Source organism: Pseudomonas sp. NPDC085632 (genome assembly GCF_044541255.1).
Lineage (GTDB): Bacteria > Pseudomonadota > Gammaproteobacteria > Pseudomonadales > Pseudomonadaceae > Aquipseudomonas.
The window spans coordinates 115343-228383 of record NZ_JBITSX010000001.1 but is presented as its reverse complement, the minus strand read 5'-3'; the positions used below and the strand labels follow the sequence as shown (position 1 = coordinate 228383).

At 57.7% G+C, this 113041-nt stretch carries 106 protein-coding genes and 1 pseudogene (2 of these 107 cut by a window edge); 49 read left to right on the top strand and 58 right to left on the bottom strand.

Annotated features, from left to right (window positions below):
* Positions 1 to 250: the start of a TetR/AcrR family transcriptional regulator gene (locus ACIF4X_RS00970; protein ID WP_397480551.1), read on the bottom strand. The gene continues 377 nt to the left of window position 1, outside the view; the window shows 250 of its 627 coding nt (coding positions 1-250); the start codon lies at positions 248 to 250; its stop codon lies beyond the left edge, outside the window.
* A gap of 57 nt (positions 251 to 307) precedes the next feature.
* The gene (locus ACIF4X_RS00965) at positions 308 to 1474 is read right to left on the bottom strand and encodes an MFS transporter (protein ID WP_160040023.1); all 1167 of its coding nucleotides are present in this window, start codon (positions 1472 to 1474) and stop codon (positions 308 to 310) included.
* 94 nt (positions 1475 to 1568) lie between these two features.
* Between ACIF4X_RS00965 and ACIF4X_RS00960 the strand changes: the two genes are divergently transcribed.
* Both ACIF4X_RS00960 and ACIF4X_RS00955 read left to right on the top strand, forming a co-directional pair.
* Positions 1569 to 2462: a LysR family transcriptional regulator gene (locus ACIF4X_RS00960; protein WP_397480550.1), complete on the top strand. Its 894-nt coding sequence runs from the start codon at positions 1569 to 1571 to the stop codon at positions 2460 to 2462.
* Positions 2463 to 2643: 181 nt separating this feature from the next.
* Positions 2644 to 3792, top strand: coding sequence for an MFS transporter (locus tag ACIF4X_RS00955; protein WP_397480549.1), 1149 nt, complete (start codon positions 2644 to 2646; stop codon positions 3790 to 3792).
* 42 nt (positions 3793 to 3834) lie between these two features.
* Here the strand turns inward: ACIF4X_RS00955 and ACIF4X_RS00950 are convergent, their stop codons facing one another.
* Entirely contained in the window at positions 3835 to 4401 is a 567-nt protein-coding gene (locus tag ACIF4X_RS00950; protein ID WP_397480548.1) for a DJ-1/PfpI family protein, read from the bottom strand.
* A gap of 166 nt (positions 4402 to 4567) precedes the next feature.
* On the opposite strand from ACIF4X_RS00950, the gene ACIF4X_RS00945 reads away from it, so the two are divergent.
* Positions 4568 to 5392, top strand: a complete 825-nt coding sequence (locus ACIF4X_RS00945) for an AraC family transcriptional regulator (RefSeq protein WP_397480547.1) — start codon at positions 4568 to 4570, stop codon at positions 5390 to 5392.
* A 72-nt stretch (positions 5393 to 5464) separates the two neighbouring features.
* The gene (locus ACIF4X_RS00940; protein WP_397480546.1) at positions 5465 to 5851 is read left to right on the top strand and encodes a cupin domain-containing protein; all 387 of its coding nucleotides are present in this window, start codon (positions 5465 to 5467) and stop codon (positions 5849 to 5851) included.
* A 456-nt stretch (positions 5852 to 6307) separates the two neighbouring features.
* Here the strand turns inward: ACIF4X_RS00940 and ACIF4X_RS00935 are convergent, their stop codons facing one another.
* Genes ACIF4X_RS00935 through ACIF4X_RS00925 form a run of 3 tightly spaced genes read right to left on the bottom strand, consistent with a single transcriptional unit; the run spans position 6308 to position 8248 of the window.
* Positions 6308 to 6763, bottom strand: coding sequence for a MaoC family dehydratase (locus tag ACIF4X_RS00935; RefSeq protein ID WP_064118106.1), 456 nt, complete (start codon positions 6761 to 6763; stop codon positions 6308 to 6310).
* A gap of 16 nt (positions 6764 to 6779) precedes the next feature.
* Positions 6780 to 7613 (bottom strand): 3-methyl-2-oxobutanoate hydroxymethyltransferase, encoded by an 834-nt coding sequence (panB, locus tag ACIF4X_RS00930; RefSeq protein ID WP_397480545.1) that lies wholly within the window; start codon positions 7611 to 7613, stop codon positions 6780 to 6782.
* 14 nt (positions 7614 to 7627) lie between these two features.
* Positions 7628 to 8248 (bottom strand): LysE family translocator, encoded by a 621-nt coding sequence (locus ACIF4X_RS00925; RefSeq protein ID WP_397480544.1) that lies wholly within the window; start codon positions 8246 to 8248, stop codon positions 7628 to 7630.
* A gap of 131 nt (positions 8249 to 8379) precedes the next feature.
* Between ACIF4X_RS00925 and ACIF4X_RS00920 the strand changes: the two genes are divergently transcribed.
* Complete coding sequence (locus tag ACIF4X_RS00920) at positions 8380 to 8835, top strand: Lrp/AsnC family transcriptional regulator (protein WP_397480543.1); 456 nt, start codon at positions 8380 to 8382, stop codon at positions 8833 to 8835.
* A 145-nt stretch (positions 8836 to 8980) separates the two neighbouring features.
* On the opposite strand, the gene ACIF4X_RS00915 is transcribed toward ACIF4X_RS00920, so the two are convergent.
* A complete protein-coding gene (locus ACIF4X_RS00915) occupies positions 8981 to 9493 on the bottom strand; it encodes an SRPBCC domain-containing protein (protein ID WP_397480542.1) in 513 nt (170 codons plus the stop codon).
* Between the two features lie 87 nt (positions 9494 to 9580).
* Between ACIF4X_RS00915 and ACIF4X_RS00910 the strand changes: the two genes are divergently transcribed.
* Positions 9581 to 10489 carry a LysR family transcriptional regulator gene (locus tag ACIF4X_RS00910; protein ID WP_397480541.1) on the top strand — a complete coding sequence of 303 codons (909 nt, stop codon included), beginning with the start codon at positions 9581 to 9583 and terminating at the stop codon, positions 10487 to 10489.
* Positions 10490 to 10661: 172 nt separating this feature from the next.
* On the opposite strand, the gene ACIF4X_RS00905 is transcribed toward ACIF4X_RS00910, so the two are convergent.
* The 4 genes from ACIF4X_RS00905 to galB all read right to left on the bottom strand — a co-directional run bounded on the left by ACIF4X_RS00905 (position 10662) and on the right by galB (position 13902).
* Positions 10662 to 11063: a hypothetical protein gene (locus tag ACIF4X_RS00905; protein ID WP_178113675.1), complete on the bottom strand. Its 402-nt coding sequence runs from the start codon at positions 11061 to 11063 to the stop codon at positions 10662 to 10664.
* 270 nt (positions 11064 to 11333) lie between these two features.
* Positions 11334 to 12452, bottom strand: a complete 1119-nt coding sequence (locus ACIF4X_RS00900; protein ID WP_397480540.1) for a 4-oxalomesaconate tautomerase — start codon at positions 12450 to 12452, stop codon at positions 11334 to 11336.
* Positions 12453 to 12454: 2 nt separating this feature from the next.
* Entirely contained in the window at positions 12455 to 13171 is a 717-nt protein-coding gene (locus ACIF4X_RS00895; RefSeq protein ID WP_397480539.1) for a 4-carboxy-4-hydroxy-2-oxoadipate aldolase/oxaloacetate decarboxylase, read from the bottom strand.
* Positions 13168 to 13902, bottom strand: coding sequence for a 4-oxalmesaconate hydratase (galB, locus tag ACIF4X_RS00890; RefSeq protein WP_397480538.1), 735 nt, complete (start codon positions 13900 to 13902; stop codon positions 13168 to 13170). Before galB ends, ACIF4X_RS00895 begins: the two co-directional genes overlap by 4 nt.
* A gap of 155 nt (positions 13903 to 14057) precedes the next feature.
* Here galB and ACIF4X_RS00885 point away from each other — a divergent pair, with 155 nt between their 5' ends.
* A complete protein-coding gene (locus ACIF4X_RS00885) occupies positions 14058 to 15293 on the top strand; it encodes a LysR family transcriptional regulator (protein WP_397480537.1) in 1236 nt (411 codons plus the stop codon).
* Here ACIF4X_RS00885 and ACIF4X_RS00880 read toward each other — a convergent pair.
* From ACIF4X_RS00880 to ACIF4X_RS00865, 4 genes and pseudogenes are all read right to left on the bottom strand, one after another.
* A pseudogene (locus ACIF4X_RS00880) lies at positions 15268 to 15414 on the bottom strand (OprD family outer membrane porin); the annotation flags it as partial. The gene ACIF4X_RS00885 and the pseudogene ACIF4X_RS00880 sit on opposite strands and share 26 nt — an antisense overlap.
* The gene (locus ACIF4X_RS00875) at positions 15375 to 15524 is read right to left on the bottom strand and encodes a hypothetical protein (protein WP_397480536.1); all 150 of its coding nucleotides are present in this window, start codon (positions 15522 to 15524) and stop codon (positions 15375 to 15377) included. The gene ACIF4X_RS00875 and the pseudogene ACIF4X_RS00880, both read right to left, overlap by 40 nt.
* A 97-nt stretch (positions 15525 to 15621) precedes the next feature.
* On the bottom strand, positions 15622 to 16884 hold the full coding sequence (locus ACIF4X_RS00870) for a gallate dioxygenase (protein ID WP_397480535.1): 1263 nt from the start codon (positions 16882 to 16884) through the stop codon (positions 15622 to 15624).
* A 23-nt stretch (positions 16885 to 16907) separates the two neighbouring features.
* On the bottom strand, positions 16908 to 18245 hold the full coding sequence (locus tag ACIF4X_RS00865) for an MFS transporter (RefSeq protein WP_397480534.1): 1338 nt from the start codon (positions 18243 to 18245) through the stop codon (positions 16908 to 16910).
* Between the two features lie 327 nt (positions 18246 to 18572).
* Between ACIF4X_RS00865 and ACIF4X_RS00860 the strand changes: the two genes are divergently transcribed.
* The 5 genes from ACIF4X_RS00860 to ACIF4X_RS00840 all read left to right on the top strand — a co-directional run bounded on the left by ACIF4X_RS00860 (position 18573) and on the right by ACIF4X_RS00840 (position 23883).
* Positions 18573 to 19034, top strand: a complete 462-nt coding sequence (locus ACIF4X_RS00860; protein WP_397480533.1) for a hypothetical protein — start codon at positions 18573 to 18575, stop codon at positions 19032 to 19034.
* A 210-nt stretch (positions 19035 to 19244) separates the two neighbouring features.
* Positions 19245 to 19760 (top strand): sigma-70 family RNA polymerase sigma factor, encoded by a 516-nt coding sequence (locus tag ACIF4X_RS00855; RefSeq protein ID WP_122598327.1) that lies wholly within the window; start codon positions 19245 to 19247, stop codon positions 19758 to 19760.
* The gene (locus tag ACIF4X_RS00850) at positions 19747 to 20727 is read left to right on the top strand and encodes a FecR domain-containing protein (RefSeq protein ID WP_397480532.1); all 981 of its coding nucleotides are present in this window, start codon (positions 19747 to 19749) and stop codon (positions 20725 to 20727) included. The genes ACIF4X_RS00855 and ACIF4X_RS00850 overlap by 14 nt, the downstream gene beginning before the upstream one ends.
* Before the next feature lie 111 nt (positions 20728 to 20838).
* On the top strand, positions 20839 to 23229 hold the full coding sequence (locus ACIF4X_RS00845) for a TonB-dependent siderophore receptor (protein ID WP_397480531.1): 2391 nt from the start codon (positions 20839 to 20841) through the stop codon (positions 23227 to 23229).
* Between the two features lie 267 nt (positions 23230 to 23496).
* Positions 23497 to 23883: a hypothetical protein gene (locus tag ACIF4X_RS00840; protein WP_322847230.1), complete on the top strand. Its 387-nt coding sequence runs from the start codon at positions 23497 to 23499 to the stop codon at positions 23881 to 23883.
* A 251-nt stretch (positions 23884 to 24134) separates the two neighbouring features.
* Here the strand turns inward: ACIF4X_RS00840 and ACIF4X_RS00835 are convergent, their stop codons facing one another.
* Positions 24135 to 25343 (bottom strand): MFS transporter, encoded by a 1209-nt coding sequence (locus ACIF4X_RS00835; protein ID WP_397480530.1) that lies wholly within the window; start codon positions 25341 to 25343, stop codon positions 24135 to 24137.
* A gap of 229 nt (positions 25344 to 25572) precedes the next feature.
* Here ACIF4X_RS00835 and ACIF4X_RS00830 point away from each other — a divergent pair, with 229 nt between their 5' ends.
* From ACIF4X_RS00830 to ACIF4X_RS00800, 7 genes are all read left to right on the top strand, one after another.
* Complete coding sequence (locus ACIF4X_RS00830) at positions 25573 to 26505, top strand: AraC family transcriptional regulator N-terminal domain-containing protein (RefSeq protein WP_397480529.1); 933 nt, start codon at positions 25573 to 25575, stop codon at positions 26503 to 26505.
* A gap of 77 nt (positions 26506 to 26582) precedes the next feature.
* The gene (locus ACIF4X_RS00825) at positions 26583 to 27038 is read left to right on the top strand and encodes a (2Fe-2S)-binding protein (protein WP_397480528.1); all 456 of its coding nucleotides are present in this window, start codon (positions 26583 to 26585) and stop codon (positions 27036 to 27038) included.
* Positions 27038 to 29287 (top strand): molybdopterin cofactor-binding domain-containing protein, encoded by a 2250-nt coding sequence (locus ACIF4X_RS00820; protein ID WP_397480527.1) that lies wholly within the window; start codon positions 27038 to 27040, stop codon positions 29285 to 29287. Before ACIF4X_RS00825 ends, ACIF4X_RS00820 begins: the two co-directional genes overlap by 1 nt.
* 17 nt (positions 29288 to 29304) lie before the next feature.
* Positions 29305 to 30657 carry a c-type cytochrome gene (locus ACIF4X_RS00815; RefSeq protein WP_397480526.1) on the top strand — a complete coding sequence of 451 codons (1353 nt, stop codon included), beginning with the start codon at positions 29305 to 29307 and terminating at the stop codon, positions 30655 to 30657.
* Between the two features lie 13 nt (positions 30658 to 30670).
* A complete protein-coding gene (locus ACIF4X_RS00810; protein WP_397480525.1) occupies positions 30671 to 31675 on the top strand; it encodes an XdhC family protein in 1005 nt (334 codons plus the stop codon).
* Positions 31676 to 31843: 168 nt separating this feature from the next.
* Positions 31844 to 32656, top strand: a complete 813-nt coding sequence (locus tag ACIF4X_RS00805) for a DUF1206 domain-containing protein (RefSeq protein ID WP_397480709.1) — start codon at positions 31844 to 31846, stop codon at positions 32654 to 32656.
* A gap of 133 nt (positions 32657 to 32789) precedes the next feature.
* Positions 32790 to 33692 (top strand): bestrophin family protein, encoded by a 903-nt coding sequence (locus tag ACIF4X_RS00800; RefSeq protein ID WP_397480524.1) that lies wholly within the window; start codon positions 32790 to 32792, stop codon positions 33690 to 33692.
* 43 nt (positions 33693 to 33735) lie between these two features.
* Here ACIF4X_RS00800 and ACIF4X_RS00795 read toward each other — a convergent pair whose 3' ends face one another.
* Together ACIF4X_RS00795 and solA are read right to left on the bottom strand one after the other, a co-directional pair.
* The gene (locus tag ACIF4X_RS00795; protein ID WP_122854761.1) at positions 33736 to 34515 is read right to left on the bottom strand and encodes a MetQ/NlpA family ABC transporter substrate-binding protein; all 780 of its coding nucleotides are present in this window, start codon (positions 34513 to 34515) and stop codon (positions 33736 to 33738) included.
* The gene (gene solA, locus ACIF4X_RS00790) at positions 34512 to 35690 is read right to left on the bottom strand and encodes an N-methyl-L-tryptophan oxidase (RefSeq protein WP_397480523.1); all 1179 of its coding nucleotides are present in this window, start codon (positions 35688 to 35690) and stop codon (positions 34512 to 34514) included. The genes ACIF4X_RS00795 and solA overlap by 4 nt, the downstream gene beginning before the upstream one ends.
* Positions 35691 to 36063: 373 nt before the next feature.
* On the opposite strand from solA, the gene ACIF4X_RS00785 reads away from it, so the two are divergent.
* Together ACIF4X_RS00785 and ACIF4X_RS00780 are read left to right on the top strand one after the other, a co-directional pair.
* On the top strand, positions 36064 to 38469 hold the full coding sequence (locus ACIF4X_RS00785) for a glucose/quinate/shikimate family membrane-bound PQQ-dependent dehydrogenase (protein ID WP_397480522.1): 2406 nt from the start codon (positions 36064 to 36066) through the stop codon (positions 38467 to 38469).
* 85 nt (positions 38470 to 38554) lie between these two features.
* A complete protein-coding gene (locus tag ACIF4X_RS00780; protein ID WP_397480521.1) occupies positions 38555 to 39853 on the top strand; it encodes a carbohydrate porin in 1299 nt (432 codons plus the stop codon).
* A 63-nt stretch (positions 39854 to 39916) separates the two neighbouring features.
* On the opposite strand, the gene ACIF4X_RS00775 is transcribed toward ACIF4X_RS00780, so the two are convergent.
* Together ACIF4X_RS00775 and ACIF4X_RS00770 are read right to left on the bottom strand one after the other, a co-directional pair.
* Positions 39917 to 40177 carry a hypothetical protein gene (locus tag ACIF4X_RS00775; protein ID WP_163013585.1) on the bottom strand — a complete coding sequence of 87 codons (261 nt, stop codon included), beginning with the start codon at positions 40175 to 40177 and terminating at the stop codon, positions 39917 to 39919.
* A gap of 166 nt (positions 40178 to 40343) precedes the next feature.
* Entirely contained in the window at positions 40344 to 40991 is a 648-nt protein-coding gene (locus tag ACIF4X_RS00770; protein ID WP_397480520.1) for a hydrolase, read from the bottom strand.
* 177 nt (positions 40992 to 41168) lie between these two features.
* Here ACIF4X_RS00770 and ACIF4X_RS00765 point away from each other — a divergent pair, with 177 nt between their 5' ends.
* The 3 genes from ACIF4X_RS00765 (at position 41169) to ACIF4X_RS00755 (ending at position 42985) form a co-directional block, all read left to right on the top strand.
* Positions 41169 to 42092, top strand: a complete 924-nt coding sequence (locus tag ACIF4X_RS00765; protein ID WP_397480519.1) for a LysR family transcriptional regulator — start codon at positions 41169 to 41171, stop codon at positions 42090 to 42092.
* Between the two features lie 37 nt (positions 42093 to 42129).
* A complete protein-coding gene (alaE, locus tag ACIF4X_RS00760; protein WP_397480518.1) occupies positions 42130 to 42591 on the top strand; it encodes an L-alanine exporter AlaE in 462 nt (153 codons plus the stop codon).
* Between the two features lie 97 nt (positions 42592 to 42688).
* Positions 42689 to 42985, top strand: coding sequence for a hypothetical protein (locus ACIF4X_RS00755; RefSeq protein ID WP_249384200.1), 297 nt, complete (start codon positions 42689 to 42691; stop codon positions 42983 to 42985).
* Positions 42986 to 43138: 153 nt separating this feature from the next.
* Here the strand turns inward: ACIF4X_RS00755 and ACIF4X_RS00750 are convergent, their stop codons facing one another.
* Positions 43139 to 43507, bottom strand: coding sequence for a hypothetical protein (locus tag ACIF4X_RS00750; RefSeq protein WP_141125695.1), 369 nt, complete (start codon positions 43505 to 43507; stop codon positions 43139 to 43141).
* Positions 43508 to 43585: 78 nt separating this feature from the next.
* Between ACIF4X_RS00750 and ACIF4X_RS00745 the strand changes: the two genes are divergently transcribed.
* Complete coding sequence (locus ACIF4X_RS00745; protein ID WP_397480517.1) at positions 43586 to 43903, top strand: hypothetical protein; 318 nt, start codon at positions 43586 to 43588, stop codon at positions 43901 to 43903.
* Between the two features lie 148 nt (positions 43904 to 44051).
* On the opposite strand, the gene ACIF4X_RS00740 is transcribed toward ACIF4X_RS00745, so the two are convergent.
* Positions 44052 to 46757, bottom strand: a complete 2706-nt coding sequence (locus ACIF4X_RS00740; RefSeq protein ID WP_397480708.1) for an AAA domain-containing protein — start codon at positions 46755 to 46757, stop codon at positions 44052 to 44054.
* Positions 46758 to 47337: 580 nt separating this feature from the next.
* On the opposite strand from ACIF4X_RS00740, the gene ACIF4X_RS00735 reads away from it, so the two are divergent.
* Positions 47338 to 48039 (top strand): hypothetical protein, encoded by a 702-nt coding sequence (locus ACIF4X_RS00735; RefSeq protein WP_397480516.1) that lies wholly within the window; start codon positions 47338 to 47340, stop codon positions 48037 to 48039.
* 182 nt (positions 48040 to 48221) lie between these two features.
* Here the strand turns inward: ACIF4X_RS00735 and ACIF4X_RS00730 are convergent, their stop codons facing one another.
* The 8 genes from ACIF4X_RS00730 to ACIF4X_RS00695 form a co-directional block, all read right to left on the bottom strand.
* Positions 48222 to 48842: a hypothetical protein gene (locus ACIF4X_RS00730; protein ID WP_397480515.1), complete on the bottom strand. Its 621-nt coding sequence runs from the start codon at positions 48840 to 48842 to the stop codon at positions 48222 to 48224.
* A 66-nt stretch (positions 48843 to 48908) separates the two neighbouring features.
* The gene (locus ACIF4X_RS00725) at positions 48909 to 50255 is read right to left on the bottom strand and encodes a glutamine synthetase family protein (protein ID WP_397480514.1); all 1347 of its coding nucleotides are present in this window, start codon (positions 50253 to 50255) and stop codon (positions 48909 to 48911) included.
* A gap of 21 nt (positions 50256 to 50276) precedes the next feature.
* Entirely contained in the window at positions 50277 to 50834 is a 558-nt protein-coding gene (locus ACIF4X_RS00720; protein ID WP_397480513.1) for a helix-turn-helix domain-containing protein, read from the bottom strand.
* Positions 50835 to 50847: 13 nt separating this feature from the next.
* Positions 50848 to 52137 (bottom strand): NAD(P)/FAD-dependent oxidoreductase, encoded by a 1290-nt coding sequence (locus ACIF4X_RS00715; RefSeq protein WP_397480512.1) that lies wholly within the window; start codon positions 52135 to 52137, stop codon positions 50848 to 50850.
* Between the two features lie 146 nt (positions 52138 to 52283).
* A complete protein-coding gene (locus ACIF4X_RS00710; protein WP_397480511.1) occupies positions 52284 to 53333 on the bottom strand; it encodes a hypothetical protein in 1050 nt (349 codons plus the stop codon).
* Between the two features lie 96 nt (positions 53334 to 53429).
* Positions 53430 to 54350 carry a LysR family transcriptional regulator gene (locus ACIF4X_RS00705; RefSeq protein WP_397480510.1) on the bottom strand — a complete coding sequence of 307 codons (921 nt, stop codon included), beginning with the start codon at positions 54348 to 54350 and terminating at the stop codon, positions 53430 to 53432.
* A gap of 48 nt (positions 54351 to 54398) precedes the next feature.
* Entirely contained in the window at positions 54399 to 55634 is a 1236-nt protein-coding gene (locus ACIF4X_RS00700) for a DJ-1/PfpI family protein (protein ID WP_397480509.1), read from the bottom strand.
* Positions 55631 to 56602 (bottom strand): GlxA family transcriptional regulator, encoded by a 972-nt coding sequence (locus ACIF4X_RS00695; RefSeq protein WP_397480508.1) that lies wholly within the window; start codon positions 56600 to 56602, stop codon positions 55631 to 55633. Before ACIF4X_RS00695 ends, ACIF4X_RS00700 begins: the two co-directional genes overlap by 4 nt.
* Before the next feature lie 291 nt (positions 56603 to 56893).
* Here ACIF4X_RS00695 and ACIF4X_RS00690 point away from each other — a divergent pair, with 291 nt between their 5' ends.
* The gene (locus tag ACIF4X_RS00690) at positions 56894 to 57637 is read left to right on the top strand and encodes an SDR family NAD(P)-dependent oxidoreductase (RefSeq protein ID WP_397480507.1); all 744 of its coding nucleotides are present in this window, start codon (positions 56894 to 56896) and stop codon (positions 57635 to 57637) included.
* Between the two features lie 214 nt (positions 57638 to 57851).
* Positions 57852 to 58331 (top strand): hypothetical protein, encoded by a 480-nt coding sequence (locus ACIF4X_RS00685; RefSeq protein ID WP_397480506.1) that lies wholly within the window; start codon positions 57852 to 57854, stop codon positions 58329 to 58331.
* 57 nt (positions 58332 to 58388) lie between these two features.
* On the opposite strand, the gene ispC is transcribed toward ACIF4X_RS00685, so the two are convergent.
* Together ispC and ACIF4X_RS00675 are read right to left on the bottom strand one after the other, a co-directional pair.
* The gene (gene ispC / locus ACIF4X_RS00680) at positions 58389 to 59612 is read right to left on the bottom strand and encodes a 1-deoxy-D-xylulose-5-phosphate reductoisomerase (RefSeq protein WP_397480505.1); all 1224 of its coding nucleotides are present in this window, start codon (positions 59610 to 59612) and stop codon (positions 58389 to 58391) included.
* A gap of 34 nt (positions 59613 to 59646) precedes the next feature.
* On the bottom strand, positions 59647 to 60081 hold the full coding sequence (locus tag ACIF4X_RS00675) for an AraC family ligand binding domain-containing protein (RefSeq protein ID WP_397480504.1): 435 nt from the start codon (positions 60079 to 60081) through the stop codon (positions 59647 to 59649).
* Positions 60082 to 60150: 69 nt separating this feature from the next.
* Here ACIF4X_RS00675 and ACIF4X_RS00670 point away from each other — a divergent pair, with 69 nt between their 5' ends.
* Both ACIF4X_RS00670 and ACIF4X_RS00665 read left to right on the top strand, forming a co-directional pair.
* Entirely contained in the window at positions 60151 to 61089 is a 939-nt protein-coding gene (locus ACIF4X_RS00670) for an AraC family transcriptional regulator (protein WP_397480503.1), read from the top strand.
* A complete protein-coding gene (locus ACIF4X_RS00665) occupies positions 61086 to 61502 on the top strand; it encodes a DUF6010 family protein (RefSeq protein WP_397480502.1) in 417 nt (138 codons plus the stop codon). The genes ACIF4X_RS00670 and ACIF4X_RS00665 overlap by 4 nt, the downstream gene beginning before the upstream one ends.
* Here the strand turns inward: ACIF4X_RS00665 and ACIF4X_RS00660 are convergent, their stop codons facing one another.
* Together ACIF4X_RS00660 and ACIF4X_RS00655 are read right to left on the bottom strand one after the other, a co-directional pair.
* Positions 61503 to 62672 (bottom strand): MFS transporter, encoded by a 1170-nt coding sequence (locus ACIF4X_RS00660; protein ID WP_397480707.1) that lies wholly within the window; start codon positions 62670 to 62672, stop codon positions 61503 to 61505.
* A gap of 151 nt (positions 62673 to 62823) precedes the next feature.
* Complete coding sequence (locus tag ACIF4X_RS00655; protein WP_397480501.1) at positions 62824 to 63849, bottom strand: NAD(P)-dependent alcohol dehydrogenase; 1026 nt, start codon at positions 63847 to 63849, stop codon at positions 62824 to 62826.
* A 187-nt stretch (positions 63850 to 64036) separates the two neighbouring features.
* On the opposite strand from ACIF4X_RS00655, the gene ACIF4X_RS00650 reads away from it, so the two are divergent.
* Positions 64037 to 64987, top strand: a complete 951-nt coding sequence (locus ACIF4X_RS00650; protein WP_397480500.1) for a LysR family transcriptional regulator — start codon at positions 64037 to 64039, stop codon at positions 64985 to 64987.
* Here ACIF4X_RS00650 and ACIF4X_RS00645 read toward each other — a convergent pair.
* Positions 64952 to 65392, bottom strand: coding sequence for a carboxymuconolactone decarboxylase family protein (locus tag ACIF4X_RS00645; RefSeq protein WP_397480499.1), 441 nt, complete (start codon positions 65390 to 65392; stop codon positions 64952 to 64954). The two genes, ACIF4X_RS00650 and ACIF4X_RS00645, sit on opposite strands and share 36 nt — an antisense overlap.
* Before the next feature lie 236 nt (positions 65393 to 65628).
* On the opposite strand from ACIF4X_RS00645, the gene ACIF4X_RS00640 reads away from it, so the two are divergent.
* Positions 65629 to 67062, top strand: a complete 1434-nt coding sequence (locus tag ACIF4X_RS00640; protein WP_397480498.1) for a PLP-dependent aminotransferase family protein — start codon at positions 65629 to 65631, stop codon at positions 67060 to 67062.
* 6 nt (positions 67063 to 67068) lie between these two features.
* Here ACIF4X_RS00640 and ACIF4X_RS00635 read toward each other — a convergent pair whose 3' ends face one another.
* The 8 genes from ACIF4X_RS00635 to ACIF4X_RS00600 all read right to left on the bottom strand — a co-directional run bounded on the left by ACIF4X_RS00635 (position 67069) and on the right by ACIF4X_RS00600 (position 74548).
* Positions 67069 to 67581: an MEKHLA domain-containing protein gene (locus ACIF4X_RS00635; RefSeq protein WP_397480497.1), complete on the bottom strand. Its 513-nt coding sequence runs from the start codon at positions 67579 to 67581 to the stop codon at positions 67069 to 67071.
* Between the two features lie 22 nt (positions 67582 to 67603).
* A complete protein-coding gene (locus ACIF4X_RS00630; RefSeq protein WP_397480496.1) occupies positions 67604 to 68026 on the bottom strand; it encodes a hypothetical protein in 423 nt (140 codons plus the stop codon).
* Between the two features lie 208 nt (positions 68027 to 68234).
* The gene (panB, locus tag ACIF4X_RS00625) at positions 68235 to 69056 is read right to left on the bottom strand and encodes a 3-methyl-2-oxobutanoate hydroxymethyltransferase (protein ID WP_397480495.1); all 822 of its coding nucleotides are present in this window, start codon (positions 69054 to 69056) and stop codon (positions 68235 to 68237) included.
* Between the two features lie 48 nt (positions 69057 to 69104).
* Positions 69105 to 69731, bottom strand: coding sequence for a nitroreductase (locus tag ACIF4X_RS00620; RefSeq protein ID WP_397480494.1), 627 nt, complete (start codon positions 69729 to 69731; stop codon positions 69105 to 69107).
* A gap of 10 nt (positions 69732 to 69741) precedes the next feature.
* On the bottom strand, positions 69742 to 70632 hold the full coding sequence (locus ACIF4X_RS00615; RefSeq protein ID WP_397480493.1) for an efflux RND transporter periplasmic adaptor subunit: 891 nt from the start codon (positions 70630 to 70632) through the stop codon (positions 69742 to 69744).
* A 10-nt stretch (positions 70633 to 70642) separates the two neighbouring features.
* A complete protein-coding gene (locus ACIF4X_RS00610; RefSeq protein ID WP_397480492.1) occupies positions 70643 to 70843 on the bottom strand; it encodes a DUF1656 domain-containing protein in 201 nt (66 codons plus the stop codon).
* A complete protein-coding gene (locus tag ACIF4X_RS00605; RefSeq protein ID WP_397480706.1) occupies positions 70833 to 73025 on the bottom strand; it encodes an FUSC family protein in 2193 nt (730 codons plus the stop codon). The genes ACIF4X_RS00610 and ACIF4X_RS00605 overlap by 11 nt, the downstream gene beginning before the upstream one ends.
* Positions 73022 to 74548, bottom strand: a complete 1527-nt coding sequence (locus tag ACIF4X_RS00600; protein WP_397480491.1) for an efflux transporter outer membrane subunit — start codon at positions 74546 to 74548, stop codon at positions 73022 to 73024. The genes ACIF4X_RS00605 and ACIF4X_RS00600 overlap by 4 nt, the downstream gene beginning before the upstream one ends.
* 176 nt (positions 74549 to 74724) lie before the next feature.
* Between ACIF4X_RS00600 and ACIF4X_RS00595 the strand changes: the two genes are divergently transcribed.
* The 3 genes from ACIF4X_RS00595 (at position 74725) to ACIF4X_RS00585 (ending at position 80402) form a co-directional block, all read left to right on the top strand.
* Positions 74725 to 75672: a LysR family transcriptional regulator gene (locus ACIF4X_RS00595; protein WP_397480490.1), complete on the top strand. Its 948-nt coding sequence runs from the start codon at positions 74725 to 74727 to the stop codon at positions 75670 to 75672.
* A gap of 472 nt (positions 75673 to 76144) precedes the next feature.
* Positions 76145 to 77233, top strand: a complete 1089-nt coding sequence (locus ACIF4X_RS00590) for an efflux RND transporter periplasmic adaptor subunit (protein ID WP_397480705.1) — start codon at positions 76145 to 76147, stop codon at positions 77231 to 77233.
* 10 nt (positions 77234 to 77243) lie between these two features.
* Positions 77244 to 80402 carry an efflux RND transporter permease subunit gene (locus tag ACIF4X_RS00585; protein ID WP_397480489.1) on the top strand — a complete coding sequence of 1053 codons (3159 nt, stop codon included), beginning with the start codon at positions 77244 to 77246 and terminating at the stop codon, positions 80400 to 80402.
* Positions 80403 to 80749: 347 nt separating this feature from the next.
* Here the strand turns inward: ACIF4X_RS00585 and ACIF4X_RS00580 are convergent, their stop codons facing one another.
* The 4 genes from ACIF4X_RS00580 to ACIF4X_RS00565 form a co-directional block, all read right to left on the bottom strand.
* Entirely contained in the window at positions 80750 to 82066 is a 1317-nt protein-coding gene (locus ACIF4X_RS00580; RefSeq protein WP_397480488.1) for an OprD family outer membrane porin, read from the bottom strand.
* 291 nt (positions 82067 to 82357) lie between these two features.
* Positions 82358 to 83542: a DUF2252 family protein gene (locus ACIF4X_RS00575; protein ID WP_397480487.1), complete on the bottom strand. Its 1185-nt coding sequence runs from the start codon at positions 83540 to 83542 to the stop codon at positions 82358 to 82360.
* 92 nt (positions 83543 to 83634) lie between these two features.
* On the bottom strand, positions 83635 to 84963 hold the full coding sequence (locus ACIF4X_RS00570) for an ATP-binding protein (RefSeq protein WP_397480486.1): 1329 nt from the start codon (positions 84961 to 84963) through the stop codon (positions 83635 to 83637).
* Entirely contained in the window at positions 84960 to 85667 is a 708-nt protein-coding gene (locus ACIF4X_RS00565; protein WP_397480485.1) for a response regulator, read from the bottom strand. Before ACIF4X_RS00565 ends, ACIF4X_RS00570 begins: the two co-directional genes overlap by 4 nt.
* A gap of 162 nt (positions 85668 to 85829) precedes the next feature.
* Here ACIF4X_RS00565 and ACIF4X_RS00560 point away from each other — a divergent pair, with 162 nt between their 5' ends.
* The 3 genes from ACIF4X_RS00560 (at position 85830) to proP (ending at position 88555) form a co-directional block, all read left to right on the top strand.
* On the top strand, positions 85830 to 86141 hold the full coding sequence (locus ACIF4X_RS00560; protein WP_397480484.1) for a hypothetical protein: 312 nt from the start codon (positions 85830 to 85832) through the stop codon (positions 86139 to 86141).
* Complete coding sequence (locus ACIF4X_RS00555; RefSeq protein ID WP_397480483.1) at positions 86141 to 86800, top strand: DUF3313 domain-containing protein; 660 nt, start codon at positions 86141 to 86143, stop codon at positions 86798 to 86800. Before ACIF4X_RS00560 ends, ACIF4X_RS00555 begins: the two co-directional genes overlap by 1 nt.
* Before the next feature lie 252 nt (positions 86801 to 87052).
* On the top strand, positions 87053 to 88555 hold the full coding sequence (proP, locus tag ACIF4X_RS00550) for a glycine betaine/L-proline transporter ProP (protein ID WP_397480482.1): 1503 nt from the start codon (positions 87053 to 87055) through the stop codon (positions 88553 to 88555).
* A gap of 27 nt (positions 88556 to 88582) precedes the next feature.
* On the opposite strand, the gene ACIF4X_RS00545 is transcribed toward proP, so the two are convergent.
* Positions 88583 to 89470, bottom strand: a complete 888-nt coding sequence (locus ACIF4X_RS00545) for a LysR family transcriptional regulator (protein WP_397480481.1) — start codon at positions 89468 to 89470, stop codon at positions 88583 to 88585.
* 99 nt (positions 89471 to 89569) lie between these two features.
* On the opposite strand from ACIF4X_RS00545, the gene ACIF4X_RS00540 reads away from it, so the two are divergent.
* Complete coding sequence (locus tag ACIF4X_RS00540) at positions 89570 to 90232, top strand: NADPH-dependent F420 reductase (RefSeq protein ID WP_397480480.1); 663 nt, start codon at positions 89570 to 89572, stop codon at positions 90230 to 90232.
* On the opposite strand, the gene ACIF4X_RS00535 is transcribed toward ACIF4X_RS00540, so the two are convergent.
* The 4 genes from ACIF4X_RS00535 to ACIF4X_RS00520 all read right to left on the bottom strand — a co-directional run bounded on the left by ACIF4X_RS00535 (position 90206) and on the right by ACIF4X_RS00520 (position 93610).
* The gene (locus tag ACIF4X_RS00535) at positions 90206 to 90850 is read right to left on the bottom strand and encodes a nucleotidyltransferase domain-containing protein (RefSeq protein WP_397480479.1); all 645 of its coding nucleotides are present in this window, start codon (positions 90848 to 90850) and stop codon (positions 90206 to 90208) included. The two genes, ACIF4X_RS00540 and ACIF4X_RS00535, sit on opposite strands and share 27 nt — an antisense overlap.
* A gap of 166 nt (positions 90851 to 91016) precedes the next feature.
* On the bottom strand, positions 91017 to 91595 hold the full coding sequence (locus ACIF4X_RS00530; RefSeq protein ID WP_397480478.1) for a hypothetical protein: 579 nt from the start codon (positions 91593 to 91595) through the stop codon (positions 91017 to 91019).
* A gap of 1 nt (position 91596) precedes the next feature.
* The gene (locus ACIF4X_RS00525) at positions 91597 to 92385 is read right to left on the bottom strand and encodes a DUF2092 domain-containing protein (RefSeq protein ID WP_397480477.1); all 789 of its coding nucleotides are present in this window, start codon (positions 92383 to 92385) and stop codon (positions 91597 to 91599) included.
* 109 nt (positions 92386 to 92494) lie between these two features.
* Positions 92495 to 93610: an AI-2E family transporter gene (locus ACIF4X_RS00520; RefSeq protein ID WP_397480476.1), complete on the bottom strand. Its 1116-nt coding sequence runs from the start codon at positions 93608 to 93610 to the stop codon at positions 92495 to 92497.
* Between the two features lie 132 nt (positions 93611 to 93742).
* Between ACIF4X_RS00520 and ACIF4X_RS00515 the strand changes: the two genes are divergently transcribed.
* The gene (locus tag ACIF4X_RS00515) at positions 93743 to 95020 is read left to right on the top strand and encodes an OmpP1/FadL family transporter (protein ID WP_397480475.1); all 1278 of its coding nucleotides are present in this window, start codon (positions 93743 to 93745) and stop codon (positions 95018 to 95020) included.
* A 5-nt stretch (positions 95021 to 95025) separates the two neighbouring features.
* On the opposite strand, the gene ACIF4X_RS00510 is transcribed toward ACIF4X_RS00515, so the two are convergent.
* On the bottom strand, positions 95026 to 95631 hold the full coding sequence (locus ACIF4X_RS00510) for a TetR/AcrR family transcriptional regulator (RefSeq protein ID WP_397480474.1): 606 nt from the start codon (positions 95629 to 95631) through the stop codon (positions 95026 to 95028).
* Positions 95632 to 95788: 157 nt separating this feature from the next.
* On the opposite strand from ACIF4X_RS00510, the gene ACIF4X_RS00505 reads away from it, so the two are divergent.
* From ACIF4X_RS00505 to ACIF4X_RS00470, 8 genes are all read left to right on the top strand, one after another.
* Entirely contained in the window at positions 95789 to 97171 is a 1383-nt protein-coding gene (locus ACIF4X_RS00505) for an aspartate aminotransferase family protein (RefSeq protein WP_397480473.1), read from the top strand.
* A gap of 370 nt (positions 97172 to 97541) precedes the next feature.
* Positions 97542 to 99245 carry an amidase gene (locus ACIF4X_RS00500; protein ID WP_397480472.1) on the top strand — a complete coding sequence of 568 codons (1704 nt, stop codon included), beginning with the start codon at positions 97542 to 97544 and terminating at the stop codon, positions 99243 to 99245.
* A gap of 423 nt (positions 99246 to 99668) precedes the next feature.
* Positions 99669 to 100964: an OprD family porin gene (locus ACIF4X_RS00495; protein ID WP_397480471.1), complete on the top strand. Its 1296-nt coding sequence runs from the start codon at positions 99669 to 99671 to the stop codon at positions 100962 to 100964.
* Positions 100965 to 101108: 144 nt separating this feature from the next.
* Positions 101109 to 103490: a hypothetical protein gene (locus tag ACIF4X_RS00490; protein ID WP_397480470.1), complete on the top strand. Its 2382-nt coding sequence runs from the start codon at positions 101109 to 101111 to the stop codon at positions 103488 to 103490.
* A 458-nt stretch (positions 103491 to 103948) separates the two neighbouring features.
* Positions 103949 to 104233, top strand: coding sequence for a DUF3077 domain-containing protein (locus ACIF4X_RS00485; protein ID WP_397480469.1), 285 nt, complete (start codon positions 103949 to 103951; stop codon positions 104231 to 104233).
* Complete coding sequence (locus ACIF4X_RS00480; protein WP_038363058.1) at positions 104230 to 104496, top strand: hypothetical protein; 267 nt, start codon at positions 104230 to 104232, stop codon at positions 104494 to 104496. The genes ACIF4X_RS00485 and ACIF4X_RS00480 overlap by 4 nt, the downstream gene beginning before the upstream one ends.
* Before the next feature lie 218 nt (positions 104497 to 104714).
* Positions 104715 to 106943 (top strand): TonB-dependent siderophore receptor, encoded by a 2229-nt coding sequence (locus ACIF4X_RS00475; RefSeq protein ID WP_397480468.1) that lies wholly within the window; start codon positions 104715 to 104717, stop codon positions 106941 to 106943.
* Positions 106944 to 107129: 186 nt separating this feature from the next.
* Positions 107130 to 107339, top strand: coding sequence for a hypothetical protein (locus ACIF4X_RS00470; protein ID WP_397480467.1), 210 nt, complete (start codon positions 107130 to 107132; stop codon positions 107337 to 107339).
* Positions 107340 to 107638: 299 nt separating this feature from the next.
* Here the strand turns inward: ACIF4X_RS00470 and ACIF4X_RS00465 are convergent, their stop codons facing one another.
* The 3 genes from ACIF4X_RS00465 to zapE form a co-directional block, all read right to left on the bottom strand.
* Complete coding sequence (locus ACIF4X_RS00465; RefSeq protein ID WP_397480466.1) at positions 107639 to 108136, bottom strand: GNAT family N-acetyltransferase; 498 nt, start codon at positions 108134 to 108136, stop codon at positions 107639 to 107641.
* A gap of 142 nt (positions 108137 to 108278) precedes the next feature.
* Entirely contained in the window at positions 108279 to 108860 is a 582-nt protein-coding gene (locus ACIF4X_RS00460; protein WP_397480465.1) for a DinB family protein, read from the bottom strand.
* A 17-nt stretch (positions 108861 to 108877) separates the two neighbouring features.
* Positions 108878 to 109993, bottom strand: coding sequence for a cell division protein ZapE (gene zapE / locus ACIF4X_RS00455; protein ID WP_397480464.1), 1116 nt, complete (start codon positions 109991 to 109993; stop codon positions 108878 to 108880).
* Positions 109994 to 110187: 194 nt separating this feature from the next.
* Here zapE and ACIF4X_RS00450 point away from each other — a divergent pair, with 194 nt between their 5' ends.
* On the top strand, positions 110188 to 111240 hold the full coding sequence (locus ACIF4X_RS00450; RefSeq protein ID WP_397480463.1) for an aldo/keto reductase: 1053 nt from the start codon (positions 110188 to 110190) through the stop codon (positions 111238 to 111240).
* Positions 111241 to 111388: 148 nt separating this feature from the next.
* Here ACIF4X_RS00450 and speB read toward each other — a convergent pair whose 3' ends face one another.
* On the bottom strand, positions 111389 to 112348 hold the full coding sequence (gene speB, locus ACIF4X_RS00445; protein ID WP_397480462.1) for an agmatinase: 960 nt from the start codon (positions 112346 to 112348) through the stop codon (positions 111389 to 111391).
* Between the two features lie 16 nt (positions 112349 to 112364).
* Positions 112365 to 113041: the 3' portion of a polyamine ABC transporter substrate-binding protein gene (locus tag ACIF4X_RS00440; RefSeq protein WP_397480461.1), read on the bottom strand. The gene runs 415 nt beyond the window's last position; the window shows 677 of its 1092 coding nt (coding positions 416-1092); its start codon lies off the right edge, out of view; the stop codon is at positions 112365 to 112367.

Genomic DNA, 113041 nt, shown 5'->3' with positions numbered 1-113041 from the left:
CGACTGCAGCAGCGATTTGGCCCAGGCAGTTGGCGCAAATGGCCTCGCCAATTGCCTGCTTGGAATCGAAGAATTTATAGATATAGGCCTTGGAAAAACCGATGGCTTTGGCCAGGTCGGAAACCGTGGTTTTACCGTAGCCGTATTGGCTGAAATGCTCGTTGGCCGCAGCGACAATCTGGTCACGAATGTCGTGTTCGGCGGGGCCGCGAGTGCTCGGCGAGGAGGCAGATAGGGATGGCTGATTCATGGGGGCAGCTTACTCATCCTCTCGAATACTGACAACTCGCCGAGCATTGTTGAACTGTTACACCACTGCCGCTTCAACCGTTCTGGAACGCCACGCAAACCCCAAAACCATCAGCAGTCCCAGGCCCGCCATTGCCGCGCCGGCCAGGGAGATCGCCGGATAACCCAGGCCGCTGCTGATCACCGCGCCGCCCAGCGCCGCGCCAATCGCGTTGCCGAAGTTGAAGGCGCCGATGTTCACCGCAGAAGCAAGATTGGGCGCGTCCTTGGCCGCTTCCATGACGCGCATCTGCAGCGGCGGCACCAGGGCGAAGCTGGCAATACCCCAGATCAGGATGGCCACGGCGGCCGGCAGCGGCCAGCGCATCAGTACGGTGAACGCCAACAACACGACAATCAGCACGCTCAGCGAGACGATCAGGGTGCGATCGATCGAACGGTCAGCGGCCTTGCCGCCCCACATGTTGCCCAGCGTCAAACCGACACCGTAAAGCATCAGCATGGCGGTGATGAAGGCGGTGGACGCATGGGTCTCGCTGCTGAGGATCGGCGCGATGTAGGTGAAGACGGTGAACATGGCACTCGAGCCGACCACGGTCAGGGCCAGCGCGGCCAGCACCGGGCCGCGCCCCAACACCCGGATTTCCGCCATGACACCGACGCTTTGCGGCGCCCGCACATTCGGCAGGGCGAACCACAACGCAGCCATGGTCACCACGCCCAGGCCGGTAATCCCCCAGAAAGCGGTGCGCCATCCGAACATTTCGCCAAACCAGGCGGCCAGCGGCACACCGCCGATGGTCGCCAGGGTCAGGCCCATGAACATCGCCGCAACCGCCCCGGCACGTTTTTCCGGGGCGACCAGGGTAGCGGCGACGACGGAGCCGACGCCAAAGAAGGCACCGTGGTTCAGTGAGGTCACGACCCTGGCGACCATGAGACTGTAGTAGTCAGTGGCCAGGGCTGACATCAGATTACCGAGGGTGAAAATCGCCATGAGCCCGATCAGCAGATAGCGTCGGGGAATCTTGCCAGTGGTCAGGGTCATCAGCGGTGCGCCGAGCAATACGCCCAACGCATAAGCACTGACCAGCAAACCGGCAGCGGGAATGGAAACGCCCAGATCCGCAGCGATCCCCGGCAACATGCCCATGGGGGCGAATTCTGTTACGCCGATGCCGAAGGCACCGATGGCGAGTGCAACAAGGGGTGGATTGATACGCATGGAAAGCTCCTTATCTATGCCGCCAATGCTACGATCCTGTCTTTTCAGGCGGTAGATGGCATTTTTGGCAATCACCTTTGCGTAGGAGGCACAAGTGGATTTCAACGGCAGGTCAGGTGAAATGAGCGTGTTCACCACCGTCGCGCAGGAAGGCAGCCTGTCGGCCGCCGCGCGTGCACTGGGCCTGACACCCTCGGCAGTCAGTCGGATCATCGCGCGCACCGAGCAGCGTCTTGGCACCCGCCTGCTAGTGCGTACCACCCGCGCGATCACCTTCACCGCCGAGGGCGAAGCGTTCCTGCGCGGCGCCCGGCGGATCCTCGCCGACATGGACGAGGTCGAAGACGCCATCGCCGATCAAGGCGTGCCCAGAGGGCGATTGCGGGTCAGTGCCGCTCTTGGCCATGGGAGGCTGGCCATCGTTCCGTTGATCGCAGCCTTCAGCGCGCGTTACCCGAACATCGTCGTCGACCTTACCCTCGGCGACGAAGTGGTCGACATTCTCGGCGGGCAGGCCGACGTCGCCGTTCGCTTCGGTCATCTGCCCGACAGCCCGCTGACCGCACGCAGGATTGGCACCACCGGCCAGGTCGTGGTGGCATCGCCCGAGTATCTGCAGCGCCACGGCGTCCCGCAGGAACCGGAAGACCTGCTCCAACACAACTGCCTGCGCTTCAATTTCAAGCGTGCCGAACCCAACTGGCCATTCATCCGCGATGGCAAAGTGTTTTCCCTGAAGGTCAGCGGCAACATCGAATGCAGCAGTGGTGAAGCGCTGGCACAATTCGCGCGAGTGGGCGCTGGCATTGCCCGTATAGGAGAGTTCAGCGTGAGCGAGGATCTGCAGCGCGGCGATCTGATTGCGCTACTGGAGGCGTGGAACCCGGGGGACCAGGAACCGATTCATGCGGTGTTCATCGGCGGCGCGACGATGCCGGCGCGGGTGCGGTTGTTCGTCGACTTCTTGCTGGAACATCACCGGATGTAGGCGCAGGCATAAGCTGATTTGCGCAGTTGCATCGCGGACATCCCAAACACAAGGTGCAGAGCAAGGAAATCACCCATTGAGTACATTTCGAAAGTACCTTTGCCTGGACTTGTTACTGTGGATCTACCTCGGCTGTTGGAATACCACGTTACCTCTGATTATCGTGCAGCGGGGAAGCCTGATGGAGCTGGCTGCATACGAAACAGCGCTCGCGCTCGCGGCGATCATTTCCATGTTGTGTCTCGCGCCGCGTGTTGAGTCGATGCGCCGCAGTGCGGCGCTCAAGGTGGGCTGTTTTACGATTCTGTTGGCGAGCGTATTGCGCTACTTTTTTGCCTCGAACTGGTACTCGCTCGAAGCCTTGATACTGATCGATGTCATTGCCGTATCAGCATTTGGGGTGATTCAGCCGCTTTTGGGCATCTATCCTGGGGAAACCGTTGAGAAACATCGTACGGAAGCGGCATTTCGTGTCCGGCGGATTGTTGTCACCGTAGGCCGGGTCGCCGGGCCTTTGTTGGCGGGTATTGTGATTGCTGTTTTCTCGATGGAAATTTCGCTGCGTTTTTCTTCGATAGTCGCACTGGTAACAGTCGTCTTTGCCATGGCGCTACCGGTTAGTGCAGCCCCTACCCTGCAACGCAAAAAAACATCAAGCGATCTCATTAACGACATGTTTTTGGGGCTTAAACTCAAATGCGTTCTACCGCCAGAACAATTTTTGACCTTTTCCGGATTACTACTGGGTCTGACCGTAACAGCGACCGTACCGATGCTGGTTCCAGCGCTCATACACACTCGCGGTCTAGCTGAAGGTAGCGTGGGTTTGTTCAATGCAGTGTTCGCTGCTGGAGCCGTTGCAGGTTTATTCTTTTTAAGCCCGCTGATTACCAAAAAGCAAAATCAGCGCAACAAGTATCTTGGATGTTGGGCCTTATTAACGTTTGCACTCTGTGCAGCGACACAAACCGACGAAATCTGGCAGTTGAGTACTTGCCTGTTTTTCGTTGGGGCGGCGAGTGCTTGCATTACGATGGTCGGAATGGACAAGAGGGTCATGTCGATCCCCTCCGGCGTACGCGTGCGACTGATGGCATCCACATTAGTGATCAGTCAGCTAGGCGGCTCGGTGTCATTCATGATGACGGGCGCCATCATGTCCAGATCCGGCGCAACCAGTTTGATGTGGCTTTATCTCGGGGTATTTCTGGTTATCGTCATATATTCCATGCGATCAAAAAAGATATGGCACTTCCTCGAAGATGACGCTGAGTCAGAGCTGTATTACGCAAAAAACCATCCGAAACTGGCGGCAGTCATGAGTCGATGAAATGTCTCCTGAGAATGTGCCCGACATACCGGGACGACGTGATCACCCATGTTCTGCTGCCAACATTGACCTGAACTGAGAAATGCTCTCCGGAGATAACCCGGCGCCTTCAAACACTGCGCAGGTGAAGCTAACGGGGGCGGTGCCTGGAGCAGTAATGATGCGGTCTGCCATCACCGCCATCGAGCTGCTTCGGTAAAGCGTGGAGCCCTCATAACTGACGGCATTCTGTAAGAAGTCAGCGCTGTTCGAGGTATGAGCAACCGTGTCTAGAAGCCCGGCTCTCGCAAGTGCCAGCGTGCCGCCACAGATACCGGCAATGGTTGCTCCACTTGAACGACTGGCATGGAGAAAGTCTCGAAGATCCGGTGCTTCTGAACTTTCCCAGATCATTCCTCCAATGACGACGACAACGTCCGGCTTCCAGTCCAGACATTTTTGCAAGCTGCTATCGACCGTTACAGCCAATCCGCCCTGCGAACGAAACTGCCCCGTAGTGGGAGCAAAAAACCTGACGTCGACCCCGTAAAACGGGGACGCCGTACCAGCAATGAAAGCATATTCCCAGTCCGCAAAACCGGGTGTCAGTATCAAACCCACGCGTGCCATCAGTCAGATCCTCCATGAATGCCCGTAGCCTATGACGACAACAAACAGACATCAAGGGCAGCTTCGGGGACCAAAGCAGTCAAAAACAGACATCTGAATACCGTGCTTGTATATTCCCGACAGGCAGATCTTCACGACCCCTGCTCGGAATTGGAGAGGTACATTCATGGATCAGAAAAATGGCCAACGTGCCAACGCCGACTGGGTCATCCGCAGTGTTCAACCCGCAGGCATCGAGCGTATCGAAGCGTGGTTCGGCAGCCACGGCTACGATCCTCATCGACACGACACCTACTCGATCGGCCGTACGTTGGCGGGCGTCCAGAGCTTTCACTACGTGGGCTCGTTGCGCCACGGTCTCCCCGGCAATACGCTCGTACTTCACCCAGACGAACTCCATGATGGTATGGCCGGCACCGATGCTGGATTTCGTTATCGAATGGCCTACGTTGATCCGGCCTTAATCCAGAACGTCTTGGGCGGAGAACCCTTGCCCTTTATCGCAGGGGGGCTGTCGAGCGATCCGCGTCTGTTCCATGCCAGTGAAGCATTCGTGCAAGCGGTGGATTATCCACTGGAAACACTGGAGGAACAGGACGCGCTGTATGACTTGGCGATGGCGTTGCGTGCCGTCGGGGGCAAGCCGCGCGGGCGCAAACGTCTGGATTACCGCGCAGCCGAGCGCGCCAGAGCATTCATCCTGGAACATCTGCACACATGCATTTCGCTGGAGATGCTGGAACATGCCAGTGGGCGCGAACGCTGGAGCCTGTCACGCGACTTCAGAACACTTTACGGTACGAGCCCTTACCGATTTGTCACCCTGCGCCGTCTGGATCGGTTCCGCGCATTGGTGCTTGAAGGTTTCACCTTGGTGGATGCGGCCCTCGTCGCGGGTTTCCACGATCAAAGTCATATGACGCGACACTTCAGCCGCTGCTACGGAGTCCCGCCAATGCGCTGGCTGGAACGATTGCGGGCCGCACGCTGACTTGCAGGATCGTACAAGAGCGCCCCGCTCCATGCTCTATAGGATGACGGCTTCGACCACAGAGGATCCGTCATGTCAAAGCTCCGTCATCAACAATCATTAGTTCCTGTAAACCTGGCACGTAAAGCTTCGCTCATCGAACAGCAATGGAGTCCCAGGGTTGTTGCAGAAATGAATGACTACCAGTTCAAGGTTGTGCGAATCGAAGGCGAATTCATCTGGCACTCACATCCTGAGACCGACGAAGCATTTCTTGTCCTGGAAGGCACCTTGCGCATCGACCTGCCGGATGGCTGCGTCTATGTGAGCCCGGGTGAACTGTATGTAGTACCCCGCGGCGTTGAACATCGGACGGCTGCTGAAGGTGAAGCAAAACTGATGATGATCGAGCCACGAGGTATTTTGAATACCGGGCATGAAGATGGCGAAAGAACGGCCTTGAACGACGTCTGGATATAATCCAACACCATCCTGTGCAATGTCTGCGCTGAGTTGGAAATAGTTGATCTTGACCGGCAGCTATCGGCCAAAAGCAGTCATATGCGATTCATAAAAATGCCCATTAAAAGGGGAATCATTTAGCAGGTCTTTGATTGATTGCACCGATCAGACGGCCCCACTATTCCCGTTATGCTATACGTCAGCACGGCCCGATTTTTTTTGTGTCGTTTGGGGAGAGAAACCTGGCGTCCGCCAGGTGAGATGAAGCATTACGGTTGCACAAAGTGCGAAGGGCAATCCCACCGAGATCGACACTTTGTAGGCCAGCAATAGTCCCGCTGCGCAACCAACGAAAGCGGCTAAAACGAGAAAGCCGGCGTCTGCCATTTCCGTTCCCGGTCGAATAATTAATTTTAGTAAGCCATGCATCTGTAAATTCTCTACAAAAGGTGTTTTTGCATCGCCCTGATAGGCCTAGGTCTCATCAATCGTTATTGATACAAGTAGTTCTCTCTCGGCGTCATTGGGAATTAACCCTGTCGTTTCCGCGAGCAAGACAGCCAGGCCGCTACTGTTGGTCACGATTACCTCGGCTTGAGCCCGATTACCCTCATCGATCCCCATGATTTTCCACACGCATGTAAGCTCATCCCCCATATAAACGGGGCGCTTGAAGCGCAGACTCATGGAGGTAGCCAACCACCCCAACTGCCCTCCGATCTCTGTGATCAATGTCGCAGTAAGCAAACCGTGAGCGATGACACCATCAAAGCCTTTGGCCTCTGCATACTTGGCATCGGAATGCACTGGGTTGTGATCGCGCGATAGCGCTTCAAACTGGACGATGTCTGCGTCCGAAAAAGTGCGTTTGATTTCAAAAGTGTCACCTTCCTCCAGGCCTTCTATCGCCTTCTGGCGCAGTGTGCTCATTGCGATCTCCGATGCTCTAAAAAGTATGTTCTGGCCCAGGGAATGAGCCCGATTCGACATCTTTAGCAAAGGCTTGAGCAGCGTCACTCATCACCTTTCTCATATCCGCATACTGCTTGACGAATCGCGGCAACTGACCATCCCTTAGTCCCGCCATGTCCTGCCAGACAAGCACCTGTGCATCGCAGCCATTACCAGCACCAATTCCTACGGTAGGGATGGAGACTGTCTCGGTGATCCTCGTTGCTACATCGCCTGGCACCATCTCTATCAGCAGGCCAAACGCCCCAGCACGCTCGAAGGCAACGCTCAAATCAATCAACCGCTGCGCGTCTTCGCCTTTGCCCTGGATGCGGTATCCGCCCAGCTGATGTTCTGCCTGTGGGGTAAAACCGATATGGGCCATAACTGGTATGCCAGCGGCTACCAACATCTCTACCTGCGCAAGCATCTCGATCCCACCTTCGAGCTTTATGGCATGAGCGCCGCCTTCCTTCATGAAGCGCACTGCGGTATGGAAGCATTGCTCAGGCGATCCCTGATAAGAGCCAAAAGGCAAATCGGCAATGACCAACGCTCGTTCGGCAGCATTCGAAACCGCCCTGACAAGAGGAAGCATCTCGTCAACTGTTACTGCCAACGTCGAGTTATGTCCAAACACGTTGTTGGCTGCGGAATCGCCGACGAGCAGCACTGGAATTCCTGCCGCCTCAAACACTGACGCTGCGTACATGTCATAAGCAGTCAACATGGCCCATTTCTGACCCCGTGCCTTCATGTCCTGTAAATGTGGAATTCGTACCCTTGCGCGAGGAGGGTTGTTATAGGGGGCGTTGATTTGATCAGACATTTCACTTCCTCAATTCAAATGGCCAGCCGCTCGGCAGCTAGAACCACAGCGATTACGATCATCGCGGCTCCCGATATCCGACTCACATTGGTTGCCGCTGCTGGTCGTGAAGCAAGCACCGCACCAGCGCCATAGCCGACCGCGAGATAGACGACACCGCAACTGACACCATGAATCAGGCCTAGAGCGACAATCTGAGCCCCTACTGGCCATGCGGCTGACGCATCAGTGAACTGAGGTAGTAGCGCTAGGAACAACAATAGGACTTTCGGGTTGAGACCGCTGACGCATAGTCCTTTTATCGCCCAGGCCATCCAGGCACCTTCATCGTGGGATGTCCCTTGAGCAGGCAGCGAAGGCTTGAGCAACATGTTGAGGCCGAGCCATAAAAGATAGGCCGCCCCCATCAGCGTTAACGTCAGCAATGCATAGGGAATTTTGACCAGCACTCCCCCCACACCTGCGGCGACGATCAGCGTGGCCACAAGATGGCCGGAAAGCATGCCGACTACAGCGGGTAAGACGCGGCCTCGCAAACCTGCCGAAATCGCGTAGGCCCAGTCGACCCCGGGCGTGATAACAAACAAAAATGATACGGCCCAAAACGCCATAATCAGAGAAACAGTCACGATCAAATCCTTCCTCTTCCATCAATTCAAAGCGCCGCTTGGCCCTGAAAAACCGTGATAGAAGGATAATGAAAGCGAAGTGGTATTATCTTTCGAAGATACCTGTCAAAGCTGAATGAATTAGAAGGTTTTTCTTAATGGATCGTGTAGACAAGAAGATTCTTGCGCAACTGCAGCAAGATGGTCGTCAGTCACTGACGGAGCTGGCCGACCGCGTAGGTCTAAGTTTGTCTCCATGCCATCGACGCGTTCGGGCGATGGAAGAACTGGGAGTGATCAAGGGTTATCGAGCTCAACTATCCGCAACTGAGTTAGGACTCAATTTCTCGTCCCTGGTATTCGTGACGCTCCGAGAGGGACACCAAAAAGCAGTAGCTGATTTTGAAGATGCTTTACCGCGAATTCCTTACATCGTCCAAGCTCAGAGACTTTTTGGCGATCCTGATTACCTGCTGATGGTGGTGACAGCAGATCTTCCTGCATTTCAAAAACTATACGATGAGGAACTGTCGAGGTTACCCAACGTACAGCGTCTGACATCGACGTTGGTGATGAAGCACGTGATCATTGATCGTCCGCTGCCGTTGGAATGAAGTTCAAATATTGCGGATAACGCAGGGAAGTCGTCAGGCTTTTGTCGAATCGCCCCAGAGCTGAGATACGGATGCTCTGGGGCCGGACTTAGAATGCCTAATCTGACCGCATCTGAGGCCCACGGCTAAAGACTAAATTAAGAGGCTAAAGGCTGGGAGACAAGCGTGCCGCACCCACCAAGCCGTCCAGCCATTCCTGATGACCGTTGATCATCGGATTGGGTTTGGCCTTGGCGAGATCCTCCGCTGGTTTACCCTTCTGTGTTTCCTGAGTCAGGATGCGCACTCGTCCACCAGAGAGGTCTTCAATCAGCCAGGCATGGTGAACATCCAGCCGAGCGTCACCCTCACCCGACCATCCATGCCACGCAATTCGTCCTGGGGAGGTTGAGGTTGGCGGCACGTACTCATTGCATAAAGCCTCGACCGGAAAGCCGAACGTTTCGAAGTAGAAAAATACCCCGTCTTGCAGATCCGGCCCGATGTGATCATGAAACTGGATGTTTGCCGAGTTGGCGTAGTACGAGGGCCATCTCTGCGCCTGGGTGAGCAGAGGCCATACCTGTGCGGCACTCAATCCCGCGATGATGACCTCGTTAGAGACAAAGTTTTCGGTAAAACCTGGCAGGTAGCCTTCAGGCCAAATGATTTGTTTCATGGTTATGCAGCGCTCAGTTGATGAATTGAGACCATGATGGGTGTAGGCTAGAAATAAGACCAATCGCTATGTTTTATTTTGCACATCATGAATCCTGATATCAGAAATCTAGATCTCAACCTCCTCAAAGCACTGGATGCGTTGCTTGACGAACGTAGTGTTACGCGAGCAGCTAATCGACTCTCACTAACCCAGCCTGCTGTGAGCGGCATGCTCAACAGACTCAGAGAAAGCTTCGCCGATCCGCTGTTCGTGCGCGCCCAGCGCGGCATCGTGCCGACGTCGCGTGCAGAGCAGCTTGCAACGCCGGTTAAGAAATTGCTGGCAGATATTGAAGGTATGCTTCAGCCGCAAAGCTTTGATCCGTTGACGGCGAGCATGACGATAAGGATTGCTTCGACCGACTATGCATTGCGTGCAGTGGTCGTACCGTTTCTCAATGCGCTAAGAGTACAAGCGCCTAACATCCGCGTTAGTGTCCAGCCCGTGGATCATCAAGAGCTTCAAAATCAGCTGGATCGAGGTGAGATCGATCTCGCATTGGTTACCCCTGAAGCGGTAACACCAGGATTGCATGCGATGGCACTCTTTGATGAAAGCTATGTATGCGTAATGCGCGCTGATCACCCAGATGCGCTGAATGGCAGGCTTTCACTGGATCGATTCTGCGCATTGGATCACGTCTTGGTTTCCCCGGCAGGGGGCGGTTTTCATGGAGTGACGGATGATGCTCTGGAAAAACTTGGAAGATCACGTCGAGTGACAGTGTCGGTGACCAGCTTTCTGGTACTTCCAGAAATTCTAACGTACAGCGACATAATCGCTGTCGTGCCGCGTCGATTGGCAGTGAACAACATCGGGCTCAAATCAATAGAGCCGCCTGTTGAAATTCCAGGCTTCAGAAAAATCTTGGCCTGGCATGAACGAACTCAGCGCGACGCAGGTCATCGCTGGGTGCGGTCACTTATCGTTGAAACACTACGGACACTCGATTGAAGCAAACGGGGTGGTCAAACATGCAAAGTCGTCGTGGCAACTGCGGTTTAGAGACCAGTCTCGTTGTGTCAAAAACCCAAGCTCGGTGTCCATAATCAGCTCAGTATACTAATGGCTGCTTATGGCCGTCTGCTGCCGATTGCAATCTCCGCTTCCGACAAATCGCGAACGCTTAATTCAGATTTTCAGATCCTCCTGATGCTACTGCCAGGATTGCGCCATATGCGCCTTCCTCAGGGACATAGGAAACAAATCTTTCACTGTCATCTTTTTGCACCCAAAGGCGTCCACAGTTCTGGCACTCGTAGGCACTCGACATTCGGCGAATGTAGAGGCTGGATATCCGGTCTTGCAGCTTGTCAGCAGCGCTGAACCAGGGCGAAAACTCGCCAAATGCATCTGCGATCGCAGCCTTGTCTCCGGACTCCGCCGCCTCTACCAGAGGTTTGAGTTCACGGTGCACCTCTTCCCAAAATTCATTTTCTACCTCGTCGCGAAGCAGGCTCGCCTTATAGGGCAAGCCGTCGGTCTGGTCGGTAATCACATGGCCACATGTGCAACCCAATTTACTCATTTTCGGTTCATCAACATGGTGTTCGATCACTCATTAAATGGCGGACAACTCTTTGTTACAACTACTAATTGATCGTCCGCTTTTGGCCGATAGCGGCCAATCACGAATGGATCGATCAACGAGCTTTCACAGGGTCTGGAAGATCAAAGCGACTCACCCGGCGAGCTTCCACTGGATACAACAAAGCCCTGACTATTCAGGGCTTTGTCGTTTCTGGGGACGCGCGACCTGCTTCACATGGGTGGATCGCTTGCGCATTTTTTCAGCTCTTTACGCGTACTTGCGAGAAGCACTCCCTGATTGACCAACGGCTTTACCACTCCAGACCGCTGAGGGAATGCAGACGAGGCCATCAAACAACAACCGAGCCGTGCGCATCAGTCCGCACCCGACCAATCGCTCGTCCTGCAAGCGCAGATCCACAGTGAACTCGCCCGTCGGATGTTCGATCGATAGGCGTTTCACGTCGCCCTCCTCCACAATCGCCATGGCCGCCGCCACACTGCCTTTGATCAGGCAAGCGGCGGCCACGCTGACCGCGCCGAACACGCCAATGCTGGTGTGGCAGCGATGGGGAATGAAACTGCGTGTGGTGATTGCACCACCTACCTGCGGCGGTGCAATCAGGCACATTTTCGGCACGTTGCGCTGACTCACATCACCCAGATTCATGCGCTGCCCCGCTTTCAGGCGAATGGACTCCAGACGCTGTTTCAGTGAAGCATAGACGTCGAGTTGCGCGGGACTCTCATAGCCACTGCAACCAAGCTCTTGCGCGTTGATCAGCACCACGGGCATGCCGTTATCGATGCAGGTCACTTCAACGCCGTCGATCACGTCCCGGGCGTTGCCGGTCGGCAACATGGCGCCGCAAGTGGCGCCAGCGACATCCTTGAATTCGACAATCAATGGCGCGGCCTGCCCCGGCACGCCGTCGATACGCGCGTCGCCGTCATAGCGCACCTCACCATCAGACGTTGGTACATGGGCGATGGCGATCTGTCCGGTGTTTTCCATGTAGATCCGCACTGGGGTGACGTCGGCTGTCGCCGCCACCAACCCGCGCTCGATGGCAACCGGACCGACACCGGCAAGGATGTTCCCGCAGTTCTGACCGTAATCGACGCGCGGCTCGTCCACCAGCACCTGGGCGAAAAGGTAATCGACATCTGCATCAGCGCGGCTAGACGGTCTGATGATCGCCACTTTGCTGGTCAGTGAATCACCACCGCCAATACCGTCGATCTGCCGCGCATCCGGCGAACCCATCATCGCCAGCAGCACGCGGTCTCGCAGCGCAGGCTCTTGCGGTAAATCGTCGGCCAGAAAGTAAGCGCCTTTCGACGTGCCACCGCGCATCAACAGACAGGGAATGCGGGCCTGCGCCATGCTCAGTCTCCCAGTTCTTCGAGGCTGTCGACGTAGCGCAAACCCTTTTCCGCCAGACGCGCGCGCATGTTGTAGATGTCCAGACCCAGTTCGCCCTTGGCCAGGCGCAGGGCCTTCTGTTCCTCCAGGTCGGCGCGGGCGCGACTGGCTTCGACGACTTGCAGCAGCTCGGTGCGTCGCACGACCACCACACCATCATCATCAGCAACCACCACATCACCCGGGTGTACCAGTTGCCCACCGCACACCAGCGGCAGGTTGACCGAGCCCAGGGTTTCTTTAATTGTGCCTTGGGCGCTGATGGCGCGGGACCAGACCGGGAAGCCCATTTCGCGCAGGGTGTGGGTGTCGCGCACGCCCGCATCGATCACCAGTGCCCGTACGCCGTGGGCTTTGAGCGAGGTGGCCAGCAGGTCGCCGAAGTAGCCGTCGGTGCACGGCGAACTCGGCGCGACCACCAGAATATCGCCGGGCCGGCATTGTTCGACGGCCACATGGAACATCCAGTTGTCACCCGGCGCAACCAGCACCGTGACGGCTGAACCACTGATCACTGTGCCCTGCTGAATGGGTCTGATCGAAGTCGCGAACAGTCCTTTGCGGCCCTGCGCTTCATGAATAGTCGCCACGCCGAAGCGTTTCAACTCATCGATTAGCGCTGCTTCGGCGCGCTGAATATTGCGCACGACAACGCCAGTCTTGCCGATATGTTCGCTCATCCCAGATTCTCCGTGACACGCGGGAAAATACTCTGGTAACCCTCGCCATAGACGATGTTGCGGGTTGAGGTGATCCCGACATTACGTTTGGCTTGCACACCGCGTTGCAGGGCAACGCGCGTGTAGTACTCCCACAAGTGCTCCTGACCGGCCATGCACTGGATGGCCGCGTACTTCTTGTCCCAGACATCAGTGATGTCGAGCAGTACATCGGGGCGCCATTCGCATTGCTCAGGCTGGTGCGGCTCGAAACTGTAGACCGGCGGTGCGCCGACGATTTTCTCACCCGGTTTATAGCCTTCGGCCTGGGCGATGATTCGCGCCTCCTGAGTCAGGTTCATGGCCAGCGGGTGATCGTAGTTGTACGGGTCCTTGAGCGAGTGACTGAGAACGAACTCCGGTTGCACCCGGCGAAAAACATCGGCTAGACGGAACAAGGTTTCCTTGTCCACGCGCATCGGGTAATCGCCGATATCGAAGAACTCGACACTGGCCCCAAGAATATCGGCGGCGGCCTGTGCCTCTTCGCGACGTGCGGCTTTGACCTTGTCTTCGCTCATCTCGCCCTTGCGCCACAGCTTGGCGGATTCGCCGCGCTCGCCAAACGACAGGCAGACGATGTGAACGTGGTACCCCTGCTGTGCATGCAGGGCGATGGCGCCACCGGCACGCCAGACAAAATCGGCTGAGTGGGCGCTGACGACCAGCGCGTTTTTGGTTGAATCGATCATTGCGGATTCTCCTCTTGCGTTGCGAAAGAGCATCGCATCGCACCCCGCCGACGGAGTAATGCGTTCGAGTGTTCGAGGTATGCGTTTTTTTTATTGCCACTCGAAAATAGCGGCGGCATAGTCGTCGAATTCGCCGACCCGCAGAGCCCTTGCCCATGGAAAACCTTGAACTGCCGAGCCTGATGCACGTGCGCGCCTTCGTCCGCGTGGCTGATCACGGCAGCGTCTCCAAGGCGTCAGTCGCGCTGTACCGGGCACAATCGGTGGTCACCCGCTCCATTTCCGAATTCGAAGAACGGCTGGGCGTAATGCTGTTCGAGCGCCACGCCAACGGTATGCGCCTGACCAATTTCGGTGAACGCTTGCTACCCCGTGCGCGAAGGGTATTGGCGGAGCTTGGGAGCGTGCCGACATTGCTCGGCCAAGGTGAAAAAGCCGCGATTGAACCGCTTTATCTGTTCCAGGCACGACGCCTGCAAGTGTTCGTCAAACTCTGTGAAACCCAGCACATGCAGACAGTGGCCAACCTGCTGGGGCTGAGTCAGCCTGCGGTCAGTTCGACGCTGAAAGTCCTCGAAAACGGCTGCGGCCAATCGCTGTTCGAGCGCACGCCGCGCGGTTTGCAACCGACCCGCGCGAGCCATGACATCCTGTTTGCAATCCGCCGTGCGCTGAACGAACTGCGCCATATCGACAGCGACATCACCGCCCTTCGCGGTACCTTGCACGGTGTTGTCCACGTCGGTGCACTGCCCCTTGGCCGCACGCGTATCCTGCCCGAAGCCATCGTGCGCCTGATGGCCGAGCACCCGGGTATTCAAGTGATCACCAATGAGAGTCCCTTCGACCTGTTGGCGACTGAATTGCGCGCCGGTGATGTGGATTTCATTTTCGGAGCGCTGCGTTCGTCGACCTATGCCAGCGACCTGGTCGGTGAGTCACTGCTGACAGAGGAAATGGTCGTGCTTGCGCGGCGTGATCATCCGCTTTACGGCAAAACCGGCCTGCAGGATCATCTCGCTAACGCGCAGTGGGTATTGCCGCGCGCCGGGTCGCCGGCTCGCAAAATGCTCGATGACTGCTTCGCCGGTTTCGGCATTCCGGCGCCTTCCCCGGTGGTGGAAAGCGCCGACATGGCGATCATTCGCGGACTGTTGTTACGCTCGGACATGCTCGCAGCCGTTTCAGCGCATCAACTGGAACAGGAGATCGCGTCCGGCGAGTTGTGCATTTTGCCGCTGGAATTGAAACAGACCGCCAGAGCCATCGGCCTGACGTACCGCAGCAGCTGCCTGCACTCACCGGTGGCGCAGGCGTTGATGGAGATGATCCGCCAGGTAATCCGAACTCAGGCCAATGAAGCGATTAAAGCAGGCTCAACGGATAGCTGATGATCAAGCGATTCTCGTCGAACTCATTGCTGCTGTAATCGCGGCGAATGCTCGTGTTGCGCCAGCGCAGGTTGAGGTTCTTCAACGCACCGCTTTGCAGTGTGTAGCCAAGATTGGAGCCCAGCGTCCAGTCACCCAGTGGTTGGCTATGAACCAAGTAATCTGACCGCCACGAAAGGTTTGTGGCAACCAGCGACCGTTGTCGGAACGCAATATCGGCAACACTGGCATCCACTCGCCGAGCTACGCCCGCATGAGCCGGGCGCAGTGAAGTCATTCAAGGGTGTTGCGAAGCGGCCCGGAGCGAGCCGCCGATGACGCCGTGTCGTTAGCGTGGGGCCTTGCCCGCTACCGAATAGAGCACCTGCTGATTACGGGTTTTCATGAATTCCTCGAGACTTTGGCCGCGCATCGCCGCGTAGATCTGCAGATTCGGCACCCCGACCACGGCAGCGAGTTTTTCCAGCACGAAAAAAATCGCCCCGTAGTGAATCAATCCGCGCCAGTCGCGGCGGCGCAGCAGATCCCGCTCTTCATCGCTCAGCCCTGCTTCATCGAACAGCGCTTCGGGTTGGTCGAGGAAACGCTGACGCCAATGCGGTTCAATCATGCGGTGCAAAAACTTGTTCAACCGATAACCCTTGGCGCTGCGTTCCAGGGTGAATGGATAGGTGCCTTCGAGCTTCTCGATACCTGCCAACTGATGCTGCATGTGCTGCAAGTGCCGCGCAACGACGTCGACGGGAACGGCTCGATCCTGGTTTTCCAGCAGCAGTGTGGCAATGCCGGTCATCGACGGCAGGTAGTAATCCTGGTGCAGGTTTTTCACCGTGGCCGACAGCGCGCCGCGCATGATCAGCCAGGTGATCACTTCCGAACCTTCCATGCCTCCCAGCGCGGCGTACTCGGCATGGGTCATTTCGGTCAGGCGCTCGGGATCGTTTACCAATAGATCAATGAACTGCTGGTCCCACTCCGGGTTGTTGAAACCACAGCGCTCGCCGTGCACCTGGTGGGAAACGCCGCCGGTCGCGACGATGGCCACTTTCAAATCCGCGGGGTAGCTTTCAATCGCCCGGCGTAGCGCCTGGCCCAACTTGTAGCAGCGCCGCGCACTCGGCACCGGGAACTGCAACACGCCAACCTGCAGCGGCACGATTTCCACCGGCCAGTCCGGCTCGCACGGCAACAGTGCCGACATCGGCGAGAAGAAGCCATGGTCGAGCGGCTTGTCACGGAAGAAGCTCATGTCGAATTCATCCGCCACCAGGCTCTCACCGATGTGCCGCGACAGCGCCGCATGGCCAGCGATCCCCGGTAACTCGCGTGGATTACCGCCCTCATCGGCGACTTCGTAACGCTCATCGACACCGAGGGAAAATGCACCATAGTGATCAAAGAAAAACGAGGTCACGTGGTCGTTGAAGATATAGAACAGCACATCCGGTTGCTGCTCCTTCAGCCACACCTTGATCGGCTCAAAACCACGGAAGATCGGCGCCCAGGCGGCCTCATGCTGCTTGTCGTGATCGACCGCAAAGCCGATGGTCGGGGTGTGAGATACAGCGAGGCCACCAATGATGCGTGCCATAACGAGTTCCTTTGTTGAAAAGATTAATGCGCCAGCAAGGCCCGACTGACTCGGCGCCGTGCATGACCGTTAGCCAGAATCGCCAGTGCAGCGATAAAGGCAGGCACGCTCAACAGGGCAAACAGCAGCGGCAACCCCAGCCCGAGGCTGAGCACCGCGCCACCGATGAGTGAACCAAAGATAGCCCCGAAGCGGCCGATACCCAGTATCCAGCTGACGCCCGTGGCGCGGCAGTCCGTCGAGTAGTAACCGGGCGCGAAAGCATTGAGGCCGGTTTGCGCGCCGCTCATACAGAAACCTGCCGCCATCACGCCGAATGCCAGCAGGCCCGATTCAAGGCTGAAGGCGCCCAGCAGCAGAATGAAAGCGCCACCCAGCGCGTAAGACGTGGCGATCACCGCGTTCGGATTTCGCCGGTCCATCGCCCACCCAACCACTATGGCGCCGACAGTACCGCCAATCTGGAACAGTCCGGTGATGGTCGCGGCCCGTTCGATGGACAGCCCACCTTCACGCAGCAGGGTCGGCATCCAGCCCATGGTCAGGTAGATCACCAGCAACCCCATGAAGTAAGTTGCCCACAAGGCCAGAGTGCCGAAACGATAGTGATCGGTGAAGAGCAAGCGCAGCGGTGCTTTTTGCTGAGCCTGCGGTTCGGCAATGACGAATTTCGTCGCTGCGCTGAAGGTGCCCCCCAGCTTGTTCAGCACCTTGGCAATCTGGCTGGCGGGCGCGTTGCGTGCGGCGAGAAAACGCGCCGACTCAGGCAGCAACAGCCACATCAAGGGCAGCAGCAACATCGGCAGAATCCCGCCTGCGAGCAACACCGACTGCCAGCCGTGATGGGGAATCAACCACGCGGCGAGAAATCCGCCCAACCCCGACCCCATATTGAATCCGGTGAACATGATCGTGATGAACAGTGACCGATTGCGTTCCGGCAAATACTCGGAAAGCAGCGTGGTGGTGTTTGGCAACGCTGCGCCCAGCGCCACACCGGTCAGCAGACGCAAGGCAGCCAGCTCGTAGGGATTACGTGCAAAGGCGCATGCAAGGCTTAGCACGCTGAAGCCAGTCACCGCCGTCAGTAGTACCTTTTTGCGGCCGATTCGGTCGGCGTAAGGGCCAGCGGTCAGCGCGCCGATCGCCAGCCCAATCATGCCCGCGCTCATCACCGGGCCAAACGCCGCTTTCGAAAGCCCCCACTCTTGAATCAGCGAGGGGGCAATAAACCCCATCACCGCGACGTCGAAGCCATCGAAAAGCACTATGAAAAAACATAAACCCATAATCAGCCACTGGTACGGCACCACTTTTCGGTTATCGATCCACGCTTTGATATCGACCGTTTCACTCGTCATGCTCTCACCTTCTTATTTTTGTAGAAGTCCCGACGGACAAGGCCTGTAAGTAGACCGTCCACGCTGAACGATGAAGGTGACTGTAAAGCCGCAGGTATACCGCCCGCCTCTGGGAAATCCTTAAGCAGGTATCGGTTTTTCTTATCGGGGATCAACAAAGATAAACAGAGCGTGGTAGAGCAAGGGTTGATGACCGTGGCGCGAGCGGCCGCTAGAGGGTGACAAAATGCCAGCAGCCCTTATGTAACCCGAGAACATGCCGATACCGTGCTGCAGCACGGAAGCACCGCAGCAGCACTTACTTCATGGACGGCAGGAACCCGAACAATGTTGGAACACCTCTGGCGCAACATCCATTCCCCGGACTACTTGCCCAACGTATTGGACTGGATGCTCCATATTCTCCTCAGCCCGTTCATGGTGGTCATGTGCCTGATGGTCGGCGCGCTGGCCGGAAAATGGTGGAGAGCACTGCCCTACGGCAGTCTGACTTGTTATGTGGTCTTTCTGAGCCGGTCTTCTTTCTATCGCTGGGAAAGCATTTTCCCCCTAGCCGGCCTGCCTGCACTGGCAATAGATGGCGCGGCATTGGCGCTCCTCGGTTTCTATCTGAAAGGCGTACTCAGAAGCCGCTCTGAAGCACAACCCGAAGGCCATTGGCTGCGCAGGCTTTATCAAGGCCTTAAGGTCTTCATGCTGACAGTCATGGTGTTGTTCTGGGGAATCGTCGTGCTGTTTGTCGTGGTCTTCACTGTCTCGGTCGCTACCCAACCGTCATTGGCGCACTGAGCAGCCTCCTGCTGGCCAGGGTCCGAACGAAAAAGTGCCCGCTGGTTAGCGCTCAAATCGTCCAGACGCTGGATGCATTCTTTTACTCGCAGTCCCTACAGAGTGACGCCATTCGCGCCAATGCGAACGCTGAACGCCGCGTATTTGCCTAAGGCCTGTTGCCTGAGTAGAATGCGATTAATTATCAATCATGTACTTTCCGGGGATTCGATGCGCAGCGATGAAACGCTAGGTACTGCAGATCTAGGGCTGCTCTATCGCACCCACCATTCGTGGTTACACGGCTGGCTGATCCGACGCATTGGATGTCGCGATAACGCAGCAGATTTGGCGCAGGACACCTTCGTACGCCTGCTTAAATCCCGTCAAACCAGCCCCTTGCGCGAACCACGTGCCTATTTGAGCAGTATCGCCCGCGGACTGATGATTGATCAGTATCGTCGTCGCGAACTCGAGCGCGCCTACCTGGAAAGCGTCACGTTGCTGCCTCAACACGAAGTTCCCTCGGAAGAAAGCCGGCTGCTGATTCTTGATGCGCTGGAGCGCATAGACCGCATGCTCAGTTTGCTTAAGCCAAGGGTTCGTCAGGCGTTTTTATTCGCCCGACTCGACGGTCTGACGTGCGCGCAAATCGCCGAAAAGCTCGGTGTTTCCCGCGCGACGATTGAGCGCGACCTGGCCACGGCCCTGCAACACTGCTATCGCTTGCGTTATGTCGAGGCCTGAGCCGCAGGCGCTGGATCCGGCCATTGTTGAGCAGGCGATCCAATGGCTGGTGCGCCTGCGCTTCAATCAAGCGGACGAACAAACACAGCACTCTTTTGAGCACTGGCTGCAGCAGCGCCCAGAGCATGTGTTGGCGTGGCAGCGTGTGGAAACCCTAGGGGATGAATTTGCCGGTGTACCCGCTCAACTGGCGCGACAAACCCTTGATGGCACTCATCAGGGAATGCGGCGGCGGGACAGCCTGAAGCTACTGGGCATATTGGCCACCGTTGGCACGGCAGCCTGGCTCGGCCGGGACTACACACCCGTACCCGCCATGCTTGCGCAGCAGCGCAGCAGCACCGGCGAGCAACGACGTTTCCAACTCGATGATGGCAGCCTTATCCAGCTCAATAGCGATAGCGCCGTCGACAGCGATTTCGACGCCCAGCGACGCCTGATCATCCTGCGACGGGGTGAAATCATCGTGAATGTCGGCGCGGATCAACATTCGCCGCAAGCGCGACCGTTCTGGGTGCAATCACGTGACGGGATCATGCGCGCTCACAGTTCCCGCTTTCTGGCACGCGAGCTGGACGAAGGCACGCTGGTCGCGGCTCAGGAAGGATCAGTCACGGTGTTCCCCGGCGCCAGTCAAAGTCCTGCGAGCCGCAGCGTCCAGGCAGGCAATCAGCTGCTGTTTACATCAAGTAGCGCCCGAACGTTCAGCGACAACGGCCTCGATCTGTGGAGCTGGGGGGACGGCGTGATCACTGCGCGCCATATGCGCCTCAGTGATTTCATCGTGGAGTTGTCGCGTTATCGCCCCGGGGTATTGCGCTGCGCCGAAGAAGTCGCGGATCGCCGCGTTTCCGGCACCTTCCAGCTCGCCGACAACGATCAGGTCCTGGCATTGATCGCGCAGTCACTGCGCTTGCACATCGATTACCGAACCCGTTATTGGGTAACCGTGACCGCTGCTACCTGAGCCCATCAAAATCACCTGAAAAATAATGAGGTGGTTTCTCATTATCGTTCGACCTCTAAGGAAGGCCGGAATACAGGCCAGTCTGTCGATGTCCTTTCTTGGAGCGAGAACATGAGTTCGTCCCCGGTTTCACAGCGCCATCCATTGAACCGTGCCTTGCAGGGTGCGATGTTGGGTTTGATCGTCAGCAGCTACGCATTGCCATCGCTGGCGCAAACGTCGAGCGCTGACCATAGCAATCAAATCAAGCAGTGGAACATCGCTGCCGGCCCACTGGCGCCGGCACTTGATCGCTTTGCGCGCGAGGCCGGCATCAGTCTTTCCTTCGACGCGTCGAGTGTTGCGAACCGCACCACCGCTGGCGTGAATGGCTCGCTCGATACGTCGGCAGCGCTGTCATCGTTGCTGCTGGGGAGCCAATTGCAGATCGAACAGCGAGGTCCGAATGCTTATCTGCTGGTCCCTCAAGCACAGACCGCCGGCCCGCTGGAACTCGACGCAACGGATGTCGAGGACTACCGCCTTGCCCCCCTCATCATCAATGCCAAGGTCAGGGTCAGTGCCGACGACGACGCCAACTCGGTGGTCGCCAAGGAACTCTGGGTTGGCGGAAAAGTGGCAACCAGCATTCTCAACACACCGGCATCGGTATCAGTTGTTACCAACAAGGAAATGGAGCAACGCAGCGTCAGCACCACGGAAGAGGCGCTGCAATACACGCCCGGCGTGATCACTGACTTCTATGGTACGGATGACCGCAACGACTATTTCCAGATCCGCGGCTTCCAGGCCACCACCTACCGTGACGGCTTGACCCTGAGTTCGATGCGCGGCGTACGCGAAGATCCATTCGCTTATGAGCGCATCGAGATTCTGCGTGGCGCCAACTCTACGCTGTTTGGCCCCGCGGATCCGGGCGGTTCGGTGAATTTCGTGACCAAGCAGCCGCGCTTCGAGCAGTTTGGCCAAGGCTATGTGACCTACGGATCCTTTGATCACGTTGAGACAGGTATCGACGTGGGGGATGCGCTGAACGACGAGAAAACCCTGGCTGGCCGCTTTACTGCCAAGGGCCAAAACAGCGACCGCGAGTACGATCACTCGCAGGACGATAACCAGTTGTTTATGGGGGGCCTGACCTGGGCACCGACGGATTACACGTCGGCGACGATGATTCTGGACTACCTGAAAACCGAAAGTTCGCCCAACAGTGGCGGTTATCCGCTGGACAAGGAATACGACCGCAGCAAGTTTTATGGTGAGCCCAGCTACAACTTTCACGATGTCGAGCGCACCAGCCTCAGCGGTAACGTAACCCATGACTTCGACAACGGCTTCGTACTGCGCAGCAATCTGCGTTACAGCAAGTTGACCGATGATTTTGGCTACGTTTACCTGAGCGACAGCGCCGCACGTGTCGGTACCACCGTAGACCGCTATCAGTTTGGAACGGACACCGAAGCCGACCAGTTCAACGGCAATCTGATGCTGCAATACGATGCCCGCTTCGAGAACATCGACAGCAGCAGCCTGGTGGGCGTGGAGTACCTCGATTCGACCACCAAGGAAAGCTCGGTCTACGCCCCGACGACCTCGATTGACATTGCAAACCCCGTGTTTACTGGCGTATCACGCTCAATCGCGCCATATGCCGTCAACAAGCGAGACGCGACCACCAAGGCCGTATTTCTGCAGCAGAACCTTTCGTTCTACGAGCGCTTCATCGTCACCGGGGGGGTGCGCAACGACTCGATGGACCTGACCAGTAAAGGCCTGCAATCCACTGAGAAAGACACTTTCTCCGAAACCTCCTACCGAGGTGCGTTGACCTATATCGTCAACGATGAAGTGTCGACCTATGTGAGCATGGTGGAATCCGTCTCGCCGCCGCAGGTTGGCGTCACACCGCAGACGGGCAGGCAGTACGAGATAGGCGTGAAGTATGCGCCGATGGGGATGGACGCCCTGTTCTCCGCAGCCGTGTACGACCTGACCCAGGAAAACGTCACCATCGCCGTGGTGCTGCCGAGCGGCATCATTGAGCAACAGACCGTGGGCGAGTCGCGGGCGCGTGGCCTCGACCTGGAGGCGAAGGCGCAGGTGACGCAGAACCTCAGCCTGATCGGTGGTTATTCCTATATGGAGTCCGAGGTACAGCGCGGTTCGTTGTACGACGGCAGCTCCCTGAAGGGTAATGAGTTCGCCACGGCACCCAAGCATTCCGCTTCGCTCTGGAGTTACTACGACGTGCCAAGCACTGATGTCAGCGTTGGCTTGGGCGCGCGCTACGTCGGCTCTTATTACTTCGATGCCGCCAACTCCGGCAAAAGCGATGGCACCACGCTGTTCGACGCCGCCTTCAACTACAAGATCGCCAAAGGCACCGACCTTGCGGTGAACCTCAGCAACCTGCTGGATGAGCAGCACGTGGTCGGTTCCGGCACCGCGAACTTCTACAACCCGGGTCGCGAGGTTACCGCCAAATTGAGTTACAACTGGTAAGCAGGCGTGTAGGCCTTTTTCCTATATAGGAAGCGGTGCCCGCTTAATCGCGGGCACTGTCAATCTGGCCATCAATCGGCAAGGTGAAAGCAAGGACGTTTGATTTTCACCGTTACGTGCCAGTCACGCGAGCGAGATCGCACCAAACTGTTTTCGAGCATCTGCTTTCGGCCCAGAAGCGGACATTCGTACCGCTAGTCAACTACACTGTCGCGACAATCGCATTCAAATTTGGTGCAAGTGTTCATCGGGAAAAAGGGAGGATTGATGAGTCTTGATCTGTGCTTGGAAGCTGATAGTACGCTCACAATTTTGACATTGAGCAATGCCCTTGAGAATGCTGGTGCTCGAAAAGTCGAGGTAACAGAAGATGGGCTATACGCTGAATTTAGCTCAGGACTTAAATTACGTACCGATGACGCTTTCGGTGACCCCTCGATTTATGCTGAGAATACAATGGGTATCGACTTTCCTGTCGCTGTGCGTTGTACCATCAGAATTAAAGGGCCCGAACCAGAGGGAGAGTCGGCTATAGACGATTTGGAAAAAGTCGCCCAATCAATATCTCAGTCGTGTTCAGCCTTCTTTCTAGTTAGCTTTCAGTTCGAACAAACCATGTACTGGCGGGATGCGACAGGGCTACATCGTCCTTGAGGTCGGTGCCTGCGCGTCGTGCTACAGATATTTTTGAATGGTGCTTTTCGGACAAAAGCGCCTTTAATTGATGGGCCGCAATTGGCCGAAAGCTGACCCTCCACACCCGCCCAATCTCAAATGGGCATCCCCCCCTCCATTGTCGCAAGATGATTGATCGCTGAACCAAAACGCCCCAAGTCAACGAAAAACCGGAAAATCCGGATTGTCATCGACTTCCAACACTGCCTCATGAGAAACGGCTGCTCCCCTCAAGCAGCCGCATTCGCCTCGACAAGATGAACCTCCGTGGCATTGCGCCCCGCCATCCACGCCAACACCGACGCGACGACCAACACTGCAGCACTGAGCTCGAATGTGGCTTTGTAGCCACTCAGATCAAAAGCCAGACCGCCAATGATTGCGCCTCCCGCGATCGCCAGTTGGACAATCGCTACCAGCAACCCACCTCCGGCCTCCGCATCATCCGGCAGCGTTTGCGCCAGCCAAGTCCACCAGCCGACCGGCGCGGCGGTGGCTACCAATCCCCAGAGGCCGAGCAACATGGCGGTCAGCACCGGTGATTTGCCGAAGCTGACCAACGCCAGCGCGATGGCCGCCATGATCAGCGGGATGACGGTCAACGTGCGGTAGAGGCCGCGGCCCATAAACCGTTCGATCAGAAAGGTGCCGATAAAACCGGCCAGTCCCAACCCCAGCAGCATCAAGGACAACGTTGAAACACTGACGCCCGTCACGCCTTCTAGAAAGGGACGCAGATAGGTGAACAGCATGAACTGGCCCATGAAAAAGACGCTGACAGCGACCATGCCCAAGGCCACCGGCAATTGCTTCATCAGGCGCAGGACATTGCCGCTATTTGCCTGGCGCTCAGCCTTGAACGACGGCAGGCTGATCAGCAGCCACACGGCGGCCAGCGCTGCAACCGGAACCACGCAGAAGAATGCCCCGCGCCAGCCGATCAGCGAGCCCAGAAAACTCCCCGCCGGAGCGGCGATGACCGTCGCCAGCGCGTTACCGCCGTTGACGATGGCCAGCGCTCGCGAAACCTGTTCAGGTTTTACCAGGCGCATCGCAGTCGCTGCCGACAGCGACCAGAAACCACCAATCGCTATCCCGATCAACGCACGTCCAAACATGAATGAAGGGTAGCCCGGCGCGACCGCGACCACCGTACCGGAGACGATCATCAGCAAGGTCAGGCCCAGCAGCAATTTCTTGCGTTCGACGCGAGCGGCGACCGAGGCAATCAGAAGGCTGGTGATCAAGGCAAACGCACCGGACACGGAAATCCCCTGCCCGGCCTGGCCTTCGGTGATGTGCAGGTCGGCCGCGATCGGCGTCAGCAGGCTGACCGGCATAAATTCTGAAGCGACCAAAGCGAATGCGGCCAGCGACATGGCCAGCACCGCACTCCAGCCGCCTGTTCTTTTAGAAGGATCTGTAGAAGGAAACGTCATGGGAACTACCTGTGGTGCGAAAAACCTGTGGATGTGATGCGCAGGGGCAAGCAGTTTGTCGCTCTTGCGAGCACTGCCCCTGTAACAGATAGACACATTCTCCCGGTCAATCCGGCCCTTCCCTAGTGCATTCCTCTTGAATGCTTGCCTGATCCTCTGGCGATGCAGGGTGATGGATAGGAAACGTCTCGCGCGCGCATTAGAGTTCGGTCAACAGGAGTGACCCGACATGATCCCTACCCCTCTGCCGCAGCAATCGCCTTTGGCATTGCACATCGACCCGCGCGTGAGCGCACCGGGTGACTTCGCCACGGCAATACCCGGCTTGTCGCTGTTTCGTCGCGACCAACCGGCGCCACCTGTTGTGTGCATGATCGAACCGAGCCTGATTCTCGTCGGTCGCGGCGAGAAGCGCTTGTGGGTCGGTGGTGAGGGTTACAGCTATGACCCGTCACGGTTTCTGGTGACCTCTATGGATCTGCCCGCCAACTCCGAAGTGACGCTCGCCAGTCCCGCACAGCCCTGTGTCGGCCTCGTGCTGAAACTGGATGTGAGCATGCTCGCCGAGGTCATCACCAAGAGCGGCTTGCCGGCCAAGCGGCAGCCAGCAACGGGCACGGGCGCCGCAATTGGCAGCCTTTCGTCTGCGCTGGAGGGAGCTCTCGATCGCCTGCTGGCATTACTCGATGAACCCGAGGCGATTCCGGTGCTGGCGCCGCTGATTCTGCGCGAAATCCACTATCGGTTGCTGCACACCGATCAAGGCGCACGGCTGCGGCAGATCACGGCCGTCGATGGTCAGGGTTATCGCATCGCCAAGGCGATTGACTGGCTCAAGCTCAACTACGCAGATGCCCTGCGCATCGACGATCTGGCCGCGCGGGTGCAGATGAGCGCACCGACCTTTCACCATCATTTCCGCCAGCTCACCGGCATGAGTCCGCTGCAGTACCAGAAATGGCTACGGCTCAACGAAGCGCGGCGGCTGATGCTGGTCGAGCGGCTCGACGTTTCGCGGGCGGCGTTTGCCGTCGGCTATGAAAGCCCTTCGCAGTTCAGCCGCGAATATGGCCGCCTGTTCGGCACCGCGCCGAGTCGTGACATCGCCCTTCTGCGCGGGCAGCCATTCGAGGCGGAAGCGCTAGGCACCGTCGCGAATTGAACGAAAAACGGTGCTGCGCCTCGCCGCGTGTCACCGCTCATAACAATGCACGTCAACCGATGATCAGCGGGTGAATCATGGAACTACGAATCAACCAGAAGACCTATCAGGTCGATGCCGACGCCGATACGCCCTTGCTGTGGGTGATCCGCGATGATCTGGGCATGACCGGGACCAAGTACGGCTGCGGACTGGCGCAATGCGGCGCCTGCTCCGTGCTGGTGGACGGCAATGTAGTGCGCTCGTGCGTCACGCCGGTGGCCGGTGTGGTCGGCCGCGAGGTCACCACGATTGAGGCCATCGAAACCGATGACGTGGGCAAACGGGTGGTTTCGACCTGGGTCGATCTGCAGGTCGCTCAGTGCGGCTATTGCCAGTCCGGGCAGGTGATGGCCGCCACCGCGCTGCTCAAACAAAACCCCAAGCCGAGTGATGCGCAGATCGAGGCGGCAATGGTCAATCTGTGCCGCTGCGGCACTTACAACGCGATTCATGCCGCCATGCATGAGCTTGCCGGCAAGGGAGACGCGTGATGAACGTTCGAATCGACCCTTCACAGCAAGCCTCGGTGCTGGATCTGCACGAGCCGATCAATGTATCGCGCAGACGTTTTCTGACCGGGACTGCCGTCGGCGCACTGGTCCTCGGCTTCGGCCTGCCGCTGGGTGCGACGCGCGTGCAAGCTGCCGCTTCTGCGACGGTTGAGCGCGGCACGCAGGTCCCGGCGTTTCTCGAGATCCGTCCGGACAACCGCGTGCGCCTGCTCTGCCCGTTCATGGAAGGCGGACAAGGGACGTTCACCGCGATGGCGCAAATCGTCGGTGAAGAGCTGGATGCCGATCCGTCGACCTTTCTGGTCGAAGCCGCCCCGCCCGGCGAAGCCTATGTGGTGTTGGAGAACGGCATGCGCATCACCGGCGGCAGCATGTCGGTGCGCATGAGTTACCCGGTCATGCGCCGCCTCGGCGCCCTCGCCCGCGCCATGTTATTGCAGGCGGGTGCGCAGCAACTTGGCGTGCCGGTGAGCGAGTTGAGCACCGAGCCCGGCAAAGTCGTACATGCCAAGTCGGGCCGCTCGCTCGCGTACGGTGAACTGGCCGAGCGCGCGATGGATCTGCCGGTTCCTGATCCGGCCTCTGTGAAGCTGCGTGATCCGAGCCAGTTCCGCTGGATCGGCAAACCGGTGAAACGCCTCGATGCTTACGACAAGTCCACCGGCAAGGCGCTGTACAGCATTGATCTGAAGGTCGACGACATGCTCCATGCTGCCGTGCAACATTCTCCGCGCCTGGGCATGACCGTTGGCAACCTGCGCAACGAAGAGCAGGTCAAGGCAATGAAGGGCGTGCATTCCGTGCACCGATTGCCAGGTGCCGTGGCGGTAGTCGCCGAGCGCTGGTGGCACGCCAAACGTGCGGTCGAGGCAATCCAGGTCGACTGGCAAGAGCCAACCGCCGAGAGCAAAGTGCGGCCGATGCCCGCCGACTTTTCCAGCGACGCCTGGTTCAAACGCCTCGCTGAAGACAAAGGCCTGGCCAAAGATGATGAAAACGAAGGCGAAGTGGCGGCGATTCTCAAGGACACCAAGACCCGGATTGACGCCACTTACCACAATCAATACCTGAACCACGGCCAACTGGAACCGCCGTCGGCGCTGGCCCGATTCAACCCGGACGGTTCGCTGGAAGTCTGGTTGCCGAATCAGGCGCCGGACATGTTCCGCGCCGACATTGCCAAACGCACGGGCCTCGATCTCTCGCGCATCACCTTGCACTCACCGCTGTTGGGCGGGTTCTTCGGCCGGCATTTCCTGTATGACTCGGCCAGTCCCTATCCGCAGGCGATCACGCTGGCGAAAGCGGTTGGCCGCCCGGTCAAACTGATCTGGAGCCGCGAAGAAGAGTTCTTGCGTGATGTGCTCCGTCCGGTTGCCGCGGTGAATTTCCGTGGCGCTCTGGACGCCGACGGCTGGCCGCTGGCAATCGAAGCGATCAGTGCCACTGAAGGCCCGACCGAAGCCCTCGCCGGCAAGCAAGGTGAAAAGCTCGACCCGACGGCGCTTGAAGGGTTGTCAGGCAAAACCTATGCGATCCCCAACAAACGCATCGCGCAGATCTACGTCAAAGGCCCGGCGATGCTCGGTTACTGGCGTTCGGTGGGCAATTCGCTCAACGACTTCTTTTATGAATCGTTCCTCGATGAACTGGCCGACAAGGGCGGCAAGGACCCGTTCGACCTGCGCCTGCATTTGCTGCGCGACAACAAACGCCTGACCACCCTGCTGCAAGCGGTGGGTGAACTGTCAGGCGGCTGGAAGCGCGGGCCGTTTACCGCCGAGGATGGCAGCCGCCGTGCGCGCGGTGTGGCCATGGCGTCGCCATTCGGCACAGAGACAGCGGTGATCGCCGAGGTGTCCATCGAGAACGGCCAGGTCAAGGTGCACGACATCTGGCAGGCGATCGATCCGGGCAGCATCGTCAACCCGGCGATTGTCGAGGCGCAGGTCAATGGCGCCGTGGCGTTGGGACTGTCGCAAACCCTGGTGGAAGAAGCCGTGTGGATTGATGGCAAACCCCGGGCGCGCAACTACGACTTGTATCCGATCCTGCCGCCTGCGCGGATGGCTCGGGTCCATGTGCGGGTGGTCGAGAGTGGCGAAAAAATGGGCGGCATCGGTGAACCGCCGTTGCCTGCGGTCGCGCCCGCCGTCGCTAACGCGGTGGCAGCGCTAACCGGTCAGCGGGTGCGCAGCCTGCCCATGAGCCGACACACCTTCACTTGATCAGCGCCGGAGCGTCCATGAATAACAGCCGATTCGCAAGAACCGCTGGCTGGCTGGCGGTGCCGTGCCTGGTCGCGGCAGGCCTGCTGGCCTGGTATGCCACCCGCGAGCCCGTCTCGCGCCTTGAAACCCATCAGATCGCCGTGGCCGACATCGACCCGGCGCTGGTCGCTCGAGGCGAATACGTCGCCCGGCTCAGCGACTGCGTGGCCTGCCACAGCGTGCCGGGCGGTGCGCCGTTCGCTGGCGGCCTGGAAATGGCCACACCGCTGGGCTCGATCCATGCGACCAATATCACCCCGGACGCGGAAACCGGCATTGGCCACTACAGCCTGGCGGATTTCGACCGGGCGGTGCGTCACGGCGTGGCACCCGACAGTCGCCGTCTGTATCCGGCGATGCCCTACCCGTCCTACGCCAAGCTCAGTGACGATGATGTGCGCGCGCTGTATGCGTTCTTCATGAAAGGCGTGGCGCCGGTGAAACAGGCGAACATCCCCAGTGCCATTCCCTTTCCGCTGAACCTGCGCTGGCCGATTGCACTGTGGAACGGTGTGTTTGTCGATGCCGAACCGTACGTGGCCAAACCGTCGCTGGATGAGCGCTGGAACCGTGGCGCTTACCTCGTTCAGGGCGCCGGGCACTGCGGCAGTTGCCATACGCCGCGCGGCCTGGCGTTCAACGAGAAGGCACTCGATGACACCGGTAAGCCGTACCTCGCCGGCGCCTTGCTCGATGGCTGGTACGCACCGAGCCTGCGCGATGATCACAACACCGGGCTGGGCCGCTGGAGCGAGCCGGAGATCGTGCAGTTCCTCAAGACCGGTCGCAACCAACACGCGGTGGTCTACGGCTCGATGACCGAAGCGTTCAACAACTCCACGCAGTTCATGAGCGATGACGATCTGAGCGCGATTGCCCACTACCTGAAGTCGCTTCCCGGAGATCGCGAACGGGATGGCGCGCCGTGGCAGTATCAAGCGGTGTCGGCAGCGCAACGTCTGGACTCGCCCGGTGCGCAGACCTACGTGACGCGCTGTGCTTCGTGCCATGGTCTGGACGGCAAGGGTCAACCTGAATGGATGCCGCCGCTGGCCGGCGCGACTTCTGCACTGGCCAAGGAAAGCGCCTCGGCGATCAACATCACCCTGAATGGTTCGCAGCGTGTGGTCGCGGCTGGTGTACCGGATGCCTATCGCATGCCGGCCTTCCGTGAACAGCTGTCGGATCAGCAGATCGCCGAAGTGCTGACTTTCATGCGCAGCACCTGGGGCAATCAGGGCACGGCGGTTGATGCGCAGACGGTGGGCAAGTTGCGGGAACACACCGATCCGGCCAGCAGCAGTCCGATCATTCTGCAGATGCGCTAGAGGAGAGAGACTGATGGAAAGCATCGACTTGCTGGTCCTGCGCACGGCGCGGGACTGGCTTGCCGCTGGCGAACGTGTGTTGCTCGCTACGGTGGCGCGCACCTGGGGTTCTTCACCGCGTCCGACGGGGTCGATGATGGCTTTGCGCGACGATGGTCGCGTGGTGGGCAGCGTGTCCGGCGGCTGCATCGAGGATGACCTGATCCATCGCTACACAACGGCCCATGGCGGCAGCGTGTTTAGCGACAGCGCACCGCACGTGGTGCGCTATGGCGTCAGCGCCGATGAGGCGCATCGCTTTGGCCTGCCCTGCGGTGGCACGCTCGAACTGATTCTTGAGTTCAACCCGGCGTGGCAGTCGCTTGATGAACTGCTTACGCAACTGGACGCCGGGCAACTGGTTCGCCGTCGTCTGGCGTTGGAATCCGGTCAGGTGCTGCTCGAACCGACCGCAACGCCGGAACAGTTCATTTTCGATGGTGTGCAGATGCTCAACACTCTAGGGCCGGGCTATCGGATGCTGATGATCGGGGCCGGCGCATTGGCCGAATATCTGGCGACCATGGCCTTGTTCAACGGTTTCAAAGTTGCCGTGTGCGATCCCCGCCCCGAGTACATCGAGACCTGGGCGGTGGATGGCGTGGAGCGGATTGTCGGCATGCCGGATGACGTGGTGCGGGACTTTGCGGTCGATCTGCGCACCTGCATCGTTGCTTTGAGCCATGATCCCAAACTCGATGATCTGGCATTGCTCGAAGCGCTCCACAGCCCGGCGTTCTACATCGGCGCCATCGGCTCGCGGCGTAACAGCCAGCTGCGCCGCGAACGCCTGATCGAGCATTTTGGTGAAACCGAGGCGTCGCTTGAACGCCTGCATGGGCCGATCGGCCTCTACATTGGCAGCAAGACGCCGGCGGAAATTGCCGTTAGCGTGATGGCCGAGATTCTGGCGGCGAAGAATGGCGCGCGCCTGCCGCAAGCGTTTTCAATTGCCAGGGGAAAAGCACTCGCAGAATGAGCCGCGCGGTTACTCTGCGTCGTCGTTATCGGTCGGCAACGAAACGACGTGGTCGTGACCGGCCTCGGCGCCGATGTCCTGGAGAAGACACTGTGTTCCTCGACAGGTCATAGAACCCCTCCCGACCAGAAGGGTCTGCTCTCCTATGACCTCACAGGAATACGTCCCATGTCCGCGCAAAGCAACCTTGTCATCCTCGCTCGGGGAGGCTACGCCGCCCGAGGAATGCTGTATCTGATCATCGGTATCTTTGCGTTACTGGCAGCCCAGGATTCAACCAAACCGAAAGACAGCCACAAGAGTCTGGAAGCCCTGCTGGGCCAGCCTTTCGGCTATTTTCTGGTGGGGCTTGTCGTTGCGGGACTGCTCGCGTTTGCCGCCTGGCGTGTTCTGCAAGCCACGCGTGATGTCGATCATCACGGCAAAAAACTCAAAGGCCTGGTGATTCGCACAGGGCTGTTTGTGGGCGGCTTGGTCAACGGTGCTCTGGCGTTCTTTGCATTGGGCCTACTCATCAGCGGGATTAAAAGCTCGGGCAACTCCGCAGGACAAACCAAAGACTGGCTGGCGCATCTGCTGTCCTGGGAACACTCGAACTGGCTGGTGTACCTGTTCGCCCTCATTCCGCTTGGGGTCGGCATTGCTCACATATTCAAGGGCTGGAAAGCGACGTTCGAGAAGTATTTCGAGGCCGACGAGGATGTCATGCGCTACGTCCGCCCGGTCTCGCGGTTTGGTCTGATCGCGCGCGGTGTCGTGTTTATCGAGATTTCATTGCTGCTGGCAATCAGCGGCTCCACCTATCAGGCCATGGATCCACCGGGTATGAAGGAAGCGCTCGATGCGCTGCAGAATCTGCCCGCTGGCTGGCTGATCTTGATGGTGATGGCGTTGGGGCTGATTGCCTTCTCGGTCTACAGTCTGTCGGAAGCTTTCTGGCGCAAGATCAACATGGATGTGCCGGGCGTAGCGAGAACGTAGGAGGTAACGCCTTTGGCGATGATCACCCCGGAAAGTCGAGACGCCGGTTGCCAGACTATTGACCGAACCTTTCCCCCCAAAACACCGTCCGAGCTAAGGCGTTAACGCTTACCGCTCGCCACGAGGTTTCCGTTTGAAAGCTGCCATCGTCAAAAAATACCGTTTGATCATCAAGACTCTGGGCTACGTCGGTTGGGCGTTGTTCTGGCTGCTGCTCTGGGACATCGCCGTCACCGTCGATTTCATGCTCTTCCTCAACGCCAAGCTGAATCTGCCCTTGATGCCCCTGACGTTATTGGGTTCGGCATTGATCGTGCTGATCAGTTTTCGAAACAGCAGCGCTTACAACCGCTGGTGGGAAGCGCGAACGTTGTGGGGGTCGATGATCAACAACTCGCGCAGCTTCGCCCGGCAGGTGCTGACGCTGCTGGACGACTCCGGCAGCGAAGTGAATCCGGTCAAATCGACCCTGTTGCGCCGGCATGTGGCCTATGTAAATTGCCTAGCCGCGCACCTGCAAGGTCAGCCTTGTCCTGAGGAAGTCCGCGCGTTTATTCCGGCGGATGAGTTCGCGCGCAGTGGCACCACCAATAACTTCGCCAATGACATCCTCACCGGTTCCGCGACCTTGCTCGCAAGAGAATACAAGGCCGGGCGCCTGGACAGCATTCGTCTGGCACGACTGGAATCGACATTGGTGGATCTGTCCAACAGCCAGGGCGGTATGGAGCGGATCGCGAATACGCCGCTGCCCTACCCTTATGTGTATTTTCCGCGGCTGTTTATTTCGCTGTTCTGCCTGATCGTGCCGATCGGCCTGGTGGAATCGTTGGGCTGGTTCACGCCGCTGGCCTCGACCGTGGTCGGTTTTATGCTGCTGGCCATCGAACGTATCGGCACCGATCTGCAAAGCCCGTTTCGCCACAGTGAACATCAGATTCAGATGGAAGCACTTTGCGAGACCATCGAGAAAAACCTGCAGTCGATGCAGCGTGATTCGTTGGGCAATGTGCGCCGGGTTGAAGAGAACGCTTGAAGATATCGGGAGCCGTCAGCATGTCTGGCGGCTCCCGACGGAGTCAGAACGCCGGCACCACATCACCGTGATAACGCTCGAGGATGAACTGTTTCACTTGCGGTGAATTGAGCAATGCGCCGAGCTTCTGCACCGCCGGGGCGTTGGCCTTGTCGCGACGTACGTACAGGTAATTGGCGTACGGCGACTCCGAACTTTCGATAAACAGCGCGTCTTTGTGCGGCACCAGTTTGGCTTCCAGCGCGTAGTTGGCGTTGATCAGCGCCATGTCGACCTGATTCAACACCCGCGGCAGCATGGCCGCTTCGAGTTCCTGGAACTTCAGATGCTTGGGATTGCTGACGATGTCCAGGCGCGTCGCCATGATGTTGTCGGGATCCTTCAGGGTGATCAGGCCTTGTTTGGCGATCAGCAGCAGCGCCCGACCGGAGTTGGTCGGGTCGTTGGGAATGGCGATCGTCGCGCCATCCTTGAGTTCGCTGATGTTTTTGATCTTCTTCGAGTAGGCACCGAACGGTTCGATGTGCACGGCCACAATCGGCACTTGATCGCTGCTCGGCCGGTCTTTTTTGTAGGCCTCGTAATACGGTTTGCTCTGGAAGTAATTGGCGTCGAGCAAGCCTTCATCCGTCTGCCGGTCGGGCTGGATATAGTCCGAGAACACTTTGACGTCCAGCGTCACCCCTTCCTTGGCCAGTTCCGGCTTCAAGAACTCGAGAATCTCGGCATGGGGCACAGGCACCACGGCAATTTTCAGGGTTTCGGCATAGGCATTGCCCAGGGCGGCGACCAGCAGTGCTACGGAGAGCGCGACGCGTTTCACGATAGTTTTCCTTCGAAGCGTTTCAGGGAGAAAGAGGACAGGTCCAGGTCGCTCGAGCCGCGCATGCACCACTGCGCAAATGCTTCGCCGAGCGCGGCGGAATGCTTGAAACCGTGACCGGAACAGGCCGACACAAACAGGGTGTGTTGCAGCGTTGGATGCTCGTCGATGATGAAATGGCGGTCTGGCGTCACGGTGTAGGCGCAGACCGCCGACTTGAGGACTTTCGAGGTCACGCCGGCGATGCGGTCTTGCACCTGATGCTCGTACATATCTCGCGCTTCTGCCGCTGAAACCGTACGGTCGATGGCCTGCGCTGACGTTGAGGTGTGGTACTGCGCGGTGGCGATTTTCATGCTGCTTTCGCCGGGTAGCGCGGGAAAGCCATAGTTGATTTTGTCGTCGCCGCGACCGTGGGTGAAGATGAACGTCGGTGAGTGGCCAACCAGTCCGGCGTTCTCATCCACTTCGAACCAGAACAGTTTTTGCCGGTAAACAGTCAGCAGATTCTCATACGGCTCACCGAGCCACTCGCCGTTCCAGTTGCCCGCGCTGATCACCAGTTTATCGGCCCGTAACGTGCGCTGGTTGGTCGTGACTGTGACCCCTGCTTCGTTCGAGCTGATCGCCGTGACGGTCTCGCCTTTATAAAGCGTCGCTCCGTGTTGCTCGGCCAGTTTGAGCTGCACATCGATGCAGCGCTCCGGGCGCACGAAGCCGCCACCCGGTTCAAAATAGCCGATGGCTGAGTCGTGCACGTTGGCGAATTGCGGAAAGCGTTGGCGAATCTGTTCGGCGGGCAAGACTTCGTGCTCGATGCCGTAGGTCTGCGCGAGGCCGATGGTGCGCAAGGTGAAGTCGGTCGGGTCTTGAGGATCGAATTCGGCGCTCGACGTCAACACCAGCAGACCCGATTGTTCGAACAGCGATTCCCCGGTCAGTGCCTCAAGCTCGCGCCAGATGCGATGAGAATTGCGCACGATGGGCACATATTGCGCGCCCTCTCCTACTGAAAGCCGAGTAATGCGCGTATCACCGTGGCTGGAACCGAGGTTGTGAGGTGGGTGATGACGATCAATACCGACAACGTTCACTCCCGCTTTCGCCAGCTGATAAACCGCCGCCGCGCCCATGGCGCCCAAGCCCAGAACCACCACCTCACATCGCTCGGACATAAATAGCCACCTATCAAAAAGGCGCCAGTTGAGCGGTAAACCGTGGCGAATTCCAAGATTAAAAAAGCATATCCATATAGCTCGATGCGCCAAGCGACCGCTCTGGGTCGGGCTAATCGGCGGTTATTCGTCGCATTTACAACCCGGCGCAAATGATTTAAGCCTGAGGGCACGGCATCCGTAATCTGTCACAACTCACAACCAATCTGACATAACAGTGATTTTTGTGCGCATTTCGACAGACATTTCCACATCTGAGCCCTCTGCAGGCGCGAGACAAAACCGCGAACTACGCTTCACGTTGAAATTTGTGTTTTAACTAGGTAGTTACCTAACTATATAATGCGCGCCTCATTTCAACGGGACACTCAACGTGAAGCAGAGTCAACGCCTCTCGGGCATATCAAAATTCATTCTGATCGGGCTGGGCGTCGTCATCGCCCTGCTCGGCTTGGCGCTGGCTGCGGGCGGCGTGAAGTTGGTCAGCCTGGGAGGCTCGTGGTACTTCCTGGTGGGTGGCTTGGTCATGACCGTTTCCGGTCTGCTGATCGCGCGCTTCAAGGTGGCCGGTGCGTGGCTGTTCGCCGCGTTTCTGGTGGGCACCGCGATCTGGGCGGTGAGCGATGCCGGGCTGGTGTTCTGGCCGGTGTTCTCGCGCCTGTTCATGTTCAGTGTGATCGGCCTGGTCGTGGCGCTGGTTTATCCGCTGCTCAAGCGTGCCAGCGGTGGCGTTGGCGGTCGCGGCGCTTACGCCGTGGCAGCGGTGCTGGCAGTTGGCGTGGTTGTGGCGGCCGGCAATATGTTCGTCGCCCACCCGACCGTTGCCGCAACCGGCACTGGCCCGGGCCTGACCCCGGTTGAGCCGGACAAAGCGCAAAAAGACTGGGCGCACTACGGTAATACCGAAGGTGGCAGCCGCTTCGCTGCGCTGGACCAGATCAACCGCACCAACGTCGACAAGCTGAAAGTGGCGTGGACCTACCACACCGGTGACGTCGCCGAGAGCGATGGCAATGGTGCTGAAGATCAGCTCACTCCGCTGCAGGTTGGCAACAAGGTGTTTATCTGCACCCCGCACAACAACCTGATCGCCCTCGATGCCGACACCGGTAAAGAGCTGTGGAAGAACGCGATCAACGCTCAGTCGAAAGTCTGGCAGCGTTGCCGTGGCATGGCCTATTTCGACGCCACCAAAGCGATTGCTCAGCCGAGCAACTCGTCGATCATCGAAGCCAAGCCTGCGCCGGCCGCCAATTGCCAGCGTCGTCTGCTGACCAACACCATTGATGCCCGTCTGATCGCAGTCGATGCGGACACCGGCGAGTTCTGCCAGGGCTTCGGCAACAATGGCCAGGTCGATCTGAAAGCCGGTCTGGGTGATGTACCGGACAGCTACTATCAGTTGTCGTCCGCGCCGTTGATGGCCGGCACCACCGTGGTGGTAGGCGGTCGCGTGGCTGACAACGTGCAAGCCGACATGCCTGGCGGCGTGATCCGTGGTTTCGACGTGATGACGGGTGCGATGCGCTGGGCATTCGACCCGGGCAACCCACAGGATAAAAAGGCGCCGGCCGACGGCAGCACCTACGTGCGCAGCACGCCGAACAGCTGGGCGCCGATGTCCTATGACCCGGCAACCAACACCGTTTTCCTGCCGATGGGCAGCTCGTCCACCGACATCTATGGTGTCGAGCGCAGCAAACTCGATCACACCTACGGTGCTTCGATCCTCGCGCTCGACGCCACCACGGGCGCAGAACGCTGGGTGTTCCAGACCGTACACAACGACCTCTGGGACTTCGACCTGCCGATGCAGCCGAGCCTGATCGACTTCACCAAGGACGGCAAAACCGTTCCGGCCGTGGTTATCGGCACCAAGGCCGGGCAGATCTACGTGCTCGACCGCGCCACTGGCAAACCGCTGACTGACGTTAAAGAAGTCCCGGTGAAAGCGGCGAACATCCCGAACGAACCGTACTCGCCAACCCAGCCGAAATCGGTGGGCATGCCAGAAATCGGTGCTCAGCACCTGACTGAATCGGACATGTGGGGCGCCACCCCATACGACCAGTTGCTCTGCCGCATCGACTTCAAAGGCATGCGCTACGACGGCCTGTACACCGCGCCGGGCACCGATAAATCGCTGAGCTTCCCGGGTTCGCTGGGTGGCATGAACTGGGGCAGCATTTCCACTGACCCGGTGCACGGCTTTATCTTCGTCAACGACATGCGTCTGGGTCTGTGGATTCAGATGATCCCGTCGCAGAACAAAGGCCAGGCGGCTGGCGGTGGCGAAGCGCTGAACACCGGCATGGGCGCCGTGCCGCTGAAAGGTACGCCGTACGCCGTGAACAAGAACCGCTTCCTGTCGGTAGCCGGCATTCCTTGCCAGGCACCGCCATTCGGTACGCTGACCGCGATCGACATGAAGACCCAGAAAGTCGCCTGGCAGGTTCCGGTCGGCACCGTTGAAGACACTGGTCCACTGGGCATCCGCATGCACCTGCCGATCAAGATTGGCCTGCCAACCCTCGGCGGCACCCTGTCGACCCAAGGTGGTTTGATCTTCATCGCCGGCACCCAGGACTTCTACCTGCGCGCCTTCAACAGCGGCAATGGTGAAGAAGTCTGGAAAGCACGTCTGCCGGTCGGCAGCCAGGGCGGCCCGATGACCTATGTTTCGCCGAAAACCGGCAAGCAGTACATCGTCATCACCGCCGGTGGTGCGCGTCAGTCGACCGATCGCGGCGACTACGTGATGGCTTACGCCCTGCCGTAAACCACGGCGTTCACGTAAAGCGCGGCACCTTCGGGTGCCGCGCTGCATTTCCCCTATTGCTCATGTTTTCTGCAGGAAGATTTACATGCTATCGGCTGTTGGTTTTTCCCGTTCCGACCTGTTCAAACGCCTGTTGCTGGGCATCGCGTGCACCACTGCCCTCCCCGCGCTGGCCGACAACGATTCCGATCTGTTGACCCGCAGCACCCTCACCGGCGATTGGGGTGGCTTGCGGCACCAGATGGATGAACAGGGCGTCAAATTCACCGGCGACTACAGCGGCGAAACCGCTTACAACGCTGACGGCGGCCTGCATCGCTCGGCGCGCTACTCGCAGAACATCAAGCTCGGCGTGCAGTTCGATCTGAGCAAACTGTACGGCGTCGACAACGCTGGCAAGGTCCAGTTGACCATCAACGACCGACGCGGCAACAGCGCTTCGGAAGACCTTGTCGGCAACCGTCTGCCGATCCAGGAAAACTACGGAGGCCTGTACACGCGCCTGACCGAACTGAGTTACGAGCGCAGCCTGTTTACCCCGGCGCTCAATGTAAAACTCGGCTACATGGCCATGGGCAATGACCTCGGCGGCCTCGACAGCGGCATCCTCTGCAACTTCATGAACGCCGGTTTCTGTGGCCATCCGCTGAACATGTCCGGCGGTAGCGGCTGGACCAACTACCCCAACGCGCGCCTCGGCGTGCGAGTGAAATACGACCTGTCGTCCTCGTGGCAACTGCGCGTGGCGGCGTTCAACGTTGACCCGGAAAGCAACGGCAACTCCAGCCGCGCCTGGCACCTGGACCCGAAACACACCACCGGCACCGTGGTCCCCATCGAGCTGGTGTACAAACACGCGGGCGCCCTGCCCGGCGAGTACAAGCTCGGTTACTACTACGACAGCTCTGATGTAAAACGCATCGGCAGTGACAAAGAAGTGTCCGGTCGCGGCGGTCATTATTTGCTGATCGATCAAGCCGTCTGGAGCTCGCCGACGTCCGAAGGCCGCAGCCTGCACGCTTTCGGTCAGTACTCGGCCGCCAGTGAGGCGGCGTCACCGTTCAGCAAGTGGTACGGCACCGGCGTGGTTCTGTACAAACCGTTTGAAGGTCGTCCGCGTGACACCGTCGCTCTGGGCTATGGCCGCGCCGTGCCTAACCCGCGCAGCCGTGACGTCTTGCAGGACGCCGCATTGAACAATGGCACCGCGTTTCCGAACCTGGACAGCGCCGAGCAATTGATCGAACTCGGCTACGGTTATCAGGCCACGCCCTGGCTGACCCTGCGCCCGAATGTGCAGTACATCATCGAGCCCGGCGCGTTTTCCGGGCAGGACATCGATAATGCGTTGGTGTTTGGTTTGCAGGTGAAAGCGGCGCTCTGAAGCCCCGAATAGCTGGCAATAAAAAACCCGGTTTGAATGCCGAGTTTTTTATTGCCTTCAAGATCACTTTTTCTTTTTAGCCGGCTTGTCAGCCTTCTTCGAATCCTTGGCCTTCTCCGGCTTGCTATCGGCTTTTTTCGCTGACTTCTTCGGTTCGGCATCTTTTTTCTTGTCTTTCTTGTCCTTGTCGGAGGACTTGGAAAGCGCCGAGGCTGCCGCTGATTTCTTCTCAGGTGATGACTTTTTGTCTTTCAAGTCCTTGCTCGCTTTCGATGCGTCACCTTTGTCTTTGCTTTTCTTTTCGTCTTTAGCCACGTTGACCACCTCTCGGAGTGTGCCGTGATTGACACAGCGCTTGTGCGATTGACCACAAGCTAATCATTAGGCGAGCAGGTCCTACAGCGGTTCAGATTATTTTCAGGCGTTCAAAAAAGCCAAATAACAGCAGCGCCAGCTATTGCCAGCGCCACCTTCAACAACGGCCGGTTGATCAGGCCTTGTTGCCCGCTTCCTGGAGCGCCTTCTCAGCATTGAAGCCGTCGAAGTTTTCAAACACGCCCATGAAACCTGGCACGGTTACTTCTCGCGCCCAGTCGCGCTGCAGTTCGCAGTACATTTGTACGCGGCTGATGAGCTTCGCACCCGCCTGTTCCATTCTGCGCAACGCTGCCTCGTGTGCGGCAAGCGATGTACCGCCCACCGCATCGACCGGCACATAAACCTCATAGCCTTCCTGAATAGCATCGAGCACCGGGAAGGTCAGACAGGCTTCGGTCCACAGCGCGGTCATGATCAGTTTCTTGCGCCCGAGCGCCTTGACCGCCTGCTTGAACTCGGTGTCTTCCCAACTGTTGATCGACGTGCGGTCATAGGTGGGCAAATGGCCGAGCACCGCTTGCAACTCATGAATCGGTGGTTTGTTGCGGCCGGTCGCGACATTGACGGTCGAGTGGATGATCGGCAGGTTGTAGTTGACCGCCGCCTTCGCGACGCTAGTGATGTTGAACACCAGTTCATCCCGTGGCATCGAGCGGATCGAAGACACCTGAACCGGTTGATAGTCGATGACGATCAATGCTGAATTCTCGGGCGTCAGCAGTTGATCGGTGTGGGGGTTGCGGATTGCTTCGCTTGCCATTTGCAGGTCCTTTTGTATGGGTAGCGCACGTCGGTGAAACGGCCGGAGCCCGTGCGGTTTGTGGTTCCAGAGCGCACGCGAGTACGCCGTGCCTGGAAAACCCATTGTGCTGTTCCCCTATTCGCGGCAGTAGTAGCATCCCGAGGCGAACTGTGTCGCGCCAAGGGGAACGCGAAAATGGATATCGAAGAACTGCAAACCTTCGTCGACGTGGCGGATGCCGGGGGCATTTCGCAGGCGGCGCTGCGGCTCGGGGTCTCGAAATCAATCGTCAGCCGCCGGCTGGTCCGGCTTGAGGCGGAACTCGGCGTGCAACTGCTGGCACGCTCGACGCGAGGGGCGTCACTCACCGAGGCCGGCGCGACGTTCCGCGATTACGCCGCCCGAGTCTGTAGCGAAATCGACATCGCCAAGGAAACCATCCTGCCCGCCGGCGCCCTGCGCGGTCGCCTGCGCGTAGCAGTGCCGTTGTCGTTCGGGCCGACGCACTTCGCCCCGGTGCTGGCGGAAATGGCTCGCCGTCACCCTCAATTGCACATGCAGACCTGCTACAGCGACCGCTTCGTTGACCTGATTACCGAGGGCTACGATTGCGCCATTCGCGTGGGTTATCTGCAGGACTCCAACTTGATCGCAAGGCGTATCGGCCCGGTCTACACCAAGCTCGTCGCAAGCCCCGACTACATCAAAGCGCACGGCGCCCCCGAAACCCCGGACGAACTGCACGCCCATCAAGCGCTCATGCAAGGCACCGAAGCCTGGCAATTCATGGCGGCTGACAAGATCATCACGGTTCGCCCGCAAGGACGCTTCAAAGCAGACAACGGCACCGCGCTCGCCGCCGCCGCGACTGCCGGCCTTGGCGTTGCCTATTTGCCCGATTGCCTCACCCACGAACACATTGCCTCGGGTGCACTCGTGCCGATCATGACCAACCATCCACCGCCCCCCGCCGGCGCCTACCTCCTCCGCGCACCAGGCCCGCATCCCGCGCGCAAGATCCGTGTGCTCACCGAACTGCTGATCGAGTACTTCGGCGAATCGCCGCACCTCGCGGTGCAGCCGCTGTCACAGCACGATGAAGCGCCGGCCTCTAGCTGAGGAAAGATAATGCTGAAGCCATGAAAGGAGAATCGATGTGCCGCAACGCCTGCAACAGTCAACGCGTCGGACCGCATTTATCGCAGACACCACGGCGCTGATCCTGTTTTTCACCACCACCGGCATCATCAATGAACGTTTCATTGCCGGCATGGCGTGGGATCAGGTTCTGCACGCGCGCCTGCTGGGCGCGGCGCTGATGATTCCCGTCGCGCGACCTTACGGTGTCTGGCGCGATTGGGTGATGACGCGCGCCGGTCAGGGTCGGGTGTCGAGGTTGCTCTGGGACAGCATCGCCCTGGTCAGTTTTCAGGTGCCGATCTATGCGGCGATCATTGCCTTCAGTGGTGCATCGGGAGAAGGTCTGGTGCGCGGCACACTTGGCGCGGCCGTGATGATGCTGGTGCTGGGGCGGCCTTATGGGGCGTTTCTTAATCGGGTGCGCAGGTTGTTTGGCTTGCCTCCGGGAGGGGACAGGCCGATGTCGTTGAAGGGTTGAGGGGCTGTAATTGACCAAAAGTGGAAATTCGTTTCGGGCGCATTCATTCGCCGAAACTGGTCTGTAGTAGGATGCGGATTTAATCGAAAGAAGCTTCATGATGGATGTTCGTGCACTTGAAGAAAGCAGTGTCTTGTCGATCACAGTGGACCAAGCCCATCGCTATTTTGAGATAGTTGTGAGACTGGATGACGGGACCAAAAAAAAACTGATGGCATGGAACGCGGACGGCACGGAGCTGGCTATCAGACTCGGCGCTCTTTACGTTCAAAACCACAGCGGGCTCGGAGAGCTTGAAGGGATAAGCATCGTTGATAATGTTTTATTCCTTGAAGGTGATTTTGGAGATATCACGATTCAAGCCACCTCGATTTCTATCGAAAAGCTGGTGTAACTACCGTTCTGGAGGCTACTGCGAGCTGAAATCTACCCATATGGATGTCCGTTCTTGGCCGAAAGCAGTCGCTCGAGAAATATCGACGACGACCGCTTTTGACCCCAATTAGACAATTCAGCTCCTTGATGAATAGGAAACCTCCTGCCCATCCTAAAATCGAGACGGTGGTTCAAGTCCAGCATTGATCTGTGAAAAGACATGGTCAGGGTCTATCTGGCACCAATATTTGAACAGCAGGCGAGGTTCGGAATCTGCAAAATACTGGCTCAGAGTGCTCTCGGCGGGGATCGTCAATTTGGGTTCTAGCCATTGCTGAGCTAAAACACCAATGTGTTTGCCAGACGTACAAATAATCCACGTCGCCTTGCCTCCACTGATGGCAGGCAAGTAACCCATACCTCGGATCGCTTCGAACAATGTGCGCAGTGTTAACGTTGGATCAAGCTCGATTGATGTTCTATGACTTTCCAGATCATCCCCTGCATGCACGCTATCGCGATCAATGCTAATGGCCCACATGAATGCTCCTTGTTAACGTTGCCCGGTTACTTGAATGCAAGCTCCCAATCGACCCTATACCCCTCGCCGGCCAAACCTATGAATCTCCTGCAAGCTGCAAATGGTCATTTACTCATCGAATTCGGTGAGTTGTCGGTTGCCGAATGGAAGGTGCTGGAAAGCAAGCTGGTTAATGACTGGGGCTTTAAGCGGGTTGGCGAAGTCGTTGTCGGCCTCGACGGAACAATCTGTCCCGACTTCGAGCGCAACGATCTGAAGCTCGATGCAGGTTGGGACATCTGGTTAGGATATCACTTGCTTTCTGAGTGCGCCGCCGGCGACGAATTCTTGCAAAGAATGTGGGCAAACAAAGGGACTGATTTATTTTCTGGAAATAAATCAGTCCCCTTTTTTTGAGTCCCCTTTTTTTACAGGGTGTGAGCGGGTGATGTGTTGGCCATACATGTTTCCTGCCGGTGGTCCGACTCGTCACTCGACAATGAAGATTTCAGGGGCGAAAACATCGGGGCAGACCATCAGTGACTGACGATCTCAGCCCCGGTGTTTATGCGCCATTCGCGGGACTGGCCCACTGCCCGATAAAGTCGCCAATTCTGCGCTGAATATCACTCTCAACTGTCCGCAGCCGCAGAATGGGAATGCCACTTCTAGCCAAAATCTCATTTTTCATGGCGTCCCGAGCAGCCTGCACAGGTTGGTCGTGGTACCCGCCATCGACTTCAATCACGCCTATCGGTTGCTTGCCCACTTTGAAATAGATCACGAAATCGCAACTGGCGCGCCGCATGAACGCGCGCTGCAGCTCTGTCCAGTCGAGGCCAACCGGCGACGCGAGTTTATCCAGTCGGATCTGCGTGTGGTACTTCAATGCCTGGTACGCCGGTGCGGCCAGCGCTTCGCGCAGCAACTGTGCCACGATCTGCTCGGACTTGTAGCGCGAATCCTCGGGCCGCAGGCGGGCGTCCAGGCGAGCCAGCGACTGATCGTACTCGCGGTATAGCAAGTCGAATGCCGACACCACCGGCGCACGTACGATCTGCTGATCCTGCGCGTAATAGCTGATGTAGCGGATCAACGCGGCGATGTGGCCATTGTTGTCAGTGAACACCTCATCGCCGGTCACCAGGGTGAAGCGATGTTTGGCCCGCGAAACGGCCACGTTGATCATGCGGGGATCGTCGACAAAATCCAGGCGTGTTCGCGCCTGGTTGTAGCGCTTCTTGTCAAGCACGGTGGAGAACACGATTTCATCACACTCGCGCCCCTGAAACTTGTGCACGGTGTCCTTGACGAAATCTGTCGGCAAGTGCGTGCCGGACAGATTTACTTGTGCCCTGTACGGGGCAATGTAACCTCGGCCCTCGCCGTCTATTCCGAGGGGCTGCCCCTCCTCCTCAAGCACCTTCAGCAGGGAGTCCAGTTCCCGAAGGTTGGTGTTCTTCCTGGCGTGATTGCCCTTGGCGGTCACCACTAGGCGCAGGGGCTCTTCGCCGTTGTCCTCGGTCATTGGCACCAGTGCGTTGTCGTAGAACTGCTGGTTGCAGAACTGAATGATCCGGGGGTGGCAGCGGTAATGTTCTTTCAGCAGGGTTCTGGGCAGCGCGTCCTGGAACACGGCAATGCACGAATCCAGCAAGCTGTAGCGCTCGCAATCGTAGGCCTCGGTCGGCGCTTGAAGCCCCAGTGCCACGGGGATATGCGGCAACTGGCGGTTGTCACCCACGACGATCAGGTTCTTGGCGCAGCCCAGTGGCAGGATGCCCGGTACGATGTCCTGCAAAGAGGCTTCGTCGATGATCACGTAATCGAGGACCGCTCCCGGCGCGATCGAATTGACGATGGAGTGCGTGCCGCTGCCCAGGACAGGGAAGCGCTGCATGAAGGTATCGAAACGCTCGCAGTAGGTTTTGACATCAAAGCTGTCCGACGGCGGTACCTGAAGTAGCAGATGGCGTTTGAGATGCTGCATCGATGCGGCTGTCAGTTCTTTCAGCAGGGCCGTGAAATTCGCGCGCGCCAACGAATCACGGCACGCACGCAGTTGCGTTTTCTTGTCCTGCAGCGACTTGTCGTAGTAATGCATTTGCAGTGCATGGAAAACGGCCATGCGCGCCTCGTCCCCGGCGAACGGCTTGGTGCGAAAAATCCTGAATTTGAACAGTAGCTCGATACGGTCCTTGAGATGAATGCGCTGCTCGCCCAAGTAAGCCAGGTAGGCCATGAGGTCCGCAGTCTTGCGCGGTGTCAGGCCGTACTTGTCGAGCAAGCCTGTGGCCTGCACATCGTTTTCTGCCTGCCACTGCTGCAGGTAGCGCCGCTCGATGACCAGCTCGTCCAGCTCGATTTGCAGTTGCGCCGCCCTGTTGTGGTCTTGCAGGTGCTGCTTCAAGCGGGCCAGCAACGTCTGGATCTCATCCAGCGACGGTGCCGGCTCGGGAGGGCTTGAAGGCCATGCAGGCAACTCGGCGAAAAAGGCCTTGCGTTTGTCCTGGTTGCCAAGCTTGGCGACCAGGTGGCCCAAGCCGTATTTCTCCAGCTTTTCGTAGACGTTTTCCACGGCAGCATTGTTGTTGGACAACACCGCGACTGTCTGCCCGCGTAACAGAATATTGGCGAGGATGTTAAGGATCGTCTGGGTCTTGCCAGTCCCTGGCGGGCCTTCGATCACGCTGACTTGCGCGCTGAACGCCTGCTCGACTGCCTTAAGCTGACTCTCGTTCAGCCCGAACGGATAGATGAGCCCCTGCCCCGGCACCAGCGTGCTGTTGCGTCCCGTACAGTAGGCTTGCAAGGCAGTGCCCGCGAGGGCAGGCAGTTTTTCGAGCTGGCGCAGCACATTGTCGGCAATTTCACGATCATCCTGCGACTTAGCGTGATTCTGTCGGGCTTTCGCCACGGTAGTGAGATAGCGGAAGACTGGCGTGTCCTTCATTAGTGTCGGAGCGCTAAAGCTGATGCCGTCCATCTTGTGGACATAGGGCTTTTTGCTGCCCGGATAGTGCACGACGGCATAGCGTTCGCCGTAAATCGTAGCGTTGGCAATGGGCTTGGTGCTGCCGCGCTTGTGCAGCAAGACATTGGTCAACTCGCGGGTGGGCGAAACAAGACAATTGCTGAGAGGACGGGTGTATTTTTTGCTGGAGGGGTAGTGACAGGTCAGTTGCAGAAATTCGTCCTTGTCGCTCCAACGGATCGCCCAATCGCTGATCTTTGCGGTCTTGTCCTCACCATCCACCTGAATCGAAACCATATTCCTCATCCCTAAATGACATCCGGCTCGCTTCGCGCCGAATGCTAATTCTCCATGAGACGCCATATTGCCATCACTGCGAGCAGCGTCGATAGCCGGTTCATGCGTCTAGTCATTTTTCCGAAGAAAATTTCAGAGATTTCAGGGGCAGACCACATTTAGAAAACGTGGTCTGCCCATTATTCTCCTCCGATGGCCACTCTTGCTGTGCCGTTCGGCCACACTTCAGCATAATGCCGCCTGAAATCGCTTTGCTTCAGAAACAGAAAAGGCTGCGGCCGCTAATAATTGGCGTTCAAGGACACTCGGACGTCTAGCCGTTCAAAAGGGAAAAGGTAATGTCAGACCGCTGTGACCGAAAAAACACCCCAATCCCCCCCCGAAACGCTACGACAAGTGGAACCGTCGGACGATACGTGTAGCGTGGGCGTTGCTTATCGCCATATTCATCAGCGCACTTGCGACACAACTGATCGAGTACGTCACAAGCCAGGACATTCCTTGGCCGTACTGCATAGCCTTGTGCGCTGTGCTTGCGGGAATTTTGACTGCCCGAACCTGGACCTGCAGGGAAATGGTTTTGACTCAAGATTGGCAAATGTTATCAACGGTCGCCAACAGCAAGGCATTGATGCTTATCTCTGTGGCATTGACTATCGTTCCTCTGGCCTTGTCCGCCTCCCAAGCTTTAAACAAAGAGTATTTGTTCCCTTTTGACCTCTACCTGTATTGGGTGAGCGGACTGTCTTTTTTTGCATTCATTCTGGTTTACAAAGCAACGGGGCCAATCATTTTCAAATACGCATCGTATCGTGATCTTATCGACCGTGAAGGCAGCGTGCGTGTCTTGCGAGATTCGCTTGCGGAGTTGCAGCAACTAGCACGTACGCGCAAAGCACCGTTTTCTCCTGCACGTGAAGTACTGGTACCCAAGCCGGATGTTTACGCCATTCACACCTTGAACATTCAGAATACGCAGCATCAAGAACACATCTACTTCCTGACGCGCGAGTACACGAGGTACCTGCGGGGCTTCCACAGATTGATCCTGAGCATCCTGCTGATAGCCCCCATCTTTTTCGTGTTGACGATCACAATTTCCAAGATGTTCGCAGTGGGTATACAGGCCGCTAAGACCGTGGAATGTTATGACGGATGGATAAAAGCGACCTACTGGAACATGTTAAAGACGAACCCATCCATCATCACTCCGGATATGCATGAGTCCACCAAGCAATGCCTACTCATACTGGCTGAGCATGAAGCGAGACTTGCAAACTAGAAGATTTCCGGGGCAGACCTCCTGTAGAAACGTGGTCTGTCCCTTACTCTCACTTCCGCTACGATTTTACTGAGAGGGGCTGGCGGCCCGTGGCCTCCGCCTGCAACCGTCCCGGAAACAGCCGTTCATGAACGACTGTTTCAGTTACAGACCACATTTATAAAATGTTTCGGCTGATAGATTTATTTGCGGAAAAATGTATAGCCAATAATGTAAGAGCCTAGTTTATTAGTGCGAGCAGTCACCCATACGGCATATATACCGCGACCAATTTGTTCGTTCAGATTTTTTTTGTTCGTGCAGAGTTCAATCCTGCGATGGGTGTTCGGATCGTTTATCCATAGACCTGCCTCGCAGTATTTGGACGGCCCCCGATAGGCAACTTCATACTCAGACTCATAACTAACAACTTCACCAGGCGACAGGTAGACGCTGACATCATAAATGTTTAAAGAGCAAATCAATCCCACGCAAAAGCCGCCCAAGAACGACTCTATAGCGCTTTTTGTCGCTTTGCCGGCGCGGATTGCCAGACCTGCAAAAATACCCCCAAATAGAGTACCAATCAGCAGGTATGTCGTTAACTCGGGGATTTCCGGCATTAAAATGGTTCGTGCTGAAATGCCAGCGGCCCAGAACAAATAAATAATCCACGCCCCCGCAAGCAAAAACACAATAGCTGCAACAGCTCGTTTTTTTAGTTTTTTCTTTGTTGAGCCTATCTTTGTTTCTTGCATGCTTTTTTTCACTAAATACTTGGGTGGTTTGTTAAGCGCGCCTTTGAAATTATCTGTGGTTTCCAAGGCGCAATCTCCCTTGTTCCGATCAAGCTGTCGTGAGTTTGTTACATTCAAAACCTACACTCGCCCTCACAGATACCACCGATACTCCCGCGCCCCAATCTCCTGCATAAACGCCAAATGATCTTGGCGTTTATTCTCGCAATACACATCCACAAACTCCGCCCCCAACCCTTCGCGCAACTGCGGCTGATGCTGCATCGCGCGCACGGCCTCGAACATCTCCTTGGGGAAATCGATCCCGCTGCTGCGATCTTCATTCAGCGGCGCAATCGGTTCCTTGCCCGATTCCAGCCCATGCTCCAATCCCACCAGAATCGCCGCCAACACCAGATACGGATTGGCATCCGCCCCCGCCAAGCGATATTCAACCCGCAAATTCTTCGCGTCCGACTCCGGAATTCGCAAGCATGCATCACGATCCTCAAAACCCCAACTGGCCTTGGTCGCGGTGTTCACCGTGCCACCCAAACGGCGCATCGAGTTCTGGTTTGGCGCGAAGATCGGCATGCTGTGCGGCAGTAACTCCAGGCATCCGGCGACTGCATGGCGCAACGGCTGCTGGTCATTCGCGGCCAGCAAATTATTGCCCGCTGAATCGTAGAGGCTGACATGCACATGCATGCCGCTGCCCGGATGCTGCAAATACGGCTTTGCCATAAAACTCGCGCGATAACCGTGTTTAAGCGCAACACCGCGCGTGCTGCGGCAGAACAACGCTGCCCAGTCGGCCGCGCGCAAACCATCGTCGAGATGGCCGAAGTTGATTTCAAACTGACCGGGGCCGAGCTCAGCGGTAATCACCGTGGCGTCGATGCCCTGCGCCCGCGTCGCTTCGACCATTTCATCCAGCACCGGCGCGAAGCGTGAGAGCCGCTCGATGTGCAGGTTCGGTTGGTCATCGGCGTCGTCAGTCAGGTCGTCGCGGGGGAATTGCGGCAGACCGTCGCGCAGCTTTTTGTCGAACAGGTAGAACTCCAGCTCGAACGCCACCACCGGGTGAATGCCTTTGCGCGCCAGACGCTTGAGCACCTGCGCGAGGACTTCACGCGGTTCGAACTCGATCGGTTTTTCGGTGCCGTCCGACGTGATCAGCATTTGCCCCAGCGGCTGCGCTTCCCAGGTCACCGGTTTCAGTGTGCCCGGCACCAGACGGCGCACGGCATCCGGGTCGCCGTCGTTGAAGCAGTAATCGCCAATCGGGAACAAACCACCCTGCACGCCCAACAGTACGCAATTCTGCGGCAGCTTCAGTACGCTGCCGGCGGCGACTTTTTCGAGCATGTCAATTGGATAACGCTTGCCATAGAAGTGCCCGGGAATGTCCAGGCAAATCAGGTCAACATAACGCACCTCGGGGTAGCGTTGGCGAAACGCCCGTACTTCGGCGAGCAGGTCAGCGCAGACAGCGTCCATCGTGTTCATCCTTTGTTGTGATCAGGTGTAGACCCAGAGCACGCGAGTCAGCTGCTCAGTGAGGTTGCCATAGCGGCAGCGGGTATGGCTGTCGAATTGAAAGCTGTCGCCGGCCTTCAACGTAGTCGGTTCTTCGTCGTCGCCCAACCATAAAGTCAGTTCGCCTTCGAGGATGTAACCGCCCTGCTCCGAGCTGTCGGTCAGATGGCGGTCGCCGCTGCTCGCGCCGGCTTCAAGATGACTTTCGAGCATGGAAAACGAAGCGCGGATCTGCGGCGACACCAGAATGTCGGTGATGCCGTTGGCGTAATACAGCGTGCGACGCTCGTCCGGGCGCGTGACCCACGGCAGCTCTTTAGGCTTGGGCAAACTGTAGAAATAAGTGGTCGGCACGCCGAAGGTTTCGCTGATCGCGGTCAGGTCTGCCACGGTGGGCCGCGACAAACCGCGCTCGACCTGCGAGAGAAAACCCACCGAACGGCCGATCTTGTCGGCCAGTTCTTTCAGGGTCCATTTCTTGTGCTTGCGCAGGTCGTGGATAAGGATCGCCAGCGCGGCGATTTCTTCTTGCTTGTTCATGGTCAAAGTCTGATCAAATGCTGTCGCGCAGCCGATACCAGGCCTTGCCGATGGCCTCCAGCGGTGCGGCGAGGTGTTTGCCGCCGGGGAACCGGCCATTGCTCAAGCCCTGATACAGCGCCAGTTCGTCGGCATCGCCAAGAATCGCATCGGATACCGCGCGCGCGGCGGCCAATGTCGGCAAGACGCCATGGCCCGAATAGCCTTGCAGCCAATAACGATTACCCGCGCCGCCGACATCGGGTGTGCGGTTCATCGTCAGGTCGATATGTCCGCCCCAGGCAAACTCGATGCCGACACCTTTGAGCTGCGGGAACACCCGCTCAAGAAACGGCCGCGTCGCTGCCGCGATGTCCTTGGGCATGCCACCGAGATAAGTGCAGCCGCCGCCGAACAACAAGCGGTTATCTGGCGTGCGCCGGAAGTAATCGAGGACGAACTGGTTGTCGGTCACGCAGACATTGCGCGGCAACAGCGCCGTGGCCTGCTCGGGCGTCAGCGCTGCGGTGGCGACCTGGTAAGTGCCCACCGGCAGAATGCAGTTGGACAGTTGCGGGTCGAGTTCATCGAGATAAGCGTTGCAGGCCAGCACCAGCACATCGGCGCGCACCGAACCGCGCTCGGTGTTGACGCGAAAACCTGCGCCCTGCTCCTGATAACTCAGCGCTTTGCTTTGTTCATGAATACGCCCGCCGGCTCGCTCGATGGCATCCGCCAGGCCCAGCGCCAGTTTCAGTGGATTGAGGTGCGCGCCTTGCGGGTCGTACAGCCCGGCCTGATAGCGATCACTGGCGACCCAGTCGGACAATTGTTCACGAGGGATGAACTGCAAGGCATCGTGGCCCCACTTGTGGCTGGCTTCGTGTTGCCATTCGCTGAGCAGGCTGACCCGCCGTGGCATCACCGAGGTCCACAGGTGACCGGGGCGATAATCGATGTCGAAGCCGTGACGGTCCGGTAATTCACGCAATTCCCGAGCAGCCCAACGCATGCCGTCCCATAAGCGCTTCGCCCGTTCATGACCGAGCGCAGCTTCCAGCGGCGGCATGTCGCACGACCAGCCGAGAATCGCCTGCCCGCCATTACGCCCCGAGGCTGCCCACGCCACCCGACTGGCTTCCAGCACCATCACGCGTTTGCCGGCCAATGCCAGACGCAATGCCGTGTGCAAACCGCTGAAGCCGGCACCGATGATCACCACGTCGGTGTCATGTTCACCTTCCAGAGCAGCGCGATGGCTCAGAATACCGGCGCAACTGTGGGCGTAATAGCTGTCGACGTGCTGGCTGGACTGCTGAAACATTGGCGACCTCATGAAATTATCTTTTTATAATTTCATGAAAATCTACAGAATAAATTTCACGCCGGCAACCCGAATACCGCTGGCAGCCATGGCTAACCCGCCATAAAAACACCCCGAACCGGGGCATTTTTTTTGCAAAGAATGGCTTATATCCGAGCGCCCAGCATTCCTGCGGTGATGATCGCAGTTACCAGCGCGCTCAGCATAATCACGCCCCAGGTAGCGACCGAGTACGCCGCAGGTCGGACACCGTGGCTACGCAGTACCACTCGCAGGCCGCAGGCCAGGTGCACGATCAGAAAAAATACGGCGAGGGAATAATGCGGCACCAAACGGATACTCCATGCATCAGCCACCAGTCCTACAGGATCGCCAACTGCCCACTTATAGTCCGTCTCCGTCCCGAAATAACGAGCCAGGGTAAAAACAGAGTTGATATGCGATGCAATGAACAGTGTCAGGTAAGCGCCAGATGCAGTCTGCAGCGCATCGAACAGATCGGCGCGGCTGATGGTCTTGGGTCTTATCAGCACTAAGCCGCTTAGAATCTGAAAGAAAAACGCCACGATGATAATGGGCTCCAGCACGGCATTGCGATAGACAACCCTGAGTACATCCATGATGTTTCGATGAACATCGAAGCCGAACACGCCGAACAAATGGTTAAACAAATGTGGTGCCAGGAACACCAACATAGTCGCCAGCGAAGAGATGCCATGTGCCACACGCAGGCGTCGGTAAACACTGTCTGAAGTCGGAAAGCTGACAACCGGTTTTGTCGATGAATACATCGTGAAGTAAGCCGTGAGCGCCAACCAGAGGCCTGTCCATACGGCAATGTCGTGACCATTGATTTTCATCAGATACAGCAATACCCCCAACAGCGTAAACGCCGGTGGGGTCGCAACTGCCAGACATGCCAAACGCCTTGCGAGAACAAGACGAGCACTGATAGCCGGCTGCATTCCAGTGACATAAACACAGATAAGGGCAATCGTCGGGACTGCGTAGGCCGTCAATAACAAACCGACAGTTACCCAAGTGCCGGCACCTGCGAGGTGCGTCTGGTTGCTCCATGAAAGTGCCCACGGGTAATAGAGCGCAGCAGCAAATGGCAATAACCACAACCACTCTAACAGTACGCTGACAGAGCTATCTTCAACCAAATTCCGGGCAGCCGGGGTCGCTGTTAACATCATGATTTTCCGTGAAAAATTTAGAACATGGATAGTGAACCCGGAGGGCTTTCACCACAATTAGACAGCAAGGTAAAAGGGTGTTAACCGGCCTTGCTACCGCCCATTTTCGAGCGATTCGGCGTTGAATGCCTCGACGATATAATCGACGAACAACCTGACCCTTAGTGGCGTTTTTTCACGTCGCCTGTAACAGATAAAGTGCCCCCTGCCCTGTGCAATGTACTGCGGCAAAATCGGCACGAGCAGGCCTTCGGCGATCCAGTGTTCGGCTTGATAACTTCCAATTTGAGCCAATCCACCTCCTGCGATAGTCGCTAGTGCTACCAATTCCGGATCGTTGAATAACTGCGTGTAGGGAAGAGAAAGCTGAGTAAAGACGCCGTCAACATCAAACTCCCAGGCATGAGGTTTACCGGTGTTTTGCAAGCGAAAAGCAATGATTTCATGCCGTTGCAAGTCATCCAGATCTACGGGCAGGCCTGCGGATTTCAGATATTCCGGCGCTGCGCATGTGATCAAGCGCATCGGCAGCAGTTGCCGCGCAATAATGTCAGCATCTTCCAGGCGCCCATTGCGAATCACAACGTCGACATCGCCTTCGGAGAAGTCAACTTGCCGGTCATTCAAGTCGAATTCCAGTTGTATGTCCGGGTATATCTTTTTAAATCCGTGCAATAACGGCGCGATCTGTTTCCGGCCAAATCCTACCGTTGAGCTGATGCGAACAGTGCCAACGGGCAGCTGCGTCGAGCTTTTTAACTCGGCCGTCGCGTTTAACAAATGCTCGACGCTAGGCAGGCAGTTCTCAAAGAAACTACGCCCCTCAGGCGTGACGCTGACCCGATGGGTAGTCCGCTCCAGCAACTTGATATCGAGTTGGGTCTCCAGCCGACTGATGCTACGACTGACCGCCGGCACCGAAATACCCAGTTCACGGGCAGCGTCGCTAAAGCTCCCACTGGCGGCAACCTTCATAAAGGCAATCACCCCGGCAAAATTTTTACCGATCGACATATGAAGCTCCTTAACACATGGGCGCAACGCTTTAGGTATTCGCTTGATTCAGGGAAGAAACAGCGGGTACTCCATAACACGTGCGGCCTGAGCGGCGGCCGTAGAGCCGTACTCATCGGCCAGCTCTTGCAGAGCGACATCCAGCGCCTTCGCCGAAGGCACGGCGGCCGAATGAAGATTCAAAGCGCTGGCCTGCGGTCCGACAATCACGATTTGTTTATCGGGAATGACCAACAGGTTATGGCGGGTGGTGACCGGATCCGTGTTTTGAGAAACCGTGTTTACTTGTACTGCTCCGCTGTGGGTGTAGGCTTCAGCCCTTAACGCCAGCGCTATTTCGTCCATGCCTTCACTCAGTGGAATATTCAAATGAGCCGGGGCTTTTCGCTGTACACGCCAAGACATTGAAGGGTCGTCGCTGGCCTGCTGAAACGCATCGCTATTGTGCGTGGCGCTCCAGTCTGTCACGCCCAGTTCTGCGGCCAGTTCGTTGGCTTTTTGCGTGCCGGCAATGGCTTCAACCAAGGCAATCGATACCGGTAAAGACGCACTGATCCCAGCGCTTGAAATGATCTTTCCATCGGCGACATAGCGCAGGTTTTTTTGCCAGCGGACTCCGGGAAACTCGGCCGCCCGGCTTCTTTCGCTGGCCCAGTGAGCCGTGGCGCGATGACCGTCCATCAAGCCCGTTCTGGCGAGGGTAAGAGCGCCATTACAGATACTGACCAGACTGCTGCCCTTGGCCGATTGCGCAGTCAGCCACTTGATCAAATCAGCGCTGTTTTTATCGCTTGTCGCGGGGACGATGACGTAATCAGCACCCAGCGGGTACATCTCGTCAAAATGCTGGAGGGTGTATTGCGCCTGCACCTTCAAGGCGGGAAACATTTTCACGGTTCCGGGTGCAGTAGAAACAGACACTACCTGTGCCACGCCTGATGCTGAAAGGACACCAAAAGGAATGACGAAGTCGGTGAGTTCGGTTCCGCCATTGTCTCCCACAACAACGACAACAGGTTGTGTGCGAGCAAAACGCGGCTGATAAGGCTCAATGGTTTCATTGGCCTGATTCGCCACCGCTCCGGTCACCACAGCAGGCGTCACGGCCGATGCAGCGCAAGAAATCAAAAGGGTGCCGAAGAGCGCGAGAGGCGTGGCAAAGCATCGATACAAATGCATAGAAATGTCTTCACTTGATGTATTCGCTTGACTATCACTGCAACTGAAAATTGCGTAAAGGACACCAAACGACGGAATCCAGACACGCAAAAAGCGATTGTTCACTGGATGCTTTCGGCAGCTTTCCTGCTGACGGCATTCATCGAGTTGCGCAACGCTTGCGGTGTCATATCCAACAAACGGATAAAGCTTTGACGCATGGTGACAGCGTCGACAAAACCCACCTCGCGAGCAATTCGCTCCATCGCCTGGGTAGTGCCGTCGACCAAGGGCAACGCCAGTTCAACGCGCATTCGTTCGATCGCTTTGGCGGGAGTCACACCCAACTCAGCACTGAAAATACGGCTTAACTGGCGCTCACTGATATGGGCAGCACTGGCGAGCCTGCTGACTGAAAGGTTTTCTTTTATATGGCGTCGTGCATACACAAGCACCTGCTCTACCCGACCAGACGGCGCTTGGAATTGCGCGGCGCCGTGACTCTGCGGATGGCCCCCTTCACGTCGATGTCCAAGCACCATGTCTTGAGCGACCTCTCGAGACATCTCGATGCCGTAGTCGTGTTGCACAAACGCAAGCGCCATGTCGATACCGGCAGTCACTCCTGCCGACGTCCACAACTTGCCATCTTGAACAAAGATTCTGTCCGAAGAGATTTCGGCATTCGGGTACGCAGTCTTCAGCCTTTCAGCAAATCGCCAATGCGTGGTGGCTCGCTTGCCTTCCAGCAATCCTGCTTCAGCCAGCAAAAATGTACCGGTGCACACACTCGCCACCCGGCGTGATTTTTTACTCGCGATATTTATGAGTCTTGATCTGAGCGGTCCTTGGCAGCGAGCTATGCCTTCGGAGCCTCCCACCAGGATCAAGCTATCGCACGCACCTGCCTGGAAAGCTTGAGTATCGACCGCTACGCCGGACGAGCTTTTTATATAACCTCCTTCGGCAGATACAACTTGAACGTCGTAGCTATCCGGTTGTTTCTTTGCCGCCATATTGAAGACACAGACAGGACCGCTCAGGTCTAACAGTTCGAAGCCAGGGACTATGTAGAATATTATGCTGAGGCTCATGGGTATGACCCTTGCTGTTCGTTGGCGTTTATTTGAGAGTTCCGCCCTTTATCAGAGGCGAACATTAGAACATCTCACTGGCAAATTTAAGTTACCAATTCAGTGTATTTTTAGCAGTCCAATGTATGCGTCAGAATGACTACAAATAGTCATTCTGACTGCACTTTTCGGCAGTCAAAAAGACACCGGCCGACACTTCAAGCCTACTTTAACGGGCACTGTAAAGTGGCCCACTTCTTGAATGCTCGTTTTGTTTCTCAAGTAAACTCAAACCATAAAGGATATGTAGACATGAGTAATGAATTTGCCGGACGCCTGGCGGTAATCACGGGTGCCAGTTCGGGAATTGGTCTTGCTGTATGCGCACGTCTGCTGTCGCAAGGTGCACGAGTCATTGCCATGTCGCGCAAACTCGGCGGCCTGGAAGAGTTAGGGAGACAGTTTCCAGAACATTTGTCCTGGGTATCAGGTGATGTCACAAAGAAAGAAGATCTTAGCCGCCTCGCGGAACACGCTGCACGTGTGGGTCCGGTAGATTTCCTAGTGCCTAACGCAGGTATTGCGGAACTCGCTGACGGCCTCGACATCGATGCGTTTGATCGTCAATGGGCGGTGAATGGTGCTGGCGCATTGAATACCCTGGCTCGTTTACGCAATCACTTGGCAACCCCGGCATCCGTTGTATTCATAGGGACATTTCTGGCAAAAGTCACTTTCCCGGGGCTCGCCGCCTACATTGCTTCCAAGGCCGCCCTGCAGGCACATGCCCGCACACTCGCGGTAGAGTTAGCACCGCAAGGCATCCGTATCAATATGGTTTCTCCCGGCCCGACCGCGACACCCATCTGGTCGACACTGGGGCTCAGACATGATGATTTGGCCAGTGTTGCCAGCCAGGTGAACAAACGACTGTTGGATGGTCAGTTTCTGGACGCAGGAGCTGTTGCCGACATTATCATTTTTCAATTGAGCAAGGGCGCCAGAAATGTTTTTGGGCAGGACTGGATTGTGGACAGCGGCTATACAATACGATAGGACAAACCATTTTAAGGCCGCTTTCGGCAGGTAAGAGTTTAAATATGGAAGCGCGGCATTGCCGCGCTTTTTAATCATCGGGCCATAACTAATTAACAAGGCGTTAACAGCAAGACCCTCTTGCTCAACAACACTAAAAATAAACACAAAAACATTTAAGACTTCTTTGTCACAGCCGAAGCATTAGTACGTCCACTCCTTTTATGGATTCATGATGTCGACCATAAACAGCGCATTCCATGGCAACTTGCCAGCTATTCAGCCTTTGCCTTCCATCACCCCTGAAGTCGACTTTAATACTAGCGACGAAGAAATCGTTGATCCCACTCACTCTGCCGGCAAGCCTCTAGTCGTTACAATATCGGCCGAAGGCAAGGAGAAGTTGGCAGGCGAGCAGAAGAACGCGGACATTGAGGCAACCCACCTTCCGGAAAGCATCAAGAAATATCTGAAAACCATCCGAGAGATCCAGGAGAAGATCGATAAGAAACTTGAGGAATTGCAGGCAGCGATGAGTAATCAATCGCTGAGTGATAAAGACCGTGAGGCAAAGGTTAATAAAATCCAGCTGGAACTGACTATTCTGACCAGCACACTGACGTCAATCACCAACGACTTGAAGCAGAAAGAAGTAGAAACAAAACTTCAAGCCCCGGATTTGAAACTCATTAACGCCTTGATGGCACGCAGATAGCGGATGGCTCAGAGGCGCACAGCGAAAATCCGGCAGCGTCCCGCCCTGAAAAAATGGCTATTTGTCGCGTTCTGCCAACCACCGAATTGAGAGCGAACGTGCCTTTGCGTCTGCCGCCAGTACCGTCTCTAAATCGTTCGCGGCCGTTACCGGCATCTGATCCAGAACGTCACCGATAACCTGTGCAATCTGAGTGAAACCTATGCGTCGGGAAAGAAATGCTTCCACCGCAACTTCATTGGCGGCGTTGAGTGTGGCCGGAGCGGTTCCCCCCCACTGCGCCACTTGCCGAGCAAGCGCCAGGCACGGAAATCTGTTCTCATCGGGTGGCTCGAAGTCCAGGCGAGCCACATCGCAGAGATCCAGAGGCTTGACGCCCGAGTCGATCCTTTCGGGCCACGCGAGCGCATGACTGATCGGTGTACGCATATCGGGATTGCCCAACTGCGCGAGCATCGACCCATCCACATAGTCGACCAGCGAATGGATAACGCTCTGAGGGTGAATCACCACCTCGACCTGATCAGGCGTTGCGTCAAACAGCCAGCAGGCTTCGATCAACTCGAGCCCTTTATTCATCATCGTGGCCGAGTCCACGGAAATTTTGCGTCCCATCGGCCAGGTAGGATGAGCGCAGGCCTGATCGGGGGTGATGTCGTTCATTGCGTTGAGGGGCGTCGAACGAAAGGGGCCACCGGACGCAGTCAGCACTATTCGTCTGACGCCGGCATCCGCCAATGTGCGTGCATGCCCGTCGTGCAAACATTGAAATATCGCGTTGTGCTCGCTATCGATAGGCAGCAATATCGCTGCGCTTCGACGTACTGCCTGCATGAAAAGTGCACCGGACATCACCAGTGCTTCTTTGTTTGCCAGGAGGATTTTCTTTCCTGCGTTCACGGCCGCCAACGTCGGCTTCAAACCTGCCGCTCCGACTATCGCTGAGACGACAGTGTCCACCTGTGGATGAGCAGCAATCGTTTCAAGGCCAGCCTCTGCGACCAACACCAACGTCTCGGTGCCGAACTGAAGCAGGGTGTTTTGCAAGGCGCGCGCATCTTGCTCATGGGTGACAACCGCGTATTGAGGTCGATGAAGCAGACAAAGTTTTGTCAGCAGGCCGATCTGTGTCATGCCGCTCAAGGCAAAGACGCTGTAGCGCTCCGGATGGCGTGAAATGACATCCAGCGTGTTGAGTCCCACTGACCCCGTTGCACCGAGGATGGTGATGTTCTGCGCGCGTTGATTGGAAACGGAAAGTGTCGCGTGGTCGATAGGCATTGGGCCTCTCCAGAACATGTTGGGCATCTGATAATCAAGCGGCTGTTGCGTTAAGTTCGTGAACCAGAAGAGCCGCCAGAGCCTTTTCCCGATCAGTCACCCGACCCGCTCCAGGAGGCACGGCGGTGACCTTGATCAGTTCCAGTAAAAGGGCGGAAACGCTTACGTAACGGCAGTTGGTGGGCAAATATTTTTCCGCCGTGCGATCGATCAGCACCGAATGCATGCGAACAGCATGAACCGTTCGCGTCCAGTGTCGAATACCGGGGCTGACCCACAGCGCCCGCCCCGGAGCGATGGCCCAACGTCGCTGTTCCGTTGCAATCACAACGGCGCCGATTTCCGCGTAAATCAGTTTTCCCTCTTGATGACGATGGGGAGTGAAAAGCTGTGGCTCGCTGTATTCAACGCTGTATCCATGAATCGGATGCGCCTCGATCCAATAAGGCGTGTCAAAGAAAGCACGCAATTGGAGCGACTCCTCAAGGAGGTTGTGCCTGCAAGTATTGGCGGGGCTATCGATGCATCGAGCAGTTGAATGACTCTTGCTGGCGGTCAAACGCGTTTTCCCCTTAACCGAACATTGAAGATCAGCGTAAGCTACCGCCTTATCGATGCATTGACAAAAAGTATAGCCAAGATGCCAATCTCATCCCTATCAGCCCATTTGCAACAGCTTGAAGGTGCCGTTCAGACACTTTCACATCGCTATGAAGCCGGCAGCCAACTTGAGCTTCATACCCATGATCAAACCCAGTTGCTGTTTGCGACTCAAGGTCTGATGGAAGTCACCACCCCCGTCGGGCGATGGCTGGTGCCGCCACAACGCGCGGTATGGCTGCCCGCTTCTGTGCCCCATTCGATCCTGATGTTGACTGAGGTCGAAATGCGCACGCTGTACATCGAAACCACCTGGATCCAGACACACTCGCAAGCGCCGAATCTTCAAAACGAGTTTGTCGTTTCTGTCGGGCCACTGTTGCGCGGACTGGTGCTGACGTTGTTTAACCGCGTTGCTCACCCGCAGAGAGTTGAACTCGCCGCGAAACTGGTGCTGTACGAGTTGTCCGAGGCCTCGGACTCAACCACCTTCATCCCGATGCCAAGTGATGCCCGGGCACGAAAGATTGCTGACCTGGCGATAAGGGATCCACAAGGCCTGCGCAGTTTTGAAGATCTTGCTTACGAGGCCGGCGTGTCACAACGTACCGCGGCGCGGCTTTTTTCAGCGCAAACGCAACTGACATTCAAGAAGTGGCGTCAACGTGCAAGGATCATGGCCGCGATCAATGCATTGAGTCGCGACGGCGTTCGCATCAAGCAAATAGGCCTGCAACTGGGGTTCTCAAGCACCGCCTCGTTCACGGCGTCCTTCCATGAAGTCATGGGCGTTACGCCAGGCCAATTCCTGGATCAACTGGAAGGCCCGAAAAACTTACTCGAACACGCGACAAGCAATGAGGGAAGCCACGCATGATTGAAGCCATGGCCGGAGTTCTCGTCGCGATTGTCGCGGTAGCGCTGGCGAAAAAACTCAAGGGGGAGCGCTGGATGTATTCGGCAAGCCTGCTGGCCTTGCCGAGTATCTACTGCGTGTTTGCCTGGTGGGCGGGTGAGCGCTCCGTGGGCGCGAACGAGTTGCTGGTCGGCATCCCGTTTTTCATGGCAGGGCTCCTTTTTACTTTTGTTCGCCCTCGTTGCTCAGTTGGCATCGTGGGCGTCCTCTGGCTCCTGCACGCTCTTTACGACCTGACTCACCCGCTGTTTTTCATCAACCCCGGCGCGCCGGACTGGTACCCGATGTTTTGTGCAAGCGTGGATTTTGTCATCGGGATCTATCTGTTGTGCGGGTACATCCGTGCGGCGAGAGCAGACCTTCGTGTGACTTGATCAGCCTGCCTCGGCCGCTGCCTGACCACCCTCCTCGGCCGACGCGCCATAAAATATCGCCTTCAGCGCGATCACTGCCAATGCCAGCACGGCGAACAACAACCCACACCAAATCGCACCGGTCATGCCGAATGTATTGATAAACAATCCGCCAGCCGACGAGCCGAACACTACACCGGCATTGGCGGATGAAACGTAGAGGCTGGTGGCAAATTCATGCGCGTCGGGCGCTGCAGAGGTCAGCCACATCTGCGTGATCACCAGGCCGCTGGTGTGAGCTGCGCCCCAGATGAGCACGATTATTGTCATCAAGGTGACCGAGCCACTGACGAAGGCCAGCAGAATCAGGTACGCCGCTGCCAGCACGATGGGATAAACAATGGCCGTGGCCACCAGATGTCTACCGAGCAAACGTCCCACAATCAAATTCGCGGTCACCCCGCCCATACCGAAAATCACCAGCATTACACTGATGGTCTGCCCATCCATACCCGTTTGAGTCTTCAGATATTGCGCAGCGTAACTGTAAACCGAAAACATCGCGGCAAAGACCAACACGGTCGCTCCGATGGCCAGCCACATTGGCGGACTGCGCAACACCGCCAATTGCTTGCCAAAGGTGATCGGAGCGGTGCTTACGTGACGCGGTAGTTTCAACAACAGTCCCAGGCCGGCCAGTGCGGTGGCGATAGCACAGAAGAAAAAAGAGGCTTGATAGGAGATGCTTGCAGCCACCCAGGTTGTCAGCGGCACACCGACCACCAGGCCCAAGGTCGTACCCACCACAGCCAATGCCGTTGCATGCCCCGCACGCTCTTTTGGATAAAGCGAGACTGCGGTGGAAAATGCAGCTGCGAAAAATACCGGGTGAAGCATGGCAGGGACGATGCGCAGCACCATCAACGTGGCGAAGTTGGGGGCGAACGCCGACAGTACGCTGCAAATGGAAAACCCGAACAATGCCACGATCAGGACATTCTTGCGCTCGAATCGAGAAGACAGCAGGACCAGAAAAGGCCCCAGCGCTGCCACGATCAGGGCGAAGAGCCCCATCAACAGCCCCGCTTGCGACACACTGACATCAAATCGCGAAACGATCATCGGCAAGATGCCGACGACCCCGAACTCCAGCGTGTAGAGGCCGAACAAACCGAGAATGATGTAGGGCATGGATTTGCCTGACGCGGTTACGTGACTCATGACGGCCTCCCGAGTTCCAGGGTCAGCTTTCCTGGCTGAAGGGCCCGCGCAAAGCCACGATGATTTGCCAGGCTTTGCGGTAACAGGTCTGTGCTCTCCCCTGCGCCAAGGTCATGGCCAGTCATCGGTGCCCCACCTCGATGACGATTTTCCCGAAGGCTCCGCGATTGAGGTGCGCAAAGGCTTGTGGGGCTTGGGCGAAGGAATAGGTGTGATCGATGACAGGCTTGATCAAGTGCTGATCAATCATTCGCACCAGATCCTCAAGTGCTCGACGCGGACCGACTGAAATGCCGGTAATCGATGCTCGGCTTCCCAGCAAAGTCATGATCGGCGCGGCGAACTCTGCGGACTCAAGAAGCCCGATGACGGAAATTCTGCCGCCATTGGCGATCGCCTCGAGTGAACGCCGCACGTTCTCTCCGCCGGCCATTTCCAGAATGTGATCGGCGCCCCTGCCATCGGTGATCTCAAGGACCGCCGATTGCCATTCCGGCACCCGGCTACGGTTGATCCCATGGCGGGCACCCAATTTGATGGCGCGGTCGATTTTTTCGTCGCTGCTGCTTGTGACAATGACTGTCGCGCCACACGCAGCCGCCAGTTGCACGGCAAACAACGAGACCCCACCGGTGCCTTGGACGACCACCGTCTGACCGGCGTGCACATGGCCCAATTCAATGAGCGCCATCCACGCGGTCAGCGCGGCAATCGGCAGCGTACTGGCTTGCGCCGGTGTCAACGAACCGGGGGCGCGCACGCACCACTCGGCAGGCGTGCTCACGTACTCGGCCAGCATCCCGGGAATCGGCCCGCCCTGCGTCGGCGCCATTGCCCAGGACAGCGGCGCGCCGTCGACCCATCCGGTAATGCAAATCGAAATGACCCGTTCCCCCACCGTAAAACGGGTGACACCTTCACCCACCGCGACGATTGTTCCAGCCATGTCGGAAGCGGGAGTAAATGGAAACGTCAACGGAACGCCCATGCCGTTTTCAGCGACTTCCCCGTCGCGATAGTTCAACGACACGGCCTCGACTTTGACCAGCACCTCTCCCGGTTTGGGCACTGGCAGCGGTACCGCTGCGAGCATCAGATTTTCCAGGCCAAGAGAAGGGATTTCCCAACGTTTGATCATGTGGGTCATGGGTGTTTCCTCGGTAAAACAACGTACCGAAAGGATATGAGAGCCCCTGCCGCAGATTAAGTAGGCCGCACTTCCGTTATGTGCGGAAGCCCAGTTCCGTAATGAACGCCTGCCTGCGCAAATTCGGCTAAGGTGGCGAGGTTACAGCGAACAGGGAACCACCCTTTGCGCACTCTGGAGCCCTGCGATGGAAAGTCTCAACACCTTGAATGTCTTCGTGCAGGTCGCGGACACGCGCAGTTTTGTCGCTGCCGGTCGCCTGCTTGGCGTGTCGGCCTCGGCGGTCGGTAAAAGTATTGTGCGCATTGAAGAACGCCTCGGTGTGCGTCTGTTTCATCGCAGCACTCGCAGCATCACGCTGACGGCCGAGGGCGAGCTTTTCCTCGAACGCTGTCGACGAATACTGGCAGAGCTGGAAGCTGCCGAGGCGGAGTTGACGCAGACAGTTCTTACGCCCCGAGGGCGGCTCAAAGTCAGCTTGCCGCTGGTAGGCGAGCCGTTTCTCCCGGTGATGGCGCAGTTCAAAAAAACCTATCCCGATGTCGACCTCGACTTGACATTTTCCGATCGCCGAGTGGATGTAGTCGAAGAAGGCTACGACGCCGTCGTCCGCAGTGGTGACTCACCGGACTCTCGCCTGACATCACGGCGGCTCGGAAGCTACCGAATGATCCTGGTGGGCTCGCCTGAATATTTTGCCGTGCGCGGTGTTCCACAACAGCCCAGCGAACTTGCGCAACACGCCTGCATCCAGTTTCGCTTTCCCAACACGGGAAAACTGCAAAGCTGGCCAGTGAAATTGAACGATGGGGACACTGAACCGAGCCTCCCCACGTCAATGGTCTGCAACAACCTGGAAGCGCGGATCTGTTTCGCCCTGCAAGGCATCGGCATTGCCTACTTGCCTGACTTCGCCATCAAGGAATGGCTTGACTGCGCCAAGCTTGTCCCTGTGCTGGAGGACTGCTCAGAAGAAGGGGTATTCCAGATCATGTGGCCGTCGGGGAGACAGCCGGCCCCAAAACTGCGGGTGTTTATCGACTTCCTGAAGCAGCATCTGTTTACCCCCGCGCAGGGACGCGACAGCGCGCGGGACGATCGTTCAGAGGCTGGGCTTTTGCTGGAAACTCACGGCTAAGCGATTCCAGCTGTTGATGGTGGCAATTACCACCGTCAGGTCAACCATTTCAGTTTCATTGAACTGTCCCTTCAACTGTTCCCAGATGTCGTCCGGCACATGACTCTGGGGCAGCAACGTGACGGCTTCGGTCCAGGCCAATGCGGCCCTTTCACGATGGCTGAAAAAGAGGCTGTCACGCCACACGACAAGGGCATACAAACGTCGATCCGTTTCACCCGACCGCCGTGCATCGATGGTATGCATGTCCGTGCAAAAAGCACAGCCATTGAGTTGTGAAGCAAACACCTTGACCAGATTAAGCAGTGTCGGTTCGAGGCTCAGGTCGTTGCTCAATGCCTCCATCGCCATCATTGCTTTCATGGCCTTGGGGGACGCGGCGTAGTAATCCAGACGAGCATTCATGATCAATCTCCAGGCGGCTGATTTATAGTTTTTGTGATGCCAGCCTAACCAGCACAAAGCACTTCAACTACCTCCAATCATGGCTTTTTAAGGAAGGCCATCCACCTGTCGAGCATCAATCGGCCCAGGCCAATTTCATCAATTAACGGCACGCCACTTTTCCGGCACAAGCAGTGCGGTAATCTTGGCCGTCTTGATAAACGTTCACCTGCCTACTGTTCCAGGAGCGACACCCGATGGAATTTCATATCGTCATCAATGGCAATAAGAATCTGGCGGGACAGCTTTTCGACCAGTTATACAACGCCATCGAATCTGGCCAACTGGCCCCCGGAACCCAATTGCCTCCCAGCCGGTTGCTTGCACAGCAATTGGGCATTTCGCGCAAAACCATTTCTGATACCTATGCCCAACTCACTTATGAAAACCTGCTCGCGGGCAAAGTCGGCAAAGGGACTTACGTCAATGGCCGTCCCACCAAAGCCATCATAAAAAAGCCCGCGCTGCAGCTGGCCAGCGCCAACAGCCTCGAAGGTTGGGAGGCAATGCCGACGTTTTTAAGGCATCCGGAACTGGACGGCGCTTTACGTTACGAATTCATCGGCGGCGCAACCAGCCAAGGCCTGTTCCCGCAAGATGAATGGCGCCGTTGTTCGTCGAACGCTCTGCGACAGATTTCGCAGTCGAAGGGCCTGTACGGTTCCCCGGAGGGGCTGCCAGCATTGCGAAATGCTATTGCGCGACACATTGCTTTCTCCCGCGGCGTCAACTGCCAGGACAGTGAAGTGGTGGTGTGTAACGGCGCGCAACAAGCACTGGATCTGATATCCCGAGTGCTGACGCGTGATGGAGGCACCATCGCCATGGAAGACCCCGGGTACCCGCCAGCGCGAATGCTGTTTCGCTCGCACGGTGTTCATGTCGTAGGCGTTCCGCTGGATGAGGAAGGCATACAAGTTGACTTGATCCCCGACGGCACTCGCCTGATCTACGTGACGCCCTCCCACCAGTTTCCACTCGGTATGCCGATGAGCACGGCTCGCCGTCAGGCGTTGTTGGATAGGGCCAAGGCGCTGGGTGCAATTATCATTGAGGACGATTACGACAGCGAGTTTCGCTACGAGGGAAGGCCCACCGACTCATTGCACAGCATGGACACCGACGGCATCGTTGCCTACGTCGGGACATTCTCGAAAACGTTGCTGCCGCAGTTAAGACTGGGTTATATGATCCTGCCCCCAACGATTCTGGAAGCGGTGATCAGGGCTAAACAACTAACCGATCTGCACACCTCGACACTGCCCCAGTGGACATTGGCAAAATTCATCGCCGAAGGCTGTCTGCTCAAACATATCCGCCGTTGTCACAGCATTTACGCCGCCCGGCGAGAGCGCATTCTGGAGCGGGTGAACGACGATCTGTCGCCCTGGTTTGAAGCAATACCCAGTACGGCCGGCTTTCACATGACCTTGTTGTGCAAGGTACCGACCGACATTGAGCTATTGATCGAATTGGCGAAGAAAGTCGAGGTGGGCCTCTATTCCATCGCCGGTTTTTTCGACTCGCAGCCCGCCAGGCAAGGCTTGTTCATGGGATTCGGTGCCATTGAAACGCTGGATATCGACATCGCCCTGAACCGTGTGCGAGACATCCTTGCGCAGATAGGCTGATGACACTTATGCCACTGCCGCGCTGTTTTCCTGAGGTTCGAACCTGTCGACAGGGGCCGCTTCTGGCCAGAACAATGCGGCTTGCCCTATTCGTATGCCCGCCTCGTTCAGGACTTCCCAGACAATACCGTCATGAATCATGAACGCAGCACCCTGTCGATCGACGCGGTAGCCGCAATATCCGGAAGCGATGCCCTTGTCCGATACAACTTCAAGCAGCGCCTGGCGCGCCAGCCTGTCGAGGCTCGAAGCACTGAACCGTGAGGGCATGGCGTAGAAAATTTCCCGACTGTATTTGAAACACGCCAAGGCACATTCATTGGCATAGACGAAGCACGGGTCATCGAGATCGTTATGCGACAGCACGCTATAAGGCGCTTGATGGTGTATCCACTCCTCTCGTGAGCCAGGGTGCGGCACAGGGCACGGAAGCCCCTCACCGGTCCAATGGCGGTAAGACTCATCCAACTGTCGAATGAGCGTATCGGGGGTTTGATGACGCTCTTGAGTGCGCTTCATGAATCGTTGTGCTCCAGCCGTATCATTTGATGAGTGGATGACGCCATGCCCAAGCGGTCAGGCCCAGGGCGATCAGCGCCGGAAGTGTCACCGCCGGAAAATCACCGATGAGCGTTTCGAAACCGCACAACCCCGCCATCACTTCCCATACGTGAAAAACCGCATGACCGCTCAGCCATAGCGCGGTCGCGCCCCACAACATCACGCTGTGTTCACGACGCACCGCGCCGGCCAGCAACGCGGTGCCAATGATCATGTAGAGAATTGCAATGTCGCGAATGAAGTGCTGATTGAACGCGCCAGTCCTGGCCACACCCGGCACCGCCGTGTACCAGAGCGCTGGATTGATCAGCATGAACACACCGTTGGCGAACATGCTGATGCTCAACAAACCGGCGACCGACAACACTGCTGTGGTCGCGAGACTTACAGTGGGTTTACTCATAGCGCTGCAGACTCCCAATTGCATTGAGCAGTCAAATTTCACTGCGAAACACAAGACAAAGGTGGTCGATGAATTCGCCACGTGAGGCCAAACTATCCGACAACCTGGCAATCGCCCACCGCCAATCCGGGCTATTTTTGGTAGCCCAATCAGGCAGAAAAACAGCTGTGACGAAGCCGCGGCCGGGGCAGCAAGGCGCTGATTTGAATTACGCTTTGCGCGCGGTATAGATTTCCGAGCTATTCGGGAAATCAGCACTTTTGACGTCCATCGCGTACGCGGCCACCGACGCCTCGATCAGGGTGTGGAGATTGGCGTATCGACGAACGAACCTTGGCGTCCACGCAAAACCGCCCAGCATGTCGTCGACTACCAGAATCTGTCCGTCGCACGCACTCGAGGCGCCGATGCCAATGGTGGGAACGGCAATCGCCCGGGTGATGTCGTCCGCAAGCTGCGCAACGACGCCTTCCACCACAATCGCAAATGCACCGGCCGCACTCACTTGCCGTGCGTCATTGAGAATTCGTTGGTGTTCATCGGCGGTGTGTCCCTTGGTCTTGAAACCACCGTCGGTATTGACGGCCTGTGGCCTCAGGCCGACGTGGCCAACAACGGGAATGCCGCGCTGCACCAGAAACGCGACAGTCTCGGCGATCCCTTCGCAGGCTTCGATTTTTACGGCCTGACAACCGGTTTGCTGCATCACTCTCACCGCTGATGCGTAAGCATGCGCCGGGCTGCTCTCATAGCTGCCGAAAGGCAAATCAATCACCACCAAGGCGCGCTCCGAGCCTCGCATCACTGCCTGGCCATGCATGATCATCATCTCCAGAGTGACGCCGATCGTACTTGGCAAGCCATGCACCACCATGCCCACGGAATCACCTACCAGAATCAGATCGACATGCGCATCCAGCAGCGCCGCCATTGGCGCACTGTAGGCCGTCAGGCAGACAATTTTTTCTTTACCCTTGCGGCTGATAATTTGCGGGACGGACAAGCGAGATGAACGTGTGCGAAGCGACATAAGGTTCCTTGACGCATTGAGGTTTATGGGCACCTGAACTTGTAGGCTTTACGCTTCAATCGACGCAGGCCTCGGCTCTTCCAGCAGCGGCCCAACCCAGTTTGCAACGCAGGTCTTTGCGCTGGGGCGCTGTTTGCGACGAGGAATCCTGGTCGGGGTACCGACATAGATGAACCCCAGCAGTCGGTGGTTCTCCTGCGAAAGTCCCAAAGCACGGCGCACATGCGCATCGTAGGTATTTTCGCCCGAAGCCCAGTAGGCGCCGTATCCGAGGATATGCAGCGCGTTCAGAATGTTCATTGCCGCGGCACCTACCGAGAGCATTTGCTCGATTTCGGGTACCTTGCTGGACAACGATATCTGCGCTCCGATGGCTATCAACATCGGCGCCGCCGTCGCCTGTAGCCTTGATGCTTTGCCGAGATCCTGTGCATTACGTTTCACGGCGGCGGCGGCAAATATTTCGCCGAGCTCGTGAGTGGCGGGCTCCTTGATCGTGATAAACCGCCACGGTTGCAGGTTCGAATGATCCGGCGCGCGGATCGCCGCCTCGAAGACCAGATCCAGCTCTGCCGCCTCCGGGACCGGCAGCCCCAGAGGCCACTGCGATTGGCGGCTCATCAGCAGCGCCAACAGTTCGCCCTGGCTTAACATTGAAACAGCGGAAAACTCCATAAGAACTCCTTTATTCCGGCAGCGGTGTGGGTTGATCCACCGATTTCTGTTGAGGCTTGACTATGACGGTGCAAGTGATGCCGGCCGCCAGCACCACGCCGTCCGGTACGTGATCCAAATGGATACGCACCGGAACACGCTGGGCCAGGCGGACCCAGTTGAAGGTCGGATTGACGTCGGCAATCAGATCCCTGCTCTGCGGGTTGTCCCGGTCATAAATTCCCCGGGCAATACTTTCGACATGACCCTTGAGCCGCTCACCGCTCATCAACTGCATGTCGGTGGTATCACCGATGCGGATACGGGGCAGTTTAGTTTCTTCGAAAAAGCCGTAGACCCAGAAGGAGTGCAGATCAACCACGGCCATTTTCGATTCGCCCATCCTGGCGTAATCGCCACGATGAACGTTCAGATTGGTGACATAACCGTCGACGGCCGACAGCACACGGGTGCGTTCGAGATTGAGCTCAGCGGCCTCGAGCTGAGCTTGTGCCAGTTGATAATCAGCCATGGCAGCGCCGGCAATGTTGCTGGCGTCTTCGCGGTTTTCACTGGAAATGACCAGGTTGTCCATGTCGGCACGTCGCTTGGCATTGAGCCTGCGCATGTCCCATGTCGCCTTGCGTGAAGCAACCAATGCCTGCGCTTGCTTGACGGCCAATTGATAATGTTCGGGGTCAATTTGCAGGAGCAAATCACCTTTCTTGACCAATTGGTTGTCGCGAACGGGCACCGCCACCACGACACCGGCAACATCGGCGGCAACATTGATCACATCCGCCCTCACCCGGCCATCGCGTGTCCAGGGTGTGTCCATGTAATTGATCCAGAGAATGCGACCAATCCACAGCGCCAATGCCAGTACCAGCAATGTCGCGATCAAACTGAAAAGCTTTTTCATCCAGGGGCTCTCAACGGTAAACAGTTAACGCCAACGCGCCAAAAATGCAGGCAAAGACGCTGAGTCGAAGCAGCGCCGGATGCCAGAAATATCGATACAGGTCGACGCCGCTAAACAACGTACCCAGCGCCCACGCCAATACCGCAGCGATAAAAAACATCAACGTCATGGTGGGCATGTAAACGCCGTGGAAAGCGATTTCACGGTACATGATTCACTCCTGGCTCTCGGCGACAGGCGTAGTTAGAAAGAGGCGATTGAGGGTCGAGCAGTGACGTGCGAATGAAGTGCAGATAGCTCCCGACCCGTCGAAGCACCGACGTGTCGAAATGGCCAGCGAAGGGCTCTTCAGTGCTCTGCGCGCAATCGATGGCATGTTCAACGGCAGCAAGAGCGCGGCTGAAATTACCCTGCACCGGCTTGAGGAACAGGCGGATCAAGGAGCGTCCCAAGGCCCGGATCGCCTGACGCCAGGGTTGCGAATCGGCATAACACGGATGAATGGGGAGCACGGCTTGCTCACGCCGCAATTCGATGATGGCGTGACCGACTTCCTGTACCAGGAACATCCATCGCAATAACCTTCGCTGTACCTGAGGTTTGCCTGCCGCCAGCCCATAAGCCTGATTCAACAAATCCCGACAGCGGCTTTCAAAACCGGAACCAAGCGCCTTCAAGGGTGCGTTGATGGCGAACGCGACCTGACGTCGCAGGTCATGCTCAAGCCTGCGCAACAACCATCGGCTGTTGGGGGGCAGAATGATTGCGCCCGCCGCCGCGCACACCAACATGCCAAACACCATGGCGATGTAGTCATTGATCAGGCCGTAAGGGTTGTAGCTGGTCATGTTGTTGGGGATCGAACTGGTCCCGAAGAACACCAGCATGCCCAGCCCGTATCCCGCCCACAGGGGACGGACCAGCCAGTAGGAGCCCAGTACGATCACCGGTGAAATGACCAGGCATAACAATGCGAAACCATCGATGAGCGGGTACACGAAAAACACCTCGAACACCCCGACCACCGCCGCCAGCAAGGTCCCGCAGGCAATCTGAAAAGACATCCGCTTGGGGTTTGTGGAGAACGCCGACAACCCGACCGTCAGAGCCGATACCAACGTCATCGCCGCGCCACTGGGCCATGTCGTGAAAATCCACAACGTACTCAAAACCAACAGCACAAACGCCGAGCGCACACCGGCCGCGAGGGCCGCTATCCAGTTGGTTTGTGGCATGAATGGCTCGTCCCACTGCTCCCTCGCATGGTTGTGATCGGCCAGCGAGGCATGGGTCAATGCATAGCTGTGAAGCTCATCGACCAAGCGATGCAACAGTTCATACGCGGTATGGAAGTCGAGCAAATCCTCCGCGCCGGGGTTGGTCACTATGAATGCCGAGCGCAGACGCCGTACTTGTGCAGGCAACGCTTGCTTGCAAGTGTCCATTCTCAACGCCAGCGACTCGGCATCTGCAGGTGTCAGTGAGTGCCCCGCGAATGGCTCCAGCGCGTCAGCCAAGCCACGCAGTCCTGGATCAATGGCCAGGGCAACCGATTCGCCACCGCGATGAAGAACGCGCTCAAGCAATTGATGCAACGCATTGAAGCGTGTCGTGATCGCCATGAACTCGCTGTTCAGGCGGTTCAGGCGACCATTGCGCCGGCGCATGTGTGGGTCTTCGAAAATGGTGATACTGCGCAAAACCTCCAGACTGACCGACTCTGCGATAAACCGGACGTTGCCACTTTCAAAGGTTTGTTGATCGATGGTTCTGCGAATGCCGGCGACGACAAACGCAGAGAAATTCCCGAACCGTTGATACAGCGTATTGCGCATGCTGGCGCTCGCCGAACGCGGTAACAGCGTGGCACTGACCACGGTGGCGCAAATAATCCCCAGCGTGATCTCCAGTACTCGCCACGCAGCCGCCATGAAAACATCCTCGGGATGAGCAACCACCGGCAAGCCAACCATCACGGCGGTGTATCCGGCGAGTACAAAACCGTACGCCTTGAAGTTGCGATTTCGCGCTGCCCCGGTCGAACAAATGCATACCCAGATGGCTAACCCGGCCAGAAACAATTCTGTTTCCTGCGCAGCCATGGCCATCAGCAACACCATGAATGCCGAGCCAACCAGGGTACCGATAAACCGGTAGATACTTTTGACCAGGACATGACCGCTTTGCGGTTGCATGACGATAAAAACGGTGGTGATGGCGGTGCTGGGTTGCGGCAACTCCAGCCGCATGGCAAGCCACAGCGTCAGGAACGAGGCCACCAGGACCTTGAATAAATAGAGGCAGGTAACCCCTTCGTTGCTGAGCCACTCGGCGAAGTTTCGGCGAGTCTCCAACGACGCGAACTGCCGTTTGAGTGCAAGCAACGCGGTCATGGCCGGCTCATCCATTGATCAAGGCCGCGCAGCACGGGCCCGGGTTTGCGAGGGTTCAGCGTTTGCTCGGCGGGGCTGTCGACAGGCGTGTTAACCCCTCCTCCCAACGCCACGACCAAGGCTGCGTGCACCGTCAAACGTTCAGCCTGGATTTTTTGCTGGATTTTCTCTTGATGAAACAACGCGGTCTGCGCGTTGAGTACATTCAAATAGTCGGTCAGGCCGCGTGCGTACGCCGTTATTGCAATGTCGTAACTGCGTTTGGCAGAAGCCACCGATTGCGCAACGAACACTTGTTGGCGATCCATCGAGGCTCGACGTACCAACTGGTCGGAAATGTCAGTGAGTGCGTTGATCAGCGTCTGGTTGTAATGCGCAACGGCGACGTCGTATCCCGCCGAGGCTTCGCCGAGCTCCGAACGCAGACGACCGCCATCAAAAATCGGCAGCGAAATCGCGGCACCGGCGTTGTAGTTGATTTTCCGACGGGCGAAGAACTCGAGTATGCCGCCACCACTGGCGATGTAGCCAAGACCACCGACGAGATCGACGTTAGGGTAGAAAGCGGCATGCGCCACATCCACACCTCGCGCATTGGCTGAAACCCGCCACCGACTGGCGACGACATCGGGACGGTGACCGATCAATTCGCTGGGCAGCACAGACGGTAACGTCATCGCGCGTTGCAGCGACAGAACAGGTCGATGGAGCGCGGCACCGGCACCCGGCCCTTTACCCGCCAGCATTGCAAGTTGATTGCGGCTAAGTGCAATCGCCTCTTCCAGCGAGTCGATTTGACGCTGTGATTCAGCCAAGGGGGTTTGCGCCTGACTGATTTCGAAATGAGTGCCGATTCCGCCTTCGAGTCGACGTTGCGCCAGCTCCAGGATCTGTGATTGCTGCGCGAAAACCTCGTGAGCAATATCCAACTGTGCAAAATTTAGGGAAAACTGGATGTAGGCCCGCAACACATTGTTCTGCAGTTCCAGTTGTGCCTGACGTGCCTGGGCTGCGCTCATGTGAGCGCTGTCGAGCATTTCTTCAGTCCGGCTGCTGTCCCGTCCCCACATATCCAGCGGGTAAGAAAGCCCAAGCGCAGAATTGTTGTCCCACGTACTTTTGTCGGACAGATCACCTGGCCCATAAAACGGATCGGCGGGCCAGTGATGCCGTTTGATGGAAGCATTGCCATCAATGCGCAAGGATTCGGCAGACTCGGCAATCCCGGCCATCGCCTTGGCCTGACGAACCCGGGCGGAGGCGATCGCCAGGCTCGGGCTGTCCTTGAGAGCGAGTTCGAGCCACTGATCGAGTTGTTCATCACCGTAGTCCCGCCACCACTGAAAAGACGGCCAACCGGCTTCCTTGGCAGCCTGCGCAATCGCGTCGCCAGAATCCAGATCACTGGCGTGAAGCGTTTGTTGTTGAGGCGCAATACCCTGGGTTGCGATGCAGCCGCTCGTAGCCAAACCTAACCAGAACATGCATTGAAACTTTAAACTTTGGCTGAAAAATCGCGGCACCGTAAATCACTCCCGTCTTGAGTAGTGCTGAGGGCCGGGAAGAATAGAGATTAATAAATACGCCGATAAGTCATCGGAAAAGCGAAAGATTGTTGCTTTAAAAAAGACAATAAATAGGGTTTACGCCGCAGTGTTACTTTATGCCACACTAAACTTCGATTACTCGGAGAGTCCCAATGGACATCCTGCAAAACATGCGAATTTTTCAAAGTGTGGCGTTAGCGGGCAGCTTCACCGCCGCTGCGATACAACTGGATTCCACAACCGCCAACATCTCTCGCGGCATTTCCCAACTGGAAAAGCATTTGCGTACGCGCTTGTTCAATCGCACCACGCGGCGGATCGCGCTGACCGATTCCGGCAGGCGTTACTTGCTCAGATGCGAACAGATACTTAAGTCGGTGGCAGAAGCCGAGGTTGAAGCTGGCGATGCCCACACACGTCCGACAGGACAGTTGAATGTGCATTCGATGACCGGTATCGGTCAGCACTATGTGGTCGATGCAATTGCCCGGTATCGCAAGAATTACCCGGATGTCACCTTCAATCTGAGCATGAGTAACCGGATGCCCAATCTGGTCAACGAAGGTTTCGATGTGTCGATCATTCTGGCCATCGACTTGCCAGACTCCACCAACGTTTCGCAAAAACTCGGCGAAACCTACAGCATTGTTTGCGCCTCGCCCTCCTACATCAAGGCATTCGGCATAGCACACACGCCTCAGGATCTGCTCAACCATGCGTGTCTGACGCTGGTGAGCCCGGTGATCCCCCTGCAAGAATGGTCGTTCGTCGGGCCAGACGGTCGGGAAGAAGTCACTATCACGTCCTCGCCTTTCCTGGTCGATTCGGTCGACGCGATGAAAGCCGCGATCAGCAATGATATGGGCATCGGCATATTGCCGGTGCACGCTGCCATCAAGGGTTTGAGCAATGGCACGCTGGTGCGGGTGCTGCCAAAGTACCGCCTCGAAGAATTGGGCCTTTACGCCATCTACCCGTCCCGACATTTTCTCGATGCGAAAATCAAAACCTGGGTCGAGTACCTTAAAACCTCATTGCCAGAAGTACTCGCGGACCATAAAGCCGTCCTGAAAATCCGCGATCTGGTGCACTTCACCTGATCGAAGACACTTCCCGCGCCATGGATGGAAGGGGCATGGATGTTTTCTGGAACAATAAACAAAGTGTAAATACTGTTTTAACCGATGGTCTCGATAAACCGTTTGCATGCAACTTTAATCCTCTCGCCATTGTTTTTTTGAGGCCACTCTGCATTGGACTAGTGGGATTGCGTCATATCGGTTCGTTACTCTTCGTCGTCTCCCCTGCACAATGACCCGCCAATACAGACAGCCGCATCCTCACTGTTGAATGTGTTCAACAGCGCGAAAAAGTGTGCTCGCCCCGTGGTAGATGTGCCCACCCTTCCAACAGCTGAAACCCTGTTTGTTGGAATAACTGGCTGTGGGTACTCGGTATGCAAAGGACCGTATCTCAATGAATATTGACCTTAACAACTTGATCAGTTTTTCGCGTTTAACTCGACGTCGAAAAACGCTTCTGCTGATCCTCGGTCACGCGTTGCTGGCAATAATGCTGACGGCCTGTAAAGAGCAAAAAGCAGGCAGTGCAACCCTGGCAGCCGCCGAGGTCGATGTGACGTCGGTTGCAGTCACGCCCCTGCGCCAGTGGGACGAATTCAACGGCAGGATCAATGCTGTCGACTCAGTTGAAATTCGCCCCCGCGTGACAGGCTACGTACAGCGCATCGTTTTCAAGGAAGGCGACAACGTACGAAAAGGCGATTTGCTGGTGGTGATCGACCCGCGTAAATACCAGGCCACGCTGAACAGCGCCCTTGCCCGGCTCGAACGCGCCAGAGCGTCGGTAGTCATGAACCAAGCCCAGGATCGGCGTGCTCAGGTGCTGGTACAAAGCAACGCGATCTCGCGAGAAGAAGCCGACTCGCGGCGCGCCAGTTTCATCCAGAGCCAGGCAGATGTGCGCGATTCGACAGCCGCAGTCGACCTGGCCCGGCTTGATCTCGAGTTCACTGAAGTACGCTCGCCCATCAACGGCCGGGCCAGCCGCGCCGCTTTGACCCTGGGCAATCTTGCCATAGCCGATCAGACGCGGCTGACCTCGGTCGTATCGCAAGACCCGGTGTATGTTTATTTCGACCCGGACGAGCACAGCTATTTGCGCTACAGCGAACAGGCACGCAATGTTCATGACCACTCAAGCAGACTCAGTGTGCGGGTCGGATTGGCCAATGAGTCTGGATTCCCGCATGTCGGCGATGTCGACTTTCTCGACAATCAGGTCGACCCCTCCACGGGCACCATTCGGCTGCGCGCCACCCTTTCAAACAAGAACCGGCAGTTCACGCCGGGGTTATTCGCGCGCGTGCAACTGTCCAGCAGCGTCGAAAGCAGCGCCATTCTGATTGACGACAAGGCTGTACTCACCGACCAGGATCGCAAGTACGTGTACGTCGTCGGCACTGGGGACGTCGCCCTGCGCAAGGACATTCAGTTGGGTCGAATGAATCAGGGACTGCGCATCGTCGAGTCGGGCCTGACCCCGGGCGACAGGATCATCGTCGGAGGCCTGCAACGTATTTATTACCCGGGGATGCCGGTGAAACCCTCCGAAGTTGCCATGAAAACGTCTAAGAACTGAGGGCCCGGTCATGGATTTCTCGAAATTTTTCATTGATCGCCCGATCTTCGCCATCGTGCTGTCGATCATCATCTTCGCGCTGGGCCTGATTGCAATTCCCTTGCTGCCCGTGAGCGAATACCCCGAAGTCGTGCCACCGAGCGTCGTAGTACGCGCGACCTATCCCGGCGCCAATCCCAAAGAGATCGCAGAATCAGTGGCGACGCCGCTGGAAGAAGCCATCAACGGCGTAGAAGGCATCATGTATTTGAAGTCGGTTGCAGGCTCCGATGGCAGCCTGCAAGTGGTCGTTACGTTTTTGCCAGACGTCGACCCTGACACTGCCGCCGTACGTGTACAAAACCGTGTGAGTCAGGCGCTTTCGCGCTTGCCCGAGCAAGTCAGGCAGTTTGGCGTGACGACGCAGAAACAATCGCCCACGCCGCTCATGTACGTCAGCCTGTATTCACCGGGTAACGGCTACGACCCGCTGTATTTGCGCAACTACATGACCTTGCACATCAAGGATGAGCTGTCGCGTATTCGCGGGATCGGCGATGTCGGAGTCTACGGCTCGGGTGATTACGCCATGCGTCTGTGGCTTGATCCGGACAAACTGGCGTCTCGCGGACTGACCGCAAGCGACGCCTTGAATGCCGTCCGTGAGCAGAATGTGCAAGTGTCATCCGGTCAATTGGGCGCAGAACCCTCACCACAAGGCACCGACCTGCTGATCTCGATAAACGTCAGGGGGCGCTTGCGCAGCGAGCAGGAGTTTGCCGACATCGTGCTGAAAAAAGGCAACGATGGTCAGATCGTACGACTCGGCGATGTGGCCCGGGTAGAAATGGGCGCGAGCGACTACACCATGCGTGCCATGCAGAACCAGCAGAACGCAACCACCGTCGGTATCTTCCTCTCGCCCGGTGCCAATGCCTTGGGCGTGGCCGAGCAGGTCTACAACAAGCTGGATCGACTGGCCGAAAGCTTCCCCAATGACATCGCTTACAAAGCCGTGTGGGATCCGACAGTCTTCGTTCGCGAATCGATCAGTTCGGTAAAACACACGCTGTTCGAAGCAGTCCTGTTAGTGGTGCTTGTGGTGATCTTGTTTCTGCAGAGCTGGCGGGCATCGATCATTCCTCTGATCGCGGTGCCGGTATCGATAGTAGGCACCTTTGCGTTCTTGTACCTGCTGGGCTACTCGATCAACACTTTGACCTTGTTCGGCCTGGTACTCGCCATTGGCATCGTCGTGGACGACGCAATTGTGGTGGTGGAAAACGTCGAGCGGAACATCGAAGAAGGTTTGAACCCGCGAGAAGCGGCGCACAAGGCGATGCGCGAAGTCAGCGGCCCGATCATCGCCATTTCGCTGGTCTTGTGTGCAGTGTTCGTGCCGATGGCATTCCTCAGCGGTGTCACCGGCGAATTCTATAAACAGTTCGCCGTGACCATCGCGATATCGACGGTGATTTCCGCAATCAACTCATTGACACTCTCCCCTGCGCTCGCGGCAAAACTGCTGCGCCGCCACGACGCACCAAAAGACCGCTTGGCGCGGTTGATCGATCTTGCTTTGGGTTGGTTCTTTCGCCCGTTCAACCGATTTTTCCTCAGCAGCTCCCAGCGCTACACCAGCGCCGTATCACACACTTTGAATCGCCGCGGCGCGGTGTTTGTGGTGTACGCGATACTGTTGGCCGGCACCGTACTGCTGTTCCAGCAGGTGCCGGGCGGATTTATTCCGACGCAAGACAAACTCTATCTGTTCGGCGGCGCCAAGCTTCCGGAGGGTGCTTCGCTATCGCGTACGGACGCGGTGACACGACAAATGATCGACCTTGCCCAAGGCGTCGATGGCGTGGATATCGTCCCGGCCTATGCGGGGTTGAATGCGTTGCAAAACGTCAACACGCCAAATCTCACGGCGCTGTACATCATTCTCAAACCGTTCGATCAACGTACTCGCAGTGCCGCCGATATTAACCACGAACTCAACGCTAGGTTCGCCAGCATCAAGGACGGCACCGCTTACGCATTAATGCCTCCGCCAATTCAAGGTTTGGGTAACGGCTCCGGCTACTCGCTGTATCTGAAAGACCGCGCGGGCCTGGGCTATGGTGCGCTGCAAAATGCACTGAATGCGTTCCTGGCGGAGATCGCCCAAACCCCCGGCATGACGTGGCCGGTCAGTTCGTATCAGGCCAACATTCCGCAACTGGAAGTCAAGGTGGACAGGGTCAAGGCCAAAGCGCAGGGCGTGTCTCTGACGGATCTGTTCGATACGCTGCAAACCTACCTGGGCTCGGTTTATGTCAACGACTTCAATCAGTTTGGCCGTGTTTACCGCGTCATGGCTCAGGCCGACACCTCGCACCGCCAAACTGTCGAAGACATCGGCAAATTGCGCACGCGCAATGATAGCGGGGAAATGGTCCCGATTGGTTCAATTGTGACTGTCGAGCCCACCTTTGGCCCTGATCCGGTCATTCGCTATAACGGTGTACCGGCGGCCGACGTGATCGGCGATGCTGACCCCAAGGTGTTTTCGTCCGCACAAGTCATTAGCAAACTCAGCGAAATCGCCGAGCGAGTATTGCCACGCGGTATCGAGCTTGAATGGACGGATCTGAGTTATCAGCAAGTCAGCCAGAACAACGCCGCGTTGATCGTGTTTCCACTGGCGGTGATGCTGGTGTTTCTGGTGTTGGCTTCTCTTTACGAGAGCTGGACATTACCGCTGGCAGTAATTCTTATCGTGCCGGTGTGCATGTGTTCGGCGCTGCTGGGTGTGTGGCTGACCGATGGTGACAATAACGTGTTTGTCCAGGTCGGACTGGTGGTACTCATGGGCTTGGCCTGCAAGAACGCCATCCTGATCGTAGAGTTCGCCCGTGAACTTGAAATGCAAGGCAGGACGATTGTGGAAGCAGCACTGGAGGCATGCCAATTGCGGTTGCGCCCGATCATCATGACGTCAATCGCCTTCATCGCAGGTTCAGTACCGCTGTTGCTGGGACACGGCGCAGGCAGTGAGGTGCGCCTGGCGACCGGTGTGACAGTCTTTGCCGGAATGCTCGGCGTGACGCTGTTCGGATTGTTTCTGACGCCCGTGTTTTACGTGGTCTTGCGCAAGCTGGCGACTCGCGGGGAACCTGAGGCGGTATTGCCGGCCGAGCAAGTGTGACGTAAGTGTCGGCGGACATAGATCTTCAGCAAGTAGAGTTCCTTGCAAACCTTCGCGCCGGCCGAACTTTTAAACTTCACTGCGATGTTTCGGAGCCACAGTCTTTCTCGTTTAAAGCAACAATGACGAACACTAACAAGTGCTATGATCAGCTCCGAAGAATGACCACTAACCATCCACTTTAGATACAGGTGGATTGATCCGTGGTCGTGCTTTGCTCCCCTTGGTCACACCTTTAGCCACCTTACTTAAGTCAGGTGGTTTTTTTTATTTATTTCACACACCCCACAGTGAAGTGTTGGTTCGTTCGGGCCACAGCATGTTAATGGCCCGTGTGATTTAACGATTCAGAAAATGGGCAGACTGTAAGTGACGAGCAAACGGCTTTCATCCTTATCGGCGCTATCGTTACCGCGCAGGACTGCATTGCGCCAGGTCAAACCCAAACCCTTGAGCGGGCCTTGAGGAAAGACGTAATCAATTCGAAAGTCGTGCTCCCATTCGCTACGCGTTTGCGTTGCTGTCTGGATATGTCGTCCACTCAGATACGTGAAGCCCGAAGTCAATCCGGAAACTCCAACATTTGAGAAGTCGTACGAATAGGCGGCCACCGTGGTGTCTTCACCGGCGTTTACGAACTTTAAAGATTGCGCATTGGTTATCAAATAGAGCGTCCGGCCCTGCCCCTGATTAAGGTGAGGGAAATCACTCTCGCCTCGTGTGGATTGATAACCGACACTCAGGGAGTGCCCTTGCAGACTATAGGTGAATAAAGAACTCCATAAGCGATTGTCGACTTTCCCGACAGTGGCACTCCCGCCAAAATAACCCGCAGAAACATAGCCCTCCTTTCTACCCTCGACGCTGGAGTTTTTACCGTCAGAGGTGCTGTAAAAATATCGAAGATCGGTCTTGAGTTTCCCCACAGGCAACTGCCAGTTATGCGTCAACCCTAGAAAATGCTGCTGATAAAAGTCTTCGAGACTGCCGTAATAGTACTGCAGCTTAAGGTCAGTGGTTGCCTGGTAATCGGCACCGCTATAGTAGAATTGGTTGCTGAATTTACCTTTCTGTGGATTGTTCGCCCCGGCAATCGACATTCCCTGCCCGTTGGTAGAGTTACGATCTACCACCTGTTCAATTCTGCCAGCGATGATATTAACGTCCTGAAACTCTTTCGCTTCAACTTGCCAGCCTCGAAACGTTTGCGGTAATAACCTGCCATCCCCATACGTCAGCACCGGAGTTTTGGGCATCAGAGTGCCGACTTTCAACTGAGTTTTTGACAGACGAAACTTGGCCGTTGCACCGGGTTTGGAAAAATCGTTGGCGGCCTGCCCGTGGCTTAAAGGAAATACACTGCCCGGCGTATTATCCTCGCCTCGTTTACCTGCCCGTCCCGACGCATCAAGACGTACGCCATAAAGCGCTTGTAGATCCAGCCCTGCGCCGAACACGCCCTCAGTGAATCCTGACTGAAAATTCAGCATAAACGCTTGTCCCCACTCTCGATCTGTAGGCGCGCTCTGATTACGGGTGTCCTGATTAAAATAAAAATTCCGCAGTTCGAGTGTAGCCTTACTGTCTTCAATGAAGCCGGAGGCCGATACCTCCTGGCCAACGCCCAAGGTGATGGCGAGCGCAATGTACGATTTACGGTGCATGCAAAAATTCCGAAGTTACAAAAAAATGCGATTCCCATAAAAAAGCCGCCATCAAACCCGCCTATGTGTTAAGCGTCATTTAATTTGGCGGTAGATTATTTCCGCGCACAGAAGATAAAAACGCCCATCGGGAGTTTTCAGGAGACAGCCACCCAGACAAGAACAACGTGTCAAGAAAACCAAAATATAGTTTTAGTTTCAGGCCAACTAGATGGTTTTTTTGCGAATGATATTCTTTTTTTTTGCAACGATAAAATCGTACATTGCCAAACCGGCCGTTTAGTGCGGGGATCAATGCTGTAACGCATAGCGCCGACAATGTTCCAGATAACCTTTTTCATGATTGCCGACCAGTTGCACAACGCTGGTCCACAGCCACGACGGCGCATCCAGGCGTTTCGAGCGGCAGGTTTGCAGTTCTGCAATCCACGCGGACCGGGTGGCCAGGTCCATTTGCCGGGCATGTGCGACGCCGACGACGCGGGCCAGGTAGCCGGCCGCGAGCATCGCATCGCGCTGACTCAATTGATCCAGTTCCAGCTTCATGTCCTGCGGCAACAATTCGCGGACGAAAAAGCCGTGGTCGAGCATGCGTGTCGCCAGCATCCGATTGCCCAGCCCAGGTGAAAGAAACCGCGCGCCTTCGACCACGCGCTTGCCATTGTCACGCGGCATGGCTGCTCGGGCGGCGCGCGGTGCGGCGGCGCCGACGGCTTCTTTGATATCGAGCAGGCAATATTCCTCGTCATCGCCCTTGCCCACGCCCAGCAGCACGGCATAACGCTTTAACCCCAATGAACTACAGCCTTTGACCCAATACGCCGAGTCGAGCATTTTCACTCGGTCATCCTGTGAGCGGCCCTTCAACGACGTCACCAGCGTATGGATCTCTGGGGTGGCGCAGAGGGTTTTCAGCGCCGCGCGTTCATCACGTGAAAGCGTCCAGAACTGTTTGCCCAACGGAATGGTTGGCTTGGTGTTCTCGATGCGCTCTTCGGCCAAATGCTTCCAGGTGCGCTGCACGGCACTGCGCATTCCCGCTTTGACTTGCGCCGGACGCGGTGGGTCTTCCTCAAGATCGCCGTCAAAGGCTTGCTCGTAGCCGCGCATCATTTCTTCGAGCATGCGTGCGGTGGCCACGCCGGGCAGATCGGAACCGCGCGCTGCTGTGGCGAGCGACAGCGCCAGGCGCACCAGATCATGCGCCGGGTTGCCGATCACGGTCTGATCAAGGTCACGAATATGAATATCGATCTGCCCTTTGAGATCGCCGGTCGGCCCCAGATTGCCAGCATGGCAATCGCCGCAGATCCACACCGCCGGGCCTTTTGGCAGGCTGCGGCCCGGTTGGCTGTGCAGCCACTCGTAAAACTGCACGGTGCTGCCGCGCACATAGGCGTGCGCGGATCTGGCCATTTTCAAATTGCGCAGTTGCGACAGCGGTTCAAGTCGGGCGGAGGGACGCGGGGTTTTCATGGACACTTCTTATGCGGGATGTAAGCTGTTGACCGCTCGCGACGCACGAATGTTTCAAAGTGTTTCAGAGAAATTCGTAGAAGCTAACCGCCCTAGAGTGGCAGTTCTACGCACGCCAGTAATCCTCCACCGTGGCGGTTGCTCAACGTCAACTCGCCCCCTTGTTCGCGCGCAATCGCCCGCGCCGCCGACAACCCCAGGCCTACGCCCCCGGTGTCACGATTGCGCGAAGCCTCCAGACGAAAGAACGGATCGAACACCTGTTCCAATGCTGCCTCGGGAATACCGGGGCCTTCGTCGCTGACCTCGATACGAATCGAATACTCGTCACGCGTCAACGCAATGACCGGACGCTGCGCGTACTTCAACGCATTCTCCAGCAGATTGACGATCACCCGTTTGATCCCCAGCGGTCGACCTTCATACACCAGATGCGCCGGGCCATCGAAATCGACATGGATGTGCTGATCGCGGTAATCGTCGACGATGGTTTGCAGCAGCTCCGACAGATCGAATGCAGTGGTCTCCTCGCGATGCGTGTCCTCACGGAAGAACGCCAACGCAGCGTTGATCATCGACTGCATCTCCTCGACGTCACGAATCAGTTTGCCCTGATGATCGAGGTCTTCCATGAACTCACTGCGCAACCGCATACGTGTCAGCGGTGCGCGTAAATCGTGGGAGATCGACGCCAGCATGTGCGTGCGCTCGGCGATGAAGTGCTGGATCTGCGCCTGCATGGTGTTAAAGGCGATGATCGCCTGACGGATTTCGTCAGGACCTTCGAGTTTGATCGGCGGTGCCCGTAGATCGGTGCCGAAGCGTCTGGCGGCTCGCGTGAAACGCTGCAACGGATTGGCCAGTTGCCGGGTGGCGACCCAGGCGACGAGCAATGTGGCAATCAGTCCCAACGCGATGACGATCGCGATACGCACGCCAAATTCCAGGCCCCAACTGCGCTCCGGCGGGATAAATGACAACCAACTGCCATCGACCAATTGCACGACGGCGGCGTAATGCGCCTGGGGACTGCCGTTCGGCCAGTCGCCCGGGCTGAACACCTCGATTTTTCGATCATTGCCCAGCAGTTGCTGCAGCACCGGCACCCTGCTCGCTGGCAGGCGAAGCCCGTCATTGGGCAGATCGAAATCCGCACGCTGCGCTTTCCACGACACCTGCAGCATGGCGCTGCTCGCCGCAGCCGCCAGTTGCGGGCGCAGGTTGGCCGGGGCCGCTTCGATCACCCGCGAGGTCGCGGCAATCTGCTCCAGCAGGCCGGTGCGTTCGATCGGTGGCCGCGCCCAGATGCCGGCGACTTGCACGAACAGCGCATTCAATGCCAATGAAGCAATCATCGCCGCCACGATAGTCAGGGCGATGTGCCGGCGCAGGGTGTCGCCGCGCAACAGTCGGCGGATCATGAGCGGCTGACCTTGGCGGTGAACAGATAGCCGCCGTTGCGCACCGTACGAATCAGGTCAGGTCGTTTGCTGTCCGGTTCGATCTTGCGGCGCAAGCGGCTGACTTGCACATCGATGCTGCGATCGAACGCGTCATGACCGTGGCCGTGGGTCAGATCGATCAGCTGCTCGCGGGTCAGAATGCGCTGTGGATGGTCGAGGAACACCACCAGCAAATCGAACTCGCCGCCGGAGAGCGGAATCATCACGTTTTCCGGTGAGCGCAGTTCGCGACAGGTGATGTCCAGATGCCAACCGGCGAAACCGATCACCGGCCGTGACGGCTCGACCGGATTGCGCTGTTCACCAGCGCGGCGCTGCAAGGCACGCACCCGAGCGAGCAGCTCCTGTGGGGCGAAAGGCTTGGTCAGGTAATCGTCTGCACCCAGCTCCAGACCGACAATGCGATCGCTCAGCTCGGCCATGGCGGTGAGCATGATGATCGGAATGCCCAATTGCGCGCGCACTTTCTGGCACAGGCTCAGGCCGCTTTCGCCGGGCATCATCACATCAAGAATGATCGTGTCCGGACGGTTCTGCGCGATCGCCGCCCACATGGCTTCGCCGTGGGACGCCACGTCGACTTCATAAGCGTGCTGCACGAAGAACTTCTTCAGCAGCGCGAGGATTTCCATGTCGTCGTCGACGAACAGCAGTCTGCTCACAGTTACAGATCCATGCGGCGAAAAAACGCCAATCTAAAGCCATTTTGCCGCCCGGGTCATTTATTTCAATCGAGCAACATTCCTGCGCGCCAGACATCAAGCGGACATCCTCCGGCAAAACCGCGCGGGCACTCTGCAGGTATTTCCAGCGGGGGGATTGGCATGAAGGTATTGAACAGCAAACCGGGCGTTACGCAGCACAACGGCAATCGGCCGTTGATTCTCAGCCAGCGCACCGCCGCACTCGGCCCGGACACACCGGTGGTGTTTCAGGAATCGTGCCTGGGGGTTTCCACTGATCAGAGTACGGTGGTTTTACGCCGCTACTTCGAGCATTTCAGCCCGACCAATGCACACTGGGTGGAATACGTGCATAGCGTCAACACCGCTGACCTCATGAACTGGATCATGGCCCATGGTCGATTGCACATTGAATGCTCGGACAACCTGGCGCAAAACAAGGAAGCCGTTTGATGTCGCGCATTCATTCGCTGTCGCTGTCGATTGTTGCCACGCTGAGCCTGGCGGCGTGCAGCAGCAAAACGCCGGAACACAGCGGCTTTCTGCATGACTACAGCGTGTTGACCGAGCGCCAGTCGCCGTCCGGGCAACCCGTGTTGGCGTGGGTCAGCCCGGCGCTCGCCCGGGGCCGATACACGCAGGTTTATCTGGCGCCGAGTCAGTTTTACCCGAGCGCCGAGCCGACGCCGCGAATTCCTTTGAGCACACTGGCCGGGGTCACCGACTATTACGACGCGGCGCTGCGGCTGGAATTGAGCAAGGTGCTGCGGCTGGTCAATCAACCGGGGCCGAACACCCTGGTGGTGCGCCCCGCCATCACGCAAGTGGCGACCAGCACTCAGGGTTTGCGCTTTTATGAGTGGCTGCCGGTCACCCTCGTCGCGGCCGGTGTGAGCACGGCGACCGGCATTCGTGATCAGGACAGTGAAGTCGCCACCGAAGTGTCGTTCGAGGACGGTTCGACTGGCGAAGTGATTGCCGAAGTGGTGCGCAAAGGCACAGGTGTGCCGCTGGAGAACGACAAACAGGTGCTGACTGCCGACGACGTCAAGATGGTGCTGGAAGGCTGGGCCAGTGACCTGCGGCAATCGTATACGGCCATCCGCCGGTAAACACATATCCCCTGTAGGCGCTGCCGAAGGCTGCGATCTTGATCGTTCCCACGCTCTGCGTGGGAATGCAGCCGGGGACGCTCCGCGTCCCAACAAGATCGCAGCCTTCGGCAGCTCCTACACCGGAGTGCCAGGAAAAAAAGCGCCAAGCAGTGAATTATTTCGTGTCTTCATGTATCTGAGCCAAAGAGTGCGCGCCATCAAATAGATGGCATCTACGCGGCACGATGGATCAGCAAAGAGAAGACCCGGATGAAATCACGCAAGAAAACCGTCAAGCCGATCGGCCTGAACGACATCACCATTGTCGACGACGCCAAGATGCGCAAGGCGATCACCGCCGCCGCACTGGGCAATGCCATGGAATGGTTCGACTTTGGTGTCTATGGCTTCGTCGCCTATGTGCTCGGCAAAGTGTTCTTCCCCGGCGCCGACCCCGGCACGCAGATGATCGCCGCACTGGCGACGTTCTCCGTGCCCTTCCTGATCCGGCCACTGGGCGGCTTGTTCTTCGGCGCCTTGGGCGACAAGTACGGACGGCAGAAAGTCCTTGCCGCGACCATCGTCATCATGTCGCTGAGCACCTTTGCCATCGGCCTGATTCCGTCCTATGCCTCGATTGGCATCTGGGCGCCGATCCTGCTGTTACTGGCGAAAATGGCGCAGGGTTTCTCGGTCGGTGGCGAATACACCGGCGCGTCGATCTTCGTCGCTGAATACGCACCGGACCGTAAACGCGGCTTCCTCGGCAGTTGGCTGGACTTCGGCTCGATTGCCGGTTTCGTCCTCGGTGCCGGTGTGGTGGTGTTGATTTCCACCACGCTGGGCGAAGCGAAGTTCGAGGAATGGGGCTGGCGTCTGCCGTTCTTCCTCGCCCTGCCGCTGGGTATGATCGGTCTCTACTTGCGTCACGCCCTGGAAGAAACCCCGGCGTTCCAGCAGCACGTCGAAAAGCTTGAGCAAGGCGATCGCGAAGGCCTCGCCGGTGGCCCGAAAGTCTCGTTCAAAGAGGTCGCGACCAAGCACTGGCGCAGCCTGATGACCTGCATTGGCGTAGTGGCGGTGACCAACGTCACCTATTACATGCTGCTCACCTACATGCCGAGCTACCTGTCGCACAACCTGCACTACAGCGAAAACCGTGGCGTGCTGATCATCATCGCGATCATGGTCGGCATGCTGTTCGTGCAACCGGCAATCGGTTTTATCAGCGACAAGATCGGACGCAAGCCGTTCATCGTTGTCGGCAGCATCGGTTTGTTCATTCTGGCGATTCCGGCGTTCATGCTGATCAACAGCGGCAAGATCGGTTTGATCTTCGCCGGCCTGCTGATGCTGGCCGTGTTGCTGAACTTCTTCATCGGCGTGATGGCCTCCACCCTGCCGGCGATGTTCCCCACGCACATTCGCTACAGCGCTCTGGCGGCTGCCTTTAACGTCTCGGTATTGATTGCCGGTCTGACGCCGACCGTGGTCGCGTGGCTGGTCGAGAGCACCAATGATCTGTACATGCCGGCGTATTACCTGATGGTCATCGCCGTGGTCGGCCTGCTCACCGGTGTGACCATGAAGGAGACCGCCAACAAGCCGTTGCGTGGTGCCGCGCCGGCCGCTTCTGACCTTGAGGAAGCCAAAGAACTGCTGCAGGAACACCACGACAACATCGAGCAGAAAATCGAGGACATCGACGCCGAAATCGCTGCGCTGGAAGCCAAGCGCAAAGAACTGGTGCAGCAACATCCGCGAATTAACTAAGCCACGTCATTCATTCGAATCGCCCGGTCAGCCAAATCGGCTGACTGCGGCATCGATGAACTGGCGAACTTTCGCCGTTTTCTGTCGATGAGCCGTATACAGCAGATGCATTTGTCTGCTCGGCGCCTCGAATCCCTCCAGCAACCTGACCAATTCCCCTCTGCGCAACGCCGGTTCTAGAAAATCGGCAGGCCCCAGCACAATCCCGAAACCATCGACCGCCGCTGACAACAACGCCTTGCTCTCGTTGACGTGCAAGCGACTGCTCACCGGCACACGCTCGACCTGGGCGCCGTTGAAGAATGACCACTCGTGGTCGACGGGCCGCGACCAATAGGCATACCCCAGGCACTCATGCTGTTGCAGATCGGCGGGCACTTGCGGCGTGCCATGTTCGGCCAGATAGCGTGGCGCCGCACAAACGATCAAGCGGTACGCAGCCAACGGTCTGGCGGTCAGACTGGCCGTGGCCAACGGGCCAATCCGAAAAGCTACCTCAAACCCCTCCTCCACCAAATCCACGGCGCGGTCGGTCAAGTGCAGGTCGATTTCCACCTCGGGGTACTCGCGCAAGAACGCGGTCACGAACGGCATCAGACTGTAAGAGCCAAAGCTCACCGGCGCGCTGACCCTGAGCTTGCCGCGCGGCGTATCGTTCATGATCTGCGCCAGCGAATCAGCGGCCTGCGCCTCACTGACAATGTGCTTGCAGCGCTCATAGTAGGCCTGGCCCAGTTCGGTCAGGCTTTGCCGGCGCGTGGTGCGATTGAGTAGTCGTGCGCCGAGCCGCTGTTCAAGGGCAGCCACGTGTTTGGCGACCATTTGCGCGGACATGTCCAGGCGTTGCGCGGCGCTGGCATACGAGCCGGCTTCAGCCGCCATCACAAAAGCCGCCATGCTGCTCAGCCGATCCATTCGAAACTCCTGTTAGCGAAAGTAAGTAACAGAGTGCGATTTATCTGCATCTGGTCAGCAATCATCATAGTGGCTCCCCACCTGATAGAGAAACACACCATGCGCATTGGAATCGTTGGAGCCGGCTTCATCGGGCGCGCCGTCGCGCAAATCGCCCTCGCTGCCGGGCATGAAGTGATGCTCAGTAACTCGCGCGGCCCCAGAACCATGAGCAGCGTGCTCGCCGGTATTGCCGGGTGCCAGATCGGCACGGCCGAACAGGCCACGCAATTTGCCGACGTGGTGTTGCTGGCCATCCCCTACGAGCACATCCCGAGCCTGCCGCCCGCCTGGTTCGAGGGCAAAACCGTACTCGATGCCAACAACTATTACCCTGATCGCGACGGCCACATCGCTGCGCTCGACACCTTTCAGACCACCACCAGCCGCTTGCTCGCCGTGCATTTGCAGGGCGCCAAGGTGGTCAAGGTGTTCAACGCCATCCTCGCCGCAGACTTGCTCAGCGATGGCCGACCGCGCGGTTCCAGCGAGCGGCGCGCCCTGCCCATCGCAGCGGATGACGCGCAGGCCAAGGCGTTGGTTGTGGGGTTGCTGGACGAACTCGGCTTCGATGCGGTCGACGCCGGTGGCCTCGATGAGAGCTGGCGATTCGAGCGGGCGAAACCGGCTTACTGCGCGCCGCTTGACAAGTCTGGGCTGGAGATAGCCTTGGCTGCAGCCGAGCGCGAGGTCGAGTTACCCTTGGGCAGTTGGCGGCGCTGATAGAGCCTGAACAGCGTCCAGCCAGTGGTGCTCCGGGTGCAACAGCGTCAAATGTCGAACCAGCCACACGCGCTCCTGCGCCGACATCTGCGGTAAAGCCATGGCGAAATCGCTGCGGTCTTTGGCGCGCGTGTGCTTGGCTTTGAACAAGAGAACGGCAGCAGGTCGCAGATACGGAATGCCGGCCGTGCTTTGCAGAACCATTTCCGCGCGTGGACAGGTAATTGACGGATCGCGTTTATAGGCCCAGGTTTGCGGGGTGCCCGGCTCGATCATCACATCCACACGCCAGCTCTGTGCCGCGCGGTCGTATCCCCAGACCTGAAAAATGTCTGCGGCGGGCAGGCAAGTCGCTGACAGAAACTGCAACGTACCGTCCTTCACCGCGTAGAAGTCGAGATCACTCAGCGCTTGGCGAAAACAGGCGAAATCCGCCCGCAGCACAGTGAATTCCAGATCGCTGTGAGTCCGGGTTTGCCGCCCATGCCACAAGTCCAGCGCCCAACCGCCGACCACGCACCACGGGCGATTGACCGTACTCAGATGTGTCGCCAACTCCTCAGGTGTCCAGGGTTGCCATTGCTCTTGATCGGGCTCCAGCAGCTGGGCTGTCGTCATGTATCTGGCTCGTTGTTCTATTGATGGATAACGGGAGTGCGCCATTCGAACCGCTTTCACCACCCGGCTCAAGATTTTTATCAGCTAGCCTTGAATCCGATCCGGCTTACGCCGTGGCGGCCGTGGCATGCTCGCGCAGATGCAACCCTGGGTGCCGAAAGCCTGATCAAGGCGCATTGACCACCACATACGTCACATCACTGCCCTGATACTGCGGCTGGTACCAGGTCGAGCCGCACTGCATGTACGCGACGTTGTACTGAATCACCTGCACACAACTGCTGGGCATTTGCGCCGGGGTGAGGATCGAGCCCACCACTGCTGCCGTGACCGCGACGGTTGCCGTGACCGCCGCTGCGGCCGCCAGCGGATGGTAGTGATCGTCGTAGCCATAGCGGCCATGGCCGTCGACATCAATATCGACATCGCGACTGTTATCGATGTTGACGTTACGGTTGACGTTGCGATTGCTGTTATTGACGTTCGTGCGGTTGCCGACGTTGTTGCCGGCATTGACCCGATTGCCCGAATTGACCCGATTGCCGGCACTGACATTGTTGGTGCGCTGCGGCGCATTGATCCGCTGCGCCCGTTGCGCGTTCGGCGCCGGCGCGCGGTTGACGTTGGCGCGGGCATGTCCCTGAGCGCGTTGGCCCCGGGCATCGGCTTCGGCGACATAACCGGCGGTCAGCAGCGTGGCGGCTGCCAGCGATAGCAACAGACTCCACGTCATTGACTTGTTCATGTCACTGCCCTCCCTGATCGCTGGCTTGTTTAAACGCAATCGCCACATCGCCCTTGCCCGGTTTGAAGGTGAATTGCGTGTCCGGAATGGTCGGCTTGAGGTTCCACTGATACACCGCGCTGTACTCGGGGAAGCTCTTATCGTCGGTGGTAGTGATCACCAGTTTGCACGGCAAGGGTTTGTCGGAGCGGGTCAGCCACAACTGCCAGTCAATGCCCTCCTGGCGAAACGCCAAATGGTCGCAGAGCTGGCCCTTGATGACCGACGGGCCCACGTACAACGCGGCTTTCAAGGCATCGATCTGCGCCTGATCGCTGCCGAACAGAAACAGATCCTCCATCGGTACCTGCACCCCATAGAAGTTCTCGACCTTGTGCAGGGTTTCCGCCACGGTGGCCGGGGCGTCGACCGTGGTGTAGTACTTCAGGTACGGCGAATACTGGGTGAGTTTTTTGCCGTTATAGAAAAACTCGCGGGTGCGCACATCGCCTTCGCTTTTCGCATACAAACGATCGTGGCCGACCACTTTCAGGGTGTTGGCGGATTCGGTCTTGATCTTCTGCCCGGACTCCAGAACCGTGTCGCGTGAGACTTGGGCATCGACCTGAAATTTCGGCAGGCTGCGCAGGTAGTTGCCCATGTCGATGAGCTTGTCGACCACTTGCGGGTTGATCAACGGCGCATCGTCCGAGGGCTCGGCAGCGGGCGCAGCCGGCGGGTCTTCGGCGCGGGCTCCCGGCGCGAGAACCAGTGTGAACATCAGGCAGACAATACTGGCTGGGGCTTTCATCGGTTCCGCTCCTGTCCCTGGGTGGGCGTTGCGCCCGAAGGGCGACTGATTGTCCAGCCTAGACCTCAGTCTGGGGGTACGCCAATGCGTCAGCGAGAGGGGGTGAGTGTCACGGCAGATGTTCTTTGCGCTGGCTCTCCAAAAGCTCGGTGACATCGGCCGGTTGATACACCCAGCCGATAAACAACTCATAACCGACGGCGAGAATCACCGGCCCGGTGAACAAGCCGATAATGCCGCTGGTGACCATGCCGCCCAGTGCGCCAATCAGCACCACCGGCATCGGCACCGCGACGCCGCGCCCCAGCAACATCGGCTTGAGCACGTTGTCGGCAAGCCCGGCAATCGCCATCCACACCGCAAAGATAATCGTGCCGGCGCTGACCCCGTCCACGGCGAAGACATAAATCACGATGGGCAGCGTAATCAGCAACACCGGCAATTGGGTGATGCCCAGCAGCAGCACCATCAAGGCGAGAACGCCAGCCGCCGGTACGCCCATGACCACCAGCGCCACGCCGACCAGCAGCATCTGAATAAACGCGATGCCAACCACGCCCTGCGCCACGGCGCGGATGGTTGCCGTGCACAATTCGGCAATCTGCGGGCCGCGCACCGGCCCGGAAATGCGTGTGGTGACGGCAACCGCTGTCCGCTGGCCGCGCTCGCCGTGGTGCATGATCAACCCGGCAACGATCAACGCAATCACAAACACCACGATGCCCGCCCCGACACCGGCGGCTTGATGCAACACCACTTTGCTCCAGTCCTTGAGGTGTGGCGCCAGTTCCTGAAACACCCAGCTCAGATCCTGTGAAGCATGCATCCAGACGCCGTACAGCGGCGCGCCAATCAGCGGCCAGCCTTCGACACTGGCCGGTGGCGGCGGTATCTCGAACTGCCCGGCCTCGAACGTGTGCATGCTGCCCTTGATCGACTCGGCGATCGACGCGCCCAACAGGCTTAACGGCAACATCAGAATGACCAGGCCCAGCAGCACCAGAATGATTGCCGCCCAGCCGTAGCGATTACCGAGTTTCGCGCCCAGCGCCTGATTCAACGGATACAGCGTCACCGCAAGGATCAGCGCCCAGAGCATGACATTGAGAAACGGATGAAAAATGTCGTAGCAGAACAGCACCAGAATGGTGATCAGACCCGCGCGTATGAGCACGTCCAGCAAGGCTCTGGAACTGTGAAACGTCAGCAGCGATTTGTCTTCCATTTCGGCTCTCCTGATTGGGCCACCGTTGAACCGCTCTGAGCCTAGTTCACAACCGGCACATCGGCTCGACTGGTGCCCTGCCCGAATCGCGACTACACCTGAAGGCTGATCTGCATTGATAAGGAATCCGCGATGAAATCCACGCATTCACTGATCATTCTCGCGCTCGCCGGCACCAGCGGTCAGGCACTGGCGGGCGGTATCGATTTGTATGAAGCGGGTCAGGAAGGCGCGGGGCTGGCCAATGCCGGCTCGGCGGCGCTGGCCACCGATCCGAGCGTGTTGATGAGTAACCCGGCCGGCATTGCCGCACTCAGAGGCACGCAAATCAGCCTGACCGGTCAGGCCATATTCGGCGGTCTGGGTTTTGATCGCGACAGCGACAATGACTTCTCCGGCAACGAGGGCGGCAATCCCCTGCCGATCCTCCCGGGTACCAGTTTCTTTATCAGCCATGAGCTCAATGACCGCGCCAGTATCGGCTTCGGTATGTATGGCAACTTCGGTCTCAGCGTGAAATACGACGATGACTGGGCCGGGCGCTACTTCAGCCAGGAATCGACATTGATCGGCATTTCGATGCAGCCGACTTTCGCTTACAAGATCACCGACGATCTTTCGATGGGCATCGGCCCGCGTCTGGTCTACGGCTACTACTACACAAAAATGGCCATCGACAATAACGCCTTCCTGCCCGGCACGCCGTTTCAGGAAGATGGCAAGTTGCAGTACAAGGACACCGACATCGGCACCGGGATCAACCTTGGCCTGCGCTATCAGTTAAATGAACGCACCACTGTCGGCCTGGCTTACACCAGCAAGGTCAAACTGGAGTTCAAGGACTCACCTTCCGTGCATGGCGTGCGCAATCCGTTGCTCAATCTGGCGCTGTCGAGGCTGGATGTCGACGAGCTGGAAATCGACATGAACATTCCGCAGACCGCGACCCTGAGCATTGCCCATCAGTTGAACGAACAATGGACGCTGCTGAGTTCGGTGAACTGGCAGGACTGGAGCGATTTTGCCGACATCGGCGTGGCGGTGGATACGGCGGCAGGCGACGTGTCCCGCTCGGTCGACCGCAAGTATCAGGACACCTGGCACCTGTCGATCGGTGCGCAAAACCAGATCAGCCCGAAACTGCGCTGGAACATGGGCGTGGGCTACGACAGCTCCGCCGTGAAGGACAAGGATCGCACCGTCGACAACCCGATGAACGAAACCTGGCGGCTGGCGACCGGGCTGAGCTACAAACTGGCTGAAGACACCGACCTCAACCTCAATTACACGCTGGTCTGGCTGGGGGATATGGATGTGCAGCAGACCAAGCGTAATGGCCAGACGCTGTCGGGGAGTTATCCCAACAGCGCGCTGCACATTGTTGGCGGTGGGGTGACATGGCGGTTTTGAGACGATCAGCGCGCAAGCATGCCGTGACACAACAGATTCAGAACCCCACGCATGTGCAAGGTGTGCGCGGTACGGTCCGGATTTTCCTGGGTCGCCAGACGAATGAACGCCATGTTCGCGTACTGGTTGAACAGCGTGGCGACCACGTCGATATCGATCGATTCGCGCACTTTTCCCGCCTGCTGAAAATGCAGAAGCAGCGCTTTGGTCTCTTCGATCACGGCCGCGTTCCACGGGCTCATCGCCTCAGCCAATTCACCGGTCAACAGAAACGGCGCCAATTCGCGCCACAACGAAGCCGGCATCGCCTGTAGCTGGTAATCGGTCATCAAGCCTTCGAACTCGCACAACGCCTCCAGCGGATCGCTGTCCTCGTCCAGATTTGCCCGCGCCTCGCGCATGGCTTGCTCGTCGGGTTGTTTGAGCAAGGCCAGCAGAATCTCCTGTTTGCCGCCGAAATAATTCACCACCGTCGGCGCGGAAACGCCCGCCTGCACGGCGATCTGGTCCAGCGTGGTGGCCGCAAAGCCGTTGCGCTTGAACAACTCGAGCGCCGCCTCGGCAATCACCTGCCGGCGCTGTTCCTTCTGCCGCTCTCTGAGTCCGCTCATGTCGCCTCTGATGTTCCTTGCCAATGGCCCTCAGCCTACGGATATCTTTTTTCAGCGACAAATATTTTCTTTACAAAAATATTTTTAGATGACAAAACTTTGCCCATGCAGCGCTGCAACGAACACACCCACTTGCCCTTTGCTCTGGAGATCCGCCATGTCCGCCGAATTCGATTCGACCCGCAGTACCCGCGATTACCAAGTCTCTGACGCTGCTCACCACATCCACGCGTTCGTTGATCAGAAGGCCCTCAACGAGGAAGGCCCACGGGTGATGGTCAGCGGTGATCGGCTGGCGTTGTGGGACAACGATGGCAATCGCTACCTGGACGGCATGTCCGGGCTGTGGTGCACCAACCTCGGTTACGGGCGCAAGGACCTCGCCGCTGCCGCGACCGCGCAACTGGAACAACTGCCCTACTACAACATGTTTTTCCACACCACTCACCCGGCGGTGATCGAGCTGTCCGAACTGCTCTTCAGCCTGTTACCCAAGCACTACAGCCACGCGATCTACACCAACTCCGGCTCCGAAGCCAACGAAGTGCTGATCCGTACCGTGCGCAAGTTCTGGCAGGTCATGGGCAAACCCGAGAAGAAAATCATGATCGGCCGCTGGAACGGCTACCACGGCTCGACCCTCGCCGCAACGGCGCTGGGCGGAATGAAGTTCATGCACGAAATGGGCGGCACCATTCCTGATGTGGCGCATATCGATGAACCGTACTGGTTCGCCCACGAAGGTAATCTCAGCCCGGAAGAATTCGGCCTGCAAGCCGCGCGGCAACTGGAAGACAAGATTCTCGAACTGGGCGCCGACAAGGTCGCCGCGTTTGTCGCCGAACCGTTCCAGGGTGCGGGCGGCATGATCATTCCGCCAGCGACGTACTGGCCTGAGATCCAGCGTATCTGCCGCCAATATGATGTGTTGCTGTGTGCTGACGAAGTGATTGGCGGTTTCGGCCGTACCGGCGAATGGTTCGCGCATCAGGCGTTCGGTTTTGAACCCGACACCCTGTCGATCGCCAAGGGCCTGACCTCCGGTTACATCCCGATGGGCGGTTTGATTCTGTCGCGACGCATGGCTGAAGCGTTGGTCGAGAAAGGTGGTGTGTTTGCTCACGGCCTGACCTATTCCGGGCACCCGGTGGCGGCGGCGGTGGCGATTGCCAACCTCAAGGTGTTACGTGATGAAGGGGTGGTCGCGCAGGTGAAATCCGACACTGGGCCGTATCTGCAGAATTGCCTGCGCGAGGTGTTCGGCAATCACCCGTTGGTCGGTGAGATTCAGGGCATGGGTTTGGTGGCGGCGTTGCAGTTTGCCGAAGACAAGGCCACGCGCAAGCGCTTTGCCAATGAAAACGATATTGCCTGGCGATGCCGCACGATTGGCTTTGAGGAAGGGCTGATCATTCGCTCGACATTGGGGCGGATGATCATGGCGCCGGCGCTGGTGGCCACGCGTGCGGAGCTGGATGAGCTGATCGACAAGACGCGGATTGCGGTGGATCGGACGGCGCGGGAGTACGGGGTGCTGTGATCGTCTGAGGACGTACCTGTCTTCTGGGGACGCAACAAATCCCTGTGGGAGCTGGCTTGCCAGCGATGGCGATAGTTCAGACACTTCATTATCGAATGGGCTGGCCCCATCGCTGGCAAGCCAGCTCCCACATGGATCTACAGCGGACACGAATTCTGCATACCCCGCAGCCCCCTGTAGGAGTGAGCCTGCTCGCGATGGGGCCTGTAGGGTAGAAAATCGGTGGTAGATCGTTCCCGCCGATTACTCCGCGCGCCGCTTGGTGTTAAATAGGCGCCAGTCTTAACCTTGTCGCGTAAAGCCGTGCAACGAGAACCGCTATGAACACCCATTTCAAGAAAAACACCTCTATTCCAGCAGCGGTGACCGCATGATCGAAGTCACCGAAGTTTCCATTGCCCAATTGCGCGCCGCGCTCGAGTCCGGCCAGACCACCTCGGTCGAACTGGTGCAGGCCTATCTGGCCCGTATCGATGCCTACGACGGCGCCGACACTCCAACGGCGCTGAATGCCGTGGTCGTGCGCAATCCTCAAGCGTTGGACGAGGCTCGGGCCTCCGATGCCCGTCGCGCCAAAGGCGAAACCCTCGGCCCGCTCGACGGTATTCCTTACACCGCCAAAGACAGCTATCTGGTCAAGGGCCTGACCGCCGCGTCCGGCAGCCCGGCGTTCGCTGATCTGGTTGCCTATCGCGATGCCTTCACCATCGAACGCCTGCGCGCCGCCGGGGCGATTTGCCTGGGCAAGACCAACATGCCGCCGATGGCCAATGGCGGCATGCAACGCGGCGTCTACGGTCGCGCCGAAAGCCCTTACAACGCCGATTACCTGACCGCACCGTTTGCCTCCGGTTCGTCGAATGGTGCCGGCACCGCCACTGCTGCGAGTTTCGCCGCATTCGGTCTGGCTGAAGAAACCTGGTCGAGCGGACGTGGCCCGGCGTCGAACAATGGTTTGTGCGCCTACACGCCATCGCGCGGGGTGATCTCGGTGCGCGGCAACTGGCCGTTGACCCCGACCATGGACGTGGTCGTGCCTTACGCACGGACCATGGCCGATCTGCTGGAAGTCCTCGACATCGTCGTCGCCGAAGACCCGGACACCCGTGGCGACCTCTGGCGCCTGCAACCGTGGGTGCCGATCCCGAGCGTCAGCGAGGTGCGCCCCGCCGCTTACGCCGATCTGGCAGCCAACAGCCAAGCGTTGGCCGGCAAGCGTTTCGCCGTACCGCGCATGTTCATCAATGCCGACCCTGAAGCCGGCACCAGCGCAGCACCGGGCATCGGTGGCCCGACCGGCCAGCGCATCAACACCCGCGCCTCCGTGATCGACTTGTGGAAGCAAGCGCGTCAGGCGCTCGAAGCCGCCGGTGCCGAAGTCATCGAAACCGATTTCCCGCTGGTCTCCAACTGCGAAGGCGATCGGCCCGGCGCGCCAACCGTGTTCACCCGTGGTCTGGTCTCGAAAGAGTTCCTCCACCATGAACTGTGGGACCTGACCGCATGGGCGTTCGACGATTTCCTGCAAGCCAACGGCGACCCGAAACTCAATCGTCTGGTCGACGTCGACGGGCCGAAAATCTTCCCGCACGAACCGGGCACACTGCCTAACCGTGAGGGCGATCTGGTGGCGGGCATGGACGAATACGTGCGCATGGCCGAGCGCGGCATCACGCCGTGGAATGAAATCCCTACGGTGCCTGACGGCTTGCGTGGCCTGGAACAGACCCGACGCATCGACCTCGAAGACTGGATGGACAAGTTGGGCCTCGATGCCGTGCTGTTCCCGACGGTCGCCGATGTCGGCCCGGCGGACGCCGATGTAAACCCTGAGTCGGCCGACATCGCCTGGAGCAACGGTATCTGGGTGGCCAACGGCAACCTCGCGATCCGCCACCTCGGTGTGCCGACCGTCACCGTACCGATGGGCGTCATGGCCGACATCGGCATGCCGGTCGGCCTGACCTTCGCCGGCCGCGCCTACGACGACTCGAACCTGCTGCGCCTGGCCGCCGCGTTTGAATCGACCGGCAGCAAACGCCAGATCCCGCCACGTACGCCGCCATTGTCGTAACGCGATCAAAACTGTAGGAGTGAGCCTGCTCGCGATGGCGGTGTGTCAGCCTGGATAAACTTGACTGACACGCCGCCATCGCTGGCAAGCCAGCTCCCACAGGTTTCAGCTCCAGTCACAAAACCGCATTCAACCCAATACTCTGTGGGAGCGCGCCTGCTCGCGAAAGCGGTGTATCAGCCGAAACAAATGTTGCCCGATGTACCGCCTTCGCGAGCAAGCTCGCTCCCACAGTTTTTTGTGTGATGCCAAGATTGGTGGGTACGCCATAGATAACTGTGGGAGCTGGCTTGCCAGCGATGGCGTCAGCGCATTCACAACCTCATGACCTGACAGCCACAGCAATTCAGCACATCCGCTCAATCCCCTGCACTGCATTCCCGCGATCATCCCAGCCACCTTAATTGCCGCTGGCCACTGACCATGATCGACCGCGCCCCTTCGCGTCTCACCCTCCTTGCGCTGCTCTGCGGTCTGAACCCAACCGCCCACGCCAGCGGTTTTTTCGACGACGCCAAAAGTGAAGTGCTCAGCCGCAACTTCTTCCTCAGCAACGACTATCGCTCGCCCTCGCCGTCCGGTAAAAACTACAAACAGGAATGGGCTCAAGGCTTTATCGGCACCTTCTCATCTGGTTTCACACCTGGATCGATCGGTTTCGGCATCGATGCCCACGCCTTCGCCGGGCTGAAACTGGACGGTGGCAAAGGACATTCCGGGACCGGTCTGCTGCCAGTCGACAGCGAAGGTCGCAGCGAAAATGACTACTCCAGCGCGGGCGGCGCACTCAAGTTGAAAGCCTCGCGCACCACCCTCGCCTTCGGGGAAATGACCGTCGAAACCCCGGTGTTCGACACCTCCGACAAACGCCTTCAACCGGAGTACGCCACGGGTTTTCTGCTCAACAGCGCCGAGTTCGACCACCTCAATCTGGTGGCGGGGCATTTCACCGCGTTCAAGAATCAGGACAGCTCATCGGGCAAAGGCGATTTCTACGGCTATGGCGCCAATACCGAGGCCGGCGGGATCAGTTTTGTTGGCGCCGATCTGTTCAGCGATAGCCCCGTCGGTGGCGCGCTGTACGCCTCAGACCTCAGCGACACTTGGCACCAGTACTACGGCAATCTGCACTTCAAGCAATCCGGCGTGCTGCTCGACGCTAACCTCTACCACACCCGCGACACCGGCCGGGCGCTGGCCGGCGCCATCGACAACACCGCGTTCAGCCTGTCCGGAAAATACGCCTTCGGCCCTCACGCGGTAATGCTCGGCTGGCAACGGATAAACGGTGACACGCCGTTCGACTTCGTCGGTGGCGACTCGATCTACCTCGCCAACTCAATCAAATACGCCGACTTCAACGGCGCCAACGAACGCTCCTGGCAGGCGCGCTACGACCTCGACCTCGGTGCATTCGGCATCCCCGGCCTGAGCTTCATGACCCGCTACGTCAGCGGCAGCCACATCGACGGCACCCACGCACCCAAGGGCGGCGCTTACAACCCGTTCGATCCTGACAGCGGAAACTACCAGCCGCAGCAAGGTGATGGCGGTAAACACTGGGAACGCGATATCGATTTGAAATACATCGTCCAGTCGGGCGCCGCGAAGGATCTGTCGGTGCAGGTCTCGCAGGTATCGCACCGGGCCAATGCGGCGCAGGCTGGCGATGACATTGACCGGATCTATGTGGTGATTCAGTACCCGCTGGGCTTCTGAGCGAAACGCGATCCACCTGCAAGAGAACTAATACCGTTCGTCGCCACCTGTCAGAGTTGACAGTAGCCAGCCTTCCCCGCTCCGGTGTTTGATCAACCGATCCCGGCCAGCACTCCTTCTGGCCAGCCACCAGGAAGGTGTCCCATGGCAATCACTCGGTCACGCAACGAGACGCAACAGCTCTACCCCGCCAAAATCGCTTTGGCCACCAACGGTGTCATCAGCGAGGAGACACCGCCCGACGGCGTGCCGGTGCAGGGGGTGCCGTTGGGGATATTCAAGGAGGTGCGTCGCGACAACGGCACGTTCGCTGCGGCGGTCCAGGTGCTGGTCGATCCGCCGATGGATCCCGATCAATACGATGAAATCACCCTCTGGCTCAATGGCGTGCAGATCGGCCTGCCCCAGCAAGTCGGCAATAAAATCATCACCTTCAACATGTTCCAGTCCGACTTGCGCGACGGCATCACCAACGTCATCCAGTACAAACTGAAAAGACACTCCGGCAATCAAGACGAATCCACTGAGTTATGGGCGCTCTATAGCGCGACACTGCCCGGTGGCAATGATGTACCGGGTAATGGCGAGCATCCGGGTTTGGGCATCAGCCTGCCGGCCGACTGGGGTGATCCAGCGAACATCGACAAGGACAAGATCGACAACAAAGTGCCCCTCACCCTCGCTTATTCGCACATGAAGGCCCACGACAAGGTCACCGTGGAAGTTGGCAACGAGCGCTTCGACTTCACGGTAAAACCTGGCGAGGTGGGCGCCTCGTTTGTGGCCCTGATCGATCGCGAGCAGTTCGAACTGGTCGGCAGTCAGGACAACTGCCCGTTCTCCTACACCGTGGTTGATCAACTGCTCAACGCTGCGCATAAACGGCGCTGGTCGAAGATTATCCGGGCGAACGTTGATGTTGATGGGGTGACGTTGGGCAAGCCGATTTTGCGGGAGATACTCGACGATTCAGAGGATGAGGCAACGGAAATCGACCTGGGGAAACTGGCAGGCAAAGAGTTGTTGGTTGTGGTGTTGACCAGTCCCAGCGACTTTAAACTGCGTGACAAGATCGAGGCTGAATATATCGCCAGGCTCCCAGAACATCCCGATGTTGTCGAAAAGATGAAAGGCACCGTGGAAGCGGATGAGTTTGGCGAGAAAAAGCGCTGCATTCTGAAGGTCCCCTACGCCAAGGTCATTGCTGGCAGTAGCGTGACGGTGACTTACGCATTGTTCACGCGTGATGATCATCCCGTAGGCAGGTCCGAAACGGCTACGGCGACAGTTGTCGGCGAAGCCCTGCCACCGGCGGTGCTGGGGTTTACCAATGCGCCTTATGCGGTAAGCGCCGGCGGAGAACTCGGCCCGGTCAATCTGCGACTTACCCGAACCGGGGCTCCTGTCGCCAATGTCACTGTGGGTTTGACGCTACCGGCGGGGTTCACCTATTCCAACGGGGGGGGTGGCGCGCGGGATTTCACCACGGATGCGAAAGGGGAAGTGTCGGTTACCGGGGTTAAGGGGGCGGAGGCAGAGGGGGAGTTTGAGTTGGTGGCGGTGAGTATGGGGGCGCCTTTGGTTCGTGCGCAGGTGGTTGTTTTGGTGTCGGGGCCTGTGGGGGTTATAGATATGGGTGCTCCTCAAAACACCATCGCTATTTCGAGAGACGGCACGCGAGTGTATGTTGAACTAGAGTCCAAAATTTCAGTAATCGACACCAGAACCAATATTATTATTGGACATATCCTTAAGCCTGCCGCCGAATCTTACCTAAAAATGTTCATCACTCCAGATGGTAAAAAACTTTACGCAGGTAAAAGCAGCAAACAAATACACGTATTTGACGCAGTAGAATTAAAATTCTTTAAAACAATAAATCTACTGACTAGCGGGCTCGCCATGAGTCGAGACGGGACTAAACTAGCTAGCACACACCAAAACACAATGACCGTAATTGAAACTACTAACGATACTGTCGTAAGCACATTTTCAGCAGGTCGCTATCAGGATTATTTTTTTCTAAGTCCAGACGGATCATCCCTATTCCACACAACAAAAGAGGTGAATGGGGTCTATACAGCTGTGTATAAGGCCAACACGATGACGGGAGAAAATACTTCATCGTACCAATTTACTCCACCTCCAGGCGCAAGAGTAGATATCATATTTCCTTTTTTAAGCTCAGACGGCACGAAGATTTATGCAAACATGTACCTATATTCTTACAGAGCAAGCATGATAATTGAGCTAAGCGCTGACACATTGCAGGAATTGCGAAGATTCGAAATCCCAAATGACTCATATATATCTCAAATTAGTTCCGATCGGATATATTTAGAGCACCACAACTCAACCCGCCTAGCTGTTGTTCAAATCGACTCCGGCGAAATAATTAATCATATTGAAGTGGGTCGTTATGGGCAGTCATGGGTAGGTTTTTCCGCCTGTACACTAGACGAGAAAAGGCTCTACGTAAGTAACCGAAGCGGGCCTTTATTAGCTGTAGTCGCCACCGGAAAATAATCGAAGCACACCTGCAGTTTGGCGCGCAAGTAGCCAGTGGCTGTTGAAAAAGATGAGTCAGTTACTTTACCAGTGGCTGACTCATCGCCATTACAAATAAAATCTGAACTGTTGAGATGTCGATGCTAACAGCGCTTTGCCCTTACGACTTCAGGGGTTCGCAAATGCGACACGTCACACCTTGGTTGACTGCCCTGCCCCCACTCCCTATCCTCGCGCCTGTCACGACTCATTCGTGATCGGGTTTGACGGCCTGGACTTCCTTACTACGCGCATAGCCTTTCTCTGCTCGTGCACTTGTGTGCCCGCTCATTGCTTATGGTGACTGTGTGTGGGGCATCTTCGGATGCGCCGGGTTTGTGAGGACCGGTCCGTCAACCTGCGCACAGTTGCCACCCTATTCGTTTGACGGCGATTTCGTGGCAGCTCTCTTCACTCCTGAAAGAGACACCTCACTTATGACGCAAGCAACCACAAAACCCACCCCCTTCGCCCCCTGCGACCACGTCGCCCACCACCTCTTCACCGTCCAACCCGACATCCCTCTCCTCGACGCCCTCGAACATGCCTCTGTTTACCTAAACTGCGCCGAAGCCCTCGCCCACCAAGCCCCCACCGCCACTCGCCCGGAACACAGCGGTTCACTGCACTGGGCCAGCCAGCAAATGCTCGCCACCGCCCGCGCGTTGGTCCTTGCCTCCGTCGCCGGTATACACGCCGCGCAGGCCGGAGGTGACGCATGAGCTCGCACATTTCGATGACCCACAACGAAGACAGCATCCCCGTGTTGCTCGTCTCCACCGAAGCCCCGCTGGATGTCCTGCACAGCAGCGCGGCCAGTCGTTTTCTCGCGGTAACGCAGATGATGGAGAGCCTGGCCAGCCTGGATATCTCGTCCGCCAAAGGTGCCGATGTGCAGCAATTGGCCCACGCGGCGGCGATGTTGCTACGTGATGGCTGTGACGTGATGGATGTGTTGGGCCGGCAGATTCGTTTGCGCGTCTGATAGCGGCAAGATCAAAAGATCGCAGCCTTCGGCAGCTCCTACTGGGATCGGTGTAGGAGCTGCCGAAGGCTGCGATCTTTTGCTTTTCAAGCGAGGTCGAGTCATATCTCTGAAACACCCACAAATAACAATATTTCTCGTTTGAGACTAAATCCCAGCCGTACCCCTCGTCTTTGAACAAACGGATTTTTTCCCTCGAAGACAAGGAGTCGGCTGCGATGTTCGCGCCCATTACCCGTTCCATGACCCTCACCCTCGGCCTGTGCAGCGCTGCATTCAGCGCCGATCTGCTAGCTGAAACCGAAGCCGAAAAACCGCCGCAGCCCACTGACACAGCGCTTGAGCTGGCGGCGACCAACGTCAGTGCACAAGGCCTGGGCACCACCACCGAAAACACCGAGTCCTACACCACTGGCGCGATGAGCACGGCGACGCGCCTGAACCTGTCGATCAAGGAAACCCCGCAATCGGTGTCGGTAATCACCCGTCAGCAGATGGATGATTTCAAACTCGGTACATTGTCTGAAGCGATGCGCCAGACCACGGGCGTGGTGGTGCAGCATCTGGATTCGGATCGGGTCAGCTATTCCTCGCGCGGTTATGCGATCAACAACTTCCAGATCGACGGGATGCTCAACACCTTCGATCGCATGAAGTCGGACTCCGACACCATCATTTACGACCGCATCGAGGTGGTGCGCGGTGCCACGGGACTGACCACGGGGGCCGGTGATCCATCGGCGACCATCAACATGGTGCGCAAGCGTCCGACCGCCCAGTGGCAGGCGCTGGCCGGGGCCAGTGGCGGCAGCTACGACAATTACTACAGCTACGTCGATGTCGGCGGGCCGCTGGCGTTCGACGGACGCTTGCGCGGGCGCACGGTGTTGGCCTATCGCGACAATCAGTCGATCAAAGACAAATACGCGCTGCAACGGGAGGTCGGTTATGGCGTGCTCGAAGCCGATCTGACCGACTCTACCGTGCTGGCGGTCGGTTACGACTATCAGAACAAGCATGTGCAAGGCTCGTCCTGGGGCACCGTGCCCTACTGGAATGCCGATGGCAGCAAGGCCGGACTGGGGCGTTCGACCAACATGGCGACGTCGTGGAGTTCCTGGCCGCTGCAAGACAAGACCGCGTTCGCCACCCTTGATCAGCAACTGGCCGGCGGCTGGCGCCTTAAAGCGGCGTACACCCACCGCGACAGCGCGAGCGACGGCAAGGTCTATTACGGCGGTGGCGGTTTCCCCGAGGCCGACCGCAGCGGCATGCTCGCTTACACCTCGCACATGATCGGCACGCAGAAAATGCAGGCGTATGACTTCAACGTCTCCGGCCCCTACTCGCTGCTCGGCCGTGAGCACGAAATGATGTTCGGCTACGGTGAAGCCGAACGCCGCTCGAACTCCCCATACACCATCGCCGGCGCACAACCCAGCGATTACGGAAAAATCCGCGACTGGAAATACATGGGCAATATCGCCAAGTTCCATGACACGGTCACCGACCTCACCGGCTCCAAGGACAATACCCGACAAAAAGCCGGCTACATCGCCACGCGCCTGAGCCTGACCGATGAGCTGCACGCGGTACTCGGCAGCCGATACGGCAGCTGGGAGGCATCCAGCACCAGCAACCGTTACGACGCCAGTCGACAACTGACCAAGGTCGATTACACGAGCCAGAAACAGAACGACGTCTGGACGCCTTACGCCGGCCTGCTGTACGACCTGACCCCGGAATACACGGCGTACGTGAGTTACACCGACATCTTCAAACCCCAGGGCAACCGCGACAAGAATCGCAAATACATCGACCCCGTGGTCGGCAAAAACTATGAAGTGGGCGTCAAAGGCAGTTTGCTCGAGGAACGCCTGAACCTGTCCACGGCACTGTTCTGGAGCAAGCAGGATAACGTCGCTGAACTCGATAATTCGGTACCGGCAGATCCGGTGACCCGCGAGCAGTTCTATAAATCCGGCGGCAAGGGCAACAAGGTCAACGGCTTTGAAGCGGAAGTGTCCGGCGAAATCCTGCAGGGCTGGAACATGACCGCCGGTTACACCTATACCCACTCGGTCGATGGCAACAGCGAGCGCACCAACACCAATGAGCCGATGAATCTGTTGCGCGTCTCCACCGCGTACCGTTTGCCGGGCGAATGGCAGGCGCTGACCGTGGGTGGTGCGGTGAACTGGCAAAGCGATGTGTATGGCACCTCGAGCCGACCGGTTGGCGGCGACACGGAGGAGGCGCGCATCAACCAGAGCGCCTACACCGTGGTCAACCTGATGTCGCGCTACGCGTTCGATCGACACCTGTCGGCATCGCTGAACGTCAACAACCTGTTCGACAAGAAATATTACGACAACGTCGGTTTCTATAACGGTGTGTATTGGGGTGACCCGCGCACGGTGACGCTGAGTCTCGACTGGAAGCTCTGACCCCCGCCCCTCGGGCACGGCGCACCTTCGCTTGATGTGCGCCGCGTCTGTCTGATATCGCCCCGCAACACCTTGCAAAACCTACACTGTACGGGCGTTAACCCCGTGTTAATTCATGCCACCCAGACTCTCTTTCGAGATCTGCTTCATGGACGAACGGCTCCCACTTGTTCAGTAGGAGGCACCATGAAAATCACTACCGTAATGCTTGCCGGGCTGTTTGCCCTGGGTTCTGCCAGCGTCTTTGCCGAAGGCGGCGCTGAGCGCATGCGCTATTACTACGACAACTTCCCGGTCCACCAAGCCCAGAGCGCGCAGCAGAGCGACGCCAACGCAAAAGAAACTCGCGTTCCCGCCGATCAGACGGCGCAAGTGACCGAGTCCTATCGCGACTGAGATTCACCGAGCAACCGATGGACCTCCCATGGCTCCGCTCTGGCCCGGGAGAAGACAGTTTGGCGCCCTGATTGGGGCGCCTTTTTTATGGGCGTTGATTGGGTGTTCGGCTTTTGATTTGTGGTGAATTTGCCCCTCACCCCAGCCCTCTCCCGAGGGAGAGGGAGCTGTTTTGTGTGCTTTTCAGAATCTGAGTTCGGCTCGATGTTTCAGGTCGGCGTACCTCGCCAAAACACCTCGGTCAGTCCCCTCTCCCTTCGGGCGGCCCGACGTTTCGGGAGGGTTAGGGTGAGGGGCTTTCAGGCCTGCAGACTTTTGATCCAGAACAGCATCTGCCCGTGATTCGGGTCGAACATGCCCGGCGCGAAGCCGAACTTGCGGTAGGAACCTTGCGCCACGGCGTTGCCTTCCAGCACTTCGAGGGTGATCTTGCAGCAGCCGCGCTGGCGAGAAATTTCCTCGACCTTCTGCAGCATCTTCTGGCTCAGGCCGAGACCGCGAAACCGGTCCACCACCGCCACGTCATGGACGTTAACCAACGGCTTGCAGGCAAACGTGGAGAACCCTTCAAAGCAATTCACCAGCCCCGCCGGCTCACCACCGACAAAGGCCAGCACGCTGAACGCATGCGGGCGACGGGCCAGTTCTTCGGGCAGTCGGCGCAGCAGTTCAGGGTCGAGCGAATGACCGCCGCCCATGGGGTCTTCTGCGTAATGATTGAGCACGATACCGATGGCCTCGGCGTGCGTTGGATTGCTGTAGCTGGCTTGAAGTACAAGAATCTCTGCGGAATCCATTTCCATCCCCGAACACACAAAAGCCCCGGCGCGCAAAGTGCGTGCTGAAAGGCTGTCTGACCTTAGCGCGGGGGTGATCGGGCGGGCAACCCGCAAATGCAAAAGATCAAAAGATCAAAAGATCGTCCGATCTTTGGCTTTTTCAGTGGCCCCAGATCAATTCTTCAGTCCAGCCCAGTTCGGCAAAGTCTTCGGCGCGCAGACTGCTTTCGCCAGCACAGAAAAATTCATCCAGTTGCGGGGGTTTCACCGTCGTACCGCTGAGCATCGCGTGCACCTGGCCCCGATGATGAATCTGGTGTTCAAACAGGTGCGACAGCATGCGCAAGCGGCTGTCGTGCTGCGGCGTGTCGCGGGCAATGGTGACCATTCGGGCCAGATCGGCATCGCGCAGTTGCTCGCAATAGGCAATCAGCCGTCGATCAACGTGAGCCTGCTCATCGCGCAGTTGCGGGCCGTCGGTAAATGGCTCATCCGCATTGAAAAACACATAGCAGTCAGGATGCGGCTCAGCCCCGCGCAATTCGCGCTCCAATGCATCGACGTAGAACCAGTCGCAGGTGAGGATGTGATTGAGGGTCAGGCGAATGCTCGGGAAGAAACTCACCCGAGGCGCCGCCAGGTCTGCCGCGCCGAGCTGCGTCCAGGCCTTGGCCAAGCGATGATTGGCCCAGGCATTCTGATAAGCCATGGTCAGCAAATGATGGGAAAGCGGTTGGCTCATGTCGGCGCCCTCTTCACTCAAGTTTCGGCAAAGCGCTGCAGTTGCATCTCCTGCAAGCGACTGAGGGTGCGGCGGAACGGGAATTCCAGATAACCCTCGGTGTACAGCGCATCCATTGGCACTTGTGCCTCGATGTACAGCGGTACTTTGCGGTCATAGCACTCGTCGACCAACGCGATGAAGCGCCGCACGCCATCGTCGTGAACCGACAATTGCGGCAGCTCGCGGTCACCTGCAACGACCCGCTGCGCGCCATCTTCAGTGCCGCGAGCGATGCGCCCTTCGCGTTTTTGGGCGCTGAGGTTCGGCACCTCGCTCAACAGAATAGCCGTGTAGCGATCGCACAGCGCGATGAAATCCATGGCGGCGAACGGCTGCTCACAGAGATCCGCATAGCGACACCACAACACCGATTCACTGGCCTGCACGACGTTCAAATGACGATGACCGACCGACACGGGTTCGGTGCTGGCTGGCTGTCCGGCGGTCAACGCCTGAAAGACTTCTTCCAGCGCGCGGGCCGGGGACGTGGCCACAAAGTAGCGTTGCAGGCCGGCCCCCGGATGCAAACGATGATCCTCGGCGCCATTCACCGCCACCACCTGCATATGCGCCTTGATCGCGGCAATTGCCGATACGAAGCGATCGCGGTTGAAGCCATCGGCATACAAGTCATCCGGCGGCAGGTTGGACGTGCAGACGATGACCACGCCTTCGTCGAACATCACCTGAAACAGCCGACCGAGAATGATCGCGTCGCCGATGTCATTGACGAACAGCTCATCGAAGCACAGCACCCGCACCTCGGAGGCCAGCTCCCTGGCCAGCGCGCGCAACGGATCGGCAATCCCGGTCAACTGGAACGAGCGCTGATGCACCCAGCCCATGAAGTGATGAAAGTGTTGGCGTCGCGCCGGTACGCGCAGGCTCTGATAGAACTGATCCATCAGCCAGGTCTTGCCGCGCCCGACCGGGCCCCACAGATAAACGCCAGTGACCGAACGGGCACCGGCGTGCAGCGCTTCATGGCATTTTTGCAGTGCCCAGACCGCGTGTTCCTGAGCTTCATCCTGGATGAAGCCCTTGTGTTGAACGGCGTGTTGCCAGGCGCTAAGAGGAGAGTCGAAAGTCATGCGCGGCAGTATGCCACGACTGTTACAACGACAAAGATCGGGATTGGCAACCCCCCGTTCCTCATCACGCCGCGCCGATCGAATGACCGTTGAGCAACAAGGCACTTGACGATGAATATTACCAACATCATATTGGCTGAAATATGTTGCTCGTAATTTTTACTCTTGCCACTTTTTCTGTCTGGAGCGTCGCCATGCATTACAAGGTTTTCGGCCGCAAAACCGGCCTGCGCGTATCGGAACTGGCGTTGGGCGCCGGCAATTTTGGCACCGGCTGGGGTCATGGCGCCGAACGTGATGAAGCCAAGCGTATCTTTGATGGTTTTCTCGATGCCGGCGGCAATTTCATTGATACCGCCAATGGCTATCAAGGCGGGCAATCGGAAACGATGCTCAGCGAATTCATTGCGCCGGAGCGGGATCGGCTGGTGATCGCCACCAAATACAGCATGGGCACAACCCCGGCCGACGGCATTTCCCACACGGGTAACAGCCGTAAAAACATGGTTCGCGCGGTTGAGGAAAGCCTCAGACGCCTGAACACCGACCACATCGATCTGTTCTGGGCCCATGTCACCGATGGCGTGACCCCCATGGAAGAAATCCTGCGCGGTTTTGATGACTTGGTGCGCGCCGGCAAGATTCACTATGCCGGCCTATCCAACTTCCCGGCATGGCGCGTTTCCCGCGCTGACGTGCTGGCGGAACTGCGCGGCTTCGCGCCGATTGCAGCGATTCAGGTCGAGTACAGCCTCGCCGAACGCACCGCCGAGCGCGAACTGCTGCCGATGGCTGAGGCGCTCGGACTCGCGGCGACACTGTGGTCGCCACTGGCCGGTGGCTTCCTGACTGGCAAGTATCGCGGCAGCGATGACAACAACCGTGCGAGCAAACTCGGCATGCTGGTGCATGCGGAAAAAAGCGCCCGCGACACCGCCCTGCTCGATACGTTGCTGGCCGTGGCCGCAGAAATCGACGCCAGCCCAACCCATGTGGCTATCGCCTGGTTACGCGAGAAAGCCCGACGTTCGACGACCGCGCTGATTCCGATCCTCGGCTCGCGTACCCGCGAACAACTCGACGCCACCCTCGGCGCACTCGAGGTGCAACTGAGCGAACAACACATGGCGCGGCTCGAAGACAGCAGCGTCGTGCCGGCCGGTGTGCCGCACGAGACGATTACCAGTGCCGCGCCTCGCTTTACCGGTCCGCAAACGTTGGACCTGCCGATCATCCCTGTGGCCTGATCCGGCTCGCGTCGCCACGGGATAATCGTTCCCGCGCTCCCGCGTGGGAACGCCTCAACGGACGCTCCGCGTTCGGCGGTGGACGGGACGCGGAGCGTCCCAGGCTGCGTTCCCACGCAGAGCGTGGGAACGATCATTGGCGGCGGGTTTAGAGATCGACCTTGTGTCGGGCGGCGTAAAGGCAAAGCATTTCCATGGCCAATGTGGCTGCCGCCAACGAGGTGACCTCGGCGTGATCGTAGGCCGGGGCGACTTCCACCACGTCCATGCCCACCAGATTGATCCCGCGCAGACCACCGAGAATCTCCAACGCTTGCACCGTGCTCAAGCCTCCACAGACAGGGGTACCGGTGCCCGGTGCGAAGGCCGGATCCAGGCAATCGATGTCGAACGTCAGGTACACCGGGTTATCGCCGACCCGGGCACGAATCGCTTCGACAATCGCTTCGCAGCCACGACGATGCACCTGCCGGGCGTCCAGCACCAGAAAACCCATGTGATCGTCATTGGTGGTGCGCAAACCGATCTGTACCGAGCGCGCCGGATCAACCAGCCCTTCGCGCGCCGCGTGCCAGAACATGGTGCCGTGGTCGACCCGCTTGCCCTCCTCGTCCGGCCAAGTGTCGCTGTGCGCATCGAAGTGGATCAGCGACAGCGTGCCGTGCTTGCGTGCATGAGCCTTGAGCAGCGGATAGCTGATGAAGTGATCGCCGCCAAACGTCAGCATCGCGCTGCCCGCGTTGAGAATCTGCTCGGCGTGGGCTTCGATACTTTCGGGAATGCTGTGGGGCGCGCCGTAATCGAAGTCGCAGTCGCCGTAATCAATCACCGCCAGATGATCGAACGGGTCAAACGTCCACGGCCAGTGGCGTTCCCAGGCGATTCCGGTGGAGGCGGCACGAATCCCCCGTGGCCCGAAACGTGCACCGGGGCGGTTGCTGGTGGCAGTGTCGAACGGCACGCCGCTGACCGCAACATCGACGCCGCGCAGGTCACGGCTGTAACGCCGGCGCATGAAACTGGTGATGCCGGCGTAGGTACTTTCGGCGGCAGTGCCATAAAGGCTGTCACGGGTCAGGGCTTGATCATTCTGCATGGGCACATCCATCGTGGTGCTCCTGTTGTTATTGATGGCTACGGAAAGTGGTCCACAGACGCGTGCGCTGGCGCATGTCCTTGAGGCTCATGCTGTGATCGGCATAGAGCCGCGCGCGCACCTCGCTGGGTGGGTAAATGTCGGGATCGTTGCGCACGGCTTCATCCACCAGCGGCGTGGCGGCCAGGTTGGCGGTGGCAAAAAACAGCGTGTTGGTCAGCTCGGCCACCGAGTCGGGGCGCAGCATGAATTCGATGAACGCCCGAGCGGCTTCGGGGTGCGGCGCGTCTTTGGGGATGGCCAGATTGTCCTGCCAGACCAGCGTGCCTTCCTTGGGAATGCGATACGCCACTTCGAAGGTTTTATGGGCCTTGTGCGCCTGATCGGCGGCCATGCTCGCGTCACCGTTATAGGTCAGCGCGAGGCACACATTGCCGCTAGCGAGGTCATTGATTTGCCGGCCGGTGGCGACGTAGAGCACCGACGGCTGAAGTTTGTGCAACAACGCTTCGGCGGCGGCCAGATCGTTCTTGTCCGTGCTGTAGGGATCTTTACCCAGATAATGCAGGGCCAGTCCGATGACCTCTTGCGGCGAATCGAGGATCGCGATGCCGCAGTCTTTCAGCTTGCTGGCGTTCTCGGGATTGAACAGCAGATCGAGGCTGTTCAGCGGCACATCGGGCAAGCGCTGCTTCACCGCCTCGA

What these genes read in the sequence shown, in the direction of transcription:
- ACIF4X_RS00965 (WP_160040023.1), bottom strand. Translation starts at nt 1,474, where the DNA reads ATGCGTATCAATCCACCCCTTGTTGCACTCGCCATCGGTGCCTTCGGC.
- ACIF4X_RS00955 (WP_397480549.1), top strand. Translation starts at nt 2,644, where the DNA reads ATGGAGCTGGCTGCATACGAAACAGCGCTCGCGCTCGCGGCGATCATT.
- ACIF4X_RS00950 (WP_397480548.1), bottom strand. Translation starts at nt 4,401, where the DNA reads ATGGCACGCGTGGGTTTGATACTGACACCCGGTTTTGCGGACTGGGAA.
- ACIF4X_RS00945 (WP_397480547.1), top strand. Translation starts at nt 4,568, where the DNA reads ATGGATCAGAAAAATGGCCAACGTGCCAACGCCGACTGGGTCATCCGC.
- ACIF4X_RS00940 (WP_397480546.1), top strand. Translation starts at nt 5,465, where the DNA reads ATGTCAAAGCTCCGTCATCAACAATCATTAGTTCCTGTAAACCTGGCA.
- ACIF4X_RS00935 (WP_064118106.1), bottom strand. Translation starts at nt 6,763, where the DNA reads ATGAGCACACTGCGCCAGAAGGCGATAGAAGGCCTGGAGGAAGGTGAC.
- panB (WP_397480545.1), bottom strand. Translation starts at nt 7,613, where the DNA reads ATGTCTGATCAAATCAACGCCCCCTATAACAACCCTCCTCGCGCAAGG.
- ACIF4X_RS00920 (WP_397480543.1), top strand. Translation starts at nt 8,380, where the DNA reads ATGGATCGTGTAGACAAGAAGATTCTTGCGCAACTGCAGCAAGATGGT.
- ACIF4X_RS00915 (WP_397480542.1), bottom strand. Translation starts at nt 9,493, where the DNA reads ATGAAACAAATCATTTGGCCTGAAGGCTACCTGCCAGGTTTTACCGAA.
- ACIF4X_RS00910 (WP_397480541.1), top strand. Translation starts at nt 9,581, where the DNA reads ATGAATCCTGATATCAGAAATCTAGATCTCAACCTCCTCAAAGCACTG.
- ACIF4X_RS00905 (WP_178113675.1), bottom strand. Translation starts at nt 11,063, where the DNA reads ATGAGTAAATTGGGTTGCACATGTGGCCATGTGATTACCGACCAGACC.
- ACIF4X_RS00900 (WP_397480540.1), bottom strand. Translation starts at nt 12,452, where the DNA reads ATGGCGCAGGCCCGCATTCCCTGTCTGTTGATGCGCGGTGGCACGTCG.
- ACIF4X_RS00895 (WP_397480539.1), bottom strand. Translation starts at nt 13,171, where the DNA reads ATGAGCGAACATATCGGCAAGACTGGCGTTGTCGTGCGCAATATTCAG.
- galB (WP_397480538.1), bottom strand. Translation starts at nt 13,902, where the DNA reads ATGATCGATTCAACCAAAAACGCGCTGGTCGTCAGCGCCCACTCAGCC.
- ACIF4X_RS00885 (WP_397480537.1), top strand. Translation starts at nt 14,058, where the DNA reads ATGGAAAACCTTGAACTGCCGAGCCTGATGCACGTGCGCGCCTTCGTC.
- ACIF4X_RS00875 (WP_397480536.1), bottom strand. Translation starts at nt 15,524, where the DNA reads ATGCCAGTGTTGCCGATATTGCGTTCCGACAACGGTCGCTGGTTGCCA.
- ACIF4X_RS00870 (WP_397480535.1), bottom strand. Translation starts at nt 16,884, where the DNA reads ATGGCACGCATCATTGGTGGCCTCGCTGTATCTCACACCCCGACCATC.
- ACIF4X_RS00865 (WP_397480534.1), bottom strand. Translation starts at nt 18,245, where the DNA reads ATGACGAGTGAAACGGTCGATATCAAAGCGTGGATCGATAACCGAAAA.
- ACIF4X_RS00860 (WP_397480533.1), top strand. Translation starts at nt 18,573, where the DNA reads ATGTTGGAACACCTCTGGCGCAACATCCATTCCCCGGACTACTTGCCC.
- ACIF4X_RS00855 (WP_122598327.1), top strand. Translation starts at nt 19,245, where the DNA reads ATGCGCAGCGATGAAACGCTAGGTACTGCAGATCTAGGGCTGCTCTAT.
- ACIF4X_RS00850 (WP_397480532.1), top strand. Translation starts at nt 19,747, where the DNA reads ATGTCGAGGCCTGAGCCGCAGGCGCTGGATCCGGCCATTGTTGAGCAG.
- ACIF4X_RS00845 (WP_397480531.1), top strand. Translation starts at nt 20,839, where the DNA reads ATGAGTTCGTCCCCGGTTTCACAGCGCCATCCATTGAACCGTGCCTTG.
- ACIF4X_RS00840 (WP_322847230.1), top strand. Translation starts at nt 23,497, where the DNA reads ATGAGTCTTGATCTGTGCTTGGAAGCTGATAGTACGCTCACAATTTTG.
- ACIF4X_RS00835 (WP_397480530.1), bottom strand. Translation starts at nt 25,343, where the DNA reads ATGACGTTTCCTTCTACAGATCCTTCTAAAAGAACAGGCGGCTGGAGT.
- ACIF4X_RS00830 (WP_397480529.1), top strand. Translation starts at nt 25,573, where the DNA reads ATGATCCCTACCCCTCTGCCGCAGCAATCGCCTTTGGCATTGCACATC.
- ACIF4X_RS00825 (WP_397480528.1), top strand. Translation starts at nt 26,583, where the DNA reads ATGGAACTACGAATCAACCAGAAGACCTATCAGGTCGATGCCGACGCC.
- ACIF4X_RS00820 (WP_397480527.1), top strand. Translation starts at nt 27,038, where the DNA reads ATGAACGTTCGAATCGACCCTTCACAGCAAGCCTCGGTGCTGGATCTG.
- ACIF4X_RS00815 (WP_397480526.1), top strand. Translation starts at nt 29,305, where the DNA reads ATGAATAACAGCCGATTCGCAAGAACCGCTGGCTGGCTGGCGGTGCCG.
- ACIF4X_RS00810 (WP_397480525.1), top strand. Translation starts at nt 30,671, where the DNA reads ATGGAAAGCATCGACTTGCTGGTCCTGCGCACGGCGCGGGACTGGCTT.
- ACIF4X_RS00805 (WP_397480709.1), top strand. Translation starts at nt 31,844, where the DNA reads ATGTCCGCGCAAAGCAACCTTGTCATCCTCGCTCGGGGAGGCTACGCC.
- solA (WP_397480523.1), bottom strand. Translation starts at nt 35,690, where the DNA reads ATGTCCGAGCGATGTGAGGTGGTGGTTCTGGGCTTGGGCGCCATGGGC.
- ACIF4X_RS00780 (WP_397480521.1), top strand. Translation starts at nt 38,555, where the DNA reads ATGCTATCGGCTGTTGGTTTTTCCCGTTCCGACCTGTTCAAACGCCTG.
- ACIF4X_RS00770 (WP_397480520.1), bottom strand. Translation starts at nt 40,991, where the DNA reads ATGGCAAGCGAAGCAATCCGCAACCCCCACACCGATCAACTGCTGACG.
- ACIF4X_RS00765 (WP_397480519.1), top strand. Translation starts at nt 41,169, where the DNA reads ATGGATATCGAAGAACTGCAAACCTTCGTCGACGTGGCGGATGCCGGG.
- ACIF4X_RS00755 (WP_249384200.1), top strand. Translation starts at nt 42,689, where the DNA reads ATGATGGATGTTCGTGCACTTGAAGAAAGCAGTGTCTTGTCGATCACA.
- ACIF4X_RS00750 (WP_141125695.1), bottom strand. Translation starts at nt 43,507, where the DNA reads ATGTGGGCCATTAGCATTGATCGCGATAGCGTGCATGCAGGGGATGAT.
- ACIF4X_RS00745 (WP_397480517.1), top strand. Translation starts at nt 43,586, where the DNA reads ATGAATCTCCTGCAAGCTGCAAATGGTCATTTACTCATCGAATTCGGT.
- ACIF4X_RS00740 (WP_397480708.1), bottom strand. Translation starts at nt 46,757, where the DNA reads ATGGTTTCGATTCAGGTGGATGGTGAGGACAAGACCGCAAAGATCAGC.
- ACIF4X_RS00725 (WP_397480514.1), bottom strand. Translation starts at nt 50,255, where the DNA reads ATGGACGCTGTCTGCGCTGACCTGCTCGCCGAAGTACGGGCGTTTCGC.
- ACIF4X_RS00720 (WP_397480513.1), bottom strand. Translation starts at nt 50,834, where the DNA reads ATGAACAAGCAAGAAGAAATCGCCGCGCTGGCGATCCTTATCCACGAC.
- ACIF4X_RS00715 (WP_397480512.1), bottom strand. Translation starts at nt 52,137, where the DNA reads ATGTTTCAGCAGTCCAGCCAGCACGTCGACAGCTATTACGCCCACAGT.
- ACIF4X_RS00710 (WP_397480511.1), bottom strand. Translation starts at nt 53,333, where the DNA reads ATGTTAACAGCGACCCCGGCTGCCCGGAATTTGGTTGAAGATAGCTCT.
- ACIF4X_RS00705 (WP_397480510.1), bottom strand. Translation starts at nt 54,350, where the DNA reads ATGTCGATCGGTAAAAATTTTGCCGGGGTGATTGCCTTTATGAAGGTT.
- ACIF4X_RS00695 (WP_397480508.1), bottom strand. Translation starts at nt 56,602, where the DNA reads ATGAGCCTCAGCATAATATTCTACATAGTCCCTGGCTTCGAACTGTTA.
- ACIF4X_RS00690 (WP_397480507.1), top strand. Translation starts at nt 56,894, where the DNA reads ATGAGTAATGAATTTGCCGGACGCCTGGCGGTAATCACGGGTGCCAGT.
- ACIF4X_RS00685 (WP_397480506.1), top strand. Translation starts at nt 57,852, where the DNA reads ATGTCGACCATAAACAGCGCATTCCATGGCAACTTGCCAGCTATTCAG.
- ispC (WP_397480505.1), bottom strand. Translation starts at nt 59,612, where the DNA reads ATGCCTATCGACCACGCGACACTTTCCGTTTCCAATCAACGCGCGCAG.
- ACIF4X_RS00670 (WP_397480503.1), top strand. Translation starts at nt 60,151, where the DNA reads ATGACTCTTGCTGGCGGTCAAACGCGTTTTCCCCTTAACCGAACATTG.
- ACIF4X_RS00665 (WP_397480502.1), top strand. Translation starts at nt 61,086, where the DNA reads ATGATTGAAGCCATGGCCGGAGTTCTCGTCGCGATTGTCGCGGTAGCG.
- ACIF4X_RS00660 (WP_397480707.1), bottom strand. Translation starts at nt 62,672, where the DNA reads ATGCCCTACATCATTCTCGGTTTGTTCGGCCTCTACACGCTGGAGTTC.
- ACIF4X_RS00655 (WP_397480501.1), bottom strand. Translation starts at nt 63,849, where the DNA reads ATGACCCACATGATCAAACGTTGGGAAATCCCTTCTCTTGGCCTGGAA.
- ACIF4X_RS00650 (WP_397480500.1), top strand. Translation starts at nt 64,037, where the DNA reads ATGGAAAGTCTCAACACCTTGAATGTCTTCGTGCAGGTCGCGGACACG.
- ACIF4X_RS00645 (WP_397480499.1), bottom strand. Translation starts at nt 65,392, where the DNA reads ATGAATGCTCGTCTGGATTACTACGCCGCGTCCCCCAAGGCCATGAAA.
- ACIF4X_RS00640 (WP_397480498.1), top strand. Translation starts at nt 65,629, where the DNA reads ATGGAATTTCATATCGTCATCAATGGCAATAAGAATCTGGCGGGACAG.
- ACIF4X_RS00635 (WP_397480497.1), bottom strand. Translation starts at nt 67,581, where the DNA reads ATGAAGCGCACTCAAGAGCGTCATCAAACCCCCGATACGCTCATTCGA.
- ACIF4X_RS00630 (WP_397480496.1), bottom strand. Translation starts at nt 68,026, where the DNA reads ATGAGTAAACCCACTGTAAGTCTCGCGACCACAGCAGTGTTGTCGGTC.
- panB (WP_397480495.1), bottom strand. Translation starts at nt 69,056, where the DNA reads ATGTCGCTTCGCACACGTTCATCTCGCTTGTCCGTCCCGCAAATTATC.
- ACIF4X_RS00620 (WP_397480494.1), bottom strand. Translation starts at nt 69,731, where the DNA reads ATGGAGTTTTCCGCTGTTTCAATGTTAAGCCAGGGCGAACTGTTGGCG.
- ACIF4X_RS00615 (WP_397480493.1), bottom strand. Translation starts at nt 70,632, where the DNA reads ATGAAAAAGCTTTTCAGTTTGATCGCGACATTGCTGGTACTGGCATTG.
- ACIF4X_RS00610 (WP_397480492.1), bottom strand. Translation starts at nt 70,843, where the DNA reads ATGTACCGTGAAATCGCTTTCCACGGCGTTTACATGCCCACCATGACG.
- ACIF4X_RS00605 (WP_397480706.1), bottom strand. Translation starts at nt 73,025, where the DNA reads ATGACCGCGTTGCTTGCACTCAAACGGCAGTTCGCGTCGTTGGAGACT.
- ACIF4X_RS00595 (WP_397480490.1), top strand. Translation starts at nt 74,725, where the DNA reads ATGGACATCCTGCAAAACATGCGAATTTTTCAAAGTGTGGCGTTAGCG.
- ACIF4X_RS00590 (WP_397480705.1), top strand. Translation starts at nt 76,145, where the DNA reads ATGCTGACGGCCTGTAAAGAGCAAAAAGCAGGCAGTGCAACCCTGGCA.
- ACIF4X_RS00585 (WP_397480489.1), top strand. Translation starts at nt 77,244, where the DNA reads ATGGATTTCTCGAAATTTTTCATTGATCGCCCGATCTTCGCCATCGTG.
- ACIF4X_RS00580 (WP_397480488.1), bottom strand. Translation starts at nt 82,066, where the DNA reads ATGCACCGTAAATCGTACATTGCGCTCGCCATCACCTTGGGCGTTGGC.
- ACIF4X_RS00575 (WP_397480487.1), bottom strand. Translation starts at nt 83,542, where the DNA reads ATGAAAACCCCGCGTCCCTCCGCCCGACTTGAACCGCTGTCGCAACTG.
- ACIF4X_RS00570 (WP_397480486.1), bottom strand. Translation starts at nt 84,963, where the DNA reads ATGATCCGCCGACTGTTGCGCGGCGACACCCTGCGCCGGCACATCGCC.
- ACIF4X_RS00560 (WP_397480484.1), top strand. Translation starts at nt 85,830, where the DNA reads ATGAAGGTATTGAACAGCAAACCGGGCGTTACGCAGCACAACGGCAAT.
- ACIF4X_RS00555 (WP_397480483.1), top strand. Translation starts at nt 86,141, where the DNA reads ATGTCGCGCATTCATTCGCTGTCGCTGTCGATTGTTGCCACGCTGAGC.
- proP (WP_397480482.1), top strand. Translation starts at nt 87,053, where the DNA reads ATGAAATCACGCAAGAAAACCGTCAAGCCGATCGGCCTGAACGACATC.
- ACIF4X_RS00545 (WP_397480481.1), bottom strand. Translation starts at nt 89,470, where the DNA reads ATGGATCGGCTGAGCAGCATGGCGGCTTTTGTGATGGCGGCTGAAGCC.
- ACIF4X_RS00540 (WP_397480480.1), top strand. Translation starts at nt 89,570, where the DNA reads ATGCGCATTGGAATCGTTGGAGCCGGCTTCATCGGGCGCGCCGTCGCG.
- ACIF4X_RS00535 (WP_397480479.1), bottom strand. Translation starts at nt 90,850, where the DNA reads ATGACGACAGCCCAGCTGCTGGAGCCCGATCAAGAGCAATGGCAACCC.
- ACIF4X_RS00530 (WP_397480478.1), bottom strand. Translation starts at nt 91,595, where the DNA reads ATGAACAAGTCAATGACGTGGAGTCTGTTGCTATCGCTGGCAGCCGCC.
- ACIF4X_RS00525 (WP_397480477.1), bottom strand. Translation starts at nt 92,385, where the DNA reads ATGAAAGCCCCAGCCAGTATTGTCTGCCTGATGTTCACACTGGTTCTC.
- ACIF4X_RS00520 (WP_397480476.1), bottom strand. Translation starts at nt 93,610, where the DNA reads ATGGAAGACAAATCGCTGCTGACGTTTCACAGTTCCAGAGCCTTGCTG.
- ACIF4X_RS00515 (WP_397480475.1), top strand. Translation starts at nt 93,743, where the DNA reads ATGAAATCCACGCATTCACTGATCATTCTCGCGCTCGCCGGCACCAGC.
- ACIF4X_RS00510 (WP_397480474.1), bottom strand. Translation starts at nt 95,631, where the DNA reads ATGAGCGGACTCAGAGAGCGGCAGAAGGAACAGCGCCGGCAGGTGATT.
- ACIF4X_RS00505 (WP_397480473.1), top strand. Translation starts at nt 95,789, where the DNA reads ATGTCCGCCGAATTCGATTCGACCCGCAGTACCCGCGATTACCAAGTC.
- ACIF4X_RS00500 (WP_397480472.1), top strand. Translation starts at nt 97,542, where the DNA reads ATGATCGAAGTCACCGAAGTTTCCATTGCCCAATTGCGCGCCGCGCTC.
- ACIF4X_RS00495 (WP_397480471.1), top strand. Translation starts at nt 99,669, where the DNA reads ATGATCGACCGCGCCCCTTCGCGTCTCACCCTCCTTGCGCTGCTCTGC.
- ACIF4X_RS00490 (WP_397480470.1), top strand. Translation starts at nt 101,109, where the DNA reads ATGGCAATCACTCGGTCACGCAACGAGACGCAACAGCTCTACCCCGCC.
- ACIF4X_RS00485 (WP_397480469.1), top strand. Translation starts at nt 103,949, where the DNA reads ATGACGCAAGCAACCACAAAACCCACCCCCTTCGCCCCCTGCGACCAC.
- ACIF4X_RS00480 (WP_038363058.1), top strand. Translation starts at nt 104,230, where the DNA reads ATGAGCTCGCACATTTCGATGACCCACAACGAAGACAGCATCCCCGTG.
- ACIF4X_RS00475 (WP_397480468.1), top strand. Translation starts at nt 104,715, where the DNA reads ATGTTCGCGCCCATTACCCGTTCCATGACCCTCACCCTCGGCCTGTGC.
- ACIF4X_RS00470 (WP_397480467.1), top strand. Translation starts at nt 107,130, where the DNA reads ATGAAAATCACTACCGTAATGCTTGCCGGGCTGTTTGCCCTGGGTTCT.
- ACIF4X_RS00465 (WP_397480466.1), bottom strand. Translation starts at nt 108,136, where the DNA reads ATGGATTCCGCAGAGATTCTTGTACTTCAAGCCAGCTACAGCAATCCA.
- ACIF4X_RS00460 (WP_397480465.1), bottom strand. Translation starts at nt 108,860, where the DNA reads ATGAGCCAACCGCTTTCCCATCATTTGCTGACCATGGCTTATCAGAAT.
- zapE (WP_397480464.1), bottom strand. Translation starts at nt 109,993, where the DNA reads ATGACTTTCGACTCTCCTCTTAGCGCCTGGCAACACGCCGTTCAACAC.
- ACIF4X_RS00450 (WP_397480463.1), top strand. Translation starts at nt 110,188, where the DNA reads ATGCATTACAAGGTTTTCGGCCGCAAAACCGGCCTGCGCGTATCGGAA.
- speB (WP_397480462.1), bottom strand. Translation starts at nt 112,348, where the DNA reads ATGGATGTGCCCATGCAGAATGATCAAGCCCTGACCCGTGACAGCCTT.